Source organism: Patulibacter ginsengiterrae (assembly GCF_056269115.1).
Map to the genome: position 1 here is coordinate 57,672 of NZ_JBWDOG010000002.1, position 114,300 is coordinate 171,971.

Below are 114,300 nucleotides of genomic sequence, written 5' to 3' on the forward strand. Positions count from 1 at the left end.
TCGGGATGCATCCGTACCGGATGGCCCGCATGACCTCGTTCCTCTCGCCGATGGCCGACGCCTCGGGCACCGGCTACCAGGCGACCCAGGGCCAGATCGCGATCGGCTCCGGAGGGCTCCTCGGCAACGGCCTGGGCAGCTCGGTCCAGAAGGCCGACTGGCTGCCGGAGGCCCACACCGACTTCATCCTCGCCGTGGTCGGCGAGGAGCTCGGGGCGATCGGGATCCTGATGCTGCTGATCCTCTACACCGGGATCGTCTACACCGGCCTCCAGATCGCCGACAAGACCCGCGGCCAGTACCAGAAGCTGCTGGCGGTCGGGGTGACCGGCGTGATCACCTGCCAGGCGCTGCTGAACGTCTGGGTCGTCCTCGGGATCTTCCCGCTGACCGGCGTCCCGCTGCCGTTCATCTCCTACGGCGGCACCAACCTGATGGTGCTGCTGGCGGCGGTCGGGATCCTGCTCAACATCGCCCGCGGGACGCCGTACCTGGAGCCGGTCCCGCTCGAGGACCCGCCGCCGCGGACCCGCCAGCGGACGCCGCGACGGGAACCGGCCGAGCGTCCGGCCCGCCGTCCGAGCCGGGTCCCCGGGCCGCGGGTGGTCCGCCCGGCCTTCAGCACCGCGCGTGCGGAGGCCGAACGACTGGCCGATGCGTCACGCTTCAACGGTGACGCAGCAGCAGACGATCGTGATCGCAGCCGGGGGGACCGCGGGGCACGTGGTGCCGGCGTTGGCCGTCGCCGACGCGCTTCGTGAGGACGGCCACCGGGTCGTCTTCGTCGGCGGCGACCGCGAGGAGGCCCGACTGGTCCCGGAGGCCGGCTACGAGCTGCGCCAGATCCGGGTCGAGGGCCTCAGCCGCTCGAATCCGCTGAAGGCGGCGCGCGCCGGCGTCCGTGCCGTCGGCGCGGTCGGGGCGGCGCGCCGGATCCTCCGCGAGCTGCGCCCGGACGCCGTGATGGGCGGCGGTGGCTACGTCGCCGGCGTGGTCGGTGCTGCCGCCGTCTCGCGCCGGCTGCCGCTGGTCCTGACGGAGGCCGACAGCCACCTCGGGATCTCGAACCGGGCGCTTGGTCGCCGTGCGCGGCGCGTCTGCCTCGGGTTCCCGATCGCAGGACGCGACGAGCCGAGCTTCCTGGTGACGGGCCGGCCGGTGCCGGAGCCGTGGACCGACCGGGCCGCGGCCCGGGCCCACTTCGGGCTCGACGAGCGGACGCCGACGGTGCTCGTCTTCGGTGGGTCGCTCGGGGCCCGATCGGTCAACGAGGCCGCGATCGTGGGGCTTGCCGGACTGCGGGCGCCCGCGCTCGACGGCAAGGGCGAGGCCGAGGTCGCGGTCCTGCATGCGGCCGGTCGGCGGGACTACGACGCGCTGCGCGAGCGGGTGGCGGCGGGAGCGGCGGATGCCGCCGGCGCGTCAGGGCCCGATCGAGATGCGGGCCGGGCCCCGGGTGCGGGTGCGGGCCCGGGTGCGTCGTCGGATCTCGGCGGGACAGCGGCCGGACCCACGACCGCGGGCGCCTACCAGCTGTTCGACTACCTCTCGCCGCTGAGCGTGGCGCTCGCGGCCGCCGACCTGGTCGTCGCGCGTTCGGGTGGTTCGATCGCCGAGGTGACCGCCCACGGGCGGCCGGCGATCCTGGTCCCGTACCCGCATGCTGCTGCCGACCACCAGGCGGCCAACGCGCGCTGGATGGCCGAGGCGGGGGCCGCGATCGTGATCGCCGACGGCGAGCTGAGCGCCGACGGGTTGCGCGCCACGGTCACCGAGCTGCTCGGCGACCGCGAGCGGCTGGCGGCGATGTCCGCCGCCTCGGCGGCCCTGGCCCGGCCGAACGCGGCGCGGGCGATCGCCGACGAGGTCGTCGCGGCGGCGTTGGGGGACTGAGGCCGCGGCGGGCGTCAGTGGGGGGACTGATGCGGATTGACGGTCGTATAGGCCCTAGATCCGCATCGGCCCTGGGGCACCCGCCGGCTGATGCGGATTGACGGTCGTATAGGCCCTAAATCCGCATCGGCCCTGGGGCACCCGCCGGCTGATGCGGAATACCGTTCACCGGCAACGCCAATCCGCATCGGCCCGCCCGTCGACCCAGCGCCCGCCCTGCGACCGACGCTGGCCCGTCGACCCAGCACCCACCAAGGCGACCGTCGAGGCCCGCCGCCTGCGCCGTCGACTAGCCTCACCGCCGATGAGCTCCCTGCCCTGGAACGGCCGCCGGCTCCACATCCTCGGGATCGCCGGTGCCGGCATGAGCGCGCTGGCCGTGCTCGCGCGTGGGCTCGGCGCCGAGGTGACCGGATCGGACCGCAACGAGAGCCGCTACCTCGCCGGGGTCCGGGAGGCGGGGATCGCCGTGACGATCGGGCACGACGCCGCCAACCTGCCCGACGGCGAGGTCGAGGTCATCCACTCGACCGCGATCCCCGAGGACAACCCGGAGCGGGTCGAGGCCCGTCGCCGCGGTCTCCCGGACCGCTCGCGGCACCAGCTGCTCGGCGAGGTCTGTGCCCAGCACCGGGTGATCGCCGTCGCCGGCGCCCACGGCAAGACCACGACCTCGGCGATGACCGTGCACGCGCTGCAGGGTGCGGGGGAGGACCCCTCGTACCTGGTCGGCGGGATCCTCCACGCGACCGGCCGCAACGTCCACTGCGGCACGTCGCCGTGGCTCGTGGTCGAGGCCGACGAGTCCGACCGCAGCTTCCTCGAGACGCACCCCGACGTCGCCGTCGTCACCAGCGTCGAGCTCGACCACCACGGCACCTACGGCTCGCGGGCCGACCTCGACGCCGCGTTCCGGACGTTCCTCGCCGACGCCGCCGAGCGGGTCGTCTGGGACCAGCCCGAGCTGGATCGGCTGCTGCCGACGGCCGGCGAGGCCGGCCGGACCCACCGCTACGACGTCCGCGAGATCACCGCCTACGACGGCGCGATGCGCTTCGGCTGGCAGGGTCGGACGGTGGCCCTACGCCAGCCCGGGATCCACAACGCCTGGAACGCCTCCGCGGCGCTGACGGCGGCGACCCTCGCCGGTGCCGACCCCGACCGGGCGGTGGCCGCGATGCTGAGCTTCCCGGGGACCGGGCGACGCTTCGAGCAGGTCGGGACCGGCCCCAACGGCGCGGTCGTCGTCGACGACTACGCCCACCACCCGACCGAGGTCGCGCGGACGATCGAGGCCGCCCGGACGCTCGAGCCCCGGCGCGTGGTCGCGGTCTTCCAGCCGCACCTGTACTCGCGGACCCAGATGCTCGCCGCCGCATTCGGCGAGGCGCTGGCGCTGGCCGACGTGATCTGCGTGCTCGACGTCTATCCGGCCCGCGAGCGCACCGAGGACTTCCCGGGGATCGACGGGCGCACGATCGCCCGGCTGGCGGCCGACGCCGCGGGCGGACGCACGGTGGTCTGGCTGCCGACGGTCGCCGACGCGCTCCAGCGGCTGCCGGGGATCCTCCGGTCCGGCGACCTCTGCCTCTGCATGGGCGCCGGAGACGTCGACGCCGTGTCGCACGGCCTCGTCGCCGGCTGAGGCCCGCCGGGGTCGGCGGGGAGACTCCGTCGCGGCGCGGTCGGAGGGGAGCCACCCGCTCGCGGCGCCTCCTCGTCCGGATCCCGATCCGGATCCCGACGCGGATCCGCCGCCGCGGCGGGAGGGACGGGGGGCTTCGCGGCGAACGGGGGCTTGATGCCGCTTTCGTCCTTCACCGCGCGCCTGCAGGGAGCCGGCGCCTCGCTGCCGCGCCGGCGCGTCTCGTGGCGTGGCCGACCCGCCGGCACGACGTCGGGGGCAGGCGTGACCCGCAGCTCGGGCGGCCGTCGCCGGCTCGGCGTGCTCGTCGGCCTCGTCCTGATCGCCCTGCTGGTGGCCGTCTACCTCGGCGTCCGGATGAGCGGGCTCTCGGCGGTCCAGGAGGTGACCGTCGTCGGCGTCCGCGGACCGGAGGCGACGAAGATCCGAGCCGCGATCGAGCGGGCGGCGCAGGGCCAGAGCACGCTCGGCTTCGACGACGACGCGATCCGCAAGGCCGTCGCCCACAACCAGAGCATCACGGGGATCAAGGGCCACACCCGCTTCCCGCACGGCGTCCAGATCGAGGTCCAGCAGCGGCTCGCCGTCGGCGCGATCGAGAGTGGCGGACGCCGGGTCGCGGTCGCGGCCGACGGCACCTTGCTCGCCGACTGGCCGGCGGGGACGTTGCCGGTGATCCGCAACGGCCGCGCGAACGACGGGCGGCTGGTCGCCGGTCAACGCGCCGCGGTCGAGATCCTCGGCGCGGCCCCGGCCGCGATCCTGGCGAAGGTCGCCCGGATCGACCAGACGACGATCGTGCGCCTCGCCGACGGCCCCGCGCTGCTCTTCCGGGACACCAACCGGGTGAACGCGAAGTGGGCGGCGGCGATCGCCGTCCTCTCCGATCCGAAGACGGTCGGGGCGACCTGGATCGACCTCCGGATCCCGGAGCAGCCGGTCGCCGGCAGCGGCGCCCCGCCGACCCTCCCGAAGCACGACGCAGCGGTCGCCACGCCCCGGACGGCGACGGGCACGGGGGCGGCGACCGGCGGTGCCGGGACGCCCGCGGCCGGCGCGGCGGCAACCCCCGGCGCGACGACGAGCCCGGCCACCGGGACCGGCCAGACCGGCGCCGCCACCTCGGTCGACGGGGCCGCCGCGGGGCCGGGAACCGACGCTGGGGTCCAGGCTCCGGCGGCCGCGGGCGGCACCACGAGCCCGGCCCCCGATGTGGCCGCCAACGGCGCCGCGACGACGAGCGGGGCGGCAGATACACCGTCGACGGCACGATCGGGCGTCACGGATTCGACGAGTTCCGGCGCCGCGGGAGCCCCGACCGGCGCGACCGACCCGTCAGCCATGAACACCAGCGGTACGACGGCTGAGGCCCAGAACCAACCCTGAACTTGAGCCTCAGGCTCGGGTACTTGAGGCTATCGTCGACGTCGAGATGTAGCCCTGCAATCCCCGTTGCGTGCCTATGATTACGGTTGACAACGCGGCGTAAGCACGCCTAGCTTGGCCGTCTGGGCGCACGCGGGCGGGACGACCCTTTCGTCCTTCACCTTCAAGCGCACCCCCAGGACCGGAGACAACAGACTTATGGACGCCACCGGCAGCTACCTCGCCGTCATCAAGGTCGTCGGCGTCGGCGGCGGCGGCACCAACGCCGTCAACCGCATGATCGACGCGGGCCTTCGCGGCGTCGAGTTCATCGCCTGCAACACCGACGCTCAGGCGCTGCAGATGTGCGACGCCGACATCAAGATCACGATCGGGTCCGAAGTGACCCGGGGACTCGGCGCGGGCTCCAACCCCGAGGTCGGTCACGCGGCGGCCTCCGAGTCACGCGACGAGATCCGTGACGCGCTCAAGGGCGCCGACATGGTCTTCGTGACGGCGGGCGAGGGTGGCGGCACCGGCACCGGTGCGGCTCCGGTCATCGCCGAGATCGCCAAGGGCGAGATCGGTGCGCTGACCGTCGGCGTCGTCACGCGGCCGTTCTCGTTCGAGGGCAGCCAGCGGATGCGTCAGGCGGAGGACGGCATCAACCGTCTGCGCGAGGTCGTCGACACGCTGGTCGTGATCCCGAACGACCGCCTGCTCGGCCTGGTCGAGAAGCGGACGTCGATCCTCGACGCCTTCCGCTCGGCGGACAACATCCTCCGCCAGGGCGTCCAGGGCATCACGGACCTGATCACGATCCCGGGCCTGATCAACCTCGACTTCGCGGACGTCCGGACGATCATGCACGACGCCGGCACGGCGCTGATGGGCATCGGCCAGTCGGCCGGCGAGACCCGCGCCGGCGAGGCGGCCAAGGCCGCGATCGCGAGCCCGCTGCTCGAGGACAACGTCGAGGGCGCGACCGGCATCCTGCTCAACATCACCGGCGGCCGTGAGCTCGGCCTGTTCGAGGTCAATGAGGCCGCCGAGATCGTCCAGCAGGCCGCCGACGGCAGCGCCAACATCATCTTCGGCGCCGTGATCGACGAGGACATGGGCGACGAGATCCGGGTCACCGTGATCGCGACCGGCTTCGACAAGACCCGCGGCAGCCGCGCCAGCGCGTCGTCGACGTCGCGCCCGAGCCGCCCGAGCGAGCGTCCCCGGCGTTCGGTCGAGAGCGACCGCGACCGCGTCCCGCGCGTCGAGCGTCAGCGCTCCTCGCTGGAGATCGGCGACGACGACATCGATATCCCGGCCTTCCTCCGCTAGCGGTGGTCTGAGGCGGCCGTATGCCGTCGCATCTCGGCACGCACGACGCTCGGCAGGGCTGGCGCCCAGCTCTCGCATCGCGCGCACCGACCTGCTCGGCCTACGACCACCTCAAACGCAACCGCGGGCGGTTCGGCTCGGCAGCCGCGTGACCGGCGGGAGCCGTTCGTGCGCTGGGTCGACCTCGCCGACGGCGAGGTGCGGCAGGTCATCGAGCTGGACAGCGTCGGCTCGGCCACCAACCGGATCGGGAAGGCCCCGCCAGAGTCACGACCAAAGTCGTGATTCGCTGGTTGGGGCGGAGGGCGCGGGCTAGGGTCGTCTCCAAGGAGGAGAGGACCATGGAGCTGTCCCATGTACGCGGAGGCCACGAGCCGCCGTTGCTCGAAGAGACCATCGGCCGGGCGCTGGCCCGGACCGCCGCCACGCTCGGCGACCGCGAAGCACTGGTCGCGTGCGAGCAGGGGGTGCGGTTGACCTACGCCCAGCTGCTGGAGCGGGTCGACGAGGTCGCGCGCGGTCTGCTCGCCGCCGGGATCGAGCCGGGAGACCGGGTCGGGATCTGGTCGCCGAACCGCAGCGAGTGGACGCTCGTCCAGTACGCGACCGCGCGGATCGGGGCGATCCTGGTCACGATCAACCCGGCCTACCGCGCCTCCGAGCTGCGCTACGCGCTCCAGCAGTCCGGCTGCCGGATGCTGATCGCGGCACCGGCGTTCAAGAGCTCGGACTACCGCGCGATCGTCGCCGAGGTCCGCGACGAGCTGCCCCGGCTGGAGCGGATCGTCTGGCTCGACGACAGCTCGTGGGTGGAGCTGCTCGACGGTGGGCGCGACGTCGACGCCGCAACGGTCCCCGAGGTCGAGCTGGGCCTGGCCCCCGACGACCCGATCAACATCCAGTACACCAGCGGGACGACCGGCTTCCCGAAGGGCGCGACGCTCAGCCACCGCAACATCCTCAACAACGGGATGCTGGTCGGGCACGGCTGCCGCTACGACGAGCACGACCGGATCTGCGTGCCGGTGCCTTTCTACCACTGCTTCGGCATGGTGATGGGCAACCTCGCCGCGCTCGCCCACGGGGCCTGCATCGTGATCCCGGGCCAGGCGTTCGAGCCGGCGGCGACCCTGCGCGCGGTCGCGGCCGAGCGCTGCACCTCGCTCTACGGGGTCCCGACGATGTTCATCGCGATGCTCGCCGACCCGTCGTTCGGGGACCACGACCTCTCGTCGCTGCGGACCGGGATCATGGCCGGCTCGCCCTGCCCGGCGCAGGTGATGCGACGGGTGATCGACGAGATGCACATGGGCGAGGTGACCATCTGTTACGGGATGACGGAGACCTCGCCGGTCTCGGCCCAGACGGCGCCCGACGACCCGCTCGAGCAGCGGACGACGACGGTCGGCCGGGTCCATCCGCACCTCGAGGTCCAGATCATCGACCCCGGCACGGGGGAGACGGTCCCACGGGGCGAGACCGGCGAGTACTGCACCCGCGGCTACAGCGTGATGCGCGGATACTGGCCGCTCGACGACCCGGAGAAGACGGCCGAGGCGATCGACGCCGACGGCTGGATGCACACCGGTGACCTCGCGACGCTCGACGACGACGGGTACCTCCGGATCGTCGGGCGCAGCAAGGACATGATCATCCGCGGCGGCGAGAACGTCTACCCGCGCGAGATCGAGGAGTTCCTCTACACCCACGTCGACGTCGCCGACGTCCAGGTGATCGGGATCCCCGACGAGCGCTTCGGCGAGGAGATCATGGCCTGGATCGTGCCGCGGGCGGGCGCGACGGTCGACGAGGACGGGATCCGCGCGTTCTGCCGCGGCAGCATCGCCCACTACAAGGTGCCCCGCTACGTGCGGGTCGTCGAGGCCTTCCCGATGACGGTCACCGGCAAGGTCCAGAAGTTCCGGATGCGCGAGCAGGCGATCGAGGAGCTGGGGCTGAGCGGGGACGGTTGAGCGGGAGGCCGTTGCTAGGCTGGCCCCGTGACGACGGCGAGTGCTCTGCGGCGAACCGCTCTCTACGAGAGGCACGTGGCCGCCGGAGCGCGGCTGGTGCCCTTCGCTGGCTGGGAGATGCCCGTCCAATACGTCGGCGTCAAGGAGGAGCACCTCGCGGTCCGCTCCGCCTGCGGCGTCTTCGACGTCTCGCACATGGGCGAGATCCGGACGGTCGGCCCGCAGGCGCAGGAGTTCCTCCAGCGGATCCTGTCGAACGACGTGACCAAACTGGCGGTCGGTGGATCGCAGTACGCGCTGCTCTGCCGCGAGGACGGTGGCGTGCTCGACGATCTCTTCACCTACCGGCTCGGCGAGCAGTCGTACCTGACGGTCACCAACGCGGCCAACCACGAGAAGGACCTGGCCTGGTTCCGCGAGCAGGCCGTGGGCTTCGACGTGACCGTGGTCGACGCCTTCGACGAGTACGCGATGCTCGCCGTCCAGGGCCCTCAGGCCCGTACGGTCGCCGAGCGGGTCCTGCGGCACGAGCTGCCGGCGGCGTTCCGCACGGCGACGATCACGCTCGACGTCGGCGGCGAGGACGTCGAGCTGCTGGTCGCCGGGACCGGCTACACCGGCGAGGACGGCGTCGAGCTGCTGCTGCCGCCGGCCGTCGCTCCGGCGATCTGGGACTCGCTGCTCTCGGCCGGCGCGCTGCCCGCCGGACTCGGGGCGCGCGACACGCTGCGGCTCGAGGCCTGCTTCCACCTCTACGGCAACGACCTCTCCGAGGATCGCGACCCGATCGGCGCCGGCCTCGGCTGGTGCTGCAAGGAGGACACCGGCTTCATCGGGGCCGAGGCGATCCGCGCGGTTCGCGAGCTCGACCCGAAGAACCCGCACCACCCGGACGGGCTCAAGCTCGTACCGTTCCGCTTCACCGAGCGCGGGATCCCGCGTCCCGGCAACGAGATCGTCGGCGGGGGCGTCGTCACGAGCGGTACCTTCTCGCCCTCGCTCGAGATCGGGATCGGCCTGGCCTACGTGCCGTTCGAGCAGGCCACGCCGGGAACCCCGATCGAGGTCGACGTCCGCGGGCGGGTCCGCCCCGCCGAGGTCGCCACCAAGCCCTTGTACTCCCGGCCGCAGCAGTAGCCGCGCCCGGAACCCCAGCACCACCCCGACCGACGACGGACCAGGAGAAACCATGGCCGAGGCTTCCTACCCCGAGGACCTGAAGTACCACAGCGAGCACGACTGGGCGCGGATCGACGCAGACGGCACGCACGCCGTCTTCGGCATCACGTGGTTCGCCCAAGACGCGCTCGGTGAGGTCGTCTTCGTCGATCCCCCGGCGGTCGGCGCGACCGTGACGAAGGACGAGTCGTACGCCGAGATCGAGTCGGTCAAGGCCGTCTCGGACGTGATCGCCCCGCTCTCGGGCGAGGTCGTCGAGGTCAACGGGGAGCTCGAGGGCACCCCCGAGGCCATCAACGAGTCGTCGTACGATGGTGGTTGGCTCGTCAAGGTGAAGCTGTCGGATCCGAGCGAGATCGACAGCCTGCTGGACCGCGACGCGTACGTCGCCTCGCTGGCCTAGCCGCCCTGGGGCGCGTCCTCGGGACGCGCCCGCCGCAGTTTCTCGCCCATCTCCCCCGAAGGGGCCTCTACCGTGACCCGTTACACGACCGCCACCGACGTCGATCGCGAGGCGATGCTTGCCGCGGTCGGCGTCGGCTCGATCAACGAGCTGCTCGCCGAGCAGATCCCGCAGGCGCTGCTGCTCGACCGACCGCTCGATCTGCCCGACGGCCTGTCGGAGCAGGAGGTCTACACCCACCTCAGCGGGCTCGCGGCGAAGAACACGTCCGCCGAGGACGAGGTCACCTTTCTCGGGGCGGGGATGTACGACCACTACGTCCCGGCGATCATCGACATGCTGCTCGGGCGGTCGGAGTTCCTGACCCCCTACACGCCGTACCAGCCCGAGGTCTCCCAGGGCGGGCTGCAGACGATGTTCGAGTACCAGACCGCGATCTCGGAGCTGACGGCGCTGCCGGTCTCCAACGCGTCGGTCTACGAGGGCCCGAGCGCGGTCGCCGCGGCGGCCTACCTCGCCAAGCTCGCCAACGGCAAGCGGCGGATCGTCGTCTCCGCGGGCGCCCATCCGCACACGATCCAGACGCTCGAGACGCTGGCCGTCGGCTACGGCAGCGAGATCATCGTCGTCCCGCTGAAGGACGGCGCCACCGACCTCGACGCGTGGAGCGCCGCGATCGACGGCGAGACCTCGGCCGCGATCCTCCAGCAGCCGAACTTCCTCGGCGCGGTCGAGGACGTGGCGGCGCTGGCCGCTGCGGCCAAGGCCGACACGGCCGGGGGCGACAAGGTCGTCGTCGTCGGTGCCTACGACCCGATCACGCTCGGCGTGCTGGCGCCCCCCGGCGAGACCGGCGTCGACGTGGCCGTCGGCGAGGGCCAGACGCTCGGCAACCGGCTCGACTTCGGTGGTCCGTCGTTCGGCTTCTTCGCGGCACGCGAGGCGTTCCTGCGGCGGATGCCCGGCCGGATCGCGGGGGAGACCGTCGACGTCGACGGTCGCCGCGGCTTCGTCCTCACGCTCCAGACCCGCGAGCAGCACATCCGTCGCGAGAAGGCGACGTCGAACATCTGCACCTCGCAGGCGCTGAACGCGCTCGCCGGGGTCGTCTACCTCGGCTGGCTCGGCCGCGAGGGTCTGCCGGAGCTGGCGGAGCTGCTGGTCCAGCGGACCCACTACGCCCGCACGACGCTGGCCGCGGTCGAGGGCGTCGAGCTGCTGCACGACCAGCCGGTCGTGCGCGAGTTCGCGCTGCGGCTGCCCGGCATCGACGTCGAGCGGGTCGTGGCCTACTGCCAGGACCAGGGCGTCAACCCGGGCCTCGCGCTGACGCGGACCCACGGCGGCGTCTTCGACGACGGCCTGCTGGTGGCGATCACCGAGCAGCGCACGAAGGACCAGATCGACGAGCTCGCGATGCTGCTGCGGGACGCGGTCGCCGCCCAGCGCGCCACCCTCGATTCCGCCGCCCGCCCCACGGGAGTCCACGCATGAGCACCGTTCAGAACGAGGCGATCCTGCCGGCCGCCGGTGGCTCCGACCCGCGTCCGCTGGCTGCGCCGACGACCTCGGTCAACCCGATCCAGCGCGACCACGCGACGACGATCTTCGAGAAGGGCTCGCCCGGCCGCCGCGCCTTCGTCGCGCCCGCGAGCGGCGTCCCCGAGGTCGCGCTCGACGAGATCCTGCCCGCGCGGTTCCGCCGCCAGGATCCCGCCGCGCTGCCGCAGGTCACCGAGCCGGAGCTGGTCCGACACTACGTGCGGCTCTCGCGCCGCAACTTCGACCTCGACACGGGCTTCTACCCGCTCGGGTCGTGCACGATGAAGTACAACCCGCGGCTGCACGAGCGGGTCGGGGCGCTGCCGGGTCACGCGCGCCTGCACCCGTTCCAGACCGCCGATCACGCCCAGGGCGCGCTCGAGGTCATGTACGGCCTGGAGCGCCAGCTGGCCGAGGTCTCGGGCCTGCCGCACGTCTGCCTCCAGCCGTCGGCCGGATCCCACGGCGAGCTGGCCGGCGTGCTGCTCGCCCGGGCCTACCACGAGTCCCGCGGTGAGACGCGGACCAAGGTCCTGACGCCGGACACCGCCCACGGGACGAACCCGGCGACGGTCACGATGGCGGGCCTGGAGGTCGTGAAGGTCGCGACCAACGCCGACGGCGGCGTCGACATCGACGACCTGCGGGCGAAGGCCGACGACCAGGTCGCGCTGATCATGCTGACCAACCCCAACACGCTGGGGATCTTCGACCCGAACATCGAGGAGATCGCCTCGATCGTCCACGGGGTCGGCGGCGTCCTGTACTACGACGGCGCGAACCTCAACGCGATCATGGGGATCACCCGCCCGGGCGACATGGGCTTCGACATCGTGCACTTCAACCTGCACAAGTCGTTCACCCAGCCGCACGGCGGCGGCGGTCCGGGCTCCGGCCCGATCGCGGTCTCGGACCGGATCGCGCCGTTCGTGCCGGTCCCGGTGATCCGCGAGGACGAGGACGGCAGCTTCTCGCTGCTGGACGCGCCGGAGGACGGTCCGGGCTCGCGCTCGATCGGCAAGCTCCGGGGCTTCCAGGGCAACTACGGCGTCTTCGTCCGCTGCTACTCGTACATCAAGAGCCTCGGCGGCAGCGGTCTCCGCGACGCCTCCGAGACCGCCGTGCTGAACGCCAACTACCTGCTGGCGAAGCTCGAGGAGCTGGGCGTGCGGGAGCAGCTGCCGCTCGCGTTCGGCAAGCGCTGCATGCACGAGTTCGTGATCTCGGGCGGGCCGATGAAGCGCGAGCTGGGGATCAAGACGCTCGACCTCGCCAAGCGGCTGCTCGACCACGGCTTCCACCCGCCGACGGTCTACTTCCCGCTGCTGGTCGAGGAGGCGCTCCTGATCGAGCCCGTCGAGACCGAGGCCCGCGAGACCCTCGACGCCTTCGCCGAGGCGCTGGCCGAGATCCTGCGCGAGGCGAAGGAGGATCCGACGATCGCTCAGAACGCGCCCTACTCGACGCCGGTCCGCCGGCTCGACGAGGCCCGCGCGGCGAAGCAGCCCGTCATCCGCCAGCCGCGGACGGCCTAGCGGCGAGCCCGTCGCCGCTCCGGGAGGTCAGGCCCGGGGCGGCGGCCACGCCGCCGGATCCCCGGGCCCGATCCGCAGCGGCCCGGGCGGCTCGTGCTCGATCGCGGGCACGACCCGCTCGCCGTCGAGGCTGAGCACCCCGCGTTCGACGAACGCCGCGACCAGCGCCTGGATCAGCGCCGAGCGCTCGTGGCCGGTCGCGGTCGCGACCTCGGCGAGCCAGCCGGTCGTGGCGAACGAGGTCGCCGGATCGTCCGGATGGACGGGCTCGACCACCGCGCCGGAGACGACGACCCGGCGGACGAAGTGCCAGACCGCCTGCTCGGGGTCGTCGCGCCAGCGGGCGTAGCGGGCGAGGTTCCGCTCGACGGCGGCCGGGACGTCGGTCACGGGCGAACCGTGGCCGGGCACGACGATCCGCGGTTCGAGTGCGGCGAGCCGCTCGACGGCGGCGATCGTCCGCTCCAACGCGCCCTCGTGCCAGGGGCCGCCGGTCGGGACCCAGGCGACGTCGTCGGCCTGGAGCAGGTCGCCGGAGACGAGGATCCGCTCCTCCGGCTGCCAGAGCGCGATGTGTCCTGGCGTCTGCGACGGCACGTGGACGACCACGAAGCCGGGGCCGGCCTCGATCGCGTCGCCGTCGGCCAACGGTCGGTCGACCGTGTACGGGCCGACCTCGAGCCCCAGCCAGCGGCTGTCGCAAGCGCGCGGATCGCGGGCGTTGACCAACGCGGCCTCGATCTCGTGGGCGGCGACCGGGACCCCGTGCTCGGCCTGGAGCCAGGCGCAGCCGCCGACGTGGTCGGCGTGGAAGTGGGTGCAGACGATCGTGCCCAGCGTCTCGGGCGCGACGCCGTTCTCGCGGAGGAACCGCGCGGTCCGGGCGGTGCCCGGCGTGGTTCCGGTCCCGGCGTCGATCAGGACCGGAGGGCGCCCGTCGTAGGCACCGACCAGGACCACGTTGGCGGCCGGAACCGGACGCAGATCGACCGTCAGCCAGTCCGGGAGCACCCGTCCAGCCTACGGCTCGCGGCGCCGACGACGACCGCTCGGGCGGACGCCGGACCGGAGCGACCGCGCCACCGCGAGCGCGATGCCCGGATCGGGACCTGGTTCAGGCCGCCAGCGTCAGCTCGAGCCCGAACGCCGCGAGGACGTCGGGCTCGAACGTGGTGACCTCGACGACCTGCCCGCCCTCGATCCGCAGCACGTCGAGGTTGACCGCCCGGTAGTCGCTGTCACCCGCGCGGCGGACGTAGCTGGCGACGGCGGGCTGGCCGTTGGCGCGGGTCTCGACCAGCCGCCAGTCGCCCCAGCGCTCGGGGCCGACGAGCACCTGGCCCCACATCTCGAGGATCGCCTCGCGGCCCTCGAACCAGTGCGGGTTCGGGGGCATCGTGTGGCGGACGTCCTCGCGCAACAGCGTGGCCAGCGCGGTCATGTCGCCCTGCTCCGAGGCGGCGACGTAGCGTGCGACGGCGGCGCGGTCCTCGTCGGTCGCCTCGGCGGCGGTGCGTCCTGTGCGGTCGGCCGGCAGGTGCTGGCCGAGGGTGCCGCGTGCCCGCTGGAGCGCGCTCTTGACGGCCGGGACGCTGAGATCGAGCAGATCGCCAGTCTCCGCCGCCGACCAGCCGAGCACGTCGCGCAGGAGCAACACGGCCCGCTGCCGCGGCGGCAGGTGCTGGACGGCGATCAGGAACGCGAGCTCGACCGTCTCCTTGGCGACCACCGCGGCGTCGGGCTCGGCCTCGGCGGGCGCGGTCGGCTCGAGCAGCCTGTCGGGGCACGGCCGGAGCCACGGCACCGAGGCGGGCGCCACGGCGGGGGACGGCCCCGCGGTCGGCGTCACGTACGGCTGGGGACGGCGCGGGTGCTTGTCGAGGTGGTCGAGGCAGGCGTTGGTGGCGATCCGGTACAGCCAGGCGCGGAAGCTGGAGCGCCCCTCGAAGCTCTCGCGGCGGCGCCAGGCCCGCAGCAACGTCTCCTGGACGAGGTCCTCCGCCTCGTCGAGCGACGCCAGCATCCGGTAGCAGTGGGCCCGCAGCTCGCGCCGGTGGCGTTCGGCGAGCGCCGCGAAGGCGGCCGGGTCGCGCACGCCGGCGGCGGGGTGGACGGCGCCCCGCGGGCCGTCCGGCCGGGCCTCGGGAGCGCGCACGCTCAGCTCCCGAACGCGACGCTGATCGCGGCGGCGACCACGTCGGGGGCCGCCATCACCGCCGAGTGGTCCTGGCCCGGAAGCTGCTGGTGCCGGGCGTTCGGCAGGCCGGCGACGAGCTGCTCGGCGGCGCGGCCCACGAACGGCTCGCTGGCCCCGCCGGTGAGCACCAGCACGGGAGTCGCCGCGGCGGCCCAGCGCTCGGTCGCCAGCGGCCGGCCCGACTGGCTGTCGCCCATGATCGCGGCGTCGTAGGCGAGGGTCGGGGCGAGCGCCTCCATCGCCGCCCACGACGGGTCCTCGCGCATCCCGTCGAGGTAGGCGGCGGGGATCCCGAGCGCGGCGGTCATGAACAGCTCGACCGCATCGCCCGCGCGACCGCTCGAGGCCAGCTCGGTGACCCGGGTGCCGTAGTCGGCCGGGACCGGGGCGCGACCGTCGTCGACGATGAACGGCGGCTCGTAGAGGACGACCCCGCCGACCTTGCCGGGCAGGCTCGCTGCCGCCTCGAGCGCCAGGACCGCGCCGGAGGAGACGCCGAAGAGCCGGGCGGACCCGCCGTTGGCGTCGATCAGGGCCTCGAGGTCCTCGACCTCGCGCGGGACGGCGTAGGGCGCGGTGTCGCCGCTCTGGCCGCGACCGCGGCGGTCGTAGTTGACGACGGTGAAGCGCTTCGCGAGCAGTGCGGCCAGCGGGCCGGCGTCCGAGCGGTCGGCCAGCGCGGGCGCGACGAGCACGACGACCGGACCGCTGCCGGCCGCGTCGAAGTCGATCCGGGTGCCGTCGGCGGAGACGACGGCGGCGTTGGTGGTGACTGCGCTCATGGGAGACCTCTCAGGGGATGGCTGGTCGAACTGCCTGTTGAGACGACAGCCGCACCGAAAAGGAATCGGTCCGGTTCCGACCCGGGGCTCCTCCGCGGTCCGATTCAACCATCCGCCCGCGATCGGCCGCACGCCCGGCGGTCGCCGTGCGACTCGTCTGGCGCGCCGGCATCGAGCCTGGCACGCTGTCGTGTCATGGCGGCAAGCGAGCAGGTGGATCGGGCCGGCGACGACGTCCAGGCCCGGGTCAGTGGGCGCCTGCGGGCGCTGCGGCAGGAGCGCGGGCTGACGCTGGCCGCGGTCGCGACGGCGGCGGGGATGGACGCCTCGACCCTCAGCCGGCTGGAGTCCGGCGCCCGTCGGCTGACGCTCGACCACCTGCCGTCGCTGGCGCGCGCGCTCGGCGTCAGCGCCGACGACCTGCTCGGGGCGCCGCCGGTCGAGGACCCGCGCGTGCGCTCGGCGCCGACGACCCGCGACGGCATGACCTTCTGGCCGCTCAACCAGCATCCCCAGGGGAGCGGCCACCACGCCTTCAAGATCCGGCTGCCCGCCGACCGGCGCGAGCCGATGCCGCGGACCCACGGTGGACGCGACTGGCTGTACGTCCTGGTCGGCCGCGTGCGGCTGGTGCTGGGCGACGAGGACTACGTGCTCCAACCGGGGGACGCGGTCGAGTTCAGCACCTGGACCCCGCACTGGATCGGCGTGGTCGACGAGCCCGCCGAGCTGATCGGGATCTTCGGCCCCGACGGGGAGCGGGTGCACGTGCTGCCGGTCGAGTCGGGAGAGGGCGCGGTCGCCGACTCCGGTCCCGGCCACGGACAGGACCCGCCGGACTGAGCCGGGCTGGGGCGGCCCGCCCGTCGCGTTGCCAGTTTGGCAAGCGCACTTGCCGAATCTGGGCGGGGGCGGCATCGTCGTAGGCATGACGACGACGGAGCGGACGGAACAGCGGTCCTACGACGCGGTGGTGATCGGCGGCGGTGCGGCCGGACTCAGCGGGGCGCTGACGCTGGCGCGGGCGCGGCGCTCGGTGCTGGTGATCGACGGTGGCCAGCCGCGCAACGCGCCGGCCACCGGTGTCCACGGCTTCCTGACCCGCGACGGCATGACCCCGGCCGCGCTGATCGAGGCGGGCCAGGCCGAGGTCCGCGACTACGGCGGTGAGATCCGCCCGGGCCAGGTCACGTCGGCCGTTCGCGGCGACGACGGCTTCGTGGTGACGCTCGACGACGGCCGCACGGTCGCCGCGCGCCGGCTGCTGATCGCGACCGGGCTGACCGACGAGCTGCCGGAGATCCCGGGCGTTCGCGAGCACTGGGGCCGCGACGTCCTGCACTGCCCGTACTGCCACGGCTGGGAGGTCCAGGACCGGGCGATCGGTGTGGTCGGGGTCGGGGCGCACGCGGTCTTCCAGGCCCTCCACTTCCGCCAGTGGACCGCCGATCTGACGCTCTTCCTGCACGATGTGCCGCCGTTGACCGAGGAGCAGGCCGAGCAGCTGGCGGCTCGCGGGATCACCGTGGTCGACGACCGGGTCGCCGCGCTCGAGACCGTCGACGACCGTCTTCGCGGCGTGCGGCTGCCCGGTGGCGAGCTGGTCGAGCGACAGGCGCTGGTCGTGATGCCGCGGTTCGTGGCACGGACCGACGGCCTCGCGGGGCTCGGCCTGACGACCGTCGTCCATCCGATGGGGATCGGGGAGCACGTCGAGACCGACCCGACCGGGCTCAGCAACGTCCCCGGCGTCTGGGTCGCGGGCAACGCTGGCAACCTGATGGCGCAGGTCGTCGGGGCCGCCGACGCCGGCGTCCGCGCCGGGGCGGCAATCAACCACGACCTCGTGACCGAGGACACCGAGCGGGCGGTCGCTGCCCGTCGGGCGCAGGAGGGCGCGGCTGCCTAGGGTCCCGGCGCGCGTGCCGTGAGCCGGCGTCGACGGGCGCGCCGGGGCGCGGTCGGCTACGTCGAGTCGGCCACGCGGCGGGGATCGCGCGCCGCCTCGGCTCGCTCCCGCAGCAGCTCGCGCTCCCGCTGGGTCGGGGCCAGATCGGCGGCCCGGTCGAGTGCGGCGGCGGCCTCGAGCGGCCGCTCGAGCCGCAGCAGCAGGTCGCCCTGGACGGCCCCGAGCAGGTGGTAGCGGGCCAGCCGCGGATCGTCGCGGACGGCGTCGAGCGCGTCGAGCGCCGCCTGGGGGCCGTCCGCGTGCAGCACCGCGACCGCACGGTTCAGCTCGACCACGGGCGAGGGCGCGATCTGGGCGAGTGCGTCGTAGAGCGCGACGATGCCCTCCCAGTCGGTCTCGGCGAAGCGCGGCGCGCGAGCGTGACAGGCGGCGATCGCGGCCTGCACGGTGTAGGGCCCGAGCGGTCGGCGCAGGCGCGTGGCCTGGTCGAGCGCGGCCAGCCCGTGGTGGACGAGCGTCCGGTCCCAGCGCCGCCGGTCCTGATCCGCGAGCAGGATCGGCTCGCCGTCGGGACCGGTCCGGGCGGCGAACCGCGAGGCCTGCAGCTCCATCAGGGCGACGAGGCCGTGGACCTCCGGCTCACGGGGCAGCAGTCCGGTGAGCACCCGTCCCAGCCGCATCGCCTCGCCGGCCAGGTCGCGGCGGATCCAGCGCTCCTCCGAGGTCGAGGCGTAGCCCTCGTTGAAGACGAGGTAGACGACCTCCAGGACCGCGGCCAGCCGCGCCGGCAGCTCGTCCTCCTGCGGCCGCTCGAACGGCACCTGGGCCTCGGCGAGCGTGCGCTTCGCGCGCGAGATCCGCTGGCCGAGCGTCGCCGACGGGACGAGGAACGCCCGCGCGATCTCGTCGGTCGAGAGGCCACCGAGCAGCCGCAGCGTCAGGGCGACGCGCGACTCCCGCGGCAGGACCGGGTGGCAGGTGACGAAGATCAGCGCCAGCAGGTCGTCGTCGACGGCGGCGACGCTCGCGGCCGACCCGTCCGGGACGTCGGCCGCCAACGCCGCGAGCTGCCCGTACTTGTCGTCCCGGGAGCGCTCGCGCCGGATCAGGTCGATCGCCTTGTGCTTGGCGGTCGTCATCAGCCACGCGCCGGGGTTCGGCGGCACGCCCTGACGCGGCCACTGCTCGAGCGCAAGCACGAACGCGTCCTGAGCCAGCTCCTCCGCGAGCCCGACGTCGCGGACGAGCCGGGTCAGCGAGGCGATCAGGCGGGCCGACTCGATCCGCCAGATCGCCTCGACGGTGCGCCGCTCGTCGGGCATCGGTGACTCCCCGGCTCGCGGTCGCTCAGGCGTCCTCGAGTCGGGCCCGGATCCGCTCGCCGAGCCGCGCCTCCTGCTCCTGCAGCTCGGGGGTGAAGGCGTCGCCGAAGTCCTCCATGCTGGCGAACGGACGGATCTCCAGGACCGAGCGGGGTTCGTTGTCCGGGTCGTTCGGGCAGCGCTTGACCCACTCGACGGCCTCCTCCAGCGAACGCACCTCCCAGATCCAGTAGCCGGCGATGATCTCCTTGGCCTCCGTGAACGGGCCGTCGACGACCGAGGTCGTGCCGCCCTCGAAGATCACCTTGGCTCCGGCGGAGCTGGGCCGGAGCCCGTCGCCGTCGAGCATGATGCCCGCCTTGACGAGCTCCTCGTTGTAGGCGCCCATCGCCGCGAACATCTCCTTCGTCGGGGCGATCTTGTCCTCGTCCGCGCCGCTGACCTTGATCATGACCATGACCTTCATGACATCCGTCTCCTCTTCGGTAGTGCGGTCCCGACCCTAGTGCGGAACCGCCTGTTCATCACGACGTCGAACGGGCGACCTGGCTTTTCGACACGACCCGAGATCTTCTTTCGTCGGCGCCGGGGTACGCGCCTGGGGGCGACGGCCTTCGGGTCACGGAGCGCGGAGCCCGGGCCGGAAGGGTGCCGCGGCGTGCGCCGACTAGCCTTCCGCCGGTGTACTCGATCTTCACCCCGTCGCACCGCGGCGGCTCCGGCCCACCGCTGGTCTGCCTGCACGGGTTCACCGATACCTGGCGGACCTGGGAGCTGGTGCTGCCGGCGCTGGAGCGACGCCACGACGTGCTCGCCCCGACGCTGCTCGGGCACGCCGGTGGGCCGCCGCTGGAGGGCGAGGTCAGCGCCGACCTGCTGCCCGACGCGATCGAGCGGGCGATGGACGAGGCCGGCTTCGAGACCGCCCACTTCGTCGGCAACTCGCTCGGCGGCTACGTGGCCCTACAGCTCGCGGCCCGCGGGCGGGCGACCTCGGTGGTGGCGCTCGCCCCGGCCGGGGGCTGGGCCGCCGACGACCCGACGGTGGCGGACACGCTCGGCTACTTCGAGACGATGCAGGCCCAGCTGCGGACGGTGGCGCCGCAGGCGGACGCGCTGATGGCGACGGAGGCCGGGCGGCGCGCGGCGACCCAGTTCACGACCACCAACTTCGAGCACATCCCGGCCGAGCTGCTCTCCCACCAGATGCGCGGCGTGCTCGGCTGCGCGGTCGCGCCGTTGATCGAGTTCGCGGGCCGCGAGGGCTACCCGCTCGACGCGGAGCGGATCACCTGCCCGGTGCGGATCGTGTGGGGGACGGAGGACCGGCTGCTGCCGTGGCCGTCGGCCGCGGTCCGCTTCCGCGAGCAGCTGCTGCCGCAGGCCGACTGGATCGAGCTGGACGGGATCGGCCACTGCCCGCAGCTCGACGTCCCCCTCGAGACGGCGCAGCTGATCCTCGGGTTCACCGACTGAGGCGCCGTCCGGGAGCCCGCGGGGCATCCGGCGGCGGTCCGACGACGACGGACCCGCTGCCGCCCGCGCGCGGTTCGCGGCGAGCGGCAGGGCGGGGGCGTCGCTACTTGGCGTCGGCGGCGGTCGCCGTGCGCGGCACCACGATCACCGCGCAGCGAGCCCGGTCGAGGACCGGCCGCGAGACGCTGCCCAGCAGCACGTGCTCGAGCGGCCCGTAGTTGCGGGAGCCGACGACGAGCGCGTGGAGCTCGGCCGAGCGTTCGACCAGCTCGTGGACGGCCTCGCCGTGCAGGGCGACCGGGCGGGCCCGGACGCCCTCGGGCAGGGCCTGGACGCGCTCCTCGAGCAGCGCGCTGATCTCGGCCTCGATCGCGAGCGGATCGGGGGCCGGAACAGCCGGGGACATCGTCCCGAGGCCGTCGACGACCGGCCAGGCGACGACGTCCGACACGCCGATCACGTCGAGCGCCCGGTCCTGGCTCACGGCCAGGCGGGCGGCGAAGTCGACCGCGGCGTCGCTGACTTCAGACCCGTCGTAGCCGACGCCGATCGGGCCGATCGCGCGGGTCGCGTCGGCGGAGTGGGCGTGGCCGTCGGACCGCGGCGGGATCGCGACCGGGCACGGGGCGCCGTGGAGGATCCCGATGCTCTCGCTGCCCAGGACCAGGCGGCCGACCGCCCCGTGGCGGGCGGGCCCGATCACGATCAGGTCGGCGCCGCGGCCGGTGGCCAGGTCGTGGAGCGCGAACGACGGCGACGAGATCGGCAGCGACAGCAGCTCGGTGCGGGACTGGAGGTCGGCCGGGAGCGCGTTGCGCAGCTCCTCGAGCATCGCCATCCCCTCGCCGTGGAGCGCGTCGTTCAGCTCCTCCTGGCGGCCGCGGCGGCCGAACCGGGTCGCGTTCGGGGCGTACGCGTAGACGAGGACCAGCTCGCAGGTGTCGTCGAGCGCGGCGAACTCGGTGGCGAGTCGCAGCGCGTCGGCGGTGCCGGGGCCGTGGTCACATCCGACGAGAATCTGTTGGAACAACGGGGGCCTCTACGGGTCAGTGGGCGAGCACGGTCCACGCTATCGGGTCGGTGCGGCACGCCGCCGGGTCTCTGGACGTGCGGGGGCGGGGGTGGCGAACATGGCGGGCTCCTGGCCGGCACACCGGGGGATCCGGGGCGCCGTCCCGGTTCGGAACGTATGAAAACGGATCAGAAATACCGATTTAGACCTTCGGGGTACCCTCCCTGGCCGTGCGCGTCTACTCCGGAATCCAGCCCACCGGCCGCAAGCACCTGGGGAACTACCTCGGGGCGATCCGGCACTACGTGACGGGGCAGGAACGCGCGGCCGCGGCCGGCGACGAGTCGATCTTCTGCGTGGTCGACCTCCACGCCACCACGATCGCCTACGACCCCCGCGAGCTGCGCGACCGGACCTACGACACGATCGCGCTGCTGCTGGCGGCCGGGATCGACCCCGAGCAGTCGATCCTCTACCGCCAGGGCGACGTGCCCGAGGTCCCCGAGCTGACCTGGCTGCTGACGTCGGTGACCGCCCACGGCGACCTCAACCGGATGCACCAGTTCAAGGAGAAGTCCGGCCAGCAGCGGGACCTCGTCTCCGCCGGGCTGTTCCTCTATCCGGTCCTGATGGCGGCCGACGTGCTCGCCTTCCGCGCCGACCAGGTGCCGGTCGGCGACGACCAGCGCCAGCACATCGAGCTGATGCGCGACATCGCCCTGCGCTTCAACGCCAGGTTCGGCACCGACGGCGACGGCCCCCCGCGCGAGATCCTGACCGTGCCCGAGGGCATCTACCCGACCGTCGCCGCGCGGATCATGGACCTCCAGCAGCCGGAGAAGAAGATGTCGACCAGCTCCGGCTCGGTCGAGGGCACCGTCTACCTGCTCGACGAGCCGAAGGCGATCGAGAAGAAGCTCAAGCGGGCGGTCACCGACTCGGCCAACCCGCCGGAGATCCGCCGCGGGCCCGACAAGCCCGGCGTCACCAACCTGATCGACATCCTCGCCGCCGCCAGCGACCGGACGCCCGACGAGGTCGAGGCGGACCTCCAGGACGCTCGCGGCTACGGCGACCTGAAGGCCGCCGCCGCCGACGCGGTCGTCTCGCTGTTTGCCCCGATCCAGGAGCGCTACGTCGAGCTGCGGCGGGACGAGGATGCGATCGAGGCCGCGCTCGCGCTCGGGGCGCAGAAGGCCCGGGCGCTGGCCGCGCCGGTCGTCGCCGAGGTCCGCGAGGCGATGGGCGTCGGCCCCCGGCTCTGAAGATCGTGGGGTCCCGGGTTCGGGTCCGGGTCCCTCCTGGGCGACGTCCTCGGGAAGAGGGGGCCCAGGCCCCTTGTCGGGTGCCCTGCCGCATGGCAAGGTCGCGCGCATGTCGCCGTCCTCCCGTGCCCGTCGACCATCGTCGGCGCGCCGCCGCCGTCTCGGCTCCCGTCCCGCACGCCTCGCTGCCGCGCTCGCATCGATCGCGCTGCTCGGCGCTCTGCCGGCCGCCGCACAGGCCAGCTGGGCCGAAGGCCCGCAGTTCGCGGTGACCCCGGGGAGCCTCAGCGGGAGCTTCTCGGCGGCACCCGACGGCTCGTCGACCGCCGCGTGGTTCACCGGAAGGTGGGCGAATCCCGATGCGGATCCACCGGTGACCGCGATTCCGCCCGTTCTCCGGGTGCAGCACGCCCGGCCGGACGGCACCGTCGCCGCGCCGATCACGCTGGGCGCCGGGTCGCTGCCCGTCGTGGCGACGTCGGCGAACAACCTGACCGCCGTCGCCTGGATCGAGGGCGACCTCTCGGCCGGTGCCCGTACCGTGCGCGTCACGATGCTCGGCGCCGACGGGGCGATCCTGCACAACCGCGCCGTCGAGACCCTCACCGCCGGGGAGGCAGGCGACTACACCGCCGTCCGAGTCGCCGTCGACGCGGCCGGGAACGCGACCGTCGTCTGGACGCGCGTGGAGCCCGGCGGGAACCGCGAGGTCCGGGCCGCCAGGGTGGGGGCCAACGGCAGCGTCAGCACGCCGGTCACGCTCGGTGTGTCCGCTGAGGCGACCGGAGCTCTAGACGGGCCATCGGTCACGTCCGGCCCGACCGGAACGGCCTGGGTGGGATGGATCGATTACAGCGCCCGGGTCAAGGTCGCCCGCCTGAACGCCAGCGGCGGAATCGACCGCGCTGCCGCCGTCGTATCGGAGGCCGGGGACAGCGCGAAGGCCTTCAGCCTGTCGGCGTCCTCCGCGGGTGCCGCCGTCGCCTGGCTGGTGCTCGACCCCGACGACGACATCGCCAACGACACGATCACCGGCGCCCGCCTCCCCGCCAGCGGATCGCTCGTCGGCCCCGTCCCCTTCAGCGTGTCGGACACCAGGATCGCGGCCTTCCCCGCCTTGGGACTGGGCGATCCTCTGGGTCTCGCGATCGGACCCGACGGCGCGATCACGCTCGGGTGGAGCGCGGGCGGCTTCGCCAGCGGGTCCGCCATGGTGGGGCGCTTCGCTCCCGGGCAGGCGACCGCGGTCGTTACCCGGCTGGGCGCCGCGCCGGCCTCGTTCTCGCCGACCTTCGGCGCGGCGCCCGATGGCTCGCTGCTGGCCGGCTGGGTCGAGTTCAACGGCTCGACCCTCCCGATCGACGTGGCTCGTGTCGCGCCTGACGGAAGCTTCGGTCCCACGAGCACCGTGACGAGCCTGCCGTTCAACATGGCCGCCATGCGGGTTCCGCTGCTGGTGCCGCAGGCCTTCGGCAACGGAGGCGCGAGTATCGGCGTCGCCACGTACCCGATGCTCGAGAGTGGCGACTGGGGCATCAAGGCCTACCGGTTCGACGAGACCGGGCCGACCGTCACGGTCGACGTCCCCGCGAGTGCGGTCGTCCTGACCCCCGCCCGCTTCACCGGGACCGTCGCCGACCCGGCGAACGCCCCGCTGACCTGGGACTTCGGCGACGGCACCACGGCGACGGGCCTCGGCGTCACCCACGTGTACGCAGCGCCCGGCACCTACACGGTGTCGGCACGGGCGACCGACAGCGTCGCGAACGAGACCGTCGTCACGAGGACGATCACGATCACCCCGGCCCCGGCCCCGGCCCCCGTTCCGGGGCCCGGCCCCGGAACGACCCCGACCACGCCGGGCGTCGCCGCCGCGCTCAAGATCGCCCAGGCCACCCGGAAGAACCCGCACGTGACGGTCACGGGCACGATCAGCAAGCTCGCCAAGGGCAAGGTCAACGTCGCCTACGCCCAGAAGGTCGGGCGCAAGACGATCCGCGTGCAGAAGACGGCCACGCTGTCCAAGGGTCGCTGGAAGGCGACCCTGACCCTGCCGCGCTCGCTCCGGAGCGGCAAGGCGGCCAAGGGCAAGGGCGCCGTGACGGTCACCTTCGCCGGTACCGCGGCGGTCGAGAGCGCGACCGCCAAGCGCACCGTCTCGATCGCCAAGGCGAAGAAGCGGGCCAAGCGCTAGGCGAGCGGGCTCGGGTTCGGTGATCCCTGCAAATCACCGGTTTCCCCGGTGGTCGCGCCGCCTGAGACGATGCACCGATGACGGACGACCGCAGCGAGCCTCCCGTCGCGGGTCAGGACCGGGGTCGGGCCGAATCCGGCCCGCACCGCTCGCCGCGGACGGGGGAGACGCCGTCGCAGCGCCACACCCGCCAGCTCTCCGAGCTGCTGGTCGAGACCCGCGTCGCGGCAGTGGGGATCCAGGTCATCATCGGCTTCCTGCTGGCGGTGCCGTTCCAGGCCCGGCTGACGGGGCTGGAGCAGGACGCCTACGTCGTTGCGGTGACGTTCGGGATGCTCGCGACCGGGCTGCTGCTGGCGCCGAGCGTGCTGCACCGGGCGCTCCTGCACCGCGGCCAGGCGGTCTGGATCGTCGCGGTCGGCAGCCGCTTGCTGCTGGCCGGCGCCGCCGCGACCTCGGTCTCGCTGGTCTCGGCGGCACTGCTCGTGGGCGTCAGGCTCTTCGACTCCTGGTTCCGGTTCGTCCCGGCCGGGTGGACGGCGATCGTCCTGCTGCTGCTCTGGCTGGTGCTGCCGCTCGCGCGCAACCGGCAGCTCGACCACAGCGCCTGAACCCGGGTCCGCCGTGGCGTCGTCCGGGCGTCCCGCGACGCGACGACCGCGGTTCCCGCTAGCGTCACGGTGATGCGCGCGACCGCCTACGTCGCGGGTCTGGAGCTCGATCTGGAGGTGTTCAGCGGGCCATTCGACCTGTTGCTCACCCTGATCCTGAAGGAGGAGGTCGACCTGCTCGAGGTCGACCTCGCCGATGTCGTCCTGACCTACCTCGACCACCTCGAGGCGCGCGGCGAGCTCGACCTCGAGGTCGCGACCGAGTTCCTGGTCCTGATCGCGTCGCTGCTGGAGCTGAAGTCGCGGCTGCTGCTCCCGCGTGAGGACGAGGACGAGCTCGGCGACATGCAGCCGGAGGAGGCGGCCGAGGAGCTGCTGGAGCGGATGCTCCAGGCCCGCCGCTACCGCGAGGCCGCCGACCACCTGGCCGAGCGGCTCCGGCGCGAGGACGGCAAGCGCTTCCGGCAGGCCCCGCTGCCGCGGTACCTGCGCCGGTTCAGCGAGGCCGACGCGATCGCCGTCCACAACCCGGCCCGCCTGGGCCGGGCGATCGGCGGCCTGCTGCGGCTGCCGGCCCAGGTCAGCCTCAGCCACGTGACGATCGCGCGGGTCAGCCTGCCGGAGCGGCTGGCGCACCTGCGGGCGCTGCTGCGGCGCGGCAGCTTCACCTTCAGCGAGGCGGTCGGGGAGGCCGACCGGACGACGGTCGCGGTGACGCTCTGGGCGCTGCTGGAGCTGTACAAGCAGGGCGAGGCGGACTGGACGCAGCACGAGCCGTTCGCCGAGATCCACGTCGCGGGCCTGGCGCCCGGGGCGGCCTCGTGGTTCGGGGCCGAGCGGCAGGAGGTCGCATGACGGAGCAGGCGTCCCCGGCCGAGCAGAGTGGTCTGGCCTCGATGGTCGAGTCGCTGCTGTTCCTCTCCTCCGAGCCGGTCCGGCTCGACGAGCTGGCGCTCGCCTGCGACACCGGGCCCGAAGAGGTCGCCGCGGCGATCGAGGAGCTGCGCGTCGCGTTCGCCCCGGGCCGGCGCGGGATCCTGCTGCGCGAGATCGGCGGCGGCTTCCTGCTCTCGACCGCGCCCGAGACGGAGCCGGCCGCACGCCGGCTGCTGACCGCCCCGCGGACGCCGCCGCTGACGCCGGCCCAGGCCGAGACGCTGGCGATCGTCGCCTACCTGCAGCCGGTCAGCCGACCGGAGATCACCCGGATCCGCGGGGTCGCGGCCGACTCGGCCTGCGCGACCCTGGTCGAGCGGGGCATGATCGACGAGGCGGGACGCTCGCAGTTCGGCGCGGTCCTCTACCGGACCACCGGCCTGTTCCTCAAGCTCTTCGGCCTCGACGGCCTCGCCGACCTGCCCGATCCCTCCGCGTGGGACCCGACCCCGGAGGAGACGGCGACCCTCCGCGACCGGCTGATGATGGCCGGCGACGCCCGCACCGGTCACGACCCGACCAGCGGCGACGATCCCGCCGAGCGGCCGCCCTTCGATCTGACGGGGCAGGGGCCGGACGGGGTCGAGGCGCCGCCGACGGCCGACGTCGCGGAGCTGCCCGACAGCGGGGCGGCGGGCTCCGATGCGGACGCTGCCGGCCCGGAGGCGGACCGGTTTCCCACCTGAAGGTGGGGCGTCCGGGCGCGTACACCGGCTCGCGGTAGAGCAACGCACGGAGGTCACCGTACGGAGTACGGTGACGGCCCTTTCCCCAGCAGGAGCACGCGGATGTCCGCCAGGTTCAGCCCATCGTCCCGTCGCCGTACCGCGGTCGTCGGGGCGCTCGTCGTCTCGTCGGTCGCGATCGCCGCGGCACCCGCGGCGGCGGAGACGCTCTTCGATCCAGCGCAGTCGCCGCTGATCGTCCAGGGCAACGCCTGCATCGGCAGCGGCTGCGCCTCCGGCAACGTGTCGCTCATGGCGCTTGGCCTGAAGAACCACGACACCCCGGGGATGCGGCTCGAGCAGTCCGGCGGCGGCTTCTCGCCGTTCACCTGGGACGTGGCCGGCAACGAGGCGAACTTCTTCGTCCGCGACGTCACCAACGGCAGCCGGCTGCCGTTCCGGATCCGCCCGGGCGCCCCGACCAGCAGCATCGACATCGCCGCCAGCGGCAGGGTCGGGATCGGGACGGCCGCGCCCGCGGCCGCGCTCGACGTCGCCCGCGCCGACGGGACGGCCAAGCTCCAGGTCACCGAGAGCTCGACCACGGCTGCGGAGCGCACGCTCGGCGAGCTGGTCAACAACGGCCCGGTCGGACTGCGGCTGGCCGACAGCGACGCGGGGACCGGCTGGAGCCTGAGCACGACCGCCAGCTCCGGCTTCGCGCTGACGTCGTCGGCCGGGGGAACGGACCGCACGGCGCTCCGCGTCGACCCGCGCGGCGAGCTGACCGCCTCCGGCGCGCTCCAGCAGTCGGTCGATCCGGCCGCCCAGCACGGGGCCGAGACCGTCGATCCGGCGGCGATCCTGGAGGCGATCGAGGCGCTGCCGGTCGAGCGCTTCTCCTACGCCGACGATCCGAGCGGGGCGCAGCACCTGGCCCCGGCCGGGGCGGGCTTCCGGAGCGCCCTGGGCGTCGGGGCCGATGACACGGCGCTCGCGCCGGGCGACGTCGCCGCGGCGGCGCTGGCCGGCGTGCGCGCGCTGGCGGCCCGGCCCTCGAACGAGGGCGTGACCGCGTCGGTCGGGACGCTCGACGCCTTCTCCAAGCACCTGGACGCCCGGATCAACGGGCTCGACGCGCGGACGATCGAGCAGCACCGGTCGCTGGACGCCCGCGCGAAGCGGCTCGAGCAGACGACCGCCACCTTGACCACGCAGGTCACCTCGCTGCGGGCCTCGCGGTCGACGATGATCGGCCGGATCCGGACGCTCGAGCGGGCGGAGCGCGCGCAGCAGCGGCGGACCGCGTCGCTGGCGGCGTCGAACGCCTCGCTGCGGAAGCGGCTCGCGGCGATCGAGTCCGCGGTCGCGAAGCTGCGGTAGGCGCGCGTGCGGACGGCGCGGGCACGGGCGGGGACGGCGCTGACGATCGCGGTCGTGACGGTGCTGGGGGCGAGCGGGTGCGGGGGAGACGCCGCGGTCGTTCCGAGCTCGACCGACGGCGGGCAGGTCCACACGGCCGGCACGACGCCGACCCCCGAGCGGGAGCCGTCACCGGCCGACCGTGCGACCACCACCACCGGAGCCGGTGGAGGCGACAGGACCCCGGCGTCAGCCGAGCGTGGGGCGTCCGGCGCGCCGTCGTCCGGGGAGGCGACGTCGGCTTCCTCCGCAGGCGGGAGGCGGCAGCGGACCAGGCCGTCCCGGCCCGCCGGCGAGGGCCGACCGGCGGACGGCCCCGCCCGCTCGTCGTCGGACGCCGAAGGGCGCGGGGCGGTGCCGTCCGCAGTCACGGAACGGCCGGAGCCGTCGCACGGGTCGCCCGACGGTCGTGACGGGACGGGCGAGGCGTCCCCGGCCGCCGGCAACGCCGCCGACGGGCCCCGGACCGCGGACCCCGACGGTCGTGAGCGCTGACCTTCGACGCGCCGCGACCGACACGCGTCGGTCGGCGAGCAGGTTGACGACGGTCCGGGCCGACGGGGCGCCGCGCGTCTCTGGCAGGCTCTGGGCATGCCGCCTCGTCACCTGTTCGTCACGCGCGGCGACCTGACCGCCCTGCACTGCGACGCGTGGGTCCTGCCGACCGACCGCGAGGGCAACGTGACCGCCTCGTGGGTCCCGGCGCTGGAGCGGCTGGGCCGGGGTCGCGGTGACGCCGGCGGCGGCCGGCTCGACGAGCGGGCGCTCGCCGACCTGCGCGCGACGGGCGCGACCGTGCTGCGGCCGCCGACCGCCGACGCCCCCGGCGTCGTGGCCTGCGACACCGCCGTCGCCCACGGCGACATCACCGCCTGCGCGACCGCCGCGGCGACCGCGATCGAACGGCTCGAGGCGGTGGTGGCCGCGGCCGACGCGCTGCCGACCGGCTCGATCGAGCTGCCCCGCAGTCGGCCACTGGTCGGCCTGCCGACCGTCGGCGTCGGCGCGGGCGGGGGACGCGACGTGCGCGGGGCGGTCCTCGCCGGGCAGATCGACGCCGCCCGCGGGGCGCTGGCCGCGCGGCCGGACGGTCCCGACGTGGTGCTCGTCTGCTTCGACCACGAGCACTACGCGGCCGCCGAGCGCGCGCGGCGGGCGGCGAACGTCGAGCGGGAGCTCGCAGGGGTGCTCGGCGCGGAGCTCTACGACCGGATCACGGTCCTCGCCGGGCACGCCCGGACGGGACGGCTGGTCCCCTTCCTCGGTGCCGGCGTCAGCATGGGCGCGGGGCTGCCGTCGTGGGTCGGCCTGCTCGACGAGCTGATCGCCCAGGCGGGGATGGAGGCCGACCGCGCCGCGCTCGACCGGATCGACCTCCGTGATCGTGCCGCCCTGATCCAGAGCCGGCTGGGCGCCGGCGAGCTGGAGCGGATCCTGCTCGAGCGGCTCTCGGCCGCCTCGCGGGTCGCGCTCCAGCACCAGCTGCTCGCGTCGCTGCCGGTGATCGAGGCGGCCTCGACCAACTGGGACGACCTCTTCGAGCGGGCCTGGCGCGACGCCGGTGCGGGCCGGATCGCCGTGCTTCCGTTCGACGGCCAGGCCGGGGCCGACCACTGGATCGTCAAGCTCCACGGCACCGTCCGCGACGGCCAGCTGCACGGCGTGGTCCTGACCCGCGACGACTACCTCCGCTTCGGCAGCGAGCGCAACGCGCTGGCGGGGATCGTCCAGGCGCTGCTGCTGACCCGGCACATGCTCTTCGTCGGCTTCGGGCTCAGCGACGAGACCTTCCACCGGATCGCCCACGACGTCCGCCAGGTGCTCGACAACACGGCCCAGGTCCGGGACCACGACGGCGCCTACGCCACCAGCCTGTCGCCGTCGCGGCACGCGGTCACCGCCGAGCTGTGGCGGGGCCAGCTCGACATCGTCTCGACCCGGCGGCCGGAGGACGGCGAGGGGCGCTCCGGCACCGCTCCGGCCGCGCGCCGGCTGGAGATCGCGCTCGACGTGCTCGGGATGCTCTCGGTCGATCCGCTCGGGCATCTGCTCGATCCGACCTTCGACGGCGCGCTGACCGTCGACGAGCGGCGATTGGCCGCCGTCCTGCGGCGGTTCGCGGGCGACATCGACCCGTTGCTCGCCGACGCGGGGCCGGCCGGTGACGCGATCGCGCGCTGGCTCGATCGGATGCGCGGGGCCGGGTAGACGGGTGCTTCCACGACCTCGCGGCGCGGTCCACGTCCGGAGCGGCAGCTGACGCCGTTCCGCACCTCGGTCGACCCGCTCGCGGGTCCCGACCGCGGGGTCGATCGAGAGACATCGCCGCACAAGAAGTTCGCGCTGAGCGCGCGTTTCGCTTAATATCCGAAACTCGATCAGGGTTTAAGCCTGATCCGAATTTCGGAAAGCGAGAATCATGCGTTCAAGAGCACCATTCCTAGCCACCGTCGGCGTCACCGCCAGCCTCGTGCTGTCCGCCTGCGGCGGGGCCAGCGACAGCACCGACGGGACGGCGGCGGCCGACGAGTCAGGCAGCGGAGCACGGCTCTCGCTGGTGGGCTACGCGGTTCCCAAGGTCGGCTTCGACAAGCTGATCCCGGCCTTCCAGAAGACCACGGCCGGTGACGGAGTCACCTTCAGCCAGTCCTACGGGGCCTCGGGCGACCAATCGCGCAAGGTCGAGGCCGGCGCCCCCGCCGACGTCGTCAACTTCTCGGTCGAGCCGGACGTCACCCGGCTGGTGAAGGCCGGGACCGTCGACCCGACCTGGAACGACGAGGCCCACCACAAGGGCCTGGCCTTCGGATCGGTCGTCACGATCGTCACCCGCAAGGGCAACCCGAAGGGGATCAAGGACTGGGACGACCTGCTCCAGCCCGGCCTCGAGGTCGTGACGCCGAATCCGTTCAGCTCCGGGTCGGCGAAGTGGAACCTGCTCGCGCCCTACGCGGCCAAGAGCGACGGCGGCAAGAACGACGCGGCCGGGATCAGCTACATCAAGAGCCTGATCGACGACCACGTCGAGGTCCAGCCGAAGTCCGGCCGCGAGGCCACGGAGACGTTCCTCCAGGGCACCGGCGACGTGCTGCTCAGCTACGAGAACGAGGCGCTCTTCATCGAGGGCGAGGGCGAGAAGGTCGATCACGTGACCCCGCCGACCACGTTCAAGATCGAGAACCCGATCGCGGTCCTCAACACGAGCAAGAGCCCCGAGCAGGCGAAGGCCTTCCTCGACTTCAACTTCTCGCCCGAGGGCCAGAAGCTGTGGGCCGAGGCCGGCTTCCGCCCGGTCGACGAGACCGTCGCCAAGCAGTACGCGTCGAAGTTCCCGGCGCCCGAGAAGCTCTGGACGATCGACGACCTCGGCGGCTGGAAGACGGTCGATCCGAAGCTGTTCGATCCGGACAACGGCTCGATCGCCAAGATCTACAACGACGCGACCGGCTGAGCCGCTGAATGAGCGCGTCGACCGTCACATCAGCCGCTCCTGCGCCGCCCCGGCGGCGGGGGCGGCTCGGGGCCGGGGGCGTCGGGCCGCTCGGCCTCGGCGTCGCCACCCTGTGGCTGAGCCTGATCGTGTTGCTGCCGCTGGCGGCGATCTCGGTCAAGGCCTTCGACAACGGCATCGGGGGGTTCATCGACGCGATCGACGCGCCGGCCGCCCGCGCCGCGTTGACGGTCACGGTCGGTGTCTCGGTCGTCGTCGCGCTGATCAACGTCGTGATGGGCACCCTGATCGCCTGGGTGCTCGTCCGCGACGAGTTCCCGGGCAAGCGGTTCGTCAACGCCCTGATCGACCTGCCGTTCGCGCTGCCGACGATCGTCGCCAGCATGGTGCTGCTGTCGCTCTACGGACCGTCGAGCCCGTTCGACATCCACCTCAACGCGACCCGCCCGGCGCTGGTGATCGCGCTCCTGTTCGTGACCCTGCCGTTCGTCGTGCGGGCGGTGCAGCCGGTGCTGATCGAGCTGGACCGCGAGGTCGAGGAGGCCGCGGCCTCGCTCGGCGCCAGCAACCTGACCGTCTTCCGGCGGATCGTCCTGCCGACCCTGCTGCCGGCGATCCTCAGCGGTGGCGGGCTGGCCTTCACGCGGGCGATCGGCGAGTACGGCTCGGTCGTCCTGATCGGGGGCGGGATCCCGAAGAAGACCGAGGTCGCCTCCCAGTACATCCAGAAGCAGATCGAGGTCGATCGCTTCGTCAACGCGGCCGCCGTCTCGGTCACGCTGCTGCTGATCGCCTTCGCGGTCCTGCTGCTGCTGCGGGTCGTCGGCGGGCGCGCCGCCCGCCGCGAGGAGCAGAGCCGATGAGCGCTCCCGCCGCCCGCCGCGGCCCCGGGCCGACCCGCACGACCCGGCTGACCCTCCGGAGCGTCGCCCTGGGGTACCTGGGGATCCTCGTCGCGCTGCCGATCCTGCTGATCGTCTTCCGCACCTTCGAGGACGGCATCGGGGCCTTCTGGGCCCAGATCACCACCCCGGCGGCGATCTCCGCGCTGTCGCTGTCGCTGCTGATCGTCGCGATCGTCGTGCCGCTCAACGTCGTCTTCGGGATCGTGACCGCGCTCGCGCTGGTCCGCGGGCGCTTCCGCGGCCGCGGGATCGTGCAGGCGATCGTCGACCTGCCGTTCGCGGTCTCGCCGATCGTCGTCGGCGTCTCGCTGATCCTGCTGTGGGGGGCCGGCGGCTGGTTCGGCTTCGTCGAGGAGTCGGGCTTCCGGGTGATCTTCGCGCTGCCGGGGATGATCCTGGCGACGATCTTCGTGACGCTGCCGTTCGTCGTCCGCGAGGTCGAGCCGGTCCTGCACGAGATCGGCGAGGAGCAGGAGCAGGCTGCCGCGACCCTCGGCGCCTCTCGCTGGCAGACCTTCTGGCGGATCACGCTGCCGGCGATCCGCTGGGGCCTGACCTACGGCGTGGTCCTGACGGTCGCCCGCGCGCTCGGCGAGTTCGGCGCGGTGATCATGGTCTCGTCCGGCGTCTCCGGCGAGTCGCAGACGCTGACGCTGCTCGTCCACTCGCGCTACATCGACGACCACAACACCTTCGGCGCCTACGCCGCCTCGACGCTGCTGATGTTCCTCGCGATCATCACGCTGCTGCTGATGACCGTCCTCGACCGCAAGAGGCATGCCTCATGACCGACCAGCTCCCGCTCGACGCCACCCCGACGCTGAACGGCCACCGGACTCCCGACGCGGCGACCCTCTCGGGCCTGGTCGGCGACACCTCGGTGGTCGCGGCGGCCGGATCGCACGCGATCCACGTCTCGGGCCTGAACAAGCACTACGGCGACTACCACGCCCTGCGCGACATCGACCTGACGATCCCGAGCGGCTCGCTGACGGCGCTGCTCGGGCCGTCCGGCTCGGGCAAGTCGACGCTGCTGCGGGCGATCGCCGGGCTCGAGATCCCCGACGCCGGGATCGTCCGGATCGGTGACGCCGACGTGACCTTCGTGCCGCCGCAGGCCCGCGAGATCGGGTTCGTCTTCCAGCACTACGCGGCGTTCAAGCATCTCAACGTGCGCGACAACGTCGGCTTCGGCCCGTCGATCCGCAAGCAGCCGAAGGCGGAGATCCGCCGGCGGGTCGACGAGCTGCTGGAGATCGTCGGCCTGGCCGGCTACCAGGAGCGCTACCCGGCGCAGCTCTCCGGCGGTCAGCGGCAGCGGATGGCGCTGGCGCGGGCGCTCGCGGTCCAGCCGAAGGTGCTGCTGCTCGACGAGCCGTTCGGCGCCCTCGACGCGAAGGTCCGCGAGGACCTGCGCCAGTGGCTGCGGCAGCTCCAGGCCGAGACCGGCGTCACGACCGTCCTGGTCACGCACGACCAGGAGGAGGCGCTCGACGTCGCCGACCACATCGCCGTCCTCAACGAGGGCCGGATCGAGCAGTGGGGCGCCCCGCGTGAGGTCTACGAGACTCCCGCCAACGAGTTCGTGATGTCGTTCCTCGGGCCGACGGCGCTGCTGGGGGGCACGCTCGTCCGGCCCCACGACCTGGTGCTCTCGCACGAGGCCGGCGGCGACGCGATCGCGGTCACCGTCGAGCGGGTCGTGCACCTGGGCTTCGAGGTCCGGATCGACCTGCGGGACGAGCAGCGCCAGGCGCTCTCGGCCCAGACCACCCGCGGTGAGGCGGCCCGGCTCGACCTCGACATCGGTCAGCGGATCTTCGTCCGCACCGGCCAGGCGGCCGTCGCGATCTAGACGGGTGATTCCGCGGCGCGGCCGTGGAATCACCGATCTCGGGCGGAGGCAGGGGCGGTTGGTCGCTACTCGCTTCGGCAGGCGGCGACGGTCGCGCAGATGGCTCTGGCGGGCGGGCGGGAGGCGGTGGCTGGCCGGGCGGCGGGCCGCCCGATCACCCAGAACGTCACCCTCACCGTCGGCCCGATCGTGAGGGCGACGAAGTGGGGTCCTGAGGCACCAGAACGTCGCGCTCACCGCGAGTCACCTCGTGAGCGCTACGACATGGGTGCGCCCCAACCACCCGTCGGCCGGCTAGGGCCGGAAGGTCTCCCGCAGGCGGTCGAGCCCGTGGCGGATCTCGGTCGGGTCGTGGGTCGTGAACGACAGCCGCAGCGTCCGCGGGTCGGGCGAGCAGGCGTAGAACGGCGCGCCCGGCACGTAGGCGACCTGGTGCTCGAGCGCGCGGGGCAGGGTCGCCGTCGCGTCGTGGCCCTCGGGCAGCCGAACCCAGATGAACATCCCGCCGTCGGGGCGGGTGAACGTCGAGCCTTCCGGCAACGTCTCCGGGAGCCCCGCGAGCATCGCGTCACGCCGCTCGCGGTAGACCGAGCGCAGCCGGTCGAGGTGGGCGTCGAGGTCGACGTGGGCGAGCCAGCGGGCGGTCGCGGCCTGGTCGACGGTCGACGAGTGGAGGTCGGCCGCCTGCTTGGCGATCGTCAGCGACGAACGCAGGACCTCGGGCGTCCGGACCCAGCCGATTCGCAGCCCCGGGGCCGCCACCTTCGAGAGCGTCGAGAGCGCGAGCGTGCGCTCGGCTGCCCCGGGCAGCGAGGCCAGCGCGGGCACGGGCTCGCCGGCGTAGCGGAGCTCGCCGTAGGGGTCGTCCTCGATCGTCCAGAGGTTGGTCCGCTCGATCACCGCCGCCAGTGCGATCCGGCGCTCGAGGCTGAGCGTCCGCCCGGTCGGGTTGTGGAAGGTGGGGACGGTGTAGAGGAGCTTCGGCTGATGCTCGGCGACCAGTCGCTCGACGGCCTCCGGGTCGAGCCCCTCGCCGTCGCACGGGACCGGGATCGGGATCGCCCCGGCGAGCTGGAAGGCCTGGAGCGCCGCCAGGTAGCTCGGGTCCTCGACCAGGACCCGGTCGCCGGGCTCGAGGAAGACGGTCGCGATCAGGGTCAGCGCCTGCTGCGAGCCGCTGGTGATCAGGATCTCCTCGGGATCGGTCGGCAGGCCGCGAAGCGTCAGCCGGTCGGCCACCCGCCGCCGCAGCTCCGGGTCGCCCTCGGTCGTCGAGTACTGGAGGCTGCGACCGGCGCTGCTGCCGTCGAGGACGGCGGCGAACGCCTCGCTGAGCCCGACGGCGTCGAACAGCTCGGGAGCGGGTAGGCCGCCCGCGAACGAGAGCACGCCCGGACGCTCGGTGAGGGCCAGGATCTCACGTACCGGCGAGCTCGCGACGCCGCGCAAACGCGAGGCGACCGGGGCGAACGGGCCGGACGAGGAGAGAGGCATGGCCGCTCAGAATACCCCTCCGCGACGCGCTCGGCCCGCTCCTACTTGTGGGGTGCAATGAGACCTTGGATGTTGCGAGCCCGCGACATCCACAAATCCATGGAATGGACCACTACGACCGGAAGAGGCCCTCGCCGACGAACCCGCCGCGACGGATCCCGGGCGGGACGGCGAAGAGTCCGCTGCCGGTGTGCTGGATGTACTCGGTGAGCGCGTCCTGGGAGCCGAGCTTGCGCTGGAGCGGCACGAACTGGCGGTGCGCATCCTGCTGGAACGAGATGAAGAACAGGCCCGCGTCGAGCTGGCCGGTGCGGTGGTCGATCCCGTCGGTGTACGAGTAGCCGCGGCGGAGGATCCGCTCGCCGCCGTTGGTCTCGGGCGCCGAGAGCCGGATGTGCGCGTCGGCCGAGATCACCGGCTCGCCGTCGCTGCCCTTCATCGTCAGGTCGACCGCGTCGAACTCGCGCTCGCCGGTCAGCGGGGCGCCGCTGACCTTGGAGCGTCCGAAGACCGCCTCCTGGTCGCTCAGGCGGTCGCGGTCCCAGACCTCGATGAACATCCGGATCCGACGGGCGACCAGGTACGAGCCGCCGCGCAGCCACGTCTGCGGCTCCTCGTCGCCGACCCAGACGAACCGGTCCATGCCGGCCGTGCCCTCGGCCCGCAGGTTGTTGGTCCCGTCCTTGAAGCCGAACAGGTTGCGCGGCGTCGCCTGCCCGCGGGTCGTCGACGAGGTCCGGCCGAAGCCGAGCTGGGTCCAGCGGAGGACCGCGGCGCCGCGGGCGATCCGGGCCAGGTTGCGGATCGCGTGGAAGGCGACCTGGGGGTCGTTGGAGCAGGCCTGGACGCAGATGTCGCCGTCGCTGCGGGCGGGGTCGAGCTGGTCGCCGGGCAGCGGCCCGAGCGGCCGCAGGGCCCGCGGCTGCTTGGCGCGCAGGCCGAAGCGGTCCTCGCCGTCCTGCGCGAACAGGCTCGGCCCGAAGCCGAAGGTGATCGTCAGCTGCGCCGCGGGCAGGCCCTCGGCCTCGCCGGTGTCCTCCGGCGGCAGATTGGGATCCCCGCCCGCCCCGCCGGCGACCGCGCCGGTCGGCTTGCCGGCGGTCATCAGGGCCGCGGCCGCGGTCCAGGTCCGGAGCAGGTCGCGGAGCTGGGCGGCCGAGGTCAGCGTCAGGTCGAAGGCGCCGAAGACCAGCCGGTCCTGAGCGGGGGTGGCGATCCCGGCCTGGTGCTCGCCGTAGAAGGGGACCGTCGCCCCGGCGACGGCGCGGTGGTCCTCCTGCTCGGTCTCCTGGCCGCTCGCGTAGCCGGCCCCGCCGGCGGCGGCGAGGCCGAGCAGTCCGCCGCCGGCGAGCAGGGCACGACGGCGGGTGAGGCCGCGCGGGGGAGTGGGCTCGTCGTCAGCGGTGGTCATCGTTCCTCCCTACTCCAGGACCTTCCCGGCGACGAGCGAGAGCGGCTCGGCGAGCGCGTCGACCTGTTGGGCGAACTGCTTGCGGTCCTTCTCGGTCAGCTCGTCGTAGGTGGCGTAGCCGAGCGGGGTGTCGCGCTTGTAGCGGTCGAGGCCCTTCTGGACGGCGACGAACTGCGGCTCGATCTGGTCGATCAGGGCCTGCTGGCCGCGTGCCCGCAGCGCCGGCTTGAGCAGGTCGAACGCCTTGCGGGCACCGTCGAGGTTGCCCTGGAAGTCCGACAGGTCGGTGTGGGAGTAGCGGTCCTCCTCACCGGTGATCTTGCCGCTGGAGACCTCGTTCAGCAGCTCGACCGCGCCGTTGGCGAGCTGGGCGGCCTGGAGGTCGATCGCCTGGATCTTCTCGTCGAGCGTGGCGACGTCCGCCTTCAGCTGCTTGGCGTACTGCTGGGTGCCCTTGGTGGTGTTCTTGGTCCAGAGGATCTGCTCGATCCGGTGGAAGCCGGTCCACTCGGACTTGTCGGCGACGTCGTTGACGCGGGCGTCGATCTTCGGGTCGAGGTCGCCGAAGCTCTCGGCGATCGGCTCGATCCGCTCGTAGGGCAGGCGGGCGGGGCCGAACAGGTCCTTGGCCTTCTGCGTGTCGCCCGCGTTCAGCGCGGCGACGAAGCGGTTGACGCGGGTGACGAGCTCGTCGGACTGCTGCTGGACGTAGGTCTTGTAGCTCGCGACGGCCTTGGTCAGGGCCGGATCGGTCGGCTGCTTGGCGGGCGCGGTGCCGGTCACCGTCAGCTTGCCCGGCTTGCGGCTGGTGTCGCCGGGGACCGCGCAGTACACGACGTACTCGCCGGGGGCGAGCTTGAGCGAGAAGTCGCCGGAGAGGCCGGGGGTGAGGTTCTCGCGCTCGCCGAGGATGATCCCGTCGGCGTTCTTCAGCTCGACCTCGGTGGTCTTCGAGGTGCCGTTGTTGACCGCCTCGAAGACGACCTTGCCGGTCGGCGCGGTCAGCGTCTCGGGTGTGCAGCCCGCGTCGGTCAGCTCGACCTTGAGCTTGGTCGCCCCGGCGCTGTCGCTGTCGCCCTCGGCGTCGCTGCCGCAGGCGGCGAGCCCTAGCGCGGCGCTGGCGGCGGCGCTCAGGGCCAGGAGGCGGGTGGCGGAACGGGTCATGCGGGGACCTTCTGCTTGGTGGAGGCGGCGGCGCGCGAACGACCGACGGGCCAGAGGACGAACGTCAACATCGGGATCGCGTAGGCGAGCCAGCCGACCGTCTCGATCACGGTCGGGAACGGTTGGAAGCCGAGCAGCCCGGTCAGCAGGCCGGAGACGACCGAGTCGGCGTCCGGCTTGACCAGCCAGCTGAGGTCGAAGGCCTGCGCCTGGCCGAAGTTGATCCAGCCCGCGGCGTGGGCGGTGTGCATCGCCCCGGCGACCAGGCCGGCGGCGATCACGACCAGGAAGATGGCGGTGATCCGGAAGAACCGGGTCAGGTTGAGCTTCATCCCGCCGCGGAAGATCCCCCAGCCGATCAGGACGGCGACGGCGATCCCGGCGAGCGCGCCGAGCGAGGCGCTGAGCGTCGAGATCTGCGTCGACTCGGACTGGAAGGTGGCGATCAGGAAGAAGGCGGTCTCGATCCCCTCGCGGAGCACGGCGAGGAAGGCCATCGCGATCAGGCCCCAGGCCGAGCCGGCGGCGAGCGCGGTCGCGGCGTTGGCCCGCAGCTCGCCCGCCATCCCGCGGGCGTGGCGGCGCATCCAGATGATCATGAACGTGACCATCACGACGGCGATCAGGGCGATCACCGTCTCGAGCTGCTCCTGTTGCTGCTGGGGGAGCGCTTCGTTGACGACCTGGAGCACCACCGCGATCGAGACGCAGACGGTGACCGCGGCGGCGACGCCGAGCCACATCCAGCGGAGCGCGTCGCGCCGGCCCTGCTGGGCGAGGAAGGCGCCGACGATGCCCACGATCAGGGCGGCCTCGACGCCCTCGCGGAGGCCGATCACGAACTGCACGGTAGGGAGGGCGGCGGTGATCGTCATGAGCCTGTTCGGTGAACCAAAGGTTTGGGGACCCCAACTCCTGCGGCGGGTACGCTAGCACCGCCAGCGCGGGCCGTTGTATGTGGCGCGCAGCCACTCTCCGCGTTGCGCCGGGGGAGGACGCGGGCGGTCCGCGGTACGGGCGAGGCTCCGGAACAGGCCTTCCGGCCGTCGCTGGCGGCCGGGACCTTCCGTGCGACGCGGTGCGTCCTGGCGGAGTTGCCGCGGCAGCGGGTGGCGACGCGATCGCCGACAGGGCGGGCAGCGACGCTGTTCGTCGCGGGGGCGTTGCCGGGGCGGCGGGTGGCGACGCTGTTCGTCGTGGGGGCCGGCGCGGCCTGCGGGGGCGGGGTGCGGCGCGGCGTGCGGGGTGCGGCCAGGCGCGATCGGGCGCGGCCTGCGGGGTGGCGGCGGAGGGCGCGGAGCGGGCTCCGAGGTCGGGCGGTGACCCACCCGGGGTGCGCCGCGGGCCGGACCGGTGAGTCGGCCCGCGGGGCGGGGCCGCGTCGTCCGCCAGGCGAACGACGCGGGGGAGGCTGGATCAGCCGCGGGCGCGGCGGGCCAGCTCGACCGTCGCCGAACGGAGGCCGTCCGGCGCGTGGATCGCCTGCGAGAAGCCGACGCGGGTGATGGTCGTGCCGCGCGGGGTCTTGACGACGAGGTCGAGGCCGTAGCGGTCGGCGCTGGTGCAGGTGGCGACGACGGCGTCGGGGTGGCCGCCGAGCGCCTGGGCCATGTCGAGCAGGGCGTCGGCGTGGTCCTCGTTGAGGTGCTCCACGGCCCGCGGCACGTTCGGCGCGACGGGGTCCGGGCTGGCGACGCTGTAGGCCTCGGCCGTGGTCGAGTCCATCCGGCCGTAGCCGCCGACCCAGCGGACGCGCTCGACCTTGAGGACCCAGGTCGTGAAGTCGCCGAAGTCGATGAAGGCGGGGGCGGCGGGGACGGCCGCGACGTAGGCGGCGCGGGCGGCGCGGATCTCGTTGTCGCTCTCGGGCTGGACGAGCCGGCCGGCGAGGGTCACGCGGCCGCTGTCGAGCGGATCGCCCATCACCGGAGCGGTGACGGCGATGCTGGCGCGCTGGTCGGCGGCGACGTTGCGGCCGTGCTCGGCGAGGCGCGAGAGCGCGAGCACGGGCGAGCCGTCGACGAGCGTCCCGAAGGCGACGACGGAGGCCCACGGGCTGCCGTCCTCGGAGAGCGTGGCGAGGGTGCCGATCGTGGTGCCGGCGAGGATCGTCCGGGCCTCCTCGCCGGCGGACCGGCGTGGGGCCTCTTCGACCTCGGTCAGCGGGGCAGGAACCGACGGCCCGCCACCGGGGACGTCGTGATCGGGCTCGGTCGGGGCGGTCTTCGGCATGGCCATATGGTAGGCGACCCTTAGTAGAGCGGCGGTGCGCCACGTCGTGTACGCGGTTGGGACCCGTGTCGGAGGGGTAACGGGGCCTCATGCGCGAGATCGCCGACGGCATCGTCCACTGGACGGCCGAGCACCCGAAGATCGGGCAGCGGGTCAGCTCATACCTGGTGATCCCGGCGCGGACGCTGATCGATCCGCTGCTGCCGGACGAGGGCTTCGAGGGGATCGAGCGCTACGGGCGACCGGAGCGGATCCTGCTCACGAATCGGCACCATTCGCGCGACATCGCCGCCCTCTGCGAGGTCTTCGGCTGCACGGTCGCGGTCCACCAGCAGGGGCTGCACGAGTTCGCGGAGGGCTCGCGGGTGAACGGCTTCGACTTCGGGGAGGAGGTCGCTCCCGGCATCACCGCGCTCGAGGTCGGGTCGATCACGCCGGAGGAGACCTGCCTGCGGGTCGACGTCGGCGACGGTGCGCTCTCGTTCGCCGACGGCTTCATCAGCCACGAGGGCCGGATCGGCTTCGTCCCCGACGCGCTCCTCGGGGACGATCCCGAGGGGGTCAAGCAGGGGTTGCGGCGGGCCGCCCGGCGGCTGCTCAACGAGCGCTTCGCGCACCTGCTGTTCGCCCACGGCGACCCGATCGTCGGCGACGGTCGGGCGGCACTGCGCGCGGTCAGCGTGCTGGCCTAGGCGGCGGCAGCCGCCGCGGCGACGGCGAGCTGGTCGGCGCGGTCGTTGAACGCCTTGTGGGCGTGCTCCTCGCCGGTCTCGTGACCGCGGACCCAGTGCCAGCGGACGGCGGCGTGGCGCTGGATCTCCGCGTCGAGGGCGGTGACGAGGTCCTGGTTCTTGACCGGGTCGCCGGAGGCCGTCTTCCAGCCCTTGCGCTTCCAGCCGGAGATCCACTTCGTCATCGAGTTCAGCATCAGCTGGGAGTCGGTGACGATGCAGACGGTGCTGCCGTCGGGCAGCGAGCGCAGGCCCTCCAACGCGCCGGTGTACTCCATCCGGTTGTTGGTGGTGTCCGGCTCGCCGCCGGACAGCTCGACGACTTCGGTCGGCCCGCCGGGAACGCCGCCCTCGGCCGGCGGAACGACGATCGCGGCCCAGCCACCCGGCCCCGGGTTGCCCTTGCAGGCGCCGTCGGTCCAGATCAGGTACTCGCCGGGACGCTGCTCGACGGGGGTCTCGACGATCTTGGCGGAGGGGCGGCGGCGACGGGCGGGAGGCATCGGCGGGACAGGATAGTCGGGCGTCCGCGGGCGGACGGCGAGGCGGGTGGTGGCCGGTGGTGCTGCCGGGCGGCGGCGGCGGGGCGGGGCGCGGCGGCGGGGATGCGGGCCGGCGGGGATGCGGGCCGGCGGTGCTGGCGGCGGGGCGACGGGCGGCGGGGCGGGAGGCGGCGGGTGAGGGGCGGCGGGGTGGCGGGGCGGCTGGCGGCGGGTGAGGTGGTGCGGGTGCTGGCGGGCGGCCGGTGGCCCGCCGTTCTCTTTGAGGTTGACCACCGCTACGGTGGCAAACCTCAAAGAGAACGACGCGTCGCTGCCGCTGAGGAGGCTGCCGCCCTCCGCCCGGCCCGCCCTTCCGCCTGGCCGCCCTCTTCACCTGGCCCGCGCGCCTCCTACGGGGGCCCGCCCTCTCCAGCGTGCTCCTGGCGCGCCCGCCCGCCGTTCGGCTCGACCGCCGTTCGGCTCGACCGCTGTTCGGCTCGACCGCTGTTCGGCTCGACCGCCGTTCGGCCCGCCCGCCGACGCCCGCCCGCCTGCCGGCCGACGCCCGCCCGCCGTCCGGCCCGCCCGCCGTCCGGCCCGCCCGCCGTTCGGCCCGCCCGCCGACGCGCCTGCCGTCTGACGCGCCCGCCGTCCGACGCGCCCGCCATCCGCCCGCCCCGCCGGCCGACCCGCGCCCTACAGGAAGGTCTGCCCGTCGCCGCGGTAGGTCGGGACCTCGTCGACGATCTCGTCGCCGCTGACCAGGTAGAGCCGGTCGAAGCGCTCGCAGAGCTCGCCCGCCTTGGTGTGGCGGAACCAGACCCTGTCGCCGATCGCGAGCCGGTCGGCCGCGTCGCCCAGCAGTGGGGTCTGGGCCTCGCCGGCACCCTCCATCGGGTCGAGCGTCAGGCCCGCCGGGTACCACGGGCGTGGCTGCCGGTCGGCCCCGGTGGCCCCGGAGGCGACGTAGCCACCGCCGAGCGCCGTCACCACGCCCGGACCGGGCCGGCGGACGACCGGCAGCGCGAAGAACGCGGCCGGGGACGGGCTGAAGCGCGAGTAGGTGTCGAACAGCGCCGGCGCGAGCAGGCCGGAGCCGGCCGCGACCTCGGTCACCGCGGGCTCGCTCACGGACGACTCGATGCTGCCGGTGCCGCCCGCGTTGACCAGCTCCAGCGGTCCGGCGACGGCCTCGACGGCGCGCACGGCCTGCGAGCGGCGACGGCGCAGCTCGGCGGCCGACAGCAGCTGCATCGCCTCGACCACCCGGCCGTAGGCGCGACGCCCCGGGGGACGGTCGCCGACGCCGGCGATCTGGCCCTCGTAACCCATGATCCCGACCAGCCGCAGTCCCGGCCGGCGGACGATCTCGGCCGCCAGCGCCGCCAGCTCCCGGGGCTCGTGGAGGGGGCTGCGGCGAGCTCCGATCCGGATCCGCCCGCCCGCGAGCCGGAGCCCGGCGTCGAGCTCGAGGCAGACGGAGACGGGCCGCTCGGCGCTCGCACCGGCCCGCTCGATCAGGTCGAGCTGCTCGATCGCGTCGACCATCACCGCCAGCCGGCCCCCGGACGGGTCGCGCTGGACCAGGCGTCGAAGCGCGCCGCGGTCGACCGTCGGGTAGGCGACGAGCAGGTCGTCGAAGCCGTCGTCGGCGAGCCACAGCGCCTCGGGCAGGGTCAGCGAGAGGATCCCGCGGAAGGCGTGGTCGGGGCCGCCGATCGGCGCGCCGGCCGGCCTCCGGGGCGTGCCGGAGGCGGTATCCGCGATCGAGGTCGCCGCCCGCCCGCCGGTCGCCGTGACCGGACCCTCCAACGTCCGCCGCAACAGGGCGCGGCAGCGGACCGACTTGCTCGCCAGCCGGATCGGGGTGCCGCCGGCGCGGCGTACGAGGTCGGCGCGGTTGTGGTCGAAGGCGTCCAGGTCGACCGCGGCGAACGGCGCGTCGAGCTCGGCGGTGGCCCGCTCCAGCCGCTCGTGCTGGTCGCTCACGAGCCGCTGCTCCGCTGGGCTGCTTCCGGGCGGTCGGCGGGCGCGCCAGCGTCGCTGCCGCCGACCGGCCCCAGGACGCGGTCGGTGTAGCTGTTGGCGAAGCGGCCCTCGGGATCGAGCCGGCGGCGGATCGCCTGGAACCGCTCCCACTCGGGGTAGCGCGGGGCGAGGGTCGCGGCGGTCTGGAAGTGGCGCTTGCCCCAGTGCGGGCGCCCACCGTGCTCGTTGGCGATCGCCTCGACGGCGCGGAAGTACGGCTTCCACGGCATGTCGCGGTAGGTGTGGACCGCGAGGTACGCGGTGTCGCGGCCGAAGGCGGGGGAGAGCAGGGCGTCGTCGCCCCGGACGAAGCGCATCTCGATCGGGAAGTTGATCGCGAACCGCTCGCGCTCGATCGCGGCCAGGATCGCGCGGACCGCCGGCTCCGAGGCCGCCCGCGGCAGCGCGTACTCCATCTCCACGAACTGGACGTGGCGCGGGCTGGCGAAGATCCGGTCCGAGCGATCGGTGCGGACGCTGGTGCCGGCGAGCCGGGTGATCGTGCGGTTGAGGCGGGGGATCGCCCGCGGGTAGCGGCGGCCGATCTCGCTCATCGCGCGGAGGGTCGTCGTCTCCAGCAGGCCCTGGCGCAACCACTGGCTGAACGCGCTGGGCGGCGCGGCCGGACCGTCGTGGACGTCGTTGGTGCGGGTCAGCGCGAGCGAGGAGTGGGGGAAGACGTAGGCCTCGAAGTGCCGGTGGTTCGCCGTGCGCGCGTCGAGCGAGGTCAGCATCTCCTCCAGCGGCTCGGTCGTGTCGACGCCGTGGAGGACGTAGGCCGGGATCGTCTGGAGCGTGATCGCGGTGACGATCCCGAGCGCGCCGACCGAGATCCGGGCGGCCCGGAGCGCGTCGGGGTCGTCGACCCCGTTGAGCTCGAGGAGCTCGCCGTCGGCGGTCACCAGCTCGATCGAGCGGACCTGCGAGGAGATGTTGGCCAGCAGCGCGCCGGTCCCGTGGGTGCCGGTGGCGATCGCGCCGGCTAGCGTCTGCTGGTCGATGTCGCCGAGGTTCTCCATCCCGAGACCGAGAGCGGACAGCCGCTCGGAGAGGGCGAAGATCGTGATCCCGGCCTCGACCCGGACGAGCCCGCTGGAGGGATCGGCGTCGAGCACCCGGTCCATCGCGGCGATGTCGATCATCACCCCGTCGGTCAGCGCCACCGACGTGAACGAGTGCCCGCTGCCGACGGCCTTGACCCGCAGGCCCTCGGCGGCGGCGTCGCGGACGGCCTGCTGGACCTGCTCGCGGCTGCGCGCGCGCACCAGTCGTGCGGGCCGGCACTGCTGCTCGCCCGACCAGTTGCGCCAGGTCGTGTCCGTCGTCATGTTCGCGCTGCTCTTCCCCTCGTGGTCGTGCCCACCGTACGTGGTGGCCGACGGGTTGTGAAACACCCTCTCGGCCCCGGATCGACAACGAACGCGTTGTGGGTGTCGTCAGCCGATCCCGGCCTCGATCGTGGCGACGAGGTCGCGGTGCTCGTCGCGGACGGCGCGGGCGACGGCGAGGAACGAGCGTACGAGCGGGCCGTCCTCGCCGGCCCGCCAGCCGAGCACCAGGACCGACGGCGGGAGGTCGGAGATCGGCACGTAGACGATCCCCGGGTGGGGGGTGAAGCGGGCGGCCGCGGCCGGGGTCACCATGATCCCGATGCCCGCCGCGACGACGTCGATCTCCTCGGTATGGGAGCTGGTCTGCATCGAGATCGGGGCGCGGCTGCCGGCCCGGTAGCGGTCGAGCGTCCAGTGGGCCTGCCACGCCTCGTCGGCGGTCCGGCCGACGACGATCGGCTCGCCGAGCAGGTCCTGGACCGTGACCGACTCGCACGCCGCGAGCCGGTGGGTGCGGGCGACGGCGACCAGCAGCGGCTCCCGGACCAGCGGCTCGAGCACGAGGTCGTCGCCGCTGAACGGGGGCCGGGTCAGCGCGACGTCGGCCCACCCGGAGACGAGGCCGGCGGACGGCTCCTCGAACCCGAACTCGCGCAGCTCGAGCGCGACGTCCGGGTGGCTGGCGCGGAAGGCGTCGAGGATCGGGCTGGTCAGCTCGAGCGCGGCGCCGGGCTGGAAGCCGAGCTTGAGGGTGCCGGTCTCCCCGCGGGCGAGCCGGCCCGCCCGGTCGACCCCGGCGTCGAGCGCGTCGAGCGCGGTGCGGGCGGCTTCGAGGAAGGCGGCGCCGGCGGGGGTCAGGGCGACCCGCCGGGTGGTCCGGTCGAGCAGCCGCACGTCGAGGCGCTGCTCGAGGTCGCGGATCTGCCGGCTGAGTGCCTGCTGGGCGACGAACAGCCGGGCCGCGGCGCGGGTGAAGTGCAGCTCCTCGGCGAGGACGACGAACGACCGCAGCTGACGGGTGGAGAGATCCACAACGCGGCCAGTGTAGGTGACGTCGGACTCCGCTGTTGTACGCAGCAGCCACGTTCCCCTACCGTCTTGCGACGGCACCGAGCGAGAGACTGCATGACGACCACAACGATCACCCGTCCAGGGGCCGCGCGCTGGCTCCCGGTGGCGGCCTACGCCGGGGTCGCCGGCGTCAACCAGACCCTCTGGCTGACGTTCGCCCCGATCACCACCGCCAGCGCCGAGCACTACGGCGTCTCGGAGAGCGCGATCGGCTGGCTCGCCCAGATCTACCCGCTGCTCTACGTGCTGCTGGCGATCCCGGCGGGGCTGCTGCTCGACCGCTGGTTCCGGCCGGCATTGGCGGCGGGCGCCGCGTTGACCGCGCTCGGGGCGGTCCTGCGGCTCGGGGGCGACACGTTCGCCTGGGCGATGCTCGGGCAGGTCGTCGCGGGGGTCGCCCAGCCGCTGGTCCTCAACGCGGTCGCGAAGCTGGCGACGGGGACCCTGAGCGCGCCCGACCGGGCGACCGGGATCGCGATCGGCTCGGCCGGACTGGTCGCCGGCCAGCTGCTCGGGCTGCTGCTGGGCCCGCTGCTGGGCAGCGCCTCGTCGCTGAGCACGCTGCTCGTGGTCGAGGCGGTCGTCGCCTGCGCGGCCGCGGGGCTGCTGCTCGTCGTCCTCCGGCGCCCGATCGCCGGGACCGACCTGGCCGTGCTCGGCGGCTCGCCGCTGCGGGAGGTCTGGGGCGATCCGCTGATCCGGCGGCTGGCGGCGGTGACCTTCGTCGGCTTCGGCGTCTTCATCGCCCTGACCACCTGGCTGCAGGCGCTGCTGGAGCCGTACGGCGTCTCCGACGACGCGGCCGGCGCGATGCTGGTGGCGATGCTCGTGGTCGGGATCGGGACGACCGCGGCGACGCCGGCGCTGGTGATCCGGCGTGGGCGAGAGGGACGGTTCCTGCCCGCGGTGCTGGCGGTCGCGGCGATCGGCGCGGTCCTGCTCGGGGCGATCACCGGCGCGGTGATCAACGCGATCACCGTGGTCGTCGTCGGCGCCCTGCTCGTGTCGGCGCTGCCGGTGATCTTCGAGCTGACCGAGCGCCGGGCCGGTGCGGCGGGCGGCAGCGCGGTGGCGATCATGTGGCTGGCCGGCAACCTCGGCGGGCTGCTGGTGGCGGTCGTCGTCGGTGGCCTGCTCGACCACCGACTGGCCGCGTTCCTGGTGATGGCGGTGGTGGCGGTCGCCGGGCTGCCGGTGGCGCGGGGGCTGCGGCGGGAGGCCTAGCGGCTGCGGGACGAACGTCGGTCGGGTCGCGGGACGGGGTCGGGGCAGACTCCGGCGACCCGCGCCGCGACCCGGCTCAGCGCAGGTCGGCGCGGCAGCGGTAGACGATCGTGACGTCGGCGCTCGTCGCCTCGCTGTCGCCCTCGACGGTCGCCGCGAGCTCCTCGACCAGCTCGTAGACGAGGTGGTCGGGCGCGTCGGGCTCCTCGATCAGCAGCCGGGCGTAGAACTGCTCCCCGGGCGCCGGCAGCTGGACGAACGGCAGCCGGTGGGCGAGCAGGTGGGTCTCGCCGTCGAACGGGCCGCCGATGAAGCGGGCGTTGACGGGATCGGTCTCGATCGCCATCAGACCGCCGTCCACAGCGCGTCGTTGCCGAGGCCGCTGCGGCGAGCGCGGCCGGTGCCCGCCAGCTCGAGCAGCCGCGCCTCGGCGTCGGCGCGGTCGGGGCCGCTGTGCGGCGCGGCGAGGATTGCGGCGACCTCCTGGGTGGTCAGGCCGTGACCGAACGCGACCAGCGCCTCGTACGGATCCTCCGGAGCGCCAGTCCGGGCGAGGCCCTGGTCGAGGTTGGCCACGATCGCGTCGTAGACCGCGAGCGACTGGAACCCGCCGGCCTCGAGCCGCTGTCCGTCGGCGGTCGCGAACCGCAGGCTCGGGGCGGTGTAGCGGGTCTCGTCGCCCGAGCCGGAGGTCTTGCCCTGGGCGGCGGTCGCGGAACCGGCCGCGGAACGGGTCTCGGCCCGGTCCCGCTGGTAGGCCGCCTCGGTCTCGGGGTCCTCGATCGCGGCGATCACCGCGTCGGCGTCGAGGCCGGGGACGGTGGCGAGCGCGGCGCGCAGCGCGGCGTCCTCGTCGAGCGTCGCCGCGGAGCAGAACCAGCCGAACTGGAGCGCCCGCAGCGCATCCCAGAAGCGGTCGGGCTGCTGGAGGCGGACGGCGACGAGCGCCCGGCAGGCGCGGCCCGAGGTCAGCATCCGGTCGCGCGGGGCCGCACCGACGGGCATCCCGTAGCGGCGGCCGAAGCCGGCGGCCGACTGCGCCGCCCGGGTCGGCGTGAACCCCGGCATCTTCGACGGCTCGCCCGCCTCGGAGAGCCCGATCAGGACCGCCCGCCAGCGGAGGCCGTTGCCGTAGCGCCAGCGCAGCGCCGTCAGGTCGGGGGTCGACGAGTACCCGAACGGGCACGAGGGATCGATGTGGAAGGTCACGTCGAGCGGCATGCGGTCACCGGGTCGTGGAGGACGGGCACCGGTGATGGTCGCCGATCGCGGGCGTCGTGCGCGCCTACGGCACCAGCACGGTCTTGCCGATCGTCCCGCGCGTGACCAGCGCCGTGTGGGCGGCCGCGGCGTCGCGAAGCGCGAACGGCTCGTTGACGAGCGGCACCAGCCAGCCGTCGCGGGCGGCCGCGAGCGATTCCTCCTCGAGCCCGCGGAGCCCGCCGGGCCGCTCGAGCATCGCCGGTCCGAGCGCCGACGTCACCGTCAGGCCCAGGGGGTAGAGGTCCTCCGCGGTCAGCGCGGTCAGCTCGCCGGACGACCAGCCGACGATCACCAGCCGCCCCCGTGGACCGAGCAGCTGGAGCGCGCTGCGGCCGACGGGGCCTCCGACGCTGTCGTAGGCCGCGGTCAGGCGACGGTCGCCGAGCGCCTCGCGGACGGTCGTCGGCCAGTCGGGATCGGTGTAGTCGACGGCGACCTGGGCGCCGAGGTCGCGGACGAGCTGGACCTTGCGCGCCCCGCCCGCGAGCCCGACGACGAAGGCCCCGGCGTGGAGCGCGGCTTGCACGAGCAGGTTGCCGATGCCCCCGGCCGCGGCGGTCACGAGCAGGACGTCGTCGGCGCGGATCGGGGCCGCGTCGAGGATCGCGATCGTCGTCCGCCCGGTGCCGATCATCGCGACCGCGGTCTGGTCGTCGAGCTGGTCGGGCAGCTCGTGGAGGCGGTCGGCGTCGGCGACCGCGCGCTCGGCGTAGCCGCTGCTGGCGACGCCCAGGTGGACGACGACCCGGCGGCCGAGCCAACGGCCCGGGACCCCGGGGCCGAGCGCGTCGACGACCCCGGCGACCTCGCGGCCGGGGATCGCCGGCAGCTCGGGCAGCGGGAACGGGCCGCCCGAGGCCCCGGAGCGGATCGTGGCGTCGATCAGGTGGACCCCGATCGCCCGGACCTCGATCCCGACCTGGCCCGGGCCGGGGACGGGGTCGTCGACCTGCTCGTAGCGGAGGTTCTCGGCCGGACCGAACTCGTGAAGGCGGATGGCGTGCATCGGTCGACCGTACGAGTTCAAGCGCGGTTGAAGTCAAGGGGGAAGACGCTGTCGACTGACGCCGATTCGGTTGGTAGCGTCGCTCGATGGCGACCACGCTGCCCACCGCGGACGAGGAGCCGACGGAACCGACGGAGCGGACCGGCGCCGGGCTCTACGCCGTGATCGGCGGGTTGATGCTCGTCACGCTGATGGCGGCGCTCGACAGCACGATCGTGTCGACCGCGCTGCCGACGATCGTCGGCGAGCTCGGTGGGCTCGAGCACATCTCGTGGGTCGTGACCGCCTACCTGCTCGCGCAGACCGTGGTCACGCCGCTCTACGGCAAGCTCGGCGACCTCTACGGACGCAAGCGCGTGCTCCAGGTCGGGCTGGTGATCTTCCTGATCGGCTCGGTGCTCTGCGGGCAAGCCGACTCGATGACCGAGCTGATCGTGTTCCGGGCGATCCAGGGGCTTGGCGGCGGGGGCCTGATGGTCAGCGCGCAGGCCGCCATCGGCGACGTCGTCTCGCCCCGCCAGCGCGGGCGCTACTCGGGCCTGTTCGGGGCGGTCTTCGGCGTCGCGACGGTGATCGGGCCGCTGATCGGCGGCTTCCTCACCGGCCAGGTCTCGTGGCGCTGGATCTTCTACGTCAACCTGCCGGTCGGGCTGATCGCGGCGGTCGTGCTGGCCCGGACCCTGCCGGCGGCGAGCGCGCGCCGCAGCCACACGATCGACTACCTCGGGACGGGGCTGCTCGCCGCGGGCCTGATCGCGCTGGTCCTGTTGACGACGCTCGGCGGGCACCAGTACGCGTGGGGCTCGGCCACGATCGTCGGGCTCGGCGTGATCGCGGTCGTGACGCTGACGCTGTTCGCGTTCGCCGAGCGGCGCGCGGTCGAGCCGATCCTGCCGCCGGAGCTGTGGCGCAATCGCGTCTTCGTCGTGACCAGCGGGATCGGCTTCATCGTCGGCTTCGCGTTGTTCGGCTCGACGACCTACCTGCCGCTGTTCCAGCAGGTGGTGCGCGGGCTCACGCCGACGGAGTCCGGGCTCGCCCTGCTGCCGCTGATGGGCGGCCTGCTCGTCGCGTCGATCGGCTCCGGCCAGATCATCGCCCGGACCGGCCGCTACAAGATCTTCCCGATCCTCGGCGGAGCCCTGCTCGCGGTCGGGCTGTTCCTGCTCTCGACCGTCTCGCCGACGACCACGACGCTGGCGATGTCGCTGGAGATGGTGCTCGTCGGGCTCGGCCTCGGCTGCACGATGCAGGTCCTGGTGCTCGCCGTCCAGAACGCGGTCAGCTACGGGCAGCTCGGGGTGGCGACGTCCGGGGCGACGCTCTTCCGGCTGATCGGCGGCTCGCTCGGGACGGCGGTCCTCGGCGCGATCTTCAGCGCGCAGCTCTCGCACCACCTGACCGACAGCCTGCCCGGAGGGGCGGCGGCGGGTGCCGCCGGGTCGGGCGAGATCGACCCGAAGCAGGTCGCGTCGCTGCCGCCGGAGATCAAGCAGCCGTTCCTCCAGGCCTATACCGACTCGCTCGACACCGTCTTCCTGGTCGCGGCGGTCGTCGCGGTGCTGGCGTTCGCGCTGGCCTGGTTCGTCAAGGAGCTGCCGCTGCGCGACACCGTCGACACCAGCGGGATCGGCGAGGCGTTCGCGGCACCGGCGGAGAGCGACTCGCTGAGCCAGATCGCCACGGCGCTCAGCCGGATCGTCGGTCGCGACCGCACCAAGGCCTTCCTCGTCCGGGTCGCCGACGACGCCGGGGTGGAGCTGGGGCCCGCGGCCTGCTGGATGCTGCTGCGCCACGTCGAGACCCCGGGCCTCACGATCGCGGTGCTCCAGTCGCGGCTGCGAGAGCCGCTGCCGGAGGGCGTCTTCGAGGCGGCGCGCGACGAGCTGGTCGAGGCGGGCTACGCGACCGTCGACGGGGAGCCGGACGACCCCGACCCGCCGATCACGGTGACCCCGGCGGGGATCGCGGTCCACGACCAGCTCCGGACCCAGGCGCGGGACCGGCTCCGGCAGCTGCTGGAGGGCTGGTCGCCGGAGCAGTACCCCGAGCTCGAGCGGCTGCTGACGCGGCTGGCCGGCGACTACGCCGACCGGGAGCCGGAGGCCGAGCGGGCCTGAGCAACGGACGTCACGGGGGGCTGCGGGGCGAGGTCCGACCGCGGTGGCGGCGGCTGCCCGGCGGCGTCTCCGGCCGTCGCGGAGACGGCGTACTTGCCTCTGGAAGACTGCGGAGCGATGTCTGGCGCGGCACAGATCTGGGAAGGCGTTGCGGAGGCCTGGGGGCGCCACGCCGACGCGGTCGACGAACACCTTGCGGGGGCGACCACGCGGTTGCTGGATGCGGCCCAGATCGCCCGCGGCGACGTGGTGATCGACCTGGCCACGGGGCCCGGGGGCGCGGGTCTGGCGGCGGTCGAGCGGGTCGGGTCGTCCGGCCGGGTCGTGCTGGCGGACGTGGCGGTGGAGATGGTCGCGGTCGCGGCCCGGCGGGCGGGGGGCCACCCGTCGGTGCGGACGGTCGTCTGCGACCAGGCGGCGATCGCTTCCCGTGACGCGCGCTTCGACGCGGCGATCAGTCGCCACGGCCTGATGTTCGCCGCGGATCCGGTCGCGGCGGTGCGGGAGGTGGTGCGGGTCCTGCGGCCCGGTGGCCGCTACGCCGCGGCGACCTGGGACCGGCGCGAGGCCAACCCCTGGATCGGCCTGATCCTCGACGCGGTCGGCCAGCAGTTCGGCGTCGAGTTCCCGCCTCCGGGCATCGCCGGCCCGTTCTCGCTCGACGATCCCGAGCTGCTGGCCACGGTGCTGCGGGACGGCGGCCTCGAGGACGTCGAGGTCGAGACGGTCGCGGCGCCGATGCGGATGGCCTCGCTCGAGGCGTGGTGGGAGCGGGTCCCTGAGCTCGCGGGGCCGTTGGGCAACGCGCTGGCGGGGATGGAGGCCGACGTCCGCGACGCGATCCGGGAGCGCGCGCTGGCGTCCGCAGCCGGATACGTGCGGCAGGACGGGGACGGGATCGTGCTCGACGGCTCGGTCCTGATCGGCTCGGGACGGCGGCCGGAGTAGGGCCCGTCGCTCAGCGCGGCGAGAGCGGGCGGGCGGCGGCCGGAGTGGGCGGGCGGAGCGGGCGGTCGCCCGTCGTCGGCGGGACAGGCGATGCTTTCCGACGCCGAGGGACGATTGCTCCGTGGCTTCTGGAGTCAGGATGCGTCGGGCTCGGCGCTCTGGAGTCATCTTGCGTCGGATAGCGACGCAGAATGACTCCAGGGCAACTCGGGCGACGCATCCTGACTCCTGTAGCCCTGTCCGGCCCGTCCGCCGTGCAGCCGTTCCCGGTTGCCGCCGGCCGCGTCTGGCGCCGCGCTCTTCCCATCGCTCTTCGCGTCGCCCGGCGGGCTTCGGGCACTCCGGGCTCGGCCCCGACCGGAACGACGTCCCTGGTCCTTGCCGCTAGACCACGGGCCCGTCGGTCAGCGCGGCGAGGGCGGCTGCGGCCCGCTGCTGGGCGTCGTCGCCGGAGATCGTCCGGATCTCCGGCCCGTCCTCGCCGACGACGGGGACCTTGGTGGCGATCTCGGCGAGGCCGGCGATCGCGGCCTCGAGGTTGAGGAACTCCGACCAGCGGTGGGCGAGCCGCCGGTGCTGCTCCCGCTCGTCCTCGGCGAGCGTCTCCCACTGCTTGCCGTAGGCGTCGGCGCTGATCCGCGCGGCGTGCTCGCGGGCCTTGTCGAGGACGTCCTGCGTCGAGTTCATGCGACCTAGTGTCGCGGGCGGGGGAGACGCGGTGGGGCCGGGGCGGTTCAGGCCTCGTCGCCCGAGCCGTCCTTGCAGCGGTACACCAGGGTCTCGCTGCCCTCGGCGGCCTGCAGCTCGTAGACCAGGTGGTCCGGGGCGTCCGGGGCGATCGCGTGCAGCCGCGCGAAGAACCGCTCGTCCGGTCCCGGCACCTGCACGAACGGCAGGCTGTGGGCGAGCACGTGCGTCTCGCCGGCCAGCGGTCCGCCGACGAAGCGCGCGTTGACGGGTTCGGGCTTCAGCTCCATCGGGCCCATGGTGCCAGAGGGGCGCGGGGTGGTCGGTGGCGACCCTCCGACGGGGAGTCGTCCACCGTGGAGGTGGAGAACCCATCGCGAAGCACGAGGAGGCCCGAGAACGACGAAAGCCCTGGAAATTCCAGGGCTTTCAGGGATGCCGGAGGAGGGACTCGAACCCCCGACACGCGGATTATGATTCCGCTGCTCTAACCGACTGAGCTACTCCGGCGGGGGCGCTGCAGTCTAGCGATCGGCGACGAATGACGGCGTGCTGGAGGGCCGAGGCCGTCTGGACGTCGAGCTGACGGGCGATTGCGTGGTGCCCGGTCGCGAGCACGACGTCGAACGCGGCGAGCCCGGCACGCCGCTGGAAGGGGGTCGTCCGGACCATCGCGTGCTGGATCCGCGCGGGGCGCAGCAACATCGTCGTGCGGGCGAGGCCCTGCCAGCGGACGGTCAGCGTGGCGCCGGTCTGGTGCCAGCCGGCTCCCCGCCAACGAGCGTCGCCGTAGGCCGCGGCGATCGCCAGCGGGAGCAGGGCGAGGAGCCGCCACCCGTCGGGCAGCCAGATCACGGCCGCGGCGGCGGGCACCAGCGCGATCAGGAGCGGTTGCGTCCAGTAGCGGCGGCGGGCGCGGGCGGGCGGACGCTGGAGCGCCTCCGACGGCCAGGCGAGCTCGGGGACGATCCGGGCCAGCAGCGCGGGCACCTGGTCGCGGTGGACGAGCGGAACGAGCGTCCGCTGGGTGGTGTCGTCGTCGCGGTAGCCGGCGACCTCGACCTGGATCGTCGCGTAGCCCAGGGGCCGCCGCAGCAGGCCCTCGACGACGCGCACGCCGTGGATCCGGTCGATCGGCACCGATCCGGTGCGCTCGGTCAGCAGGCCGCGCCGGATCCGCAACCGCTGCTCGTCGCGGACGACGGTGAACCCGGAGAAGGCGAGCACGGTCCCGGCGACCGCGACGATCGCGGCGACGAGCAGCGCGACCACGACGAGCACGGCGACGGTGGTCGCGTCGGCCGCGGTGAGCGTGTCCTCCGCCTGGCGGGCGAAGCGGTTGGGGAGGAGCTCGCGGGCCTGCGAGGCGAGCGCGCCGACGGCGACCACGACGATCCCGAGCTGGGGGCCGGTCAGAGCGGCGACGAACAGCTCGCGCGGCGTGATCGCGTAGACGGTGGTGCCGGCGCGGTCGGCGTCGTTCGTGGACGCTCCGCCGTTACCGGGAGGCCGCGCGTCGGGGTCGGCGCCTGAATTCGCAGGCGGTCCGGTGGCGAGCGGGGCGGCGGGAGCCCGGGATGAGGGGGAACCGCCCTCGAAGCCACCTTCGCCGGTCCCGGCGATCCCCGTCTCGGCCTGCGCCTGGTCGACCGGCGGCGCGACCGCCGCCGCGTGCCCGACCGCCGCCCGCAGCCGCTCGGCGGCGGCGAACGTCACGGTCTCCAGCTCGATCTCGGCCTTCTTGTCGCCGCCGGCGGTCTGGACCTCGACCGAGACGAGGCCGAACATCCGCTGGACGAGGCCGCGGCTGGTGTCGAGCGCCGAGATCCGGGAGGCGGGGATCACCCGCTCCGAGCGCTTGACCAACCCCCGCCGGAGATGCAGCGCGCCGTCGACGACCGAGTAGCGGGTGACGTACCACTCGCTCGCGGTCAGGGCGAGCGCCGCGACGAGCACCACGACGACCAGTGCGACCGCGAGCGGCAGGCTGATCCGGCTGGAGAGCGCGATCGTCAGCGCCACGATCGCGGGGAAGAGCGCGCGGCCGAGCTTGGCGATCCCGATCAGCAGGTACGCCGGGTGCAGCCGCTGTTCGCCGAGGGCGACAACGCGCTCGGCCGTCCCGCGATCGCGTTCGGTGATCCCAGGCCGTTCCGTGATCCCATGCCGGGGTTCGGTGGGGCCATCTTCAGGCTCAGGAGCTGCGGGTCCAGGATCAGAGGTCATCGGGCACGCGCGCGAGCTCGGCGACCTGGAGCCGGATCCGCTCGGCCTCGTCGCGGTCGAGGGCCGGGATCTTGAGCGAGCCGGCCGCCGTGTGCAGCTCGATCTCGGCGAGCCGCAGGCGGTCGGCGATCGGCCCGCGGTGAAGGTCGACGTGCTGGACGCGGACCATCGGGACGACCGTCCGGGTGACGACGACGAAGCCGTGGTGGAGGTCGACCTCCTCGTCCCCGATCGCGTACCACCAGATCCGCCGCCGGATCGGGGGCACGACGACGATCGCCCCGATCGCCCCGGCCCAGGCGACGACGGCGATCGCGATCCGGAGCCCGGCGGTCACGGCATCGATGCCGAAGGGGCCGAGCGCCAGGACGGCGGTGATCACGGCGGCGAGCGGGAGCGCGATCAGCGCCAGCTCGATCCGCCAGTAGGCGACCGCGCGGGGCGAGAGCCGCTGCTGGGCGAGATCGCCGGGCAGCGGTGCGGCCGCGGCCGTCGGTGTCGCGTCCTCGTCGGCCATGCCCGCACCCTATGCGGCGCGAACGGCCGACGGGAGCCGGCCCGATCGGGCGTCCGGATCCACGTCGGTTGGCGATCGTTCGAAGAACCCGAAGAGTGGGCGACGGATGCGCGTGAGGACGTTCGTCCGGCGGGTCGTTGGCGATCGTTCGGAGAACCCGAACGATCCGCGAGGGGTGGTGGCGACGGTCGCTGGTCCGGCGCGGGGCCGAACGACCCAAGCGACGGCGACGGCGGGCCGCGATGCGGGGACCCATGTCACCCGGTTGGCGCTCGGCCGTCGGCTAGCGTCCTCCTCATGGCCGATCCCGCCGACGCGCCCCGGACCGAGAGGCCCACTCCCCGGCCGGTCGACGCCGCCGCCCGGCGGGCGGGGCGGACCGCAGCACCGAGCGCCGCCACCACCGGCCCACCGCTGGAGCACGTCGCCGACGTCCCGATCCTGATCGCGGTCCCGAACGTCAGCGAAGGCCGCGACCGGGCGGCGGTCGACGCGATCGGTGCGGCCTACGTCCGCGGCGGCGCACGTCTGCTCGACACTCACAGCGACCCCGACCACCACCGGTCGGTCCACACCCTCGCCGGCCGCCCCGGCGAGCTGGCGCCGGCGCTGGCCGCGGGGGCGGAGGAGACGATCGCCCGGATCGACCTCCGCCGTCCGCGAGGGATCCACCCGCACGTCGGGGCGCTCGACGTCTGCCCGGTCGTCTTCCTCGACCCGGAGCGGCGCGGGGTCGCGAGCCTCGAGGCGCTGGTCGCCGGGGAGCTGCTCGGGAGGCTCGGCCTGCCGGTCTTCCTCTACGGGGACCTCGGGGGCGGGCAGACCCGAGCGGACCTCCGCCGCGGCGGCGTCCAGGTGCTGGCCGCGCGACTCGCCTCCGGTGAGCTCCATGCCGACTTCGGGCCGCAGCAGCTGCACCCGACCGCGGGGGCGGTGCTCGTCGGAGCGCGTCCGCCGTTGCTCGCCTTCAACATCGAGTTGGCGGCCCCGGCCGACGTCGACGACGCCCGCCGGATCGCCCAGCTGGTGCGCGAAGGCGGGAAGGAGGGTCTGGCCGGGGTCCGGGCGATCGGCCTGGCGCTGGAGCACCCCGACGGAATCGCCACCGGGGCCCCGGTCGCCCAGGTCTCCTGCAACGTCGAGGACCACCGGGCCGTCGCGCTCGCGACCCTGGTCGCCGCCGTCGCCCGCCACGCCGACATCGCCGCGACCGAGGTCGTCGGGCTGCCCCCCGCGGAGGCGTTCGAGGGCTTCCCGTCGGCGCTGCCGGTCCGCCGGCGCCGAACGCTGGAAGCAGCGCTCGGCGCCGACGGGTAGGACGCGGCCCGGCCTAGGAGCCGGTCTAGGTCCGGTTGAGCGCGCCGCGCCGCGGCGGGCGGCGGCCGACCAGGGCGATCTCGCCCGCCACCGCCCGGCGCATCAGCGCCCGGGTCCGCTCCGGCTGGCCGCCGGTGACCGCCAGCGCCCACATCAGCTTGACCGTCGCCGCGTGGCTGAGGACGCCGGGCAGGAAGGTGATCCCCGCGGCGGTCAGGACCGGCAGCGACGGGTAGTACGAGCCGGCGACCTCGGGGGCAGCCGCGACCGTGGCGACGACGACGCCGCCGCGAGCGGTCACGAAGCGGGCGAAGCGCGACAGCGACGCGTCGTCGTCGCCGGTCGGGCCGGTCGCGCAGGGGTACAGCTCGGCGACGACCCCGAGCAGGCCCCCGGCCACGATCGCGGCCTCGAGCGCGGCGAACGGCAGACCGGGGTGGACCCGCAGCTCGAGCACGCGGGGGTCGAACGCGGTCCGGGTCGGGACCGGCCCGATCGGCTGCGGCAACGGCCACGGCACCAGCTGCCGCAACCGGCCCGCCTCGACGACGGCGACCGGTCCGCCGTTGGGGGAGACGAACGCCTGGCCCGAGGCCCGTTCCTTGCGCACGCGGGTACCGAGATGGACGAGTGCGTCGGCGTCGGCGCTCCCGGCGAAGACGAGGTAGGTGCCGGGCTGGAGCGTCCGCAGTGCGATCAGCGCCGACTGGACGTTGTTGCGGGCGTCGCTTTCGGGATCGTCCGGCGGCAGGTTGCTGCCGGTCAGGGCGATCGGCACCTCGAGGTCGGCCAGCGAGTAGGCGAGCGCGGCGGCCGAGTAGGCCATCGTGTCGGAGCCGTGGAGGATGCAGATCGCCTCGGCACCGCGGGCGACGAGCCGCCGGCAGGCGTCGCCGATCCGCTGCCAGTCCTCGGGGCGGGCCTCCTCGGAGTGCAGCTCGACCGGCCGCTCGACGTAGAGCTGGTGCGCGCCGAAGGCCGCGAGTGGGCCGGACAGCCAGCCGGGCATCGCGCTCGCGTTCGACCCCCGGACGAGCCGGACGATCTCCGCGTCGGCGAGGCTGGTGGATCCGACCGTCCCCCCGGTCAGGACGAGTCCGAGGCGGTGGCGGGACATCTCCGCCAGAGTACGCGAGCGTGAGCTCGGGCCCCGCACGGCCGCGCCCAGCGGGTCGGCCCCGCCGAGCGCCGGGGACCCACCCCGGGCAGGGGCCGAGGTGGGCGGAGACGGTGGGCTACCCTCTATGTGCCTATGGCACGACCGACGAAGCGCCGCACCAAGCACCGCGGCAACGCCGCCGGGATGATCGAATCCCGCGGTGTCACCAGCTCCCGCAGCAGTTCAGCGAAGAACGGCAAGGCGCCCGAGAGGGGCCGGAACGACCCGCGTCTGCGCGAGCCGACCTGGCGCTCGGCGTTCATCCGGGCGCTGTTCGCGGCCGGCATCTTCGCGCTCGTGATGGTCACGATGATGAAGGGCAACCCGATCGGCGTCGTCCTGACCTCGGTGGTGCTGCTGGGGATCTACACCCCCTTCGGCTTCTACTTCGACCGCTTCCTGTGGCGTCGCCGGATGGCCAAGCTGACCGGCACGCAACCGCCCGCCAAGGGCAAGCGGCCCTAGCCCCCGCGCGAGGAGGATTCCGATGGACGTCCGCATGTACACCGTCGGCATGATCCAGGAGAACACCTTCCTGGTCAGCCGCAAGGGCGGCACCGAGGCCGTGATCGTCGATCCCGGCGAAGAGGCCCCGAAGCTGCTCGCCGCGATCGAGGAGCACGGCCTGACGCTCGTCGGGATCCTGATCACGCATACCCACTTCGACCACATCGGCGCGGTGGCGGACCTCCACGACGCGACCGGAGCCGAGGTCTGGTGCCCGGCGGGCGAGGTCGAGACCCTGCGCGACCCGAACGCCGTGATGCGCTGGGAGGGCTTCGGGCCCTTCCGCGGCTACGACCCCGAGCACCTGGTCAAGGGTGGCGACGTCGTCTCGCTGGCCGGCTTCGACTTCCAGGTCGTCGCGACCCCGGGCCACAGCCCGGACCACGTCACCTACGCGCTGCCCGACGAGGGCGCGCTGTTCTCCGGCGACGTGCTCTTCCAGGGCTCGGTCGGCCGGACCGACCTGCCGGGCGCCGACCACGCGACGCTGATGCGCTCGATCGCGACGTTGCTGGAGCGGTTCGACGACGCGATCACCGTCTGCCCCGGGCACATGGGCGTCACCACCCTCGGCCAGGAGCGGCGTTCGAACCCGTTCGTGCTGGAGATCCTGGCCAACGGGCCGGGAGCCGCGTGAGCGGCGAGCGACGCGCGCTCCAGGCGCCGCGCGGTACCTACGACATCCTCCCCGACGAGTCCGCTCGCCGGCAGCGGATCGAGGACGTGGCCCGCCGGATCCTCGAGGGCGCCGGCTACCGCCGGATCGAGACCCCGACCTTCGAGTCGACCGACCTCTTCGCCCGTGGCGTCGGCAGCTCGACCGACGTGGTCCAGAAGGAGATGTACACCTTCGAGGACCGCGGCGAGCGCAGCCTGACCCTGCGTCCGGAGGGCACCGCCGGCGTCGCCCGCGCGTACCTCCAGCACGGCATGCACAAGCTGCCGCAGCCGGTCAAGCTCTGGTACTCGGGCCCGTTCTTCCGCTACGAGCGGGTCCAGGCCGGCCGTCAGCGGCAGTTCTCACAGCTGGGGATCGAGTCGCTCGGCAGCGACGATCCTTCGGTCGACGCCGAGGGGATCGTGCTGCTGGCCCGGATCCTCGACGAGCTGGGCGTGCCCGGCCTGCGGCTGCGGCTCGGCTCGCTCGGCAGCGTCGCCGGTCGCGAGGGCTACCGCGAGCTGCTCGTCGCCTACCTCCGGGAGCACGAGGAGCAGCTGTCGGAGGAGGTCCGCGAGCGGATCGACCTCAACCCGCTGCGGGCGTTCGACAGCGACCACCCCGGCACGCAGGAGGTCATGGCCGGCGCGCCGCTGCTGCTCGACCACCTGCCGGAGGACGACGCCGCGCACTTCGCCGAGGTCCGGGCCCTGCTCGACGAGGCCGGGGTCGCCTACGAGATCGACCCGACGCTGGTCCGCGGTCTCGACTACTACTCGCGGACGCTGTTCGAGTTCACCTCCGACGCGCTCGGCGCCCAGTCGGGTGTCGGCGGCGGCGGTCGCTACGACGGCCTGATCGACCTGATCGGGGGTCCGGCGACGCCCGGCTTCGGCTGGGGCGCGGGGATCGAGCGGCTGCTGCTCGCCCAGGCGACCGCCGATGGTGACGGGGACGAGAGCCTCGCCCCGCCGTGCGACCTCTACGTGGTCTGGACCGAGGGTCAGCGGCGGGCCGCCTTCGGGCTCGTCGACGCTGCCGCCCGCGAGGGTCTGGCCGCGCGCCTCGACCAGGCGCCGGGACGCGGACTCAAGGGCCAGCTGCGCCGCGCCTCGCGGGCCGACGCCCGCGCGATCGTGGTCCTCGACGGGGACGAGATCCGGGTCGAGCAGGGCGGCGATCGCCGCACGGTCGCCACGGTCGCCGAGGCCCTGGCCGCGATCAGCGGCTGAGGGCCGGCGGCGGCCCCACGAGGGCCGTCGCGGGCGGGCTCTCCCGCCCGTCGGCCGGGGCCGGCTGCGCCGACTCCGGGGCTGGTCGTCCAGCGCGTACGGACGGGTGACGGCCCGGACCGCGGAGATCGGCGGGCGGCCGGTACCGTGCTGGGCATGACTGCCTCGGAGCCGACCGTGTCCTCTACCTCCGTCTCCGACGCGCGCAATGCCCGGATCGCGGAGCTCGTCCGCGACACCGTCGGCGCCGCTCCGGTCCACGCCAACCGCTTCCGCTCGACCTGGGCCGGTCTGCTCGGTGACGACCAGGTCGGCGAGACGCTGCGTGTAGCCGGCTGGGTCCATCGCCGGCGTGACCACGGCGGCCTGATCTTCGTCGACCTGCGCGACCGCTCCGGCCTGCTGCAGGTCGTCTTCGACCCCGACACCTGCGGCCCGGAGGCGTTCGCCGCCGCCGAGCGCCTGCGCAGCGAGCACGTGATCTCGGTCGAGGGCGAGCTGACCGGCCGCGGCGCCGAGCACGTCAACCCGAAGATGCGCACCGGCACGGTCGAGCTGCGGTGCGCCACGCTCGACACCCTCGCCGAGGCCGAGACCCCCGCCTTCGCCGTCGACGAGGACGGCCCGCTCGACGAGCTGACCCGCCTGCGCAACCGCGTGATCGACCTCCGCCGCGAGGGCACCCGCGACGCGATCCTGCTCCGCAGCCGGATCGTCCGCGAGATCCGCGACGCGATGGAGGAGGAGGGCTTCCTCGACATCGAGACGCCGTACCTGACCCGCTCGACGCCCGAGGGCGCGCGCGACTTCCTGGTCCCGTCGCGACTCCAGGCCGGCTCGTTCTACGCGCTGCCGCAGTCGCCGCAGCTCTTCAAGCAGCTGTTCATGGTCGCCGGCTTCGAGCGCTATTACCAGATCGTGCGCTGCTTCCGCGACGAGGACCTGCGCGCCGACCGTCAGCCCGAGTTCACCCAGCTCGATGCCGAGCTGAGCTTCGTCGACGAGGACGACGTGATCGGGACCTTCGAGCGCGTGATGGCCCGCGCGTTCGTGGCCGGCGGGCTCGAGGTCGCCGCCCCGGCCTGGGAGCGGATGGGCTACGACGAGGCGCTGCTGCGCTACGGCAACGACCGCCCCGACCGGCGCTTCGGGCTCGAGATCCAGGAGCTGTCCGCGGCCCTGAGCACGACCGAGTTCAAGGTCTTCGCGGGCACGCTCGCCTCCGGCGGCGTGGTCCGCGGGATCAACGCGGGTGGCCTGACCGTTCCCCGCAAGCAGCTCGACGAGCTGACCGAGATCGCCAAGAAGGCCGGCGCCGGCGGGCTGGTCTGGGGCTTCGTCGAGCCCGACGGCTCGTGGCGCTCGCCGATCGCGAAGTTCCTCACGCCCGAGGAGATCGAGGCGATCAAGACGACGCTCTCGGCGTCGCCCGGCGACCTGCTGCTGATCGTCGCCGACAAGGCCCCGACGGCGGCCAACGTGCTCGGCACGCTGCGGCTGGAGCTGGCCGATCGCTTCGACCTGCGCGAGAACCGCAACGACGTGCTCTGGATCGTCGACTTCCCGTCGTTCGAGCGCTCGAGCGACGGCTCCCGCTGGGACGCCGTCCACCATCCCTTCACCCAGCCGTGCGCGCCGGGCGGGGGAGCGGTCACCGCCGAGGACCTCGCTCCGGGCGGGGCCTACGGCGAGGGTGGCGAGCACGGCCCGGGTGCCCTCCACAGCCGCGCCTACGACCTGGTCGTCAACGGCTGGGAGGTCGGTGGCGGCTCGATCCGCATCAACCGGGTCGAGCAGCAGCGCGCGGTCCTCGACCTGCTCGGGTTCACGCCCGAGGACGCCCAGGAGCAGTTCGGCTTCCTGCTCGACGGGCTCAAGGCCGGCGCTCCGCCGCACGGCGGGATCGCCTTCGGGATCGACCGGCTCGCCGCGCTCTGCGCCCACAAGGACTCGCTGCGCGACGTGATCGCGTTCCCGAAGACCGCCTCCGGCGGCGACCCGCTGACGGGGGCCCCGGCCCCGGTCGACGCGAAGCAGCTGGGCGACCTCGGCCTCAAGTCGACGATCGAGCTGCCGCCGGCCGTCTGAGTCGCGCGGTGGGGCGGCGAGCCGAGATCGCCGCCGCCGGTAAGCCTGGGCGGGAGCCGGACAGATAGAGGTGTGCCCGCCACCCGCCCAGCGATCGCCGTCCGGCGCGACGACGGCTCGTCGTCCGTCTCCGCCAGCGGGGTCGTCCCGGAGACCTCCGTGGCGCCGACGGCGAGTCGCGAGTGGTTCGAGGACCTCTACCGGCGCCACGCCGGCGCCGTCCTCTCCTACGGCCGTCGCCGGACCGACGACCTCCAGAGCGCCCAGGACGTGCTGGCCGAGACGTTCCTGGTCGCGTGGCGCCGGCGGGATGCGGTGCCCGTCGACGCGCTGCCGTGGCTCTACGCCGTCGCCGGGCACGTGCTTCGCAACCAGCGTCGCAGCGAACGGCGCCAGCTCGCCGTCGGCGACCGCCTGATCCGCGAGCGGGAGTGGGAGGTCGTCGCCTCCGACGAGCCGGCCGGCGACGACGACGGCGATTCGGGGGTCCTGCAGGCGCTCGCCGCGCTCCGCCCGATCGACCGCGAGGTGCTGCTGCTGGTGGCCTGGGAGGAGCTGGACCCGGCGCGCGCAGCGCGAGCGGCCGGTTGCTCGCGGGCGACCTTCCACGTGCGGCTGCACCGGGCCCGCAAGCGCTTCGTGCAAGCGCTCGCCGAGCAGGGGCACGAGCTGCCGCCGGCCTTCCGTACCACCGACGAGGGGAACCGCGCATGACCTCCGAACACGAGCAGCACGATCCGTTCGCGCGGTTGCGTGATGCTGATCCCGCCGCCGAGCCCGTGGCCCTGCCGTCGATCGCCCCACTGCTGGAGCGGTTGGACGCGATCGGCACGGAAAGCGCCCGGCCGACTCCGCCGCGAGCCGGCCGTCCTGCGTCGTCACCAGGGAATCCCCGTGCGGCCGCGACCGGTCGCGCCGCTCGCGGTGGCCGTCGCCGAGGGCAGCTGGGCGCCATCCTGGCGGTCACGGTGATGGTGCTCGCGGCGGCGCTGGGGGCGGTCGGCCTGGTCGGCCGGGGCCCGGGCGGGCTTGACGTCGTCGCTCGGGCCCGTGCCGCGCTGGCGACCAACGGGGAGATCCTGCACGTCGCGACGCGCTACGAGCAGCACCTCCGCCGCGGTGGCCGTCCGGACCGGGCCCTCGGCGGCGGGCACCGGCGGGTCAGCAGGGTGGTGATCCGCGGCGAGCGCTGGAGCGTCGACGATCCTCTCCGATTCCGGATCAGGCGGCAGGTCGTCGAGGGCTTCACGGACGCCGAGGCGGCACCGGTCTATGAGGAGGACTACGCCGGTCGCCGGTTCCGATCGACGAGCCCGGAGAACGGGGAGTTGCGGGTGGCCGTCGTTCCCGGCCGGCTGGCATCGGTCCTGGCCGAGCATCGGTTGACCGTCAGCGCGATGACGGGCTCGGGCCCGCTCGGGAGTGACCCGGTCCGCACGATCGAGCGGATGCTCGACAACGGCCTGGTCGAGGCCGCCGGGGAGCGGGAGCTGGGCGGCCGTCGGCTCCTGCGGCTGGTCTACCGGCCGCGGCCGGGGGACGGCGCCCACGGGACGTTCATGCGTGGCACGGCCGACGGGACCTTCGCCGGCGCCTCGTTCCCCATCGAGTACCTGGTCGATGCGACGACCTACGAGCCGGTGCGGATCCGCTACGACGATGGCCCGGCGCGACGGGGCCGCGGGGGCCGGAACGCCGCCGACGGCTCGGTGGGGACGACGATCACCTTCGAGGCCTACGAGCGGCTTCCGTTGACCCCGGAGAACGAGCGCCTGCTGCGGATCGACCCGTCCGGACTGCGGGTGGTGCGCGACGGCAGCATGGTCGCCGGCGACGCCCGCCGCCGCCCGGCGCGGTCGACCGACGGTCGCCGCTGAGCGGGGCGGATCGGGCGCGGGGGACGAGGGCGGCCGAGAGGGGGAGACCGGGGGCGGCTGGAAGCGGGACGGGACGACGACGGGCGGGCGAGGGCGGGTGGTGGAGTCACTCTGCGTCGGCCGTCACGAGGTGGAGTCATCTCGCGTCGCCATGCGGGGCAGAATGACTCCGGAAGCCGGCGGCCAGGGCAAGATGACTCCGGAGAGTGCGGGCGGATGGCACCTGGCGGCAATCCGCGTCGCTCCCGCCTCTACGCCGCCTCGCCCTCGCCGTGGTCCTCGGGAGTCGTCCCGTCCTGCGCCAGCAGGTCGCAGACGAGGCCCGCCGCGGTCGCCGCGTCATCGACGGTGACCACGAACCGGCGGCCGTCGTGCAGCTCGAGCAGCAGTCCCTCGCCGCGGCGGACGACGAGCGCGGTCGCACCGGGCACGGTCCGCCAACCCCAGCCGCCCCACTTCAACGGCTCGACCTCGGTCGCACGGGCCTCGACGATCGCGGACAGCGGGATCTGCCGCCGCGGGAGGGGCAGCCCGAGCCGGGCCGAGACGCCCCGGCCCGAGATGGTGACCCGGGTGCTGCCCACGGCGACCGCCACGATCATCAGGACCACCGCCGTGACCAACAGCGGGAGCGTCGGCCCCGGGCCCACGAGCCCGACGACGGCGAGCACGAGAGCGACACCACCGGTGGAGGCGATCAGCCACGGCGTCGCGACCGCGCGGCCGGTCCAGACGGCGCGCTCGTCGGGGGCGAGGCCGACCGTCGGCCGCGGGCCGGGTCCGTCGTCGGGGCTCGTCGGTCGGGTGACGGGGCGGTCGCGCTCGAACCGCTCGCCGAGCAGGACCAGCAGGCCGGCGAGGACCAGCGGTCCGAGCACCCCGAGCGCCGACAGGTCGTCGGCCTGCCGCCAGTCGGCGACGTCGAGGTTGGCCGCGATCGTCACCGCCGTGAGGCCGGCGAGCAGCCCGCCGAAGCCCAGCAGCCAGGGGGCGTAGAAGAGCCGCTGTGGACGGCGGCCGGCGGCCACGAGGACGATCCAGGCGAGCAGCCAAAGCCCGACCGTGACGATCGCGGCGGTGGTGCCGTCGCTGCTGCCGTCGGGGCCGCCGGTGCTCCAGTGGGTGGCGATCGTCGCCGGCAGGCGGTCGCCCAGCAGCAGGATCGGCAGGCCGATCGCGACCAGCACGAGCGCGGGGAGGACGAGGACGACGAGGGCACGGCGGGGGGTCATGCGGGGAGCCTTTCGATCAGGGAGAGCAGCTCACGTCGGCTGAGGCCGGCCCGTCGTGCCTCGGCCAGGAGCTGGACGGCGAGCTCGTGGACATCGGCCTGGCCGGCCGGGGCGTCGTCGCGGACGACCGCACCACGACCGCGACGGACGTCGATCAGCCCGTCCTCGCGGAGCAGCGCGTACGCCCGGAGGACGGTGTGGAGGTTGACGTCGATCGCGCCCGCCAACTCACGGGCGGGCGGGAGCCGCTCGCCGGGGCGCAGCTCACCGGTGGAGATCGCCCGGCGGATGGCTCCGGCGATCTGGTCGTAGAGCGGCCCCTCTCCGTCAGCTGGCAAGCGAATGAGCATAGTTCTAGAAGAACTATAACAATCGCGACGGAGCGCTCCGGCCCGGAGGGCGAGGCGAGGGATCGGCGGGGGACTCGGCCGCCGCGACGGGGGCCCGGGCCGTGGGCTGGCGCCGGGGGCGACGGCGGGCGCTCGGGCCGAGGCCCCGGGGCAACGCTAGGCGGCGTTCGGGCCGGGCGGGCCGGCGAGCGCGCGGATCCCGGGCAGGAACAGCGCCGAGATCCAGTCGACCAGCTCCTCGGGCGGGACGTCCTGATGCTCGCGCCACCAGTAGGCGAGGCCCTCGAAGGCGCCGTTGACGGCGTGGCCCATGGCGGCGACCCGCCAGGGGGCGAGGACGACGTCCAGCTCGGCCAGGGTCTCGCCCACGATCATCGTGATCAGGGCGCTCTGGGCCTGCCGGACCTGGACGATCGGCTCCGCCCCGGGGGCCGGGCCGGCGGTCAGGAGCAGGTCCCAGCCGCCGCCCTGCTCGGCGACGAACCGGAGGAAGGCGATCGCCCCGGACCGCAGTCGCTGCTCGGGGCCGTCTGCGGCGAGGGCCGCGGCCGAGACGACCTCGGCGAGCGCGCGTCCGGCCCGCTCGACGCAGGTCAGGTAGAGCGTCTGCTTGTTGCCGACGAGGTCGTAGACGACCGGCTTGGAGACCCCGGCACGGGCGGCGAGCTCGTCCATCGACGCCTGCTGGTAGCCGCGTTCGGCGAACAGCTCCTGAGCGAGCGTGAGGATCTGCTGCTCACGCACGTCGCGGGGGACGCGACCGCGGCGGTAGCCGTCGACGTCGCCCGGGGCGGCGGGTGCCGCCGGCGTCGCTGCGGCGTCGGGGGCCACGGGGGTGGGAGCGTCGGAAGGCGACATCGCTGCTGTCCATGGTGGCGCATGTCGCGGTCGGGTGGGGATCAGCTGGGGAGCTCGTCGGCGGTGGTGTCGAACAGGCCGCTGCCGGTGGTGTCGGCGGCGGGGAGCGCCGCGGTCGGCCGCAGCCATCGGCGGAGGTGCTCGTAGACCCGCGGATGGTGGAGCAGATCGAAGTGGTTGAGGCCGCCGAGCAGCACCACGTCGTCGTCCGGGAACGCGAGTCGGCGCTCGCCGCGGGCGCGGGCGGCGGCGCTGGTCGGCGTCACCAGCAGGTCGCCGACGACGGTCCGGGCCAGCCACGAGCCGGGATCCCGCGCGAGCGTGACGCCGACGGCGTGGTGCTGGACGCCGTCGAGCAGCGGCACGGCGGTGCCGCGCTCGCCCCACGGCCAGCGGTCGCTGCGGAGGGGCACGTCGTCGTGGACCAGCGAGCCGTCGCGCAGGTCGAGCACGCCGTCGCTGCGGAGGTCGAGCAGGTCGGCCACGATCCGCGTCTCGGGCAGCAGGCTCGTCGCCCACGCGGCGGTCGCGCTCGCCCGCTCGAGGTTCGCTCCCAGGTGCGGGGCGCCGAGGGTGACGACGTGCCGCAGGGGATCGATCCAGCGGTGGCCGGCGATCGCGCCCACGGCGCAGGCGCTGCGGCAGACGAGCCCGCCCATCGAGTGGCCGATCAGGACCAGCTCGCGGACGCCGCCGTCGGCGGGCCAGGCGGCGCACAGCCGCTCCAGCAGCGTGGCCAGCTCGGCCCCGTTGGCGGGGATCCGGCGCCCGCTGTTGTAGCGGAGAGTGACGACGTCGTAGCCGAGGTCGCGGCGGAGGCGTCGGGCGAACGAGCCGTCGGCGTCGTCCGCATCGGTCCGCCACGAGGCGTCGGTCAGGCAGAGGCCGTGGACGAGCACGACGACCCGGCCGCCGCTCAGCGGGAAGGCCCGCCGCAGGGCGGTCGGCGTCAGCGGCAGGTCGCGGCCGCCGTGGCGGAGGGTCATCGCCAGCTCCAGCGGATCGCCTTCGGCGGCGAAGCGCTCGCCGAAGGCACCGTTGAGCGCGCCGAGGACGGCGCCGCCGGTCGGATGGTCGGCCAGCGAGCGGGCCTCTGGTGGACCGATCAGGGAACCGGCTCGGGCGACCGCCTGGGCGCTCCGGACGCCGATTCCGCGCACCGTCGCGTAGATGCCGTCGGCGATCCGGTCGTGAAGCCAGGCGGTGGAGCCGGGGGCTCCCGCAGTCGCGCGTCCGACGGTCCCGAAGGCACGGGCGGCGATCGCCCGGTGGGTCCGCTGGACGTGGTCGACGGCGCCGCCGAACGCCACGGCCGCCGTCTCTCCTGCTGCTCGTACCTCGGTCCGCTGCACCACCGTCACCCCGTTCGTCCGCCCTTCAGTGCACAAGCGTACACCGAGGGGCGATGGGGGTTACGAGCGCGGACCGGCGATCTTCTCGGCGAGGTCGGAGTAGGCGGTCCGCAGGTCCTTCTTGAGCAGCTTGCCGCTGGCGTTCTTGGGCAGCGCGTCGACGACCCGGAAGGCCTTGGGGACCTTGAACCCCGCGAGCCGCTCGCGGCAGTGGGCGGTCAGCTCGACCTCGCTGACCGTCGCCCCGTCGCGCGCGACCACGATCGCGACGACGGCCTCGATCCAGGCCGGGTGGGGGATCCCGATCACGGCGACCTCGGCGACCGCGTCGTGCTCGTAGACGACCTCCTCGACCTCACGGCTGGCGACGTTCTCGCCGCCGGTCTTGATCATGTCCTTGATCCGGTCGACGACGGTGATGTAGCCCTCGTCGTCGGCCACGCCGAGGTCGCCGGAGTGGAACCAGCCGTCGGCGAAGGCGGCGGCCGTCCGATCGGGGTCGTCGAGGTAGCCGTGGACCGCGTGCGGGCTGCGGTGCACGATCTCGCCGATCTCCCCGGCGGGCAGCTCGGCGCCGTCCGGTCCGACGATCCGGGTCTCGACGTTGAGCGCCGCACGCCCGGCCGAGCCGGCCTTGCGCAGCTGGTCCTCGGGCTGGAGCACGGTCGCCAGCGGGGCCATCTCGGTCTGGCCGTAGAAGTTCCAGAGCCGTACGTCGGGCAGCCGCCGGCTCAGCTCGCGCAGGACCTCGACCGGCATGATCGCCGCGCCGTAGTAGCCCTTGCGCAGCGACGAGAGGTCGCGGCGATCGAAGTCGGGGTGGCCGAGCAGGCCGATCCAGACCGTCGGCGGGGCGAAGAACTTGGTCGCCTTGTGCTCCTCGATCGCGGCCAGGACCGCGGCCGGATCGGGGGCGGGCAGGATCACGCTGGTCGCTCCGAGCTGGACGTCGGGGACGAGGAACACGTGCTGCTGGGCGACGTGGAAGAGCGGCAGCGCGTGGACGTCGACGTCGTCGGCCTTCATGTCGCCGTCGACCATGCAGGTCGAGTAGTTGGCGATCAGTGCCTCGTGGGAGAGCACGGCGCCCTTCGGCCGCGACTCGGTGCCGGAGGTGTACATCACCTGGGCGGGCGCGTCGGCGGCGATCACGATCTCCGGCTCGCCCGGGTCCTCGTCGGCCGTCGTACCGGCGAGCGCCGGGAACGACTCCCAGCCGTCGGGGGCGGACAGGTCGTCGGCGCCGAGCACGGCCCGCAGCTTCAGTCGGTCGGTGGCGTCTGCGACGCCGATCGCCTGCTCGGCGACGGGCAGCAGCTCCTCCTGGACCAGCAGTCCGACCGCACCCGAGTGCTGGAGGACGTAGCCGACCTCGCCACCCCGCAGCATGAAGTTGATCGGCACGAGCACCGCGCCGGCCTTGGCGACCCCGAAGATCGCCTGGACGTAGGGGAGGCCATTGCGCGACAGCAGCGCGATCCGGTCGCCGGGCTGGACGCCGCGGGCGATCAGCGCGTGGGCGACCCGGTTGGCGTCCGCCTCGAGCTCGGCGAAGGTCCGGCGGCGCTGCGGGCTGGGGTGGGCGGGTCCGAGATCCTCGATGACCGCGGCCCGGTCCGGGAACCGGCGGGCGGACCGGTGCAGCAGATCGGCGATCGTCTGCCGGCGGGCCCGGGCGACGGTCCGCTCCAGGGACGTCGACGCGGCGGTCGTGGACTCGGCGGTCTCGGAGGACGTCATCTTCGCGGGTCTCCTCGGTTCGTTTACGGGGTCCGGCCGTCGAGCGGTCGGAGGCGGTGGTCGCGGGTGAAGAGACGGCGCGCGGCCGTCACCGTCGTGACCGTCGTCATGGTGGCGACTCCCCCGAGGATGACGTACATCAACGCGAGCTGGACCAGCACGGCGTCGAGCGGGTCGACCCCGGCGAGGATCAGGCCGGTCATGGCCCCCGGCAGGAAGACGATCCCCAGCGCCTTGGTCGACTCGATCTGGGGTGAGATCGCGGTTCGCAGGACCCCGCGCAGCATCGGCCGGGCGGCCTGCGGCCACGGCTGGCCGAGCGCGAGTCGGGCCTCGATCTGGTCGCGCTGCTCGACGACCGCCTCGGCCAGCCGGCGGCAGGCGACGACGCCGCTGCTGAGGCTGTTGCCGACGAGCATGCCGGCCACCGGGACGACGGTCCGCGGGGTGACCGGGAAGACGCCGATCGCGAACACGACGCCGAGTCCGACGACTGCGGTCGAGGCGGTGGCGATCAGGGCGATGCCGAGCAGGCCGGGCAGCTCGGGCGCGCGGTTGCGCATCGTCAGCGCGGCGAACAGGACCATCAGGACGACCCACAGCCAGCTCCACCAGATCGACGTGCCCTCGCTGACGATCAGGCCGAGCGCGGCGGCGACGAGCAACATCTGGGCCAGCGAGCGGCCGATCGCGATCAGCACGTCGCGTTCGAGACCGAGCCGCCAGACCCGGGAGAGCCCGGCGGCGACGAGCACCACGGCGATCGAGACGCCGAGCCCGAACCAGCTGACGTGGCCGTTCACGGCGCAGCGCTCCCGTCGTCGGTCCCGCCGCTCATGCCGCGAGGCCCCTGCGGTCGTCGAGCCGGCCGTCCCGGAGCGCGATCCAGCGGTCGGCGATCCGCTCGACCTGGGCCTCGTCGTGGCTGACCAGCAGCACGTCGACGCCGTCGTCGGCGAGACCGCGCAGCAGCCGTTCGAGCTGGAGGGCGCTGGTGGCATCGAGCGAGGCGGTCGGCTCGTCGGCGAGGAGGACCTGGGGCCGGGTGGCGAGCGAGCGGGCGAGGCCCATCCGCTGGCCCTCGCCGCCGGACAGCTCGCTGGCGTCGCGGTCGAGCAGCACCCGGTCGAGCGCGACCCGCTCCAGCAGATCGCCGGCCGCCGGCTCGTCGAGCGTGGGATCCGCCACGCGCAGGTTCTCGAGCACGGTTCCGGGGAACGGCACCGGCCGCTGGAAGACCATCGCGACCTCGCGCCGGTGGGCGAGCACGTCGAGCGCGGCCAGGTCCGCGCCGCGGTACCGGACGACCCCCGTGTCCGGGGCGACGAGCCGGTTGGTGCAACGCAGCAAGGTCGACTTGCCGGCCCCCGACGGCCCGACGATCGCGGTTATCCCGCCCGCCGCCACGTCGACGCTGATCGCGTCGAGCCGCGGACGGTCGGCGCCGCCGACGGTCACCGACTCGAAGCGCAGCAGCGGCGTCACCGGCCGATCCTCGCAGGCGCTCCGGCGGTGGTCGGCTCGACGGCCACGGCCACGGCCACGGCCACGGCCACGGCCACGGCCACGGCCACGGCGACGGTGACGGTGACGGCCAGGGCGACGGCGACGGCAGGATCCGGCGGGCAGCCCGAACGCCGCTCGCCCGATGCGGTCGACGACTCTTCGGGTTCCTCGAAGAATCGGCGATCGCCCGTTCCGTCGATCCCCCAGGCGATCGGGAGGCGGACCGCTGGGTCTCGTCGTCGATCGTTCGGGTTCTTCGAAGAATCGGCAACGGATGTCGGTGTCGGTCCCTTCGAGGGGCCCCCGAGGGCCGTTCTCTTGGCGTCGTCGTCGATCGTTCGGGTTCTTCGAAGAATCGGCAACGGGGGGCGAGGAGACGCCGGTGCGCGATCCCGCGAATGCGGTGCGAGTGAGGCGGTCCGTGGTCAGATCGTGGGGCCGGAGAGCCCGGTACGGCGAGCCCAGGTGCGCGGACGGCTACCCTCCGTTGGTGGCCGATTGGCGCTATGAGGAGCACCTGCGGTCCCCGGTCGGGCAGGACGAGCTGCCCGACGGTGGCCATGACGGCGCCGCCGGCGGTGCCGCCTGCGGTGATCTGGTCCGGATCCGGGTCGACGTCGTGGGCGATCGCGTGGCCGGCGTCGGCTTCCTGGCCGACGGCTGCGGGGCCCTGACCGTCTGCGCCTCGGTGGTCTGCGAGACGGTCGAGGACGCCACGATTCGGGACGCCGCGCGGGTCTCGGTGGCCAGCGTCGCCGAGGCGGTCGGCGGCCTCCACCCGGGCAAGCGGCACGCGGCCGAGCTGGTCGTCGACGCGTTCCACCGCGCGCTCGGGGCCGCGGTCGCCCACGACGCGGTCGCGACCGTCCCCGACGGCGGACCGACCGGGACCCTGGTGGCGATGAGCGGCGGCGTCGACAGTGCGGTCGCCGCGCTCGAGGCCGGACCGGACGCGGTCGCGGTGACCTTGGAGCTGTGGCGCGACGAGCAGAACGACGCCGAGTCCTCCTGTTGCTCGCACAGCGCGGTGCGGCGGGCCCGCGACGTCGCCCACGGGATCGGCCTCCCGCACCTGACCCTCGACCTGCGCGAGCAGTTCCGCAGCGGGGTCGTCGAGCCCTGGGTCGCCGAGCACCGCCAGGGCCTGACGCCGAACCCGTGCGTGCGCTGCAACGGCGACGTCCGACTCGACGCGATGCTCGAGCTCGCGGACCGGATCGGCTGCGCGACGCTGACCACCGGCCACTACGCGCGGACGACCGACGACGGTCTGCTGCGGCTGGCCGTCGATACGGGCAAGGACCAGGCGTACATGCTGAGCGCGCTGCGTCCCTCCTCGATCGCGCGGATGCGGTTCCCGCTCGGGGGGCTGACGAAGCCGGAGGTGCGGGAGATGGCCGAGCGCGCTGGCCTCTCGGTCGCCCGCCAGCCCGACAGCCAGGACCTCTGCTTCCTGGCGGGGACCGGTCAGTCGCAGTTCCTGGCGCGCCATGGCGATCTCGAGGAGAAGCCGGGGCCGGTCCACGACGTGGAGACCGGCGCGACTATCGGCGAGCACCGGGGCGCGCACCTCTACACCCTCGGCCAGCGGCGCGGCCTCGGGGTCGCGGCCGGCGAGCCCCGCTACGTGATCGAGACCGACGTCGACAGCAACATCGTCACGGTCGGCCGCCGCGAGCACCTGATGACCGACCGCGTGAGCCTGCGCGACGTCATCCTCCACCGCGAGCCGTGGCGGGTCGACGGGGTCAAGCTCCGCTACCGACAGCAGCCGCGCCGGGCTCGGATCCTGGAGGCGCCCGAGACGGGCGCGACCGGACCGGGCACCGTGATGCTGGAGGAGCCGCTGCTCCGCGCCGCGCCCGGCCAGACGGCGATGCTGCTCGACGGCGACGTCGTCGTCGGCACCGGCACGCTGGTCTGACGGGCGGCGGTTCGGCCGTCAGCGACCGCCGACGACCAGCAGCGGTGCGGTCCGGGGCGTCAGCGGCAACTGCTCGTAGACGTCGAACGACCACCGCTGGACGAATCGGCGTGGCTTGCGGAGCTCGGGGACCGACGAGGTCGGTCGCGCCGGCAGGGCCCGGGTGACCGTGATCCGCACGGGAGCGAACGAGCGCTCGTCGACGAGGTACTCGTAGACGATCGCCCCGCCGGCGGCGCCGTTGGTCGCGGTCCCGGGCTCTGTCCCGACGAGACGGTGGACGGCGCGGCCGTCGACGCGGTCCGGGCCGTCGTTCCGGAGCCGTCCGGACTCGAGCAGCCGCCGGATCCCGGCGACCGGATCGTTCGAGAAGGTCGCGTTCTGCAGCCACGAACGGTCGGCGCGGACCCGGTCGTGCTCATAGCTCGCCCGTTCGGACGCGGTCGCGCGGCGAGCGCGCACGCCCCCGGCCCACGACTCACGCTCGCGGAAGACCCCATCGGCGTACGACAGCTCCATCGTTCCGGGACGCGAGCGATTCGGCAGGTGCACGAACCAGGCGGTGCGATCACGTGGCGGGTTCGTCGTGCTCCAGCGCTCGATCCGACCGGTCACGGTGCCGACCGGGTCCCGACCGGGCCGCGACTGCCGGGGCCCCGGCGGCACCGGCTTGGGGCGGGGACCGCCTTGGTCGAGACGCATGACGACGTGGAGGACCGTGCTCCGGGTCGGGACGGCGGCCGCGCGGGCGGCGGCGACGACGTCGACCGGGCCGCCGTCGAGGCCGGCGGTGCCGAGCATCGCGCCGAGACTGAGCGGCCCGGCGACAGCGAGGAAGGCGAGTGCGACGGCGAGCGGGGCGTTCCGCGGGCAGGTGCGGCGCGGGCGCGTGCAGCTGCTGCGGAGGACCGACGGCCGGTCGTCGATCTCGGCCATCAGCGCGTCGCGCCGCGCCGAACGTTCGGCGTCGCTCGGCAGCAGCGGGGTCAGGTCGACGGGCGGCCTCACGACGACGACTCGGTGGCCGGGATCAGGGCCTTGACGCCGATCGCGGCGATCGGGTCCTGCGGGGACGGGCGACGCTGCTCGGCGTCCCGGACCAGGCGCGCCCGGGCCCGCGAGAGCCGTGAGCGCACCGTTCCCACCGGAAGGCCGAGGGCTGCTGCGGTCTCCTCGTAGGAGAGGTCCGAAAGGGCGACGAGCACGAGCACCTCGCGCTCGCGGGCGGGCAGCCGGTCGAGCGGGCCGCGCACATCGCGCAGTCGGTCGGCGGCCGCGAGCCGTTCGACGGCGTCGTCGTCGTGGGTCGGACGAGGCTCGACGGCGCGGCCGAGCCGCTGAAGCGCTGCGTGGTGCCGTCGCCGCGAGCGCCACTGGTGCCGGACGACGTTGGTCGCGATCGCCAGCAGCAGCGGACGGGCCGTCGCGGTCGTCAGGGGTGTCTGGGCCCGGCGGCGCCACGCCTCGAGGAACACGATCGAGGTCAGGTCCTCGGCCGACGATGGATCACCGGTCCGCCAGAGGCAGTACGAGAGGACGGCACGATCGTGGCGCTCGTAGAGCTGGCCGAACGCATCGGCGTCGCCCGCGACGGCCAGACGCCACAGCTGAGGGTCGGTTCGTGGCGTCATCTGCTGGTTCATGCCCGCAGCCCGGGAAGTGGTTCCCGGGCGATCTGGTGTGCCCGGCCGGAGCGATGCCCGGGACGTCACCGACGTGACGTCCCGGGCACGAGCTCAGCGTCCGCCGCCGACGACCAGCAGGTGCCGGGTGGCGTCGTTCAGCGGCAGGTACTCGAACTCCAAGAAGTCCCAGCGTAGGGTGTATCCGGAGGTGAGGTTCGCCGCCGGCGCCAGGGGACCGGTGAGTCCACGGAGCGTCACGGTCTTCGAGGCCCGGACCGGGGCGAACGAGGAGGGATCGACGAGGTACTCGTACGCGATCGGTCCGCCGGGCGAGCCGTTCTGCTCGGTCCCCGGCTCCTCGCCGATCAGGCGCAGCACGCTGCGGCCTTCGATCGTGGTGGTGCCGGTGTTGTGCAGCATCCCGCCGTCGAGCATCGCCCGGATCCCGCCGATCGGGTCGGCGGTGTGGCTGACGTTGAACATCCACACCCGTTGCCGGTCCAGGCAGTCGGCCTCGTAGCGTGCTCGCTCCTCGTCGGAGAGCGCGATGGTGGTCACGTCGCCGACCCAGGACTCCCACTCCCGGAGCTCACCGTCGGCGTAGGACTGCTCGGTCGTGCCGACGGTGGGTCCGCCGGCGACCTCGGAGAGGCTCCAGGCGGTGCGGTCGCGCAGCGGCCCGACGGCGCTCCAGCGCTCGATCTCGCCGGTCAGGAACCGAGGCGCGACCGAGCGAGCCAACGACGGCGGCAGGCCCAGCTGCGCGCCGGTGAGGGGCGACAGGACCGGGTCGCCATCGGCGGCGACGATGCTGAGGTACATCCGGGCATGGACGATCTCGTTGTCGTGCGGGACTGCGGTGCTCGGGCCGGTCGCGGCACCCGCGGCGCTGGGGAGCGAGGCCGTGGCCAGGCTGCCGACGGCGATCGCCGCGAGCACGGACCAGGCCCGGACGAGTCGCCGTCGCGTCGTCCGGCGCGGTGACGGAACGGTGGTCGGCGGCGCGCCGGTGATCGGCGCGTCGGCCGCAGCCGAGAGCGTCGGTCGAGCCGCGGGGGTGGAGGAGGGGAATCTCGTGGTCATGTGGTGCTACATGACCGGCGCTCGCGATCGGGTTCCCGGTTCCGCTGTGAGAGACCGCGCGGCCCCGGCACGCCACTCAGTCCGCCACCACCGGCAACGTCAGCCGGAACGTCGCGCCGCCGCCCGGCGTCTCGCTGACGTCGACCTCGCCGTGGTGGACGACGGCGACCTGGCGGACGATCGCCAGCCCGAGGCCGCTGCCGTGGCGCTCGCGGGAGTCGTCGCCGCGGCGGAAGCGGTCGAAGATCCGGGTTCGCTCGGCCTCCGGCACGCCCGGACCGTGGTCGATCACGGAGACCACGGCGCGCGTGCTCGCTCCGGGATCGGCGGACGGGTGGTCCTCTGCCCGTCTGGCATCACCCGCGGCCTCGACCGGGCCCGCTGCCCGTCCGTCATCACCCGCGGCATCCACCCGCACCTCGACCGTGCCCTGGCCGCCCGCCCCGTGCAGCGCCGCGTTGTTCAGCAGATTCGAGACCGCGCGGGCCAGCCGATCCGGACGGCCCTCGACGACCAGCGGCGCGAGCGTCGTCGCGAACGTCACGCCGCGGTGGTCGCGGCGTGCCCGGGCGACGCACTCCTCGACCAGCTGGTCGAGCGCGACCGGTTCGTCGGCGTCGTGGTCGGGCACGTCGCCGCGGGCCAGCTCGATCAGGTCGGAGACGAGCAGGCCCAGATCCTCGGCCTGGTCGCGGACATCGACGAGCATGCTCCGGCGCTCCTCGGCGTCGATCGTCGCGTCGTCCTCCAGCAGCAGCTCGGCGTTGGTCCGCAGGCTGGTGACCGGGGTCCGCAGCTCGTGCGAGGCGTCGGCCACCAGGTTGCGCTGCTCGGTCATGCTGCGGTCGAGCTCGTTGCGCGAGCCCTGGAGGCGGGCGAGCATGCCGTTGAAGCGGCGGGTCAGCTCGCCGACCTCGTCGGCGGACCGGACCGGCAGCCGCTGCTCGAGGTCGCCGGTGGCCTCGACGTGAGCGGCGGCACCGGCGAGGTCGGCGACCGGGCGCAGGATCCGCCGCGCGACCGTCCGGCCGAGCGCGGCGGCGATCGCGACCAGCACCAGCCCGACCGCGAGCAGCGAGAGGGCGAGCGTGCGCAACGCGCGGTCGACCCCGTTCAGTGGCCGCGCGAACTGGAGCGCCGAGATCGTGATGCCGGAGGCGTTCGCCGCCGACAGTCGCTGGCGGGTCAGCTCGTCCAGCGGCACCGTGATCATCCGCAAGTGCGTGTCGCCGACCTGGACGTCGCGCGGCCCGACCACGCGGGCGTCGCGGATCCCGGCCCGGTCCACGGCGGTGACCGGCAGCTCGACGTCGCCGCGGGTGACGACGACGCCGGCCGAGGTCAGGGCCTGCGAGTACTCGGCCGGGCCACCCAGCCGCGGGGGCGGGGCGGGCAGGCTCTCGAGCGCGCCGGTGTCGCCCGGCGCGCGCATCAGGCGGACGCCGCCCGGCCCGCCGCGGGCCTGGTCGCCGCGGCCTCCCTGGACCTGGGCCCGGAGCGTGTCGTCGAGGTTGCCGAGCAGGACCGAGCGGGTGGTCAGCCAGGCCGCGAACCCGGCGAAGACGACGACGGCGGTGGCGACCAGCGCGACGGTCAGCGTCAGCCGCCGGCGTAGTGGCACTCAGGACTCCCGAAGCGCGTAGCCGACGCCGCGGACCGTGTGCAGGAGCCGTGGCTCGCCGCCCTCCTCGGTCTTGCGTCGCAGGTACCCGATGTAGACCCCGAGCGCGTTGGACGTCGCCCCGAGGTCGTAGCCCCAGACGTGCTCGAACAGCTGCGAGCGGCTGAGCACGACCCGGGGATGGCGGAGGAACAGGTCGAGCAGCGCGAACTCGGTCCGGGTCAGCTCGACCGGACGCTCGCCGCGGTGGACCTCGCGGGTGGCCGGATCGAGCCGCAGGTCGGAGAACTTGATCGGCTCGGGGCGGTCCTCGTCGTCGTCCGCCTCGACCCGTCGCAGCAGCGCGCGGACGCGGGCCCGCAGCTCGCGCAGCGCGAACGGCTTGGGCAGGTAGTCGTCGGCACCGGCGTCGAGGCCGTCGACGCGGTCGTCGATCCCGTCGCGCGCGGTCAGCATCAAGACCGGCGTGCGATCGCCGCTGGCGCGGAGTCGTCGGCAGACCTCGAGCCCGTCGATCCGGGGCATCATCACGTCGAGCAGGACCAGATCGGGGGTCGTCACCGACAGGCGGTCGAGGGCGACCTGTCCGTCGGTGGCGACGTCGACGTCGTGCCCGTCCAACCGGAGGGCGCGCTCGAGCGCGGTGACGAGGGCGGGCTCGTCGTCGACGACGAGGATGCTGGCCATCCGGGCAGGGTACGGCGCGGGACGACGCGCGTGCTACGGGTCTTCGAAGAGGACCCGAAGAACCGGGATCTCGGCGCGGCCGGGACCCCGGTATCGGGGACGGCGGCAGACAGCGCGGTCGCCCGCCGTCCGTCCGCCGTCCGCGGCGATCAGTTGGGGCGCAGCGCCGCCTCCAGGCGACGGGTCTGGAGCGCGAGCACGATCTCGGTGGCGCCACGGAGCAGGAAGCCGATGCCGGCGAGCAGCGCGACCGTCGAGAGGCCGACGCCCGGGTTGGCCAGCAGCACGATCCCGGCGACGACGCCGATCACGCCGAGCACGGCGTGCCAGACGCGGTGCTCGGGATGGCGGTAGGCGATCGCCAGGTCGCCGACGCCGGTCAGCACGAACCAGAACGCGACCGAGAACAGCACGGCGAGGATCCCGGCGCCGGGGCGGGCGATGCAGAAGAGCCCGGCCGCGACCGAGATGAAGCCGATCAGGACGGCGAGGACCTGGGCGCCCGGGTTGTCACCGGCGGTGACGCCGACCATGATCGAGCCGATCCCGGTCACGATCAGCGAGATCCCGAGGAAGAGGCCGAGCACGAGCAGGGTGATCCCCGGGACGGCGACGGCGACGATCCCGGCGAGCACGGCGACGATCCCGCTGAGCAGGATCAGCCACCACTGGGGCATTGGGCGGACGAGGCGCTCGGCCGAGGCTTCGGAAGCGGACATACGAGGGGGGCTCCTGGTGACGGATGGATGAGCGGGGCGACACGCCCCGTCCGCGGCGAGCCTAGCCCTGCGGGCGGACGGGGCCGGACGCTGCGAGCGTGCGGGAGCGGTCGTGGCGACCACCGCTCGTCGTACGAACGCTCACCAATGCGCACGACCCCGTGTCGATTCGCGACAATCGTGCGCGTGAGCCCTGTGCGTCCCATCACGAGCGACGAGATCCGCGAGACCTTCCTGCGGTTCTTCGAGGAGCAGGGGAGCCGGCGGCTGGCGTCGGCCTCGCTCGTTCCGGCCCAGCACGACCCGTCCGTGATGCTCACCACGGCGGGCATGCACCCGCTCAAGCCGTACTTCCTGGGGGCCGACACGCCGCCGGCGACGCGCCTGACCAGCTGCCAGAAGTGCTTCCGGACGCCGGACATCGACAACGTCGGCGTGACCGCCCGGCACCTGACGTTCTTCGAGATGCTCGGCAACTTCTCGATCGGCGACTACTTCAAGCGCGAGGCGATCGCCTACGCCTGGAAGCTGACCACCGAGGGCTTCGGCTTCGACCCCGAGAAGGTCTGGGTGACCGTCTTCGGCGGCGACGACGAGCTGGGCCTCGGACCCGACGTCGAGTCGATCGAGTTCTGGCTCGAGGTCGGGGTCCCGCGCGAGCGGATCGTCGAGCTCGGCCGCGAGGACAACTTCTGGCAGGCCGGCCCGACCGGTCCCTGCGGCCCCTGCACCGAGCTCTACCTCGACCGCGGCCCCGACTACGGGCCGGCGACGGCCCCGGGCCAGGACGAGTCCGACCGGTTCATGGAGTTCTGGAACCTGGTCCTGATGCAGTACGACCAGTCGGCCGACGACGACGGCAAGCCGGTCCTGACCCCGCTGCCGACCAACAACATCGACACCGGCATGGGCCTCAACCGGATGGCGCTGCTGCTGCAGGACAAGCAGACGATCTTCGAGACCGACCAGTTCGCGCCCCTGATCGCGCTCGGCGAGCAGCTGTCGGGCAAGGCCTACGAGTCCGGCGACGAGTCGTTCGACCGCGCGCTGCGGATCCTCGCCGACCACACCCGCGGGATGACCTTCCTGATCAGCGACGGGGTCGTCCCGTCGAACGAGGACCGCGGCTACGTGCTGCGCCGGCTGATGCGCCGGGCGGTCGTCCAGGGCCAACAGATCGGGATCGAGGGCGAGTTCCTCGGCCGCTTCCTCGACGTCGTCGTCGAGACGATGGGCGACGCCTACCCGGAGATCCGGGAGCGCCAGGAGGAGATCCGGACCTGGGTCCTCGCCGAGGAGGAGGGCTTCGGTCGCACGCTCCAGCAGGGCCTCGGCGTGCTCGAGACGTTCCTCGCCGCCGGCCCGCTGCGCGGCGCCCAGGCGTTCCAGCTCCACGACACCTTCGGCTTCCCGATCGACCTCACGCTCGAGCTCTACGAGGAGCACATCGAGGCCGCCGGTACCAACGAGGGCGCCGGCTGGACCGCGCCGGCCAGCCTCCGCGAGGAGTTCGACCGGCTGATGGGCGAGCAGCGCAAGCGCTCGAAGGCCGGTTCCCGCCGCGGCGACCACGGCGGTGCCGCCGCCGGCTCGATCGCCGCGCTCGTCTCCGACGAGCCGACCGAGTTCACCGGCTACTCGAAGCTCGACCAGCACACCACGGTCGCCGGGATCCTCGAGCGCGAGGGCAAGACCTACATCAAGCTCGCCGAGTCGCCGTTCTACCCCGAGGGCGGCGGTCAGGTCTCCGACAGCGGCACGATCACGCTCGAGGACGGCTCCGAGCAGGCCGCGGTCGCCGCGATCGTGCGGGCCGGCGACGACCAGGCGATCGTCGTCGAGCCGGTCGCGGGGGTCGGGGACGGGAACGTCCACGGCGTCGCGCTGAAGGCCGGGCAGCGGGTCGTCGCACGCGTCGATCGGCTCGCCCGTCACGCGACCGAGTGCAACCACACGGCGACGCACCTGCTGCACGCCGCGCTCCGCGAGCGGCTGGGCGACCACGTCCACCAGGCCGGCTCGGCGGTCCGCCCCGACAAGCTCCGCTTCGACTTCAGCCACCCGACCAAGCTGACGACCGAGGACGTCCGTTGGGTCGAGGATCGCGTCAACGAGGGGATCCTCGCCAACGACCGGGTCCGGGCGCTGACGATGCCGATCGACGAGGCCAAGGCGCTCGGCGCGATGGCCCTGTTCGGCGAGAAGTACGGCGACGTGGTGCGGATGGTCGAGATCGGCGACGGCAGCTTCAGCCGCGAGCTGTGCGGCGGCACCCACGTCCGCTCGACCTCCGAGATCGGCGTCTTCAAGATCACCAGCGAGGGATCCAGCTCGGCCAACGTGCGCCGGATCGAGGCGATCACCGGTCCCGTCGCCATCGAGCTGCTGCGCCGCCACGACCGCTTGCTCGAGGAGGCCGCCGTCGCGGCCAAGGTCCACGTCGACCAGGTCCCCGAGCGGATCGTCAAGCTCCGCGAGCAGTCCAAGGGCGGCGGTGGCGCCCGCAAGCTGCCGACCGTCGACGAGGAGTCGCTCGCCGCCGAGGCGACCGATCTCGCCGGGGTGCCGGTCGTGATCTCCCGGATCGAGGGCGTCGACCCGAAGGATCTGCCGGCGATCGCCGACCGGGTCAAGGGCAAGCTGGCCGGTCCCGGCGTGGTGGTGCTCGCCGCCCCTGGCGACGAGCGGGTCGCCCTGATCGTCGCGGTCGGTCCCGAGATCGTCGAGCGCGGCGTGAAGGCCGGCGACGTGATCAAGGCCGCGGCGGCCGTGGTCGGCGGGGGCGGCGGCGGCAAGCCGACGATGGCGCAGGCCGGGGGCAAGCAGCCGGAGCACACCGACGACGCCCTGCGGGCCGCCCGCGAGACGATCGCGAACGCGCTCGGCGCGTGAGCACGACGGCCCGCCGGACGTGCGGGACCGCGGCGCGGCACCGTCGGTCCCCAGTTTTCAAGACTGGCGCATGCGCCCGGGATGAGGCGGCGCCGTGCGGGTGATGGCGCTCGACCACGGTTCGGCCCGGACCGGGGTCGCGCTCAGCGATCCGAGCGGGACGATCGCCACGCCGCTGCCGGCGATCCTGCGGGTCGGCTCGCGCAAGGGCCGCCGCGAGCTGCACCGGCTGATCGTCGAGCGCGAGGTCGAGCGGATCGTGGTCGGCCTGCCGTTGAGCCTGCAGGGCCACGACACGGACCAGACCCGCGAGGCGCGGGCGTTCGCGGCCGCGCTCGACGAGCAGGTCGGGCCGGACATCGTGGTCGAGATGTACGACGAGCGCTTCACCACCCGGATGGCGCAGCAGAGCGGCGGCCGCGACAGCGACGAGGACTCGCGCGCGGCGGCGGTGCTGCTGGAGGAGTGGCTCCGGCGCGACTAGGTCGGCGGCGCGGTCGGCGGCGGCGCCGCGATGCGGGCGACCGATGCGGATCCGTCGTCGGGGAGACCCCAGATTCGCAGCAGTCCTCGCGGGTGCCGGTGCCCACGGTCGCGGCTCGCGCCCGGGCGGATACGGACCGTAGCTTGGACGCATGTACGAGCTTGCAGGGCGGGCAGAGCACGCCGGTCCCGCCCTGCTGGCGCCGTACGGTCCGGTCGGGACGGGAGCTTCTCGGTGCCGGTGACCGGACCGGTCCGGCGTGCCAACGAGCACGGTTGTGGCCGCTTCACTAGCGTTCAGGCGATGGCGCCGTTGGACGAGACCTCGCGGTGAGCCGCCGCGGCCGGCGGGACAGCGGTCCCCGCTCAGAGGACGATCGGCACCGCGCGCGCCTCGAGCGCGAGCAGCGCCGCGCCCTTCGCGAGGGCCGGCCGGTCCCGCAGAGCCTCGACGATCTTGCGGTTCCCGGCACCACCGGCGAGCTGCCCTCGATCACCTCCGGGGCGCCCCTGACCGACGGGGCGGTCCCAGCGGTGCCCGAGACGCTGTCGGCCTCGGCGGCCGGCGTCGACCCGTACCCGGTCGCCCCGGCGTACCCGTCCGCACCGACGCCCGCGGCCGAGCCTGCCGCCCCGCAGGCGTACCCCGAGGCGCCCGCACCCGCGCCTGAGGGGTACCCCGACGCGGCGTCGCACTCCGGGTCGTTCCCGGCCGCGCCCGCAGCGGCGCCCGTGCCCGCTCCGCCGGCCGGCGAGCAGCCGTGGTGGTCGCAGACCGCCGCGCCGCTGCCCGGCGTCGACGTCACCGGGGCGATCGACCCGCCGCACGTCGCCGTGCCCGCGCCCGTGCCCGCGCCGCCCGCGTCGGTGCCCGCACCCGAAGTGGCGGCGCCCCAGCCGGTCGACGACTGGTTCGAGACCACCGAGCAGCCCGGGGCCGAGGCGGCACCGCAAGCGACCGCGCCGGCGACCGCGGTCATCGATCTCGAGCCGCCGACGGTGAGCCTGCCGCCGCTCAAGTCACCGACGCGTCCCGGGGTGACCCCGGCCACCGTCAGCGTGCAGGAGCGGAAGGCCCCGGCCCGTCGCGGCGTCTCGCGGCTCGCCGCACTGCTGGTGCTGATCCCGATCGTGCTGATCGTGATCGCGGCCTTCCTCGTCTTCGAGCCCCTCAAGGGCGAGGGCTCGGGCACGGTCCAGGTCAAGATCGCCCCCGGCTCGTCGGTCGACGAGATCGGCAAGCTGCTCCAGGACAAGGGCGTGATCAGCAACGGCCTGATCTTCTCCGTCCGCGCGCGCCTGTCGGGCGCCGGCGGCGACCTGCGGGCCGGGACCCTGGAGCTGCGCGAAGGCATGTCCTACGGGGCGGCGCTGACCGCGCTCCAGAAGGCGCCGCTGCCGACGCCGGTGATCCGGGTGAGCATCCCCGAGGGGCTCTCGCGGCGTGAGACGGCGGCGACCGTCAAGGCCGCCGGAGTCCGCGGCAACTACATCGAGGCCAGCGCCCGCAGCGCCGGATTCGATCCGCAGCGGTACGGCCAGCCGAAGGCGCAGCGAGGGCTGGAGGGCTTCCTGTTCCCGGCCACCTACGAGCTGCCGCGCGGCGGAGCGACCGCCGGCGCGCTGGTGACCGAGCAGCTGAAGAAGTTCACCAGCGAGATGTCGACGGTCAGCATGAGCCGGGCGCGGAAGGCCAAGCTGTCGCGCTACGACGTCCTGATCATCGCGTCGATGATCGAGCGCGAGGTCCGGATCCCGTCCGAGCGCAAGCTGGTCGCCGCCGTCATCTACAACCGGCTGAAGCAGGACATGCCACTCGGGATCGACGCGACGATCCGCTACGCCGAGCGCAACTGGACCCGCCCGCTCCGGGTCAGCGAGCTCCAGCGCGACGGGCCGTACAACACCCGCCTCCGAACCGGTCTGCCGCCGACGCCGATCGGGAACCCGGGACTGGCGTCGATCAAGGCGGCCGCGAAGCCGGCCAACGTCTCGTACGTCTACTACGTGGTCAAGCCGTGTGGCAACGGTCGCCACGCGTTCTCGAGCACCGACGCGAAGTTCGCCAAGGACCAGGCGGCGTACGCGGCAGCGCAACGGAAGGCCGGGGGAGACCCGTCGGTCTGCAAGAAGAGGTGACCGCGGCGTCGGCGGCCTCGCTGGCGCCCGACCGGCCGTGGCGGCTGGGCGTCTTCGGCTGGCCGGTCGCCCACAGCCGCTCTCCGGCGATGCAGACCGCGGCGCTGGTCGAGCTCGGGCTCGGCCACTGGACGTACCAGGCGCTGCCGGTCCCGCCCGACGCGATCCAGGCCGCGGTCCGCGCGCTGGCGGTCGGCGGGTTCGCGGGGGCGAACGTGACGATGCCGCACAAGCACGACGCGCTCGCCGCGGCCGACCACGCGACCCCGGCGGCCGACGCGATCGGCGCCGCCAACACCCTGACCGTGCTCGAGGACGGCACGCTCGAGGCCGACAACACCGACGCGCCGGGCCTGATCGACGCGATCGGCGAGCCGCTGAAGGGCCGCACGGCGCTCGTGCTGGGCGCGGGGGGGAGCGCCCGCGCCTGCCTCTGGGCCCTGCGCGAGGCCGGCTGCGCCCGGGTCGCAGTCTGGAACCGGACCGCCGAGCGCGCGGGCGACCTGGCCCGCGACCTCGGTCTCGACGCGGTCAGCGCGGCCGAGCCGGCGGACGTCCTCGTCAACTGCACCTCGGTCGGTCTGCACGACCCGGCCGAGACGTTCGCGCTGCTGCCGGTGGCGGAGGAGGACCTCGGCGGCTACGGGACGGTCGTCGACCTCGTCTACCGGGCCGGCGGGACGGCGCTGCTGACCGCCGCGACCGCGGCCGGGGTCGAGCGGACGGTCGACGGGCTCTCGTTCCTGGCCGCCCAGGGTGCGCGCAGCCTCCAGCGCTGGACGGGGCGCCCGGCGCCGCTGGCGACGATGGAGGGGGCCGCCCGCGCGGCGACCACCAGCTAGGCGCAGGGAGCGAGTCGTACGGCGAGCCCACTCACGCGATCGCTCGTGCCTGGGTCCGCCCAGTCCGCCGCCCACGCCGGCGGGCATATGCGCCGTACGGTCGTCGACGGCATCGGTGGGGTCTCGTCCGGGAACGGGCGTCCGTCGATCGGAGCCAACCGTGACCCCGTTCGCTTCGGAGGCGGTAGGGCGTCACCCACGGGCCTTCAACCACCTGTACGTGGCGGTGGTCTGTGCCGGCGAGACCGGTGGTGTGCTGGAGAGCATGTGCTGCGTTCTGCCGATCAGGTGGAGAAGGGCGAGCCACTGTGAGGGGGGCGATCCGCAGCGCGATGGTCGATCCCACGGTCGTCGTGGGATTCGCTCCTGGTGCTGCTCGCGTTGGTGGTGTTCCTGGCGATGTGGGGCACGATCGCCGGCTTGTGCGGGGACGAGGCGGAGGCGGCGGGGCAGGCCCGCGATCTTGGAGCCGTCGCTGATCACCGTCGTGGCGCCACGATCGGCTTCATCGCCATCTCGATGTACCTGCCGTTGTTCAGCAGGTACGACGCGATCCGTTAGCCCGCTTCACGGACGAGGCGGACCGAGGCCGCGCGAACCGGCCGGTGCTGCTTGCGTGAACGCCCGGCTGGGTAGTTGCAAACCGCGGCCCGTCACGCACGGTAGGGCCGAATCACGCCAAACTCTTAGGGGAAGTACCTGCCCCGGGGCGTAGTGCGTGATAGGCGTAAGGCCCAGGAGCACCCACAGGCGAGCAACGAGGGAACACGCGATGGCAACGAAGACCGATCCCACGCAGGCGATTCGGGACGCGATCGAGAACCTGCGCGAGCGGGTGCAGCCGATCGAGAACCAGATCGCGGAGATCCGCGCGACGGCAGCGAAGGAGATCGCCGCGCTCGAGGCGGAGGTCGAGGACACGCGCGAGGAGCTCCGGCGGTGGGAGGACGCCCTGGCGATCGCCGAGGGGCGGACGCCGGTCCGCCGGGCCACCGCCGCGGTCGGTGGCCGCAGCCCCCGCGGCAGCACCCCCGGCGTGACGGCGACGCAGGACGAGCTGCTGCTCGCGCTCGAAGAGGCCGACGGTCCGCTGTCGGCCTCGCAGATCCGCGATGCGCTCGACATCCCGAGCGACGTCCCCTCGAACAAGCTGACCCAGTTCCTGGCGGCGGCGCTCGCGAACGGGGTCATCACGAAGCAGGGCGAGAAGCGGGGCACGCGCTACTCGATGGCGTAGTCCTCAGGTTGCCGCGCGGCGCGTTCGACGCCGCCGATCCCTGCGGCGCCGGACCACGTCCGGTGCCGGCCCGGCGGCGATCCGTGCCGCTGGGCTACGGTTGCGCTCATGGCGAAGCGCGACCCCGATCTCGTCTGGTCCAGCAGCGACGGTGACCTCCGTCGCGCCAAGGGCGGCCAGCCGTCCGCGGCGCCGACGACCGAGGGGCCGATCAAGGTCCGACGGGAGACCTCCGGGCGGCGGGGCAAGGGCGTCACGACGGTCTCGAACGTCCCCCTGGGCGAGGACGGCCTGCGGGAGCTGGCCGGCCGCCTGAAGAAGCGCTGCGGCGTCGGTGGGTCCGCCAAGGGCGGGGTCATCGAGCTGCAGGGCGACCACCGCGACGTCGTGATCGACGTGCTGCGAGCGGAGGGCTACGTCGTGGTCCGCGCCGGTGGCTGACGACCAGATCGGACAGGGCTCGGTCACGCAGGCTCGGTGCCTTGGCCCGGTTGACCCCGTTCCTGGTCCCGACCTGGTCGGCGCCCGTGAGCACCTGATCAGCATCGGGCGGGATCCGGATCCCAAGGCCAGGTGGGATCGCCTGACCGACTACCTGGAAGACCACACCGACGTGGTCGAGCTGTTGCTCCCGGATCTCGTCGCTTCCGACGACCAACTGGTCCGGGAGGTGGGGGCGAGCCTGGTGTGCATCGCGGCCGCGTTCCGGACGGTGGAGCACTTGCAGCGTCTTGCCCGCAGATGGCTGTCGCTGGCGTTCGAGCACGAGCAGGAGGGCCAGGCGCTCGATGACCTCCTGACGGCAGTTGGTCACAACGGCGACGCGTCGAAGTGCGACGTGGTCCTGCGCCACGTGGACGACCCCGACCCGGACATTCGTGGGGCCTGTGCGTTCGCCTTCGGCGGGATGTTCCCGGATGATCTTCCGGAGGCGATCGACGGGTTGGTGGCACTCGCCGGCGACCCCGTTGCGGACGTCCGCGACTGGGCGATCTTCGCGCTTGGTCGGGGACGCCTCGATGTTCGGCCCGTGGCGACAGCGGAGGCGATCGCGGCCTACCGCGCCGCTGCCGATGATCCGGACGAGGAAGTCCGCGCCGAGGCCCGTGCGGCCTTGGGCCTGCTGGGAGACGTTCCGGCGCTCGAGTGGTCGCTCGAGAACGATCTCGCGGATGACGATTGGCTCGAGGTCATCGCGAACGTGGCCGAGCCGCGGCTCGAAGAGCCCCTGCAACGCTGGCGGGAGCGGCAGGACTTCGATCCAGCCGACCCGCGGTACGTCGCGGCGCTGGCCGCCGTGCGAGGTTCGTCGGCTCGCTGAGCGGTGCGGATCGGCGCGCCGCCGGCGACCTGCTGGCTCCCTACGGGCTCGTGATCGCCCGGGAACGCCGTCTGGGCCCGTTTCACGGAACCAGATCAGCCTGGAACGACATCGCCCCCGGCCGCACGAGGCGACCGGGGGCGAGGGTGCTGCGTCAGCTGATGGCGGGGACTACATCTGCCCCAGCGTCAGCTTGATCTTGCGCTTCTTGACCTGACCCATCAGGCTGCTGACCCACTCCTGACGGTCGTGGAAGTCGTCCGTCCGGCTGTTGCGGATCGTCATGGTCACGTGCTTCTTGCCCGTGTTCCGGAACGAGACCTGGCGGCGGATGGCCTTCGGCAGCTTCGCTGCCTTGACCGCCTGCTTCAGGCGCTTGGACTGCTTCTTGGTCACGACGATGACCAGATCACGCTCGGCGTTGCGAGCGCTCTTCTGGGCCTTCTTCGCCGACTTGGGCGCCACCGGCAGCTTCGCCGCCGGGGCCGGCGCGACCGCAGCCACGTCGTCGGCCTTCGCCTGCGTCAGGACCGGGACCGGGTTGGCGGCCTTCGGCAGCGGCGCCGTCGACGCCGGCAGCACGGCCGTCGTCGGGATCATCGCGGCGTTCAGGACCATCCGCTCGTCCTGCTCCTTCCAGGAGCGGTAGAACGGGTCGAACCCGAGCACCGTCGAGTGGCCGGAGCCGAGCGACGAGGTCACGACCGCGGGACGACCGTCCAGCAGGCCGGGGCCGGTGGCGTTGACCGAGAGGCCGTACTTCTGGCCCTTCAGCGAGGCGGCCGAGTGGAGGTCCGGCGCGTAGCTGATCGCGGCCTTGGCCGACGGGTTGTTGAACGTCGTCGGCGGCGTGCCACAGGTGTACGAGGCGGCCAGCGAGCCGCCGTCGAACATCGGGTCGCCGGTCTGGCGGTAGATCCAGCCACCGAGGTCGAAGCCCCACGCGACCGGGTTGGTCGTGTCGAACGTCGCGTCGTAGGTGACGCCCGGCGTCTTCATCGTCGACGGCACCGGGTTGGTGCAGAGGTTCGCCAGGCCGGAGTTGCGGGCCGTCTCGGCACCGTTGGTGCCGTAGCCGACGTAGCGGCCGCCGTTGTTGACGAACGACTTGACCTTGTCGGCGGTGGCGCCGGCGGCGATCACGTAGTTCGCGTTGACCAGGGCGGTGTAGTTGCCGCTCTCGAGGGCGCCGGCGGCCACGTCGGTGGACGTGATCGGCACGACGGTCGAGGCCGGCATGTTGTCCTTGACCCGCAAGGTGAAGAGCGCCTCGCAGAAGGCGTTCGCCGAGTAGCGGTCGGCGACGGGGGCGGGGGCGTTGACGTTGGACAGCACGCAGTGCCCGGGCGAGCCCGGGGTCGTCACGTTCGCGCCACTGACGTACAGCGGGTTGGACGGGATCGACGCGTAGCCGGTGTAGACGCCGATCTTCGGCTTCGTCATCTGGCGACGCGCGACCGGGTACCGGTCGAGACCGGAGACCGGCGTCTGGCGGGCCTTGGCCATCGCGGTCAGGTCGACGCCGCTGGAGCGCAGCGAGGCGCCGTCGACGAGGGCCGCGCCGGTGAAGAAGCGCTTGCCGTCGGCGTCGAACGCGGTCGTGCCGCGGTAGACGTTGACGCCCTTGTCGAGCAGCTCGGCCGTGAGCGCCAGACCCTGCATCGAGTCGGTGTTGAACGCGTAGACCTGCGGCGCCGTGGTCGGGGCGCTACCGAAGTCGGGCGCGCCGATCTCGGTCATGTCGGTCGGGACCGAGCTCTTGTCGGTCAGGAAGCCGCTGCCGGCGAGGCCGCGCTGCATCCCGTAGGACCAGGTCACCACGTCGTAGTAGAACGGGTACGGGATGAACGGGTTCTCGCCGAGGACGGCCTGGATCCAGTGCTTCATCCCCTGCGCGAGCGGGATGTAGTAGGTGCCGGCCGGCAGGGTCGAGGTCCCGGCGTCCTTGCCGTAGGCCTTGACGCCGTTGAGGGTCTGGTCGCTGTTGAGCTTGTAGATCTTGACGCCGACCTCCTGCATGTTCTTCAGCAGGCTGGCGACGTCACCCGAGTGCTGGTCCGGGCGGTAGAAGTAGCCGCAGACGGTCTTGCCCGCGGGAATCGGGCTCATCTCGTCGTGCAGCGGGCTACCGAGCTTGTTCGGCTGCAGCTCGCAGTTCTTGCCCTGCTCGACGGCCTCGGGCCACTGCTTGATCCACTCGCGGGTCGTGTTGACCTTGTCGTTGGAGATCGTGTTGACCGTCTGGTCGATCGCCACGTAGTGGTCGTAGACCTGCTTCGAGTAGGCCTCCTGGTTGCCCTTCTCGTAGGTCATCCCGGCCGCGCCCATGATCAGCGACGGAACCGTGTCGCCGTACTCGGGCGTGAACAGGTCGTACTGGCTGTAGTTGGTGTAGAGCGTGCTTTGATCGTTGAAGATCTGCTGCAGCGCCGGACCGACCTTGTTCTGGACGGTGTTGATCGAGAACGAGGAGATCTCGTGGTGGATCGGGTCCTCGTTGGGCGGGAAGAAGTACGCGCTCCCGCCCTGCTGGTGGGCGTCGATGAAGAACAGCCCGGGGTACTCGTTCATCAACGGGATGAACTGCTTGTTCTCGGGCTGGTTGCGCGTGCCGAAGTCGCGGTTGGGGTCGTAGCCCCAGGCCGTGGTCCGGGTCACGGCGTCGCGGCCGTCGGGGTTGCGGACCAGCTGGAGGAACAGGTCCAGGTTGACCAGCCGTCGGATGTTGGCGCAGTCGGTCCGCGCCGCGAGCTCGTAGAGCTCACGGGCGATCGACTCGCCGGCCGCCGACTCGTCGCCGTGCGGGGTCGCGGTGATCCAGCCGAGCGCAGGCCGGGTGACGGCCTGCTCGAGGGCCTCCTCCTGCGGGATCTCGCCCGCCCGCACGCGGCGCCAGTAGGCGGCGTCGCCGTTGGGACCGTCGAGGTTGCCCATGTTGACCGGGGTCCCGATCGCGTAGAACGCGATCGGCCGTCCGACCGAGGACATCCCGATGTTCTTCTTCAGGATCCGCACGCGCCCGCTGGAGGACGTCGCCTGGACCAGGTAGTCGGCGTACTCGAGCAGGGTCGCGTTGAGGTTGCGGCCGCGCGGGTTGGCGGGATCGCCGACGCCGTTGGGGCTGCTGCCGCCACCGGCCTGACCGAGGCCCGCACCGAGCGGGACGACCGCCTGGGGGTTGTGGTTGTCAGCGAAGAACTGCGACCACGACTTGATGCTGCTGTCGTAGGTCACGTTCGGCGTGCAGGCGTCCGGGTCGGGCGCGGCACTGGCCGTGGCCGGTGCGATCGCGCCGACCACGGTCGTGGCCAGGAGCGCGAGGAGCGCCCGCTTGACCGTGATTCGACGGGGCGACATCACGAGAACCTCCGGCTGGTCGGGGTGGTGTTGCGGAGCACGGAGTTCCCGCCGAAGCGTGCGCTCACGACGAAGCGCTGCTTGGACCGCGAGGCGGTCACCGACTGACGGAACGTGCACTTCTTGGACAGCGACACGCGCTGGTTGAGGAACGACTGGCCACCGCGCTTGATCGAGAGCGTGACCTTGCCGCGGCAACCCTGCGCCTTGGTGACGCCCTTGGGCAGGACGACGCGACCGTTGATCGTCCGCCGGAGCTTGCCGCCCCGGACCCGCTTGGACGAGACCTTGAGGGCGACCTTCGCCCGGAACTTCGGAACCGTCACCTGCGTGGTCACCGAGCTGGTGCCACCGTTCGCGTCGGTCACGACCGCGGTCAGCGCCTGGGTGCCGACGTCGGCACCGGTCGGCGTGATCTTGCAGCTGAACGGGGCCGCGGTGACGCGGCAGATCGTCCGGCTGCCGAGGCGGACCTCGACGCTCTTGGCGCCGACGGTGTCGAACGTGAGCGTGGTCGCGCCCGAGATCGTCTTCGGGACCGAGCTGAACGCGATCTTGGTCGGGGCCGGCGCGGGCGCCGGATCGGCGGGCTTCGGACCCGGACCGACGGGCGGGGTGCCCGGGTCGGTCGGGCAGGAGACCGTGATCGAGACCGCGGAGCTGGCCGTCGACTGGTCGATCGAGTCGGTGGCGAGGGCCGAGTAGCTGCGGCTGCTGCCGCAGACGGCGTCGGCCGGAACCTTGACCGTCTGGGTGTAGGGCGGCTTCTGGAGCTCGGCGGCCTTGCTGGCGCCGTCGTAGATCCGGACCCGCTTGATGCCGAAGTCGTCGTTGGCGTCCGCGGTCAGCTCGACGTTGGCGCCGGGGGCGACGCTGTCGGCGCTGGCGCGGAGGCTGACGTCCGTCGGGCCGCTGTCACTGACCGGCAGCGGCGCGTCGGGGATCGGGAACTGCCCGTTGTCCGGGTCGGCCTGGAGGCCGTTCCGGAACGGGACGAAGTCGACCGAGTTGGAGGTCGTGAGGCTCGGGACGACCGGGTCGATGACGCCGGTGCCGCCGACCGGGTTCTCCGGCCACGGCGGGTTGATCACCGGCGAGATCATCGGGCCGGTGTTGGCCGCGACGCCGATCCGCTGGCCCCACCAGTTGTTCTCGGCCAGCAGGATGTTGTTCGTGCCGCCGGGATCGGTGTTGGGCGCGCCGGAGTTCGGCGTGACGCCGTCGGCGCCGAAGTTGAGCGCGCCGTAACCGTTGTCGACGATGCTGCTGCGCGTGACCGAGGTGTTGTAGCTGCGCGGCAGGCCGGTGCTGACCGGGTTGGTGGTCATCTTCGCGCCGATCAGGCGGATGCCGGCACCGAGGCTGAGGTTGCCCGGGTTGTCGCCCGGGGTGATGCCGTTGCCACGGGTCGGCGCGCCGAGCCCGTTGGTCAGGTTCTGGGCGATGAACGAGTCGGCGATCTGTGCCCGGGCGCCCGCGGTCACGCGGAGGCCGTCCTGACCGAACAGCGGCCCGGTGGTGACGGGGCCGACCGGCGAGCAGTTGCCGGTTCCGGCGTAGTCGACGCACTGCGTGCGACCGACGATCACGCTGCTGTTGATCTCACCGCGGTTGATCGCGCCCGAGAAGACGAGCGGGAGGGTGTCGCCCTGCGCGCTGTCGATCAGGACGCCGTAGCGGTTGTACTTGTCGACGCGGGTCAGCTCGATCCGCAGGGTCCGGGTCCCGTCGACCTGCGCCCGCCGGCTGCGCGAGGTCTGGACGATCCCGATCCCGGGCTGCGCACCGCGGTAGCCGCCGGTCTGGAGGTAGGCCGAGTCGCCCTCGGAGGTGACCGTGTTGGTCACGCGGCTGCGGACGATCGAGCCCTTGGCGTCGAGGTAGACGACGCCCGCCGCGACCGCGATCGGCTTCTCGGCCGGGTCGTAGCCGTCGACGGTGACGCCGCTGATGTCGACCGTGATCGGCCGGGTGGGGGAGCCGACGACCGAGACGATGTTGCCGATGCCGCTGCGGATGTCCGCGACGGGATCGAAGATCTGTCCCCCGGTCGGGGTGGTCGCCTTGGGCGAGATCGACACGAGGTCGGCGCCCGCGCCCTTGAGCGTCAGGCTCTTGGTGATGGTCAGGGCGTTGGTGCCGATGGCGCCGCTGCCTTCGGCGTAGTCGCCGGCGCAGACGACGACCGTGTCGTTGTCGGCCGCCGCGTCGACGGCGGATTGGATCGTGCGATAGGTCGCCGCGGGACAGTCGGCGGCGTCGTCGTCGACGGTCAGGGTCGCGGCGGACGCCGTGCCGCCCGCGACCGCAGAGGCCGCCAGGGCCATTGCGGCCACGGTGGCCGCACGGCGCGCGCGGCTTGGGTGCCAGATGGAGTGGATCATTGACCTCTCTCGTGGTTCGCGCGGTGCCACGAGTGGCACCGGCGGATGCTGGGGGAAGAGACCTCCGGAATGTCACACGCGCAAGCCAGAGGCGTGCTTGTGCGGAACCGGCGGCGAGAGGAATCTCGCACGCCAGCGACCCCCTGTGGTGCACCATTCGTCCAGTTTCAGTGGCCACGAATCAACCAAACGGTCGACGCGTACTGCGTAAAACCGTGACGTTTTGGGCCGATACGCCGGTTTGCTACCGAGCGTCGCGAGCCTTGCGGACCTTGACGTTTTGGGCCGATACGCCGTCTGCGTGCTCCCGCTGGAGCAGGTGCCTGGACGAACGGCCGCCAAAATGGAGTCCACACGGCGCCTCGGTCTGCGTACGATGCTCCGTGCATCAGCGGTCTGCCGCGTTCTGGACCTGGCGGTCCGGGACGTGTCCCCCCACCGAAACGAGGAGCAATACATGCGCACAAGGAACGTTCGGGCGCTAGCGTTCGCCGCGGTCGTCGCCGTCGGCGTCACCGGCTGCGGGAGCAGCGACGATTCGTCGACCACGACCGCCAAGTCCGACACGGGCGCTACGGCGGCCACCGGCGTCGACCAGGCGATCGCGGACCGGGTCCCGGCGGACATCAAGAGCAAGGGCAAGCTCGTGATCGCCATGGACCCGACCTACGCGCCCAACGAGTTCCTGGGCGACGACGGCAAGACGATCATCGGGCTCGATCCCGATCTTGCCGACGCGATCACCGGGGTCATGGGGCTGAAGGCCGACAACGTCAAGTCGAGCTTCGACGCGATCCTGCCGGGCATCACCTCGAAGAAGTACGACGCCGGCATGTCGTCGTTCACGGACACGAAGGAGCGCGAGCAGGAGTTCGACTTCGTCACGTACTTCGTGGCCGGCAGCTCGTTCTTCGTCAAGGCCGATAACGGCCCGAACGTGACCACGCTCGCCGAGCTCTGTGGTCACAAGGTCGCGGTCGAGAAGGGCACCACGCAGCAGGACGACGCCCAGGCCCAGGCCAAGAAGTGCGCCGCGTCGGGCGACAAGCTCGACGTGCAGGTCTACCCGGACCAGAACGGCGCCAACCAGGCGCTGATCTCGGGCCGCGCGGACGTCGGCCTGGCCGACTCCCCGATCGCCGACTACCAGGTCAAGCAGGCCAACGGCCAGTTCAAGCTGTCCGGCAAGCCCTACGGCACCGCGCCGTACGGCATCGCCCTGCCGAAGGGCTCCCCGCTGGCCCCGCTGGTCCGTGACTCGGTCCAGAAGCTGATCGACAACGGCCAGTACATGACGATCCTCAAGAAGTGGGGCGTCGAGCACGGGGCGATCACCGAGTCGAAGATCAACGGCGCCGAGAGCTGATCGGCGGCACGTGAGTTCTCCGGAGAGCAGCGGCGCCGGGGCATCCGGCGCCGCTTCGGGCGACATCGTCGCCGTCCCGGTCCGGAGGCCGGGACGGTGGGTGGCCGCCTTCATCGTCCTCATCCTGGTCGCCAACGCGATCTGGTCGGTGTCGAACAACCCGCGCTTCCAGTGGGGCACGGTCGGCGACTTCCTGTTCGACCCGCGGGTCATCGACGGGTTGATCCTGACCCTCGAGCTGACCGTGATCGCGATGGTCGTCGGCATCCTGCTCGGGGTGCTGCTGGCCGTGATGCGGCTGTCCACGAACCCGTTGGTCTCAGGCGTCAGCTCGTTCTACATCTGGGCCTTCCGTGGGACCCCGATCCTGGTCCAGATCCTGGCCTTCAACTTCCTTGCCTCGATCTACCCGCGGATCACGCTCGGCGTGCCGTTCGGTGGGCCGGAGCTGCTCGGCGGAGACGCCAACGCCCTGATCACCCCGATCGTGGCGGGAGCGCTCGCGCTGGCCTTGAACGAGGCCGCCTACATGGCGGAGATCGTGCGCGCCGGGATCATCTCGGTCGATGAGGGCCAGGGCGAGTCCGCTCAGGCACTCGGGATGACGAAGCTGCAGACGATGCGGCGGATCATCCTGCCGCAGGCGATGCGGATCATCGTGCCGCCGACGGGCAACGAGGTGATCGCCATGCTCAAGACCACCTCGCTGGTCAGTGTGATCGCGGTCAGTGAGCTGCTCTACTCGGTGCAGCTGATCTACGCCGTGAACTACAAGCAGATCCCGCTGCTGGTGGTGGCGGTCATCTGGTACCTGCTGTTCACGACGATCCTGTCGATCGTCCAGTACTACATCGAACGCCACTTCGGCCGGGGCAGCTCGCGTGAGCTTCCGCCGACGCCGTGGCAACGGATCAAGAAGAGCGTGGGGATCCGTCGGTCTCGACCGCAGATTCCCGCGACCGCAGGCAACCCCGGAGGTGCGTCGTGATGGGCCTCGGTGGGAGGAACGGGTCGGCCGCGAGCGAGGTGCCCGCGGCGGGGACGCCGATGGTGACCGCGCAGGGCGTCTGCAAGCGGTTCGGTCTCGTCGAGGTGCTGAAGGGCATCACGCTCGAGGTCGCCCGCGGCGAGGTCGTCTGCCTGCTCGGTCCCTCGGGATCGGGCAAGTCGACCTTCCTGCGTTGCATCAACCACCTGGAGCGGATCAACGGTGGTCGGCTGATGGTCGACGGCGAGCTGGTCGGCTACCGGGAGCGCCACGGGAAGCTGTACGAGCTGCGGGAGAACGATGTCGTCGCCAAGCGCGCCGAGATCGGGATGGTCTTCCAGCAGTTCAACCTGTTCCCGCACAAGACGGTGATGCAGAACATCATCGAGGCGCCGACCCAGGTCAAGGGCGTGCCGAAGAAGCAGGCGACGGCCGAGGCCCAGGTCCTGCTGGACCGGGTCGGGCTCGGCGATCGTGGCGGTGCCTACCCGTCGCAGCTGTCGGGAGGGCAGCAGCAGCGGGTGGCGATCGCGCGGGCATTGGCGATGAAGCCGAAGCTGATGCTGTTCGACGAGCCGACCTCGGCGCTCGATCCCGAGCTGGTCGGCGACGTGCTCGACGTGATGCGCGGGCTCGCCGCCGACGGGATGACGATGGTCGTCGTGACGCACGAGATCGGGTTCGCCCGTGAGGTCGCCGATCGGGTCGTGTTCATGGACGGGGGAGTGGTCGTCGAGGCCGGTCCGCCGTCGCAGGTGATCGACGATCCGCAGCACGAGCGCACCAAGGGGTTCCTCTCCAAGGTGCTGTAGTGGGCGGCCCGGTCATGGGCGCCCATCACAGTAAACGGACCGCGGTCCGGTAATCTCGATGGGGTAGTGATCGGCCGGGCCCTGGGCCCGGCCGGCCACGCCGGCCGGGGACGGACGTGGGGCACCCGCTCCGCGGTCCCCGTCCGTACCGCATCGACCCCGAGGAACCCATGGAACTTGGACTCGCCACCTTCGCCGATCTCGGACGTGATCCCGCCACCGGGCGGATGATCACGCCCGAGCAGCGGATGAAGAACCTGTTGGAGGAGGTCGAGCTGGCCGAGCAGGTCGGGCTCGACGTCTTCGGGATCGGCGAGCACCACCGGGCGGACTACCTCGTCTCGTCGCCGACGGTCGCGCTCGCCGCCGCGGCGGCTCGAACCGAGCGGATCCGGCTGACCAGCGCGGTCACGGTGCTCAGCTCGGACGATCCGGTTCGCGTCTTCCAGCAGTTCGCGACCGTCGACCTGATCTCCGGCGGGCGGGTCGAGATCCTCGCCGGCCGCGGCTCGTTCACCGAGTCGTTCCCGCTCTTCGGGCAGGACCTGAAGGACTACGACGAGCTGTTCGAGGAGAAGCTGCTCCTGCTGCTGGCGATCCGCGCCGACGAGCACGTGACCTGGTCGGGCAAGCACCGGGCCCCGCTCGAGAACGCCGGGGTCTACCCGCGGCCGGTCCAGGACCCGCTGCCGGTCGGGATCGCCGTCGGCGGCACCCCGAACTCGGTGATCCGCGCCGGGGTGCTCGGCCTGCCCCTGACGATCGCGATCCTCGGTGGCCAGCCGGAGGGCTTCCAGCCGTTGGTCGAGCTCTACCGCCAGGCGGCGACCCAGGCCGGGCACGATCCGGCGACGCTGAAGCTCACGATCAACACCCACGCCTACGTCGCCGAGGCGTCGAAGCAGGCCGGCGACGAGTTCTACCCGGCCTACGCGCCGATGATGAACCGGATCGGTCGCGAGCGCGGCTGGTCGCCGCTGACGCGCCCGGCCTTCGACGCCTCGCGGGCGGGGACCGGTGCGCTCGGCGTCGGCAGCCCGCAGGAGCTGGTCGAGAAGATCCTCCACCAGCACAGCCTGTTCGGCAACCAGCGATACATGGCCCAGTTCTCCGTCGGTGGGATGCCGCACGCGCAGGTGCTGCGGGCGATCGAGCTGTTCGGGACCGAGGTTGCTCCGGCCGTTCGGGCCGAGATCGGCTGAGGGTCGGCGCGCCGCCGCCGCTGGTTGCGGCGGTGCGCCGGTGGTGCCGGGTACGGCCGGGTGGTGGCGTTGTCCGGCCCGCGCTGCGGGATCACTGCTGGTACCTATCAACCAGACGTTCGGGGGGTACAGGGGCGAACTCGGGATCAAGCGCGAACGCTGTAGGCCGATCAACGAGGCAACGCTCGGGCGGCGTCGCCTCGGCGCCGCTCCTACCCAACGAGGAGCACATGCTTTCGGTCTTCAAGAACCTCCGTCTGGCCTACCGGCTGGGGCTCGCCTTCGGCGCGCTATGCCTGGCGATCGTCGTCGTCGCGCTGATCGGCATCATCGGTCTAGGTAACGTCGAGGACAAGACGAAGCAGGTCGGCCAGGTCTCGCTGCCGGCCGTCGAGCTGTCCGGACACCTCGACGCGCGGACCCAGGCGATCGTGGTGCTGGTCGCCCGGCACCTCTACGTCGCCGACGGTCAGCTGGGCGCCCAGGACCAGCTCGAGGCGCAGGTGAAGCCGATCCGCGAGGCGAACAACGCCGACTCCAAGCGCCTCGATCCGCTGCTCAACGGGACCCCGGCCGACCCGAAGCTGCACGACCTGCTGAAGGCACGCCAGCAGCTGGTCGCCAGCTACATGAAGGCCATGCAGCTCTCCCGCGACGAGACGGTCCGCGGTCGCGGTGATGACGAACGGGAGGCATCCCGCAGGATGTTCACCGATCGGGTGCTGCCGCAGGCCGCACGGGTCACGCGGTTGTCGACGGCGCTGACCAAGAGCGTCCGGGACTCGGCCGACTCGGCGGTCCACCAGGCTGGGACCGCGACCGCCGCCGGCCGCCGGCTGATGATCATCATCACCCTGGGCGCCCTGCTCGGCGCGCTGATCCTCGCGGTCGGCACGATCCGCCGGATCACGCGGCCGGTCGCGGAGATCTCCGAGCGCCTCGACTCGCTCAACGACAACTGCCTCCAGGGCCTGGTCGACGGGCTGACCGCGGTCGCCAGCGGCGACCTCACCCACGACGCCCACTCGGGCACCAAGCGGATCGACGTCCGCTCGGGCGACGAGATCGGGCAGCTGGCGACGACCTTCAACGGGATGCTCGACAAGGCCAAGCGCGGGGTCTCGTCGTACAACACGATGCGTGGCCAGCTGTCGGAGATGATCGGTGCCGTCACCCGCGAGGCGGGGACCGTGTCCGCCGCTTCGGAGCAGCTGACGTTGACCTCGGAGGAGACCTCGAAGGCCGTGGCCGAGATCGCGACCGCGGTCTCCGACGTCGCCTCCGGCGCCGAGGCCCAGGTCCTGCGGGTCGGCGAGGTCCGTGAAGCGATGACCGAGACCGCCGAGGCGGTGGCCTCCAGCGGCCGCTCCGCCGAGGAAGCGGCCGCCGTCGCCGACCGCGCTCAGGAGACCACCAAGCAGGGGGTCGCCGCGGCCGAGGAGGCCGACGCGGCGATGTCCGCCGTCCAGGAGAGCTCCGAGGAGACCGCGCGAGCGATCGCCGGCCTCGCGGAGAAGTCGCAGCGGATCGGCGGCTTCATCGACACGATCACGGGGATCAGCGCCCAGACCAACCTGCTGGCGCTGAACGCGGCGATCGAGGCGGCCCGTGCCGGTGAGCAGGGGCGTGGCTTCGCGGTCGTCGCGGAGGAGGTCCGCAAGCTGGCCGAGGAGTCGCGCGCGGCCGCGACGACGATCTCCGTGCTCGTCCAGGAGATCCAGGACGAGACCCAGCGGACGGTCGGCGTCGTCGAGGACGGCGTTCGCCGGACGACCGAGGGGACGGAGACCGTCGCCCAGGCCCGCGACGCCTTCCGGGCGATCGGGTCCGCGGTCGAGGACATGACGGTCCGGATCGAGTCGATCGCGGCCGCCGGTCAGCAGATCGCGGCGAGCGCGGACCGCGTGTCGGAGGACATCGGCGGCGTGGCGACGGTCGCCGAGGCGTCGTCGGCGACGGCCGAGCAGGTCTCGGCCTCGACCCAGGAGACCTCGGCGTCGGCCGAGGAGATCAGCGCCTCGGCGCAGGAGCTGTCGGCGACGGCCCAGGCGCTGGAGCAGCTGGTCGGGCGGTTCGTGATCGCCAAGAGCTAGGACGGGAGTGGCCCGCCCGCCGGGGTTCCCGGCGGGCGGACGCGGATGCGGAGGAACGTGGAGGCGGGGCGTGGCGTGGATCGACCGGGCCACCGTCTAGGGTTCATCGCAAGCGCCGGGTGTTTCCGACGCTCCGGTGGTTCTGTCCCTCTGGGAGGCTCCATGCGTCACGACCCGATCAACGTCTCCGCCGACGACGACACGCCGTCGCGGAGCGCGGCCCGCCGACCCCGGCGGCCCGCCACCCGGCGACCGACGCCGATCGACATCGGCATCCCGGTCGCCGCCAGCGAGGACCAGGGCGAGCGGCTCGCCGCGGAGGTCCTCGATCCCGAGCGGACGCTCCCGATCGTCTGCCTGTCCACCCGCAGTGGCGAGGACCGCCCGTCGCTCGATCCCCATCACGTCCGCAAGCTGGTCGGGCGTGACGTGCTCTTGCGCGCCGTCCGGACCGGGCCGGCGAGCCGCTTCCTGTCGTCGCTGCTGCCGCCGCAGCTCGGCGTCTTCGGCGGGGCCGCCCGGATCTGGTGGCCCGGGGTCGACGAGCACGCCGATCCGCGAGCCCACCCGCTGGTGCTCGACCGCGTCGGCCGCTACGGCGCCCGCGCCGTCGAGGTCCTGAAGGAGCGGTTCGATGAAGGCCCGCCCGCGGCCGTCCCGCGTCCGGCCCGTGGCACCCGCACCGGATCCGGTCCGGAGCGCTCGTCGGCGCGGCTGGTCGCGCTGCCCGGCGGGGCGCCGAAGGCCGCCAGCGACCGGACGCCCGCCGCACCGCGAGCGGCCGAGCAGGCCGCGAGCGCCACGACGGCGGCCGAACGCGACCAGCAGCTGCTGCTCGGGGCGCTCGACGGCGCCCGCGACGAGATCCGCGGCCTGCGCGAGAAGCTCGCTGCGGCGCGGCTCGACGCGATGGCCCCCGGAGCCCGCGCGAGCGCGGAGGCGGAGCAGCTCGCGGACGAGCCGCGGGCGAGTGCGCCCAGCGGTCCGCGCGGCGCCCGGCCGGAGCAGGTCTCCCGGCTCGCGATCCCGGCCGCCGTGGTGCGGGAGCGGGAGCGGGCCCACCAGCTGGAGATCTACGCCGCCTGGCTGGCCCGTGACCACGACAGCGGCCGCCGTGCGCGGCCGCTCGGGCCGCTCGCCCTCGGTGAGGGCTACCTCGAGGCGCTCGACCGCAACCGCCACCGGGTCGCCCCGGCGACGATGGCCGTGGTCGCGGCCCGGATCGCCTCGGGCAAGCAGGGCGAGGCCGACGACCTCGACGTCCGCGCCGAGTACGGCGGCCGGGGGCAGCAGGAGCTGCGCGACGAGGACGGCGCGGCCTGCTGGTCGTGCGCGGTGCCCGACGCCGGTCAGCTGCGCCTGCGCTGGTGGACCCGCGACGACGGCGCCGTCGAGCTCCGGGATCTGGCCTAGCGCTCGGCTACGACCTGCTGGTTCTCGTCGACGCGCAGGCGGAGCTCGCCGTCGAGGAGGGCGAAGATGTCCTTGCCGACGAGCTCGCCGCGCCAGCCCTGGAGCGTGCGGACCTCCGGCTGCGGGCCGCCGTCGCGCCAGGCGACGATGATCCGCTGGAGGTCGGCGCGGCTGGCCAGCAGCTCGTAGGCCAGCTCCTCCTGCTTCGCACGGGTGCGCACCAGCGTCTCGGTGAGGGCGACCAGCTCAGGGTCGACCGGGTCGTGGCGGGCGACCCGCTCACGCTCGACCGGGATCGGCTCGGCGTTGCGGCCCTCGGCGATCGCCTTCAGCAGGCGGTCGCCGCGGCGGTGCAGCGTCGCCTCGTTGATCCCGCGGATCTGCTGGAGCCGGTCGCGGTTCTGCGGCCGGCGCTTGGCCAGCTCGACCAGCGTCTGGTCCTGGAGCACGGTCGACGGCGGCCGGTTGGCCTCCTCGGCCTCGCGCTCGCGCCACTCGAGGAGCCGGAAGGCGACCGCGCGTTGGGCGGGATCGAGGCCGTCGATCCGCGGCAGGCGGGGGAACAGCAGCTCGGGATCGCGGCTGTCGGTGACCGCCTCCAGCGCCTTGCACTCCTCGAGCGCCCAGTCGAGCCGACCGAGGTCGACGAGCCGGTTCTGGAGGGCGACCGACAGCTGGAGCAGGTGCTGGACGTCCTCGGCGGCGTAGCGCTTCTGCTCCTCGCTCAGCGGACGCTGCTCCCAGCGCGTGAAGCTGGCCGACTTCTCCAGCTTGACCTTCAGCATCTCGCGCAGCAGCGCGTCGTAGCCCATCTGGGCGCGGAGTCCGGCGAAGCCGGCGGCGAGCTGGGTGTCGAAGACGCCGCGGACCTCGGTGTTCCAGCTGCGCTTGAGCAGGGCCACGTCCTGGCGGGCCGCGTGCAGGACGATCTCGATCGCGGGATCGGCGAGGACCTCGGCCAGCGGCGTCGGGTCGAACTCGTCGGCGATCGGGTCCAGCAGCTCGATCCGGACGCCGCCGCGCGGGTCGCCGGCCTCGCGGTCGACGGCGACCTGCGCCAGGCAGAGCAGTGGGCGATAGCGGCCCTCACCGACGAACTCGGTGTCGATCCCCAGGCGTCCGCTGGCGCGAGCGGCCTCGGCGAGTTCGCGGACGACGGTGTCGGTTGAGGAAGCCACAGGTGGGCGGAGCCTATCCGCGCGGGGCGCTTCCCCGCGTCGGCGCGGCGGTCGGCGTACGCCGAGGGCCGTGCGCCGGAGTGCCGGAACGGCTCAGCCGGGACGGCGAGAGCGAGGGCCGTCGCTCGAGCTGCTGCTCCGACGGATGCCCTCGTGCGGGTGCCGCGGGGCGGCCGTGACGGTCTCGGCCGGCGTCTCGGTGGTCGCCGGCTCCGACGCCGCGATCGCCCCGTCCCGCTCGGCCTGAGCGAGGATCTCGGGGGAGGCCTCGTCGGGCCAGACCCCGTAGCGGTCGAGGAAGGCACGGGCGTCGACCTCGGCGTCGCGGTCGCGCTCGCCCTTGAGACCCATCCGGTGGATGCGGTTGGAGACGACGATCCCGAGGCCGCCGCCGAGCATCAGGGCGGCGCCTTCGACGCCGATGATGTCGGGGCTGATGACGAGCATCGCGGCGCCCACGACGAAGATCGCTGCAGGGAGCCAGAAGCGGACGATCTTGACCGGGGTGAACATCAACCAGATGGTCCCACGCCGGAGGCGACGGTGCGGTCCGAAGCCGACCGCGTCGCCCCGGACCGGCGGGCGACGGGCCTCAGGCCAGCGGTCCGGCGACCGGCGCCCAACGCGTCGGCCCGAGCCCGCGGAGCCGTTCCGGGGCGAACCGCTCGACCAGCTCGGCCAGCGTCGGCTGCTCGCCGGGCTCGGCCAGGCCGAGGCTGACGGCCAGCTGCGTGCGGACTGCCTCCGGATCCTCGCCGAGCGCCCGTCGATCGTCGAGCGTGACGGCGCCGTCGCGCTTGGCGAGTCGCCGGCCGTCGGGGCCGAGCACCAGCGGGACGTGGAGGTAGCGCGGCGCGGTGGCGCCGAGCACGCCCGCCAGCCAGGCCTGGCGCGGGGCGCTCGTGGCCAGGTCGTCGCCGCGGACGACCTCGCCGATCTCCTGCCAGGCGTCGTCGACGACGACGGCGAGGTTGTAGGCGTAGGTGCCGTCGCCGCGGCGGACGACGAAGTCGTCGACCGGAGCCGAGAGCGGGCCGAGCACGAGGTCGTCGGCGATCGCCACCACGCCGTTGGCGCGGACGCGCAGCGCGGCGGGGCGGCCGCTGCGGATGTGGGCGGCACGACCGGCGGCGTCGAGCTGGGCGCAGGTGCCGGGGTACGCGCCCTCGGGGGCGTCGCTGTGGGGTGCACCCGCGGCCTCGCGGATCTCCGCCCGGGTGCACCAGCAGGGGTAGACGAGGTCGAGCCGCTCGAGCTGCTCGAGCGCGGCCGCGTAGGCGTCGTCACGCTCGGACTGGTGGATCGGATCGCCGTCCCAGTCGAGGCCGAGCGCGTGCAGGTCGGCGAGCTGCCCGGCCTCGTGCTCGGCGCGGCTGCGCTCGCGGTCGAGGTCCTCGATCCGCACGAGGAAGCGTGCTCTGCCCTCCCGGGCGCGGAGCCACGCGACGAGCGCGGTCCGGAGGTTGCCGAGGTGCAGGGAACCGGTTGGACTCGGGGCGAACCGGCCGTCACGCGAGGCCATGCACACACCGTACCGACCAGCCCGCAGCGCAGAGGGCGCGGGGGCGCGCGTATGCTCGGCCGCGATGGCCACGAAGCAGTTCAGCCGGCGCGGTGCCAAAGCTCGGGAGTCCGAGGAGTCGACCACCGACGCCCCGGCCCCTCCCGGCCCCTGCGGTCCCTGTCGGGGCGTGGGCAGCGTGCTGTCCAACGCTGGTGGCGAACAGCACACGGTGGTCTGCCCGTGGTGCGAGGGGACGAAGATGACGATCCCCGACCACGACGCGCAGGAGCACCCCTCGGAGATCCCCCCGGTGCTGACCGAGGAGGAGCTGGAGGCCAAGCGCGCCGCGGCCGCGGTCGCCGCCGCCGAACGGGCCAAGCGTCCCCGAGTCCGCAAGCCTGCGGCGAAGAAGCCCGCCGCCAAGAAGCCGGCCGCGAAGAAGCCCGCCGCCAAGAAGGCGACGGCCGCGAAGCCGGCCGCCGAGCCCGTCGAGTAGCGCGAGCGCAGCGCCCGCGGGACCCGGCGGGACGCTCCCCGTGCGCGCGGGACGTTCGCCGTGCGGTCGCCCGGCAGCCGGGCGCGCCCCGGCGCCGCGTTAGCTCGAGGCGGGGGTTCCGGCCGGAACCGGCCGGTAGCCGGCCGGCACGGCCATCGCCGGGTTGGTCGCCGGTGCGGCGTCCTGCTGCTTCGGGGCCGGGGCCGGCGTCGTCTTCGGGGTCGCGTCCTTCGGCGGCTTGAGCAGCTCCGGCTGGCGGGAGACGATCTTCACCAGCGGCTTGTCCGCCTGGCGGGCGATCAGCTCGTAGGTCCCGGCCTGGGTCACGAGGAAGCGCACGACCGTGGGCACGCCGGACGCGACGCCCTCCTCGAAGCCGAACGCGTCGAGCGCGACCGTGTCGCCCTGGTCGAGCGTCAGGTGCAGGTTGATCGTGTCGCCGACCCGTGCCTCGATCGGCTTCTTGCGCGGGAGCTCGGCACTGATGGTGCGGCTCGGCTGACGGGCCGGGGGCGTGGCGATCGTGGTCGTCGGCTCCGTCCGGAGCGCCCGCTGTTGCGACGTCGAAGCGGCGATCGCGACGAGCACGCCGACGACGATGGCCACGAGGAAGACAAGGCGGAACGCCGGCATGTCGGCTCATTGTGGCGCATGCGCGCTCGGACCAGGGCGGTCGGAGGTCGGTCGGGGCCCTGGCTCAGCCGCCGGCGACCAGGCTCGCTGCCTCCGGAACGTGTCCGGGACGTGCTCGGCGTCGTCCGGCAACGGCAGCAGGATCCGCGCGGGAAGTTGGCACAGCTCTCGACAGACACGCAACGCCGTTCTGCCTAACGTCGTCCTCGATGGAACGGAACCGCCCGTCGTGCTCGCGATGCTGATCCTCGGCGCCGCCACCTTCGGGCTCCTGATCGGCTCGTTCCTCAACCTCGTTGCGTACCGGCTGCCGCTCGGGGTGCCGGTGGCGACGGGCCGCTCCGCCTGTCCGGGGTGCCGCCACCCGATCCGCGCGTACGACCACCTGCCTGTCGTCTCGTGGTTCGCGCTGCGGGGGCGGTGCCGTGACTGCCAGGGCGCGATCTCGGCACGCTATCCGCTGGTCGAGGCCGCGACGCCGGTGCTCTGGGTGGCGGCAGTCATCACCGCTGGCGACGCAGCGGAGGCGGTGCTCGCCGTCGTCCTCGTCACGGCCCTGGTGCCGATCGTCCTGATCGATCTCGACCACCGGCGGATCCCGAATGCGATCACGTTGCCCGCGGCCGCACTGGCCCTCGTGGCGGGCGCGCTGCTCGATCCTGGTGGCGAGCTGGAACGGGTCGCCGCCGCGGCCGGTGCGGCCGGCTTCCTGCTCGTCCCCGCCCTCGTACGGCCCGACGGGATGGGCATCGGCGACGTCAAGCTGGCGGGTCTGCTCGGGCTCTGCCTTGGTCCTGCGGTGGCGGTGGCGCTGCTGGCGGCGCTGCTGGCGGGGACGGCCTTCGGTCTGCTGGTGGCGCTCCGGGCGGGCGTGCGGAAGGCGCGGAGCACGGCGATTCCGTTCGGGCCGTATCTGGCGTTCGGCGGTGTCGTGGCCCTGGCGGCGGGAGGTCAGCTGATCGACGCCTACCCGAGGGCGTTCTGGGTCGCGGCGGCGATCGCTCGACCCGGTCTCCCGGAAGGGGCGCGTGGTCTCGTCGCCGCTGGCCCGCGGCGCGCGCCCGTCGGGGCCCGGGCGCGGGGCACGGTCTGCACCACGTGCGACGACACCGTGACGCGCTTCGGCCGCCGCCGCCCCGTAGACTCGGGGGTCATGGCGCTAACCCTCTCGACCGCTGGTGAATCGCACGGACCAGGCCTCACGGCCCTGGTGGAGGGGCTTCCCGCGGGGCTCGAGCTGGATCGCGAGGCGATGAACCGCGACATGGCCCGGCGTCAGCTCGGCTTCGGGCGCGGCGGTCGGATGAAGATCGAGACCGACACGGCCGAGGTCAAGGCCGGCGTCCGCCACGGTCGCACGCTCGGCGGACCGATCTCGCTCTGGGTCGTCAACCGCGACTACGCCAACTGGGAAGAGCGGATGAACCCGTGGCCGGTCGAGGCGGAGATCCCGCCCGTCCACATGCCGCGCCCCGGTCACGCCGACCTCGTCGGCGTCTGGAAGTACGGCCACGACGACGTGCGCAACGTGCTCGAGCGGGCGTCCGCCCGGGAGACCGCCGCGCGCGTTGCCGGCGGCACCCTGGCGAAGGCCTTCCTGCGCGCGATCGGCGTCGAGATCCGCTCGCACGTGACCCAGATCGGGACCGTTCACGCCCCGGTCGCCGAGCGGCCGCTGGCGATCGCCGACTTCGAGGGGATCGACGACGACCCGGTCCGCACCCTCGACGCCGAGACGTCGAAGGCGATGGTCAAGCACATCACCGTCGAGCGCAAGGCGAACGAGTCGATCGGCGGCACCTACGAGGTGCTGACCTTCGGCCTGCACCCCGGGCTCGGCTCGCACATCTCCTGGCAGGAACGGCTCGACGGCCGCCTCGCCCAGGCGATCTGCTCGATCCAGGCGCACAAGGGCGTCGAGTTCGGCGACGGCTTCGCGCTCGCCGCGACCCCCGGTTCGAAGGCCCAGGACGAGATCTTCAACGGCGACGACGTCGAGGACGGCGACCAGCCGACCGGCTCGCTGCGGCGACGGACCAACCACGCCGGCGGCCTCGAGGGCGGCATGACCACCGGCCAGACGCTCGTCGTCCGCGCGGTGGTCAAGCCGATCCCGACGATCACCAAGCCGCTGCGCTCGGTCGACCTCTCGACCGGCGAGTCGGCCAAGGCCCTGCGCGAGCGGACCGACAACTGCGTCGTCCCCGCCGCCGGCGTCGTCGGCGAGGCGATGATCGCGATGGTCCTCGCCTCCGCCTACCGCGAGAAGTTCGGTGGCGACCACATCGACGACGTGCGTGCTGCGATCGCTGCCTACGAGCAGCGCATCGGCTGGCGCAAGTAGCCGACGCGGTCGACGAGATGGCGCGCGGCAGGGGCAACAGGAAGCGGTCGGGGTCGGGCCAGTCGCCCGCCCCGGCGATCGTCCTGATCGGCTTCATGGGGGCCGGGAAGACGACCGGCGGGCGGATGTTCGCCAGCGCCCTGAAGACGCGGATGGTCGACAGCGACAAGCGGGTCGAGCGCGAGCTGGGCATGAGCGTCGCCGACTACTTCGCCAAGCACGGGGAGGCGGCCTTCCGCGAGGTCGAGGAGCGGGTCTCCTGCGAGCTGCTGGACCGGGCCGACGGCGGCGTGATCTCGCTCGGCGGCGGGACGCTCCAGTCCGAGCGGGTCCGGGCCGCGCTCGAGCGCCACATCGTGGTCCTGCTGCACGTCAGCCTCGCCACGGCCTGGCGCCGGGCGAAGCGCTCCGACCGGCCGCTGGCGCGCGACAAGGCGACCTTCGACCGGCTCTTCCGCGAGCGTCAGCTGGTCTACGAGCGGGTCGCCGACGTGATCCTGCCCGAGGTCGACCGGCAGCTCCTGCGCCCCGCGGTCCCCGTCATCCAGCAGGTGCCGAAGGCCCACGGCGCGCAGCTGCTGTGGGCGCACACCGACTCCGGCGGCTACCCCGTCTGGCTGCGGCCGGGGCTGCTCGGCGAGCTGCCGCCGTGGCCGCTGGCTGACTCCTCGCGCCGGATCGCGATCACGGACGAGCACGTCGCCGAGCACCAGGCCGGCCGGATCCCGGGCCTCGCGGGGATGATCGAGTTCCCGGCGGGCGAGGCGCACAAGACCCTCGAGACCTGCGAGCGGGTGTGGGGGGCGCTGATCGAGCAGGGGGCCACCCGCAGCGACCACGTGGTCGCGATCGGGGGCGGCGTCGTCGGTGACCTCGCCGGCTTCGTGGCCGCCACCTTCCAGCGCGGGATCCCCGTCGTCCAGGTGCCGACGACGCTCGTCGCCCAGGTCGACAGCGCCTACGGCGGCAAGACCGGCGTCGACCTGCCCGCGGCCAAGAACTACGTCGGCGCCTACCACCAGCCGGCCGCGGTGATGGTCGACCCCGACGCGCTCCAGACGCTCCCGCAGGAGGAGCTGGCGGCCGGCTACGCGGAGGTCGTCAAGACGGCCCTGATAGCAGGCGGCGCGCTCTGGGACCAGGTCGCGTCGGGCGCCCCGGTCGACCCGTTGACCGTGATGCGCTGCGCCCGCACCAAGCTGCAGGTCGTCGCCGACGACGAGCGCGACGGCGGCCGTCGTCAGGTGCTCAACCTCGGTCACACGATCGGTCACGCGATCGAGACCGTCACCGACTACCGCCGCTACCGCCACGGCGAGGCCGTCGGCCTCGGGCTGCTCGCCGCGCTCCAGCTCTCCGGCCAGGACGCGCTGCGGACGCAGGTCTCCGGGCTGCTCGAGGCGGTCGGGCTGCCGACCACGGTCGACCCGGCGATCGACCTCGACGACGTGCACGCGGCGACCGCCCGCGACAAGAAGCGGCTCGGCTCCGCGCCGGTGCCGTTCGTCGTCGTCCGCGAGCCGGGCGACGTCCGCTACGGCCAGCAGCTGGGCGAGCGCGAGGTCCGCGCGGCGATCGCCGACCTCGCGCCCTGAGCGAGCGACTGCGGTGGTCGCCGCCACCCGGCGACCGCGCGGTGGGGCCGGGGCTGTCCCGGTGGTGCCGGGCCGTCGCCGGTCCTGTCGTGCGGGACCGCGGGTCGTGGCCGGACCGTGCGAGGATCAGTGCATGCGCCGCTTCCGTGTCGCCGTGGTCCACGGCGTCAACCTCGATCAGCTCGGGCGTCGAGACCCCACCCACTACGGAGCGCTGACCTTCCGCGAGCTCGAGCGTCAGATCGACGAGTGGGCGGTCGAGCTCGACCTCACGCCCCGGTTCTTCCAGACGAACCACGAGGGCTCGCTCGTCGAGTACCTCCACCGGGCCGAGGGCCTGGTCGACGGGATCATCATCAACCCCGGCGCCTGGACCCACTACGCGTGGGCGATCCACGACGCGCTCGAGATCGCCGCGGTCCCGATCGTCGAGGTGCACCTGTCCGACCTCGCGAGCCGTGAGGCCTGGCGCCAGCAGTCGGTGATCTCCGACGTCTGCCTGGCGACGATCACCGGTCGTGGCCCCGACGGCTACCGCGACGCGCTCGAGCTGCTGCGCGACCACCTCAAGGCGTCCGCACCGGTGCCGACGCCGGCGACCGGGACCCCGGTCGGGGAATCGCTCGGAGCGGCGCCCGACAAGACCGATCTGGCGGCCAGCGAGTCGGCGTCCGCCGGTGAGGCCGCCGCGGCCGCCGAGCCCGCCGCGCCGACGCCCGCCGACACGATCGAGCCCGCCGCGCCGGACGCGTTCGCCGCGGCCGCGACCGGCTCCGACGCCGAGACCCCCAACGAGGACCCCACCGCATGACCGTTCCCGCCGAACGCGCCGACCGCCTGGCCGCGCTGCTGATCGACCGCAAGCTCGATGCGCTCGTCGTCAGCAACCCGCACGACATCCGCTGGCTGACCGGGTTCACCGGCTCCAACGCGATCGTGATCGTCGGCCCCGACACCGAGGCGGGCGGCGCCACGCGGCGGTTCGTGACCGACTTCCGGTACGTGACGCAGGCGGCCGAGCAGGTCTCCGACGACTGGCAGCGGATCGACGGCGGCCGTGACCTCGGCGGCGCCGGGATCGCCGCCCACCTGCCCGACGACGCGCGCAAGGTCGGCTTCGACGACGGCGACATGAGCTTCGCCGCGCACCGGCGCCTGCGCAACGCGGTCGCCGTCGGCGTCGAGCTGGTCCCGTCGGCCGGCCTGGTCACCGGCCTGCGGGCGGTCAAGGACGCCACCGAGCAGGCGGCGATCCGGGCGGCCAGCGAGCTCGCCGACGCGGCCTTCGTCGAGGTCATCCTCGAGGGCGGCGTCGTCGGCCGGACCGAAGCCGAGGTTGGGCTCCGCCTGGAGACGGCCATGCGCCGGCTCGGGGCCAGCGGCAACAGCTTCGCGCCGATCATCGCCTCCGGGGCTCACGGCGCGCTCCCGCACGCGGTGCCGCGTCCGGTCGAGATCCCCGCCGGGGTCCTGCTGACGGTCGACTGGGGCTGCATCCTCGACGGCTACTGCTCCGACTGCACCCGGACCGTCGCGACCGGCCCGGTCGGCGACGCGGCCCGGACGGTCTACCAGCTGGTGCTCGACGCCCAGCTGCAGTCGCTGGCGGCGGTCAAGACCGGCGCCCAGGCGAAGGCGGTCGACAAGCTCGCCCGCGACGTGATCTCCGCCGGCGGCCACGCCGACCACTTCGGCCATGGCCTCGGCCACGGCGTCGGGCTCGAGGTCCACGAGGCGCCGACCCTCAGCCCGCGCGGCAGCGGTGCGCTGCGCACGGGCGAGATCGTGACGATCGAGCCGGGCGTCTACGTGCCCGGCGAGCTCGGCGTGCGGATCGAGGACCTGGCCGCCGTCACCCCCGACGGCCCCGACGTCTTCACCACCGTCACCAAGGACCTGGTCGAGGTCTCCTAGCCCCGCCGCGCGGCCCGACGGGCCGCGCCTGGCTCGTCGGGGGTCGCGCCTCGGCCCTCGAGGCGTCGGTCACCCCGGCGGTCGGCCGGGCGCGGCGGCCGTTCAGGCGACGAACGCCGCCCGCAGCCGCTCGCCGATCGAGCGGCGGGCCTCGGCGGCGTCGTCGATGATCCCGGCGAGCAGGACGAACGGGTGCACCTGGCCGTCGAACCGCCGGAGCTCGACCTCGCCGCCGGCCGTGCGCAGCAGCTCGGCGTAGGCCTCGCCCTCGTCGCGGAGCGGGTCACAGCCCGCGGTGAGGACCGTGGCCGGCGGCAGGCCGGCGTGGTCCTCGGCCCGCAGCGGCGACAGCCGCGGATCGGCCGGGTCGGTCTCCCCGGCGTAGGAGCGGGCGAAGTAGGCCATGTCCCTGGTGGTCAGGAAGTGCCCGTCACCGAACGCGGCGTAGCTCTCGGTCGCGCCGACGCCGGCGACGTCGGTGACCGGGTAGATCAGGACCTGGTGGACGAGCCCGCTGCCGACGCCCCGGAGCGCGCGGGAAGCGACCGCGGCGAGATTGCCGCCGGCGCTGTCGCCGGCGACCGCGACCCGGGCCGGATCGACGTCGAGGCCGGCGCCGTCCTCCAGCAGCGCGCGGGTGACGCCGAGGCAGTCGTCGTACGCGGCCGGGAACGGGTGCTCGGGCGCCCGCCGGTAGTCGACGGCCACGACCACCGCGTCGGCGGTGGCCGCGATGTCGCGGCAGCTGGTGTCGTGGCTCTCGAGGTCGCCCAGGACCCAGCCGCCGCCGTGGAAGTGCGCGACGACCGGCAGCCCGGCGGCGATCCGGGGCCGGTAGACGCGAACCGCGACCGGTCCGGTGGCGGTCTCGATCGTCCGGTCCTCGACCACGGCCAGCTCCTGGCGGGGCCCGGTCAGCGGCAGCACCTCGACGAGGTCGGCACGGTTCTGCTCGGGCGTCTGGGTGTCGAGCGGCGGGGCGCCGGCCACCTGAGCGAGGAAGGCGGCGGCCTGGGGAGCGACGGTCATGCCCCAGCCTAGTCCGTCGGACGCACGACACGTCGCCCAAACGCTGGTTCGGTCAGCGGGACTCGGCGCCTGCCGTCGACGGTGCGTTCGGCCCGCTGAGCAGCGGCTCGGCGTCGCCGGCATCGGGGCGCGGCCGGGTGCGGGCGGCGCCGACCGAGACCACCAGCGCGACGCCGATCACGAGGACCCCGAAGACCCGGAAGGTCGGGAGCAGGCCCCACGACGAGACGACGATCCCGGCGGCGACCGCGGGGATCGAGATCGAGGCGTAGGCGACCACGTAGAAGGCGGACATGACCTCGGCCCGATGGTGCTCCGGCAGCACCGCCGTCAGCGAGCGCAGCCCGCCGAGGAACGCCGCCCCGAAGCCCATCCCGGTGATCGCCGTCGCGCCGAGGAAGAGCACCGCGGAATCGAACGAGAGCGAGGCCACGATCAGCCCCATGCCGGCCGCCAGCACCAACGCCCCGTAGGTGGTCAGCCGCCACGGGACGACGTGCTGGAAGACGATCTGCGCGATGCCCCCGGGCACGGCGAGGCAGAGCGCGGCGAGCCCGCCGGCGACCGCGCTGTCGGTGTGCAGCAGCTCGCCGGCCAGCTCGGGCCCGAGCGAGAGGTAGAGCCCGCCGATCGACCACGACGCGAGCACGCCGAGCCCGGCGAGCAGGAACGCCCCGCGGATCGCGGGCGGGACGTACGGCCGCTGGGGGCGGATCCGCAGCGGCTGACGCTCGCC

General features: G+C 73.3%; 100 protein-coding genes and 1 tRNA gene (2 of these 101 running past the window's edge). 55 read left to right on the forward strand and 46 right to left on the reverse strand.

Going from position 1 to position 114,300, the window contains the following annotated elements:
- The 10 genes from ftsW to gcvPB form a co-directional block, all read left to right on the forward strand.
- Positions 1-761, forward strand: the 3' portion of a protein-coding gene (gene ftsW, locus ACVUH9_RS03715) for a putative lipid II flippase FtsW (RefSeq protein ID WP_475754068.1). 625 nt of this gene lie to the left of the window's left edge; 761 of the gene's 1,386 nt are visible here — the last part of the coding sequence; the start codon falls outside the window, past its left edge; its stop codon occupies positions 759-761.
- Entirely contained in the window at positions 673-1,893 is a 1,221-nt protein-coding gene (locus ACVUH9_RS03720; protein ID WP_475754070.1) for a UDP-N-acetylglucosamine--N-acetylmuramyl-(pentapeptide) pyrophosphoryl-undecaprenol N-acetylglucosamine transferase, read from the forward strand. Before ftsW ends, ACVUH9_RS03720 begins: the two co-directional genes overlap by 89 nt.
- 304 nt (positions 1,894-2,197) lie before the next feature.
- Entirely contained in the window at positions 2,198-3,538 is a 1,341-nt protein-coding gene (gene murC, locus ACVUH9_RS03725; protein WP_475754072.1) for a UDP-N-acetylmuramate--L-alanine ligase, read from the forward strand.
- 156 nt (positions 3,539-3,694) lie between these two features.
- The gene (locus ACVUH9_RS03730) at positions 3,695-4,924 is read left to right on the forward strand and encodes a cell division protein FtsQ/DivIB (protein WP_475754074.1); all 1,230 of its coding nucleotides are present in this window, start codon (positions 3,695-3,697) and stop codon (positions 4,922-4,924) included.
- A gap of 198 nt (positions 4,925-5,122) precedes the next feature.
- Complete coding sequence (gene ftsZ / locus ACVUH9_RS03735; protein WP_475754076.1) at positions 5,123-6,238, forward strand: cell division protein FtsZ; 1,116 nt, start codon at positions 5,123-5,125, stop codon at positions 6,236-6,238.
- A gap of 341 nt (positions 6,239-6,579) precedes the next feature.
- Positions 6,580-8,211, forward strand: a complete 1,632-nt coding sequence (locus ACVUH9_RS03740) for an AMP-binding protein (RefSeq protein WP_475754078.1) — start codon at positions 6,580-6,582, stop codon at positions 8,209-8,211.
- 96 nt (positions 8,212-8,307) lie between these two features.
- Positions 8,308-9,348 (forward strand): glycine cleavage system aminomethyltransferase GcvT, encoded by a 1,041-nt coding sequence (gene gcvT, locus ACVUH9_RS03745; RefSeq protein WP_475755070.1) that lies wholly within the window; start codon positions 8,308-8,310, stop codon positions 9,346-9,348.
- A gap of 52 nt (positions 9,349-9,400) precedes the next feature.
- On the forward strand, positions 9,401-9,793 hold the full coding sequence (gcvH, locus tag ACVUH9_RS03750; protein ID WP_475754080.1) for a glycine cleavage system protein GcvH: 393 nt from the start codon (positions 9,401-9,403) through the stop codon (positions 9,791-9,793).
- A gap of 72 nt (positions 9,794-9,865) precedes the next feature.
- On the forward strand, positions 9,866-11,287 hold the full coding sequence (gcvPA, locus tag ACVUH9_RS03755; protein WP_475754082.1) for an aminomethyl-transferring glycine dehydrogenase subunit GcvPA: 1,422 nt from the start codon (positions 9,866-9,868) through the stop codon (positions 11,285-11,287).
- A complete protein-coding gene (gcvPB, locus tag ACVUH9_RS03760) occupies positions 11,284-12,870 on the forward strand; it encodes an aminomethyl-transferring glycine dehydrogenase subunit GcvPB (protein ID WP_475754083.1) in 1,587 nt (528 codons plus the stop codon). The genes gcvPA and gcvPB overlap by 4 nt, the downstream gene beginning before the upstream one ends.
- 27 nt (positions 12,871-12,897) lie before the next feature.
- Here the strand turns inward: gcvPB and ACVUH9_RS03765 are convergent, their stop codons facing one another.
- The 3 genes from ACVUH9_RS03765 to ACVUH9_RS03775 form a co-directional block, all read right to left on the reverse strand.
- On the reverse strand, positions 12,898-13,881 hold the full coding sequence (locus ACVUH9_RS03765; protein WP_475754085.1) for an MBL fold metallo-hydrolase: 984 nt from the start codon (positions 13,879-13,881) through the stop codon (positions 12,898-12,900).
- A gap of 103 nt (positions 13,882-13,984) precedes the next feature.
- Positions 13,985-15,025 (reverse strand): RNA polymerase subunit sigma-70, encoded by a 1,041-nt coding sequence (locus ACVUH9_RS03770; protein WP_475754087.1) that lies wholly within the window; start codon positions 15,023-15,025, stop codon positions 13,985-13,987.
- A 2-nt stretch (positions 15,026-15,027) separates the two neighbouring features.
- The gene (locus ACVUH9_RS03775; protein WP_475754089.1) at positions 15,028-15,849 is read right to left on the reverse strand and encodes an alpha/beta fold hydrolase; all 822 of its coding nucleotides are present in this window, start codon (positions 15,847-15,849) and stop codon (positions 15,028-15,030) included.
- Between the two features lie 195 nt (positions 15,850-16,044).
- On the opposite strand from ACVUH9_RS03775, the gene ACVUH9_RS03780 reads away from it, so the two are divergent.
- The gene (locus tag ACVUH9_RS03780) at positions 16,045-16,692 is read left to right on the forward strand and encodes a helix-turn-helix domain-containing protein (protein WP_475754091.1); all 648 of its coding nucleotides are present in this window, start codon (positions 16,045-16,047) and stop codon (positions 16,690-16,692) included.
- 85 nt (positions 16,693-16,777) lie between these two features.
- Positions 16,778-17,758: an NAD(P)/FAD-dependent oxidoreductase gene (locus ACVUH9_RS03785; RefSeq protein WP_475754093.1), complete on the forward strand. Its 981-nt coding sequence runs from the start codon at positions 16,778-16,780 to the stop codon at positions 17,756-17,758.
- Positions 17,759-17,814: 56 nt separating this feature from the next.
- Here the strand turns inward: ACVUH9_RS03785 and ACVUH9_RS03790 are convergent, their stop codons facing one another.
- Both ACVUH9_RS03790 and ACVUH9_RS03795 read right to left on the reverse strand, forming a co-directional pair.
- Positions 17,815-19,080 (reverse strand): RNA polymerase sigma factor, encoded by a 1,266-nt coding sequence (locus tag ACVUH9_RS03790; RefSeq protein ID WP_475754094.1) that lies wholly within the window; start codon positions 19,078-19,080, stop codon positions 17,815-17,817.
- 25 nt (positions 19,081-19,105) lie between these two features.
- On the reverse strand, positions 19,106-19,546 hold the full coding sequence (locus ACVUH9_RS03795; protein WP_475754096.1) for a YciI family protein: 441 nt from the start codon (positions 19,544-19,546) through the stop codon (positions 19,106-19,108).
- A gap of 215 nt (positions 19,547-19,761) precedes the next feature.
- Here ACVUH9_RS03795 and ACVUH9_RS03800 point away from each other — a divergent pair, with 215 nt between their 5' ends.
- Complete coding sequence (locus ACVUH9_RS03800) at positions 19,762-20,556, forward strand: alpha/beta fold hydrolase (protein ID WP_475754098.1); 795 nt, start codon at positions 19,762-19,764, stop codon at positions 20,554-20,556.
- A 103-nt stretch (positions 20,557-20,659) separates the two neighbouring features.
- On the opposite strand, the gene ACVUH9_RS03805 is transcribed toward ACVUH9_RS03800, so the two are convergent.
- Positions 20,660-21,586, reverse strand: coding sequence for a universal stress protein (locus tag ACVUH9_RS03805; RefSeq protein WP_475754099.1), 927 nt, complete (start codon positions 21,584-21,586; stop codon positions 20,660-20,662).
- A gap of 212 nt (positions 21,587-21,798) precedes the next feature.
- Between ACVUH9_RS03805 and trpS the strand changes: the two genes are divergently transcribed.
- From trpS to ACVUH9_RS03860, 11 genes are all read left to right on the forward strand, one after another.
- The gene (trpS, locus tag ACVUH9_RS03810) at positions 21,799-22,833 is read left to right on the forward strand and encodes a tryptophan--tRNA ligase (protein ID WP_475754101.1); all 1,035 of its coding nucleotides are present in this window, start codon (positions 21,799-21,801) and stop codon (positions 22,831-22,833) included.
- Positions 22,834-23,206: 373 nt separating this feature from the next.
- Complete coding sequence (locus ACVUH9_RS03815) at positions 23,207-25,027, forward strand: PKD domain-containing protein (protein WP_475754103.1); 1,821 nt, start codon at positions 23,207-23,209, stop codon at positions 25,025-25,027.
- A 77-nt stretch (positions 25,028-25,104) separates the two neighbouring features.
- Complete coding sequence (locus ACVUH9_RS03820; protein ID WP_475754105.1) at positions 25,105-25,638, forward strand: DUF6328 family protein; 534 nt, start codon at positions 25,105-25,107, stop codon at positions 25,636-25,638.
- Between the two features lie 72 nt (positions 25,639-25,710).
- Complete coding sequence (locus ACVUH9_RS03825) at positions 25,711-26,493, forward strand: segregation and condensation protein A (protein WP_475754107.1); 783 nt, start codon at positions 25,711-25,713, stop codon at positions 26,491-26,493.
- Positions 26,490-27,260: an SMC-Scp complex subunit ScpB gene (gene scpB, locus ACVUH9_RS03830; protein ID WP_475754109.1), complete on the forward strand. Its 771-nt coding sequence runs from the start codon at positions 26,490-26,492 to the stop codon at positions 27,258-27,260. Before ACVUH9_RS03825 ends, scpB begins: the two co-directional genes overlap by 4 nt.
- A 102-nt stretch (positions 27,261-27,362) precedes the next feature.
- Positions 27,363-28,622, forward strand: a complete 1,260-nt coding sequence (locus ACVUH9_RS03835) for a hypothetical protein (protein ID WP_475754111.1) — start codon at positions 27,363-27,365, stop codon at positions 28,620-28,622.
- A 630-nt stretch (positions 28,623-29,252) separates the two neighbouring features.
- A complete protein-coding gene (locus ACVUH9_RS03840; RefSeq protein WP_475754113.1) occupies positions 29,253-30,869 on the forward strand; it encodes an SIR2 family protein in 1,617 nt (538 codons plus the stop codon).
- A gap of 211 nt (positions 30,870-31,080) precedes the next feature.
- Positions 31,081-32,112 carry a sulfate ABC transporter substrate-binding protein gene (locus ACVUH9_RS03845; protein ID WP_475754115.1) on the forward strand — a complete coding sequence of 344 codons (1,032 nt, stop codon included), beginning with the start codon at positions 31,081-31,083 and terminating at the stop codon, positions 32,110-32,112.
- Positions 32,113-32,120: 8 nt separating this feature from the next.
- Positions 32,121-32,975 carry a sulfate ABC transporter permease subunit CysT gene (cysT, locus tag ACVUH9_RS03850; protein WP_475754117.1) on the forward strand — a complete coding sequence of 285 codons (855 nt, stop codon included), beginning with the start codon at positions 32,121-32,123 and terminating at the stop codon, positions 32,973-32,975.
- Positions 32,972-33,805 (forward strand): sulfate ABC transporter permease subunit CysW, encoded by an 834-nt coding sequence (cysW, locus tag ACVUH9_RS03855; RefSeq protein WP_475754118.1) that lies wholly within the window; start codon positions 32,972-32,974, stop codon positions 33,803-33,805. The genes cysT and cysW overlap by 4 nt, the downstream gene beginning before the upstream one ends.
- On the forward strand, positions 33,802-34,872 hold the full coding sequence (locus tag ACVUH9_RS03860) for a sulfate/molybdate ABC transporter ATP-binding protein (RefSeq protein WP_475754120.1): 1,071 nt from the start codon (positions 33,802-33,804) through the stop codon (positions 34,870-34,872). Before cysW ends, ACVUH9_RS03860 begins: the two co-directional genes overlap by 4 nt.
- Before the next feature lie 294 nt (positions 34,873-35,166).
- Here ACVUH9_RS03860 and ACVUH9_RS03865 read toward each other — a convergent pair whose 3' ends face one another.
- The 5 genes from ACVUH9_RS03865 to ACVUH9_RS03885 all read right to left on the reverse strand — a co-directional run bounded on the left by ACVUH9_RS03865 (position 35,167) and on the right by ACVUH9_RS03885 (position 41,173).
- Positions 35,167-36,366, reverse strand: a complete 1,200-nt coding sequence (locus tag ACVUH9_RS03865; RefSeq protein ID WP_475754121.1) for an aminotransferase-like domain-containing protein — start codon at positions 36,364-36,366, stop codon at positions 35,167-35,169.
- A 112-nt stretch (positions 36,367-36,478) separates the two neighbouring features.
- Positions 36,479-37,777: an iron uptake transporter deferrochelatase/peroxidase subunit gene (gene efeB / locus ACVUH9_RS03870; protein ID WP_475754123.1), complete on the reverse strand. Its 1,299-nt coding sequence runs from the start codon at positions 37,775-37,777 to the stop codon at positions 36,479-36,481.
- Positions 37,778-37,786: 9 nt separating this feature from the next.
- Positions 37,787-38,941 (reverse strand): iron uptake system protein EfeO, encoded by a 1,155-nt coding sequence (gene efeO, locus ACVUH9_RS03875; protein WP_475754125.1) that lies wholly within the window; start codon positions 38,939-38,941, stop codon positions 37,787-37,789.
- Positions 38,938-39,816: an iron uptake transporter permease EfeU gene (gene efeU / locus ACVUH9_RS03880; protein WP_475754127.1), complete on the reverse strand. Its 879-nt coding sequence runs from the start codon at positions 39,814-39,816 to the stop codon at positions 38,938-38,940. Before efeU ends, efeO begins: the two co-directional genes overlap by 4 nt.
- A 541-nt stretch (positions 39,817-40,357) precedes the next feature.
- Positions 40,358-41,173 (reverse strand): HugZ family pyridoxamine 5'-phosphate oxidase, encoded by an 816-nt coding sequence (locus tag ACVUH9_RS03885; protein WP_475754129.1) that lies wholly within the window; start codon positions 41,171-41,173, stop codon positions 40,358-40,360.
- Between the two features lie 89 nt (positions 41,174-41,262).
- Between ACVUH9_RS03885 and ACVUH9_RS03890 the strand changes: the two genes are divergently transcribed.
- Positions 41,263-41,865, forward strand: coding sequence for an MBL fold metallo-hydrolase (locus ACVUH9_RS03890; RefSeq protein WP_475754131.1), 603 nt, complete (start codon positions 41,263-41,265; stop codon positions 41,863-41,865).
- Here ACVUH9_RS03890 and ACVUH9_RS03895 read toward each other — a convergent pair.
- The 4 genes from ACVUH9_RS03895 to ACVUH9_RS03910 all read right to left on the reverse strand — a co-directional run bounded on the left by ACVUH9_RS03895 (position 41,862) and on the right by ACVUH9_RS03910 (position 46,777).
- The gene (locus ACVUH9_RS03895; protein ID WP_475754133.1) at positions 41,862-42,407 is read right to left on the reverse strand and encodes a ribonuclease H family protein; all 546 of its coding nucleotides are present in this window, start codon (positions 42,405-42,407) and stop codon (positions 41,862-41,864) included. The genes ACVUH9_RS03890 and ACVUH9_RS03895 overlap by 4 nt on opposite strands.
- A gap of 675 nt (positions 42,408-43,082) precedes the next feature.
- Positions 43,083-44,375, reverse strand: coding sequence for an amino acid deaminase/aldolase (locus ACVUH9_RS03900; RefSeq protein ID WP_475754135.1), 1,293 nt, complete (start codon positions 44,373-44,375; stop codon positions 43,083-43,085).
- Positions 44,372-45,742 carry a D-arabinono-1,4-lactone oxidase gene (locus tag ACVUH9_RS03905; protein WP_475754136.1) on the reverse strand — a complete coding sequence of 457 codons (1,371 nt, stop codon included), beginning with the start codon at positions 45,740-45,742 and terminating at the stop codon, positions 44,372-44,374. The genes ACVUH9_RS03900 and ACVUH9_RS03905 overlap by 4 nt, the downstream gene beginning before the upstream one ends.
- Before the next feature lie 108 nt (positions 45,743-45,850).
- Complete coding sequence (locus ACVUH9_RS03910) at positions 45,851-46,777, reverse strand: LysR family transcriptional regulator (protein ID WP_475754138.1); 927 nt, start codon at positions 46,775-46,777, stop codon at positions 45,851-45,853.
- Between the two features lie 93 nt (positions 46,778-46,870).
- On the opposite strand from ACVUH9_RS03910, the gene ACVUH9_RS03915 reads away from it, so the two are divergent.
- Positions 46,871-48,040 carry an MFS transporter gene (locus ACVUH9_RS03915; RefSeq protein WP_475754140.1) on the forward strand — a complete coding sequence of 390 codons (1,170 nt, stop codon included), beginning with the start codon at positions 46,871-46,873 and terminating at the stop codon, positions 48,038-48,040.
- Positions 48,041-48,116: 76 nt separating this feature from the next.
- Here the strand turns inward: ACVUH9_RS03915 and ACVUH9_RS03920 are convergent, their stop codons facing one another.
- From ACVUH9_RS03920 to ACVUH9_RS03930, 3 genes are all read right to left on the reverse strand, one after another.
- Positions 48,117-48,386, reverse strand: a complete 270-nt coding sequence (locus tag ACVUH9_RS03920; RefSeq protein ID WP_475754142.1) for a hypothetical protein — start codon at positions 48,384-48,386, stop codon at positions 48,117-48,119.
- Positions 48,386-49,261 carry a hypothetical protein gene (locus ACVUH9_RS03925; protein WP_475754144.1) on the reverse strand — a complete coding sequence of 292 codons (876 nt, stop codon included), beginning with the start codon at positions 49,259-49,261 and terminating at the stop codon, positions 48,386-48,388. The genes ACVUH9_RS03920 and ACVUH9_RS03925 overlap by 1 nt, the downstream gene beginning before the upstream one ends.
- Before the next feature lie 64 nt (positions 49,262-49,325).
- A complete protein-coding gene (locus ACVUH9_RS03930) occupies positions 49,326-50,309 on the reverse strand; it encodes a zinc-binding dehydrogenase (protein ID WP_475754146.1) in 984 nt (327 codons plus the stop codon).
- Between the two features lie 86 nt (positions 50,310-50,395).
- On the opposite strand from ACVUH9_RS03930, the gene ACVUH9_RS03935 reads away from it, so the two are divergent.
- Positions 50,396-52,429, forward strand: a complete 2,034-nt coding sequence (locus ACVUH9_RS03935; protein WP_475754147.1) for an MDR family MFS transporter — start codon at positions 50,396-50,398, stop codon at positions 52,427-52,429.
- 117 nt (positions 52,430-52,546) lie between these two features.
- Positions 52,547-53,377: a methyltransferase domain-containing protein gene (locus tag ACVUH9_RS03940; RefSeq protein ID WP_475754149.1), complete on the forward strand. Its 831-nt coding sequence runs from the start codon at positions 52,547-52,549 to the stop codon at positions 53,375-53,377.
- A gap of 384 nt (positions 53,378-53,761) precedes the next feature.
- On the opposite strand, the gene ACVUH9_RS03945 is transcribed toward ACVUH9_RS03940, so the two are convergent.
- From ACVUH9_RS03945 to ACVUH9_RS03965, 5 genes are all read right to left on the reverse strand, one after another.
- A complete protein-coding gene (locus ACVUH9_RS03945) occupies positions 53,762-54,064 on the reverse strand; it encodes a hypothetical protein (RefSeq protein WP_475754150.1) in 303 nt (100 codons plus the stop codon).
- A 47-nt stretch (positions 54,065-54,111) separates the two neighbouring features.
- Positions 54,112-54,354, reverse strand: coding sequence for a hypothetical protein (locus tag ACVUH9_RS03950; protein WP_475754152.1), 243 nt, complete (start codon positions 54,352-54,354; stop codon positions 54,112-54,114).
- Positions 54,355-54,500: 146 nt separating this feature from the next.
- Positions 54,501-54,574 (reverse strand) — tRNA-Met (locus ACVUH9_RS03955).
- Positions 54,536-56,290 carry a PH domain-containing protein gene (locus tag ACVUH9_RS03960; RefSeq protein WP_475755072.1) on the reverse strand — a complete coding sequence of 585 codons (1,755 nt, stop codon included), beginning with the start codon at positions 56,288-56,290 and terminating at the stop codon, positions 54,536-54,538. Before ACVUH9_RS03960 ends, ACVUH9_RS03955 begins: the two co-directional genes overlap by 39 nt.
- Positions 56,280-56,807 (reverse strand): PH domain-containing protein, encoded by a 528-nt coding sequence (locus ACVUH9_RS03965; RefSeq protein WP_475754154.1) that lies wholly within the window; start codon positions 56,805-56,807, stop codon positions 56,280-56,282. The genes ACVUH9_RS03960 and ACVUH9_RS03965 overlap by 11 nt, the downstream gene beginning before the upstream one ends.
- A 297-nt stretch (positions 56,808-57,104) precedes the next feature.
- On the opposite strand from ACVUH9_RS03965, the gene ACVUH9_RS03970 reads away from it, so the two are divergent.
- Positions 57,105-58,124, forward strand: coding sequence for a hypothetical protein (locus ACVUH9_RS03970; RefSeq protein WP_475754156.1), 1,020 nt, complete (start codon positions 57,105-57,107; stop codon positions 58,122-58,124).
- A 25-nt stretch (positions 58,125-58,149) separates the two neighbouring features.
- Here ACVUH9_RS03970 and ACVUH9_RS03975 read toward each other — a convergent pair whose 3' ends face one another.
- Positions 58,150-59,241 (reverse strand): asparaginase domain-containing protein, encoded by a 1,092-nt coding sequence (locus ACVUH9_RS03975; RefSeq protein WP_475754158.1) that lies wholly within the window; start codon positions 59,239-59,241, stop codon positions 58,150-58,152.
- Between the two features lie 135 nt (positions 59,242-59,376).
- Here ACVUH9_RS03975 and ACVUH9_RS03980 point away from each other — a divergent pair, with 135 nt between their 5' ends.
- The 6 genes from ACVUH9_RS03980 to ACVUH9_RS04005 all read left to right on the forward strand — a co-directional run bounded on the left by ACVUH9_RS03980 (position 59,377) and on the right by ACVUH9_RS04005 (position 65,645).
- A complete protein-coding gene (locus ACVUH9_RS03980) occupies positions 59,377-59,748 on the forward strand; it encodes a hypothetical protein (RefSeq protein ID WP_475754159.1) in 372 nt (123 codons plus the stop codon).
- 22 nt (positions 59,749-59,770) lie between these two features.
- Entirely contained in the window at positions 59,771-60,427 is a 657-nt protein-coding gene (locus tag ACVUH9_RS03985) for an MBL fold metallo-hydrolase (RefSeq protein WP_475754161.1), read from the forward strand.
- Positions 60,424-61,680, forward strand: coding sequence for a histidine--tRNA ligase (gene hisS / locus ACVUH9_RS03990; protein WP_475754163.1), 1,257 nt, complete (start codon positions 60,424-60,426; stop codon positions 61,678-61,680). Before ACVUH9_RS03985 ends, hisS begins: the two co-directional genes overlap by 4 nt.
- A gap of 177 nt (positions 61,681-61,857) precedes the next feature.
- A complete protein-coding gene (gene aspS / locus ACVUH9_RS03995; protein ID WP_475754165.1) occupies positions 61,858-63,768 on the forward strand; it encodes an aspartate--tRNA ligase in 1,911 nt (636 codons plus the stop codon).
- A 72-nt stretch (positions 63,769-63,840) separates the two neighbouring features.
- Positions 63,841-64,482: an RNA polymerase sigma factor gene (locus ACVUH9_RS04000; protein WP_475754167.1), complete on the forward strand. Its 642-nt coding sequence runs from the start codon at positions 63,841-63,843 to the stop codon at positions 64,480-64,482.
- Positions 64,479-65,645: a hypothetical protein gene (locus ACVUH9_RS04005; protein WP_475754169.1), complete on the forward strand. Its 1,167-nt coding sequence runs from the start codon at positions 64,479-64,481 to the stop codon at positions 65,643-65,645. Before ACVUH9_RS04000 ends, ACVUH9_RS04005 begins: the two co-directional genes overlap by 4 nt.
- Positions 65,646-65,896: 251 nt before the next feature.
- Here ACVUH9_RS04005 and ACVUH9_RS04010 read toward each other — a convergent pair whose 3' ends face one another.
- The 8 genes from ACVUH9_RS04010 to ACVUH9_RS04045 form a co-directional block, all read right to left on the reverse strand.
- On the reverse strand, positions 65,897-66,877 hold the full coding sequence (locus ACVUH9_RS04010; protein ID WP_475754171.1) for a hypothetical protein: 981 nt from the start codon (positions 66,875-66,877) through the stop codon (positions 65,897-65,899).
- Positions 66,874-67,215: a GntR family transcriptional regulator gene (locus ACVUH9_RS04015; RefSeq protein ID WP_475754173.1), complete on the reverse strand. Its 342-nt coding sequence runs from the start codon at positions 67,213-67,215 to the stop codon at positions 66,874-66,876. Before ACVUH9_RS04015 ends, ACVUH9_RS04010 begins: the two co-directional genes overlap by 4 nt.
- Before the next feature lie 168 nt (positions 67,216-67,383).
- Complete coding sequence (locus ACVUH9_RS04020) at positions 67,384-68,085, reverse strand: TetR/AcrR family transcriptional regulator (protein ID WP_475754175.1); 702 nt, start codon at positions 68,083-68,085, stop codon at positions 67,384-67,386.
- Positions 68,086-68,126: 41 nt separating this feature from the next.
- Positions 68,127-69,440: an esterase/lipase family protein gene (locus tag ACVUH9_RS04025; RefSeq protein WP_475754177.1), complete on the reverse strand. Its 1,314-nt coding sequence runs from the start codon at positions 69,438-69,440 to the stop codon at positions 68,127-68,129.
- A 57-nt stretch (positions 69,441-69,497) separates the two neighbouring features.
- Entirely contained in the window at positions 69,498-71,177 is a 1,680-nt protein-coding gene (locus ACVUH9_RS04030; RefSeq protein WP_475754179.1) for a fatty acyl-CoA synthetase, read from the reverse strand.
- A gap of 23 nt (positions 71,178-71,200) precedes the next feature.
- Complete coding sequence (locus ACVUH9_RS04035) at positions 71,201-71,980, reverse strand: ABC transporter permease (protein WP_475754181.1); 780 nt, start codon at positions 71,978-71,980, stop codon at positions 71,201-71,203.
- Between the two features lie 31 nt (positions 71,981-72,011).
- Positions 72,012-72,662: an ABC transporter ATP-binding protein gene (locus ACVUH9_RS04040; RefSeq protein WP_475754183.1), complete on the reverse strand. Its 651-nt coding sequence runs from the start codon at positions 72,660-72,662 to the stop codon at positions 72,012-72,014.
- Positions 72,659-73,045, reverse strand: a complete 387-nt coding sequence (locus ACVUH9_RS04045) for a hypothetical protein (protein WP_475754185.1) — start codon at positions 73,043-73,045, stop codon at positions 72,659-72,661. Before ACVUH9_RS04045 ends, ACVUH9_RS04040 begins: the two co-directional genes overlap by 4 nt.
- Positions 73,046-73,173: 128 nt before the next feature.
- On the opposite strand from ACVUH9_RS04045, the gene mnmA reads away from it, so the two are divergent.
- Complete coding sequence (gene mnmA / locus ACVUH9_RS04050; RefSeq protein ID WP_475754187.1) at positions 73,174-74,607, forward strand: tRNA 2-thiouridine(34) synthase MnmA; 1,434 nt, start codon at positions 73,174-73,176, stop codon at positions 74,605-74,607.
- An 18-nt stretch (positions 74,608-74,625) separates the two neighbouring features.
- On the opposite strand, the gene ACVUH9_RS04055 is transcribed toward mnmA, so the two are convergent.
- The 6 genes from ACVUH9_RS04055 to ACVUH9_RS04080 all read right to left on the reverse strand — a co-directional run bounded on the left by ACVUH9_RS04055 (position 74,626) and on the right by ACVUH9_RS04080 (position 80,342).
- Positions 74,626-75,615 (reverse strand): hypothetical protein, encoded by a 990-nt coding sequence (locus ACVUH9_RS04055; protein WP_475754189.1) that lies wholly within the window; start codon positions 75,613-75,615, stop codon positions 74,626-74,628.
- Positions 75,612-76,238, reverse strand: coding sequence for an RNA polymerase sigma factor (locus ACVUH9_RS04060; RefSeq protein WP_475754191.1), 627 nt, complete (start codon positions 76,236-76,238; stop codon positions 75,612-75,614). Before ACVUH9_RS04060 ends, ACVUH9_RS04055 begins: the two co-directional genes overlap by 4 nt.
- A 105-nt stretch (positions 76,239-76,343) precedes the next feature.
- A complete protein-coding gene (locus tag ACVUH9_RS04065) occupies positions 76,344-77,315 on the reverse strand; it encodes a hypothetical protein (RefSeq protein ID WP_475754193.1) in 972 nt (323 codons plus the stop codon).
- A 76-nt stretch (positions 77,316-77,391) separates the two neighbouring features.
- Positions 77,392-78,936 (reverse strand): sensor histidine kinase, encoded by a 1,545-nt coding sequence (locus ACVUH9_RS04070; protein ID WP_475754195.1) that lies wholly within the window; start codon positions 78,934-78,936, stop codon positions 77,392-77,394.
- Positions 78,937-79,623, reverse strand: coding sequence for a response regulator transcription factor (locus ACVUH9_RS04075; RefSeq protein WP_475754197.1), 687 nt, complete (start codon positions 79,621-79,623; stop codon positions 78,937-78,939).
- A gap of 149 nt (positions 79,624-79,772) precedes the next feature.
- A complete protein-coding gene (locus ACVUH9_RS04080) occupies positions 79,773-80,342 on the reverse strand; it encodes an HdeD family acid-resistance protein (protein WP_475754199.1) in 570 nt (189 codons plus the stop codon).
- Between the two features lie 186 nt (positions 80,343-80,528).
- On the opposite strand from ACVUH9_RS04080, the gene alaS reads away from it, so the two are divergent.
- The 8 genes from alaS (at position 80,529) to ACVUH9_RS04120 (ending at position 89,256) form a co-directional block, all read left to right on the forward strand.
- A complete protein-coding gene (gene alaS, locus ACVUH9_RS04085; protein ID WP_475754201.1) occupies positions 80,529-83,234 on the forward strand; it encodes an alanine--tRNA ligase in 2,706 nt (901 codons plus the stop codon).
- Between the two features lie 103 nt (positions 83,235-83,337).
- Positions 83,338-83,718, forward strand: coding sequence for a Holliday junction resolvase RuvX (ruvX, locus tag ACVUH9_RS04090; protein ID WP_475754203.1), 381 nt, complete (start codon positions 83,338-83,340; stop codon positions 83,716-83,718).
- A gap of 329 nt (positions 83,719-84,047) precedes the next feature.
- Positions 84,048-85,856: an endolytic transglycosylase MltG gene (gene mltG, locus ACVUH9_RS04095; RefSeq protein WP_475754205.1), complete on the forward strand. Its 1,809-nt coding sequence runs from the start codon at positions 84,048-84,050 to the stop codon at positions 85,854-85,856.
- On the forward strand, positions 85,853-86,698 hold the full coding sequence (locus ACVUH9_RS04100; RefSeq protein WP_475754207.1) for a shikimate dehydrogenase family protein: 846 nt from the start codon (positions 85,853-85,855) through the stop codon (positions 86,696-86,698). The genes mltG and ACVUH9_RS04100 overlap by 4 nt, the downstream gene beginning before the upstream one ends.
- A 369-nt stretch (positions 86,699-87,067) precedes the next feature.
- Positions 87,068-87,259 (forward strand): hypothetical protein, encoded by a 192-nt coding sequence (locus tag ACVUH9_RS04105; RefSeq protein WP_475754209.1) that lies wholly within the window; start codon positions 87,068-87,070, stop codon positions 87,257-87,259.
- A gap of 211 nt (positions 87,260-87,470) precedes the next feature.
- Complete coding sequence (locus tag ACVUH9_RS04110; RefSeq protein ID WP_475754211.1) at positions 87,471-87,935, forward strand: hypothetical protein; 465 nt, start codon at positions 87,471-87,473, stop codon at positions 87,933-87,935.
- Between the two features lie 108 nt (positions 87,936-88,043).
- Positions 88,044-88,376: a stress response translation initiation inhibitor YciH gene (locus ACVUH9_RS04115; protein WP_475754213.1), complete on the forward strand. Its 333-nt coding sequence runs from the start codon at positions 88,044-88,046 to the stop codon at positions 88,374-88,376.
- On the forward strand, positions 88,369-89,256 hold the full coding sequence (locus ACVUH9_RS04120) for a HEAT repeat domain-containing protein (RefSeq protein WP_475754215.1): 888 nt from the start codon (positions 88,369-88,371) through the stop codon (positions 89,254-89,256). Before ACVUH9_RS04115 ends, ACVUH9_RS04120 begins: the two co-directional genes overlap by 8 nt.
- A gap of 171 nt (positions 89,257-89,427) precedes the next feature.
- On the opposite strand, the gene ACVUH9_RS04125 is transcribed toward ACVUH9_RS04120, so the two are convergent.
- Together ACVUH9_RS04125 and ACVUH9_RS04130 are read right to left on the reverse strand one after the other, a co-directional pair.
- On the reverse strand, positions 89,428-92,613 hold the full coding sequence (locus ACVUH9_RS04125) for a M14 family zinc carboxypeptidase (RefSeq protein ID WP_475754217.1): 3,186 nt from the start codon (positions 92,611-92,613) through the stop codon (positions 89,428-89,430).
- Positions 92,613-94,940, reverse strand: coding sequence for an Ig-like domain-containing protein (locus ACVUH9_RS04130; protein ID WP_475754219.1), 2,328 nt, complete (start codon positions 94,938-94,940; stop codon positions 92,613-92,615). Before ACVUH9_RS04130 ends, ACVUH9_RS04125 begins: the two co-directional genes overlap by 1 nt.
- 514 nt (positions 94,941-95,454) lie before the next feature.
- Between ACVUH9_RS04130 and ACVUH9_RS04135 the strand changes: the two genes are divergently transcribed.
- From ACVUH9_RS04135 to ACVUH9_RS04160, 6 genes are all read left to right on the forward strand, one after another.
- Entirely contained in the window at positions 95,455-96,363 is a 909-nt protein-coding gene (locus tag ACVUH9_RS04135; protein ID WP_475754221.1) for an ABC transporter substrate-binding protein, read from the forward strand.
- A gap of 10 nt (positions 96,364-96,373) precedes the next feature.
- Entirely contained in the window at positions 96,374-97,351 is a 978-nt protein-coding gene (locus ACVUH9_RS04140) for an amino acid ABC transporter permease (RefSeq protein ID WP_475754223.1), read from the forward strand.
- 59 nt (positions 97,352-97,410) lie between these two features.
- Positions 97,411-98,163 (forward strand): amino acid ABC transporter ATP-binding protein, encoded by a 753-nt coding sequence (locus ACVUH9_RS04145; protein ID WP_475754225.1) that lies wholly within the window; start codon positions 97,411-97,413, stop codon positions 98,161-98,163.
- Positions 98,164-98,333: 170 nt separating this feature from the next.
- Positions 98,334-99,365: an LLM class flavin-dependent oxidoreductase gene (locus ACVUH9_RS04150; protein WP_475754227.1), complete on the forward strand. Its 1,032-nt coding sequence runs from the start codon at positions 98,334-98,336 to the stop codon at positions 99,363-99,365.
- Between the two features lie 230 nt (positions 99,366-99,595).
- Positions 99,596-101,458: a methyl-accepting chemotaxis protein gene (locus ACVUH9_RS04155; RefSeq protein WP_475754229.1), complete on the forward strand. Its 1,863-nt coding sequence runs from the start codon at positions 99,596-99,598 to the stop codon at positions 101,456-101,458.
- A 162-nt stretch (positions 101,459-101,620) separates the two neighbouring features.
- Positions 101,621-102,871, forward strand: coding sequence for a hypothetical protein (locus ACVUH9_RS04160; protein ID WP_475754231.1), 1,251 nt, complete (start codon positions 101,621-101,623; stop codon positions 102,869-102,871).
- Here ACVUH9_RS04160 and ACVUH9_RS04165 read toward each other — a convergent pair.
- The 3 genes from ACVUH9_RS04165 to gluQRS form a co-directional block, all read right to left on the reverse strand.
- Positions 102,868-104,049, reverse strand: coding sequence for a ribonuclease D (locus tag ACVUH9_RS04165; RefSeq protein ID WP_475754233.1), 1,182 nt, complete (start codon positions 104,047-104,049; stop codon positions 102,868-102,870). The two genes, ACVUH9_RS04160 and ACVUH9_RS04165, sit on opposite strands and share 4 nt — an antisense overlap.
- Positions 104,050-104,142: 93 nt before the next feature.
- Positions 104,143-104,562 carry a hypothetical protein gene (locus ACVUH9_RS04170; protein WP_475754235.1) on the reverse strand — a complete coding sequence of 140 codons (420 nt, stop codon included), beginning with the start codon at positions 104,560-104,562 and terminating at the stop codon, positions 104,143-104,145.
- Between the two features lie 79 nt (positions 104,563-104,641).
- Positions 104,642-105,571 carry a tRNA glutamyl-Q(34) synthetase GluQRS gene (gene gluQRS / locus ACVUH9_RS04175; RefSeq protein ID WP_475754237.1) on the reverse strand — a complete coding sequence of 310 codons (930 nt, stop codon included), beginning with the start codon at positions 105,569-105,571 and terminating at the stop codon, positions 104,642-104,644.
- 241 nt (positions 105,572-105,812) lie between these two features.
- Between gluQRS and ACVUH9_RS04180 the strand changes: the two genes are divergently transcribed.
- Complete coding sequence (locus ACVUH9_RS04180; protein ID WP_475754239.1) at positions 105,813-106,049, forward strand: hypothetical protein; 237 nt, start codon at positions 105,813-105,815, stop codon at positions 106,047-106,049.
- Positions 106,050-106,148: 99 nt separating this feature from the next.
- Here ACVUH9_RS04180 and ACVUH9_RS04185 read toward each other — a convergent pair whose 3' ends face one another.
- Complete coding sequence (locus tag ACVUH9_RS04185; RefSeq protein ID WP_475754241.1) at positions 106,149-106,682, reverse strand: hypothetical protein; 534 nt, start codon at positions 106,680-106,682, stop codon at positions 106,149-106,151.
- Positions 106,683-106,920: 238 nt separating this feature from the next.
- On the opposite strand from ACVUH9_RS04185, the gene aroC reads away from it, so the two are divergent.
- The 4 genes from aroC (at position 106,921) to ACVUH9_RS04205 (ending at position 112,535) form a co-directional block, all read left to right on the forward strand.
- Positions 106,921-109,026, forward strand: a complete 2,106-nt coding sequence (gene aroC / locus ACVUH9_RS04190; RefSeq protein ID WP_475755074.1) for a chorismate synthase — start codon at positions 106,921-106,923, stop codon at positions 109,024-109,026.
- Between the two features lie 17 nt (positions 109,027-109,043).
- On the forward strand, positions 109,044-110,621 hold the full coding sequence (locus ACVUH9_RS04195; RefSeq protein ID WP_475754243.1) for a bifunctional shikimate kinase/3-dehydroquinate synthase: 1,578 nt from the start codon (positions 109,044-109,046) through the stop codon (positions 110,619-110,621).
- 133 nt (positions 110,622-110,754) lie between these two features.
- Positions 110,755-111,432: a type II 3-dehydroquinate dehydratase gene (locus tag ACVUH9_RS04200; RefSeq protein ID WP_475754245.1), complete on the forward strand. Its 678-nt coding sequence runs from the start codon at positions 110,755-110,757 to the stop codon at positions 111,430-111,432.
- Positions 111,429-112,535, forward strand: a complete 1,107-nt coding sequence (locus tag ACVUH9_RS04205; RefSeq protein WP_475754247.1) for a M24 family metallopeptidase — start codon at positions 111,429-111,431, stop codon at positions 112,533-112,535. The genes ACVUH9_RS04200 and ACVUH9_RS04205 overlap by 4 nt, the downstream gene beginning before the upstream one ends.
- 102 nt (positions 112,536-112,637) lie before the next feature.
- On the opposite strand, the gene ACVUH9_RS04210 is transcribed toward ACVUH9_RS04205, so the two are convergent.
- Positions 112,638-113,564 (reverse strand): alpha/beta hydrolase, encoded by a 927-nt coding sequence (locus tag ACVUH9_RS04210; RefSeq protein ID WP_475754249.1) that lies wholly within the window; start codon positions 113,562-113,564, stop codon positions 112,638-112,640.
- A 52-nt stretch (positions 113,565-113,616) separates the two neighbouring features.
- A protein-coding gene (locus ACVUH9_RS04215) for an MFS transporter (RefSeq protein ID WP_475754251.1) crosses the window boundary here: on the reverse strand, positions 113,617-114,300 show its 3' portion. The gene runs 579 nt beyond the window's last position; only the last 684 of its 1,263 coding nucleotides appear in the window; its start codon lies off the right edge, out of view; its stop codon occupies positions 113,617-113,619.

Coding starts and splice junctions, on each gene's coding strand:
- murC (WP_475754072.1), top strand. CDS start 2,198: ATGAGCTCCCTGCCCTGGAACGGCCGCCGGCTCCACATCCTCGGGATC.
- ACVUH9_RS03730 (WP_475754074.1), top strand. CDS start 3,695: ATGCCGCTTTCGTCCTTCACCGCGCGCCTGCAGGGAGCCGGCGCCTCG.
- ftsZ (WP_475754076.1), top strand. CDS start 5,123: ATGGACGCCACCGGCAGCTACCTCGCCGTCATCAAGGTCGTCGGCGTC.
- ACVUH9_RS03740 (WP_475754078.1), top strand. CDS start 6,580: ATGGAGCTGTCCCATGTACGCGGAGGCCACGAGCCGCCGTTGCTCGAA.
- gcvH (WP_475754080.1), top strand. CDS start 9,401: ATGGCCGAGGCTTCCTACCCCGAGGACCTGAAGTACCACAGCGAGCAC.
- gcvPB (WP_475754083.1), top strand. CDS start 11,284: ATGAGCACCGTTCAGAACGAGGCGATCCTGCCGGCCGCCGGTGGCTCC.
- ACVUH9_RS03775 (WP_475754089.1), bottom strand. CDS start 15,849: ATGAGCGCAGTCACCACCAACGCCGCCGTCGTCTCCGCCGACGGCACC.
- ACVUH9_RS03780 (WP_475754091.1), top strand. CDS start 16,045: ATGGCGGCAAGCGAGCAGGTGGATCGGGCCGGCGACGACGTCCAGGCC.
- ACVUH9_RS03785 (WP_475754093.1), top strand. CDS start 16,778: ATGACGACGACGGAGCGGACGGAACAGCGGTCCTACGACGCGGTGGTG.
- ACVUH9_RS03790 (WP_475754094.1), bottom strand. CDS start 19,080: ATGCCCGACGAGCGGCGCACCGTCGAGGCGATCTGGCGGATCGAGTCG.
- ACVUH9_RS03795 (WP_475754096.1), bottom strand. CDS start 19,546: ATGAAGGTCATGGTCATGATCAAGGTCAGCGGCGCGGACGAGGACAAG.
- ACVUH9_RS03820 (WP_475754105.1), top strand. CDS start 25,105: ATGACGGACGACCGCAGCGAGCCTCCCGTCGCGGGTCAGGACCGGGGT.
- ACVUH9_RS03825 (WP_475754107.1), top strand. CDS start 25,711: ATGCGCGCGACCGCCTACGTCGCGGGTCTGGAGCTCGATCTGGAGGTG.
- scpB (WP_475754109.1), top strand. CDS start 26,490: ATGACGGAGCAGGCGTCCCCGGCCGAGCAGAGTGGTCTGGCCTCGATG.
- ACVUH9_RS03835 (WP_475754111.1), top strand. CDS start 27,363: ATGTCCGCCAGGTTCAGCCCATCGTCCCGTCGCCGTACCGCGGTCGTC.
- ACVUH9_RS03840 (WP_475754113.1), top strand. CDS start 29,253: ATGCCGCCTCGTCACCTGTTCGTCACGCGCGGCGACCTGACCGCCCTG.
- ACVUH9_RS03845 (WP_475754115.1), top strand. CDS start 31,081: ATGCGTTCAAGAGCACCATTCCTAGCCACCGTCGGCGTCACCGCCAGC.
- cysT (WP_475754117.1), top strand. CDS start 32,121: ATGAGCGCGTCGACCGTCACATCAGCCGCTCCTGCGCCGCCCCGGCGG.
- cysW (WP_475754118.1), top strand. CDS start 32,972: ATGAGCGCTCCCGCCGCCCGCCGCGGCCCCGGGCCGACCCGCACGACC.
- ACVUH9_RS03860 (WP_475754120.1), top strand. CDS start 33,802: ATGACCGACCAGCTCCCGCTCGACGCCACCCCGACGCTGAACGGCCAC.
- ACVUH9_RS03865 (WP_475754121.1), bottom strand. CDS start 36,366: ATGCCTCTCTCCTCGTCCGGCCCGTTCGCCCCGGTCGCCTCGCGTTTG.
- efeB (WP_475754123.1), bottom strand. CDS start 37,777: ATGACCACCGCTGACGACGAGCCCACTCCCCCGCGCGGCCTCACCCGC.
- efeO (WP_475754125.1), bottom strand. CDS start 38,941: ATGACCCGTTCCGCCACCCGCCTCCTGGCCCTGAGCGCCGCCGCCAGC.
- efeU (WP_475754127.1), bottom strand. CDS start 39,816: ATGACGATCACCGCCGCCCTCCCTACCGTGCAGTTCGTGATCGGCCTC.
- ACVUH9_RS03885 (WP_475754129.1), bottom strand. CDS start 41,173: ATGCCGAAGACCGCCCCGACCGAGCCCGATCACGACGTCCCCGGTGGC.
- ACVUH9_RS03890 (WP_475754131.1), top strand. CDS start 41,263: ATGCGCGAGATCGCCGACGGCATCGTCCACTGGACGGCCGAGCACCCG.
- ACVUH9_RS03895 (WP_475754133.1), bottom strand. CDS start 42,407: ATGCCTCCCGCCCGTCGCCGCCGCCCCTCCGCCAAGATCGTCGAGACC.
- ACVUH9_RS03905 (WP_475754136.1), bottom strand. CDS start 45,742: ATGACGACGGACACGACCTGGCGCAACTGGTCGGGCGAGCAGCAGTGC.
- ACVUH9_RS03915 (WP_475754140.1), top strand. CDS start 46,871: ATGACGACCACAACGATCACCCGTCCAGGGGCCGCGCGCTGGCTCCCG.
- ACVUH9_RS03920 (WP_475754142.1), bottom strand. CDS start 48,386: ATGGCGATCGAGACCGATCCCGTCAACGCCCGCTTCATCGGCGGCCCG.
- ACVUH9_RS03925 (WP_475754144.1), bottom strand. CDS start 49,261: ATGCCGCTCGACGTGACCTTCCACATCGATCCCTCGTGCCCGTTCGGG.
- ACVUH9_RS03930 (WP_475754146.1), bottom strand. CDS start 50,309: ATGCACGCCATCCGCCTTCACGAGTTCGGTCCGGCCGAGAACCTCCGC.
- ACVUH9_RS03935 (WP_475754147.1), top strand. CDS start 50,396: ATGGCGACCACGCTGCCCACCGCGGACGAGGAGCCGACGGAACCGACG.
- ACVUH9_RS03940 (WP_475754149.1), top strand. CDS start 52,547: ATGTCTGGCGCGGCACAGATCTGGGAAGGCGTTGCGGAGGCCTGGGGG.
- ACVUH9_RS03945 (WP_475754150.1), bottom strand. CDS start 54,064: ATGAACTCGACGCAGGACGTCCTCGACAAGGCCCGCGAGCACGCCGCG.
- ACVUH9_RS03950 (WP_475754152.1), bottom strand. CDS start 54,354: ATGGAGCTGAAGCCCGAACCCGTCAACGCGCGCTTCGTCGGCGGACCG.
- ACVUH9_RS03960 (WP_475755072.1), bottom strand. CDS start 56,290: ATGACCTCTGATCCTGGACCCGCAGCTCCTGAGCCTGAAGATGGCCCC.
- ACVUH9_RS03965 (WP_475754154.1), bottom strand. CDS start 56,807: ATGGCCGACGAGGACGCGACACCGACGGCCGCGGCCGCACCGCTGCCC.
- ACVUH9_RS03970 (WP_475754156.1), top strand. CDS start 57,105: ATGGCCGATCCCGCCGACGCGCCCCGGACCGAGAGGCCCACTCCCCGG.
- ACVUH9_RS03975 (WP_475754158.1), bottom strand. CDS start 59,241: ATGTCCCGCCACCGCCTCGGACTCGTCCTGACCGGGGGGACGGTCGGA.
- ACVUH9_RS03980 (WP_475754159.1), top strand. CDS start 59,377: ATGGCACGACCGACGAAGCGCCGCACCAAGCACCGCGGCAACGCCGCC.
- ACVUH9_RS03985 (WP_475754161.1), top strand. CDS start 59,771: ATGGACGTCCGCATGTACACCGTCGGCATGATCCAGGAGAACACCTTC.
- ACVUH9_RS04005 (WP_475754169.1), top strand. CDS start 64,479: ATGACCTCCGAACACGAGCAGCACGATCCGTTCGCGCGGTTGCGTGAT.
- ACVUH9_RS04010 (WP_475754171.1), bottom strand. CDS start 66,877: ATGACCCCCCGCCGTGCCCTCGTCGTCCTCGTCCTCCCCGCGCTCGTG.
- ACVUH9_RS04020 (WP_475754175.1), bottom strand. CDS start 68,085: ATGTCGCCTTCCGACGCTCCCACCCCCGTGGCCCCCGACGCCGCAGCG.
- ACVUH9_RS04030 (WP_475754179.1), bottom strand. CDS start 71,177: ATGACGTCCTCCGAGACCGCCGAGTCCACGACCGCCGCGTCGACGTCC.
- ACVUH9_RS04060 (WP_475754191.1), bottom strand. CDS start 76,238: ATGACGCCACGAACCGACCCTCAGCTGTGGCGTCTGGCCGTCGCGGGC.
- ACVUH9_RS04065 (WP_475754193.1), bottom strand. CDS start 77,315: ATGACCACGAGATTCCCCTCCTCCACCCCCGCGGCTCGACCGACGCTC.
- ACVUH9_RS04075 (WP_475754197.1), bottom strand. CDS start 79,623: ATGGCCAGCATCCTCGTCGTCGACGACGAGCCCGCCCTCGTCACCGCG.
- ACVUH9_RS04080 (WP_475754199.1), bottom strand. CDS start 80,342: ATGTCCGCTTCCGAAGCCTCGGCCGAGCGCCTCGTCCGCCCAATGCCC.
- ruvX (WP_475754203.1), top strand. CDS start 83,338: ATGGCGCTCGACCACGGTTCGGCCCGGACCGGGGTCGCGCTCAGCGAT.
- ACVUH9_RS04110 (WP_475754211.1), top strand. CDS start 87,471: ATGGCAACGAAGACCGATCCCACGCAGGCGATTCGGGACGCGATCGAG.
- ACVUH9_RS04115 (WP_475754213.1), top strand. CDS start 88,044: ATGGCGAAGCGCGACCCCGATCTCGTCTGGTCCAGCAGCGACGGTGAC.
- ACVUH9_RS04125 (WP_475754217.1), bottom strand. CDS start 92,613: ATGTCGCCCCGTCGAATCACGGTCAAGCGGGCGCTCCTCGCGCTCCTG.
- ACVUH9_RS04130 (WP_475754219.1), bottom strand. CDS start 94,940: ATGGCCCTGGCGGCCTCTGCGGTCGCGGGCGGCACGGCGTCCGCCGCG.
- ACVUH9_RS04135 (WP_475754221.1), top strand. CDS start 95,455: ATGCGCACAAGGAACGTTCGGGCGCTAGCGTTCGCCGCGGTCGTCGCC.
- ACVUH9_RS04145 (WP_475754225.1), top strand. CDS start 97,411: ATGGTGACCGCGCAGGGCGTCTGCAAGCGGTTCGGTCTCGTCGAGGTG.
- ACVUH9_RS04150 (WP_475754227.1), top strand. CDS start 98,334: ATGGAACTTGGACTCGCCACCTTCGCCGATCTCGGACGTGATCCCGCC.
- ACVUH9_RS04155 (WP_475754229.1), top strand. CDS start 99,596: ATGCTTTCGGTCTTCAAGAACCTCCGTCTGGCCTACCGGCTGGGGCTC.
- ACVUH9_RS04160 (WP_475754231.1), top strand. CDS start 101,621: ATGCGTCACGACCCGATCAACGTCTCCGCCGACGACGACACGCCGTCG.
- ACVUH9_RS04170 (WP_475754235.1), bottom strand. CDS start 104,562: ATGTTCACCCCGGTCAAGATCGTCCGCTTCTGGCTCCCTGCAGCGATC.
- gluQRS (WP_475754237.1), bottom strand. CDS start 105,571: ATGGCCTCGCGTGACGGCCGGTTCGCCCCGAGTCCAACCGGTTCCCTG.
- ACVUH9_RS04180 (WP_475754239.1), top strand. CDS start 105,813: ATGACGATCCCCGACCACGACGCGCAGGAGCACCCCTCGGAGATCCCC.
- ACVUH9_RS04185 (WP_475754241.1), bottom strand. CDS start 106,682: ATGCCGGCGTTCCGCCTTGTCTTCCTCGTGGCCATCGTCGTCGGCGTG.
- aroC (WP_475755074.1), top strand. CDS start 106,921: ATGCTGATCCTCGGCGCCGCCACCTTCGGGCTCCTGATCGGCTCGTTC.
- ACVUH9_RS04195 (WP_475754243.1), top strand. CDS start 109,044: ATGGCGCGCGGCAGGGGCAACAGGAAGCGGTCGGGGTCGGGCCAGTCG.
- ACVUH9_RS04200 (WP_475754245.1), top strand. CDS start 110,755: ATGCGCCGCTTCCGTGTCGCCGTGGTCCACGGCGTCAACCTCGATCAG.
- ACVUH9_RS04205 (WP_475754247.1), top strand. CDS start 111,429: ATGACCGTTCCCGCCGAACGCGCCGACCGCCTGGCCGCGCTGCTGATC.
- ACVUH9_RS04210 (WP_475754249.1), bottom strand. CDS start 113,564: ATGACCGTCGCTCCCCAGGCCGCCGCCTTCCTCGCTCAGGTGGCCGGC.